The sequence below is a fragment of the Streptomyces sp. NPDC021224 genome (genome assembly GCF_044332905.1).
Lineage (GTDB): Bacteria > Actinomycetota > Actinomycetes > Streptomycetales > Streptomycetaceae > Actinacidiphila.
The window spans coordinates 93,397-201,534 of the sequence record NZ_JBIRPW010000015.1 but is presented as its reverse complement, the minus strand read 5'-3'; the positions used below and the strand labels follow the sequence as shown (position 1 = coordinate 201,534).

At 74.9% G+C, this 108,138-nt stretch carries 83 protein-coding genes, 2 pseudogenes and 2 riboswitches (1 of these 87 only partly in view); of the genes and pseudogenes, 58 read left to right on the top strand and 27 right to left on the bottom strand.

Annotation, left to right across the window (positions count from 1 at the left end):
• Window positions 1-237: 237 nt before the first annotated feature.
• The 3 genes from ACH4PY_RS29495 to ACH4PY_RS29485 form a co-directional block, all read right to left on the bottom strand.
• A complete protein-coding gene (locus tag ACH4PY_RS29495; protein WP_398189520.1) occupies window positions 238-1,749 on the bottom strand; it encodes an endo-1,4-beta-xylanase in 1,512 nt (503 codons plus the stop codon).
• A gap of 46 nt (window positions 1,750-1,795) precedes the next feature.
• Window positions 1,796-3,226: an arabinofuranosidase catalytic domain-containing protein gene (locus tag ACH4PY_RS29490; protein WP_398189538.1), complete on the bottom strand. Its 1,431-nt coding sequence runs from the start codon at window positions 3,224-3,226 to the stop codon at window positions 1,796-1,798.
• A gap of 331 nt (window positions 3,227-3,557) precedes the next feature.
• On the bottom strand, window positions 3,558-4,988 hold the full coding sequence (locus ACH4PY_RS29485; protein WP_398189517.1) for an arabinofuranosidase catalytic domain-containing protein: 1,431 nt from the start codon (window positions 4,986-4,988) through the stop codon (window positions 3,558-3,560).
• A 944-nt stretch (window positions 4,989-5,932) separates the two neighbouring features.
• Between ACH4PY_RS29485 and ACH4PY_RS29480 the strand changes: the two genes are divergently transcribed.
• The 3 genes from ACH4PY_RS29480 to ACH4PY_RS29470 all read left to right on the top strand — a co-directional run bounded on the left by ACH4PY_RS29480 (window position 5,933) and on the right by ACH4PY_RS29470 (window position 10,252).
• A complete protein-coding gene (locus tag ACH4PY_RS29480) occupies window positions 5,933-7,426 on the top strand; it encodes an endo-1,4-beta-xylanase (protein ID WP_398189514.1) in 1,494 nt (497 codons plus the stop codon).
• Between the two features lie 378 nt (window positions 7,427-7,804).
• Window positions 7,805-8,785, top strand: a complete 981-nt coding sequence (locus ACH4PY_RS29475) for a hypothetical protein (RefSeq protein WP_398189511.1) — start codon at window positions 7,805-7,807, stop codon at window positions 8,783-8,785.
• A 93-nt stretch (window positions 8,786-8,878) separates the two neighbouring features.
• The gene (locus ACH4PY_RS29470; protein WP_398189508.1) at window positions 8,879-10,252 is read left to right on the top strand and encodes a PHB depolymerase family esterase; all 1,374 of its coding nucleotides are present in this window, start codon (window positions 8,879-8,881) and stop codon (window positions 10,250-10,252) included.
• Window positions 10,253-10,326: 74 nt separating this feature from the next.
• Here ACH4PY_RS29470 and ACH4PY_RS29465 read toward each other — a convergent pair whose 3' ends face one another.
• Window positions 10,327-11,856: a xylan 1,4-beta-xylosidase gene (locus ACH4PY_RS29465; RefSeq protein WP_398189505.1), complete on the bottom strand. Its 1,530-nt coding sequence runs from the start codon at window positions 11,854-11,856 to the stop codon at window positions 10,327-10,329.
• Between the two features lie 325 nt (window positions 11,857-12,181).
• Here ACH4PY_RS29465 and ACH4PY_RS29460 point away from each other — a divergent pair, with 325 nt between their 5' ends.
• From ACH4PY_RS29460 to ACH4PY_RS29440, 5 genes are all read left to right on the top strand, one after another.
• Complete coding sequence (locus ACH4PY_RS29460; protein WP_398189502.1) at window positions 12,182-13,492, top strand: ABC transporter substrate-binding protein; 1,311 nt, start codon at window positions 12,182-12,184, stop codon at window positions 13,490-13,492.
• Window positions 13,493-13,632: 140 nt separating this feature from the next.
• Window positions 13,633-14,523, top strand: a complete 891-nt coding sequence (locus ACH4PY_RS29455) for a carbohydrate ABC transporter permease (RefSeq protein WP_398189499.1) — start codon at window positions 13,633-13,635, stop codon at window positions 14,521-14,523.
• On the top strand, window positions 14,523-15,416 hold the full coding sequence (locus tag ACH4PY_RS29450; protein ID WP_398189496.1) for a carbohydrate ABC transporter permease: 894 nt from the start codon (window positions 14,523-14,525) through the stop codon (window positions 15,414-15,416). Before ACH4PY_RS29455 ends, ACH4PY_RS29450 begins: the two co-directional genes overlap by 1 nt.
• A 129-nt stretch (window positions 15,417-15,545) precedes the next feature.
• Window positions 15,546-17,045, top strand: coding sequence for an alpha-N-arabinofuranosidase (locus ACH4PY_RS29445; protein WP_398189493.1), 1,500 nt, complete (start codon window positions 15,546-15,548; stop codon window positions 17,043-17,045).
• 81 nt (window positions 17,046-17,126) lie between these two features.
• Window positions 17,127-18,872, top strand: a complete 1,746-nt coding sequence (locus ACH4PY_RS29440; RefSeq protein ID WP_398189491.1) for a CocE/NonD family hydrolase — start codon at window positions 17,127-17,129, stop codon at window positions 18,870-18,872.
• A 26-nt stretch (window positions 18,873-18,898) separates the two neighbouring features.
• On the opposite strand, the gene ACH4PY_RS29435 is transcribed toward ACH4PY_RS29440, so the two are convergent.
• The 3 genes from ACH4PY_RS29435 to ACH4PY_RS29425 form a co-directional block, all read right to left on the bottom strand.
• Window positions 18,899-19,957, bottom strand: coding sequence for a LacI family DNA-binding transcriptional regulator (locus ACH4PY_RS29435; protein ID WP_398189488.1), 1,059 nt, complete (start codon window positions 19,955-19,957; stop codon window positions 18,899-18,901).
• A gap of 263 nt (window positions 19,958-20,220) precedes the next feature.
• Entirely contained in the window at window positions 20,221-21,165 is a 945-nt protein-coding gene (locus ACH4PY_RS29430; RefSeq protein WP_398189486.1) for a hypothetical protein, read from the bottom strand.
• Window positions 21,166-21,169: 4 nt separating this feature from the next.
• Complete coding sequence (locus ACH4PY_RS29425) at window positions 21,170-21,655, bottom strand: hypothetical protein (protein WP_398189483.1); 486 nt, start codon at window positions 21,653-21,655, stop codon at window positions 21,170-21,172.
• A gap of 163 nt (window positions 21,656-21,818) precedes the next feature.
• Between ACH4PY_RS29425 and ACH4PY_RS29420 the strand changes: the two genes are divergently transcribed.
• Entirely contained in the window at window positions 21,819-26,051 is a 4,233-nt protein-coding gene (locus tag ACH4PY_RS29420; RefSeq protein WP_398189480.1) for a CHAT domain-containing protein, read from the top strand.
• 382 nt (window positions 26,052-26,433) lie between these two features.
• Window positions 26,434-26,973 carry a hypothetical protein gene (locus ACH4PY_RS29415; RefSeq protein WP_398189477.1) on the top strand — a complete coding sequence of 180 codons (540 nt, stop codon included), beginning with the start codon at window positions 26,434-26,436 and terminating at the stop codon, window positions 26,971-26,973.
• Window positions 26,974-27,063: 90 nt separating this feature from the next.
• On the opposite strand, the gene ACH4PY_RS29410 is transcribed toward ACH4PY_RS29415, so the two are convergent.
• Together ACH4PY_RS29410 and ACH4PY_RS29405 are read right to left on the bottom strand one after the other, a co-directional pair.
• On the bottom strand, window positions 27,064-27,297 hold the full coding sequence (locus ACH4PY_RS29410; RefSeq protein ID WP_398189474.1) for a hypothetical protein: 234 nt from the start codon (window positions 27,295-27,297) through the stop codon (window positions 27,064-27,066).
• A gap of 254 nt (window positions 27,298-27,551) precedes the next feature.
• Window positions 27,552-27,923 (bottom strand): carboxymuconolactone decarboxylase family protein, encoded by a 372-nt coding sequence (locus ACH4PY_RS29405; RefSeq protein ID WP_398189535.1) that lies wholly within the window; start codon window positions 27,921-27,923, stop codon window positions 27,552-27,554.
• Between the two features lie 139 nt (window positions 27,924-28,062).
• Here ACH4PY_RS29405 and ACH4PY_RS29400 point away from each other — a divergent pair, with 139 nt between their 5' ends.
• On the top strand, window positions 28,063-28,938 hold the full coding sequence (locus tag ACH4PY_RS29400; RefSeq protein ID WP_398189471.1) for a LysR family transcriptional regulator: 876 nt from the start codon (window positions 28,063-28,065) through the stop codon (window positions 28,936-28,938).
• Between the two features lie 61 nt (window positions 28,939-28,999).
• Here ACH4PY_RS29400 and ACH4PY_RS29395 read toward each other — a convergent pair whose 3' ends face one another.
• Window positions 29,000-30,487 (bottom strand): MFS transporter, encoded by a 1,488-nt coding sequence (locus ACH4PY_RS29395; RefSeq protein WP_398189468.1) that lies wholly within the window; start codon window positions 30,485-30,487, stop codon window positions 29,000-29,002.
• 198 nt (window positions 30,488-30,685) lie between these two features.
• Between ACH4PY_RS29395 and ACH4PY_RS29390 the strand changes: the two genes are divergently transcribed.
• The 7 genes from ACH4PY_RS29390 (at window position 30,686) to ACH4PY_RS29360 (ending at window position 35,750) form a co-directional block, all read left to right on the top strand.
• On the top strand, window positions 30,686-31,009 hold the full coding sequence (locus ACH4PY_RS29390) for an ArsR/SmtB family transcription factor (protein WP_398189465.1): 324 nt from the start codon (window positions 30,686-30,688) through the stop codon (window positions 31,007-31,009).
• Window positions 31,010-31,091: 82 nt separating this feature from the next.
• Window positions 31,092-31,592, top strand: a complete 501-nt coding sequence (locus ACH4PY_RS29385; RefSeq protein WP_398189462.1) for a DinB family protein — start codon at window positions 31,092-31,094, stop codon at window positions 31,590-31,592.
• Between the two features lie 168 nt (window positions 31,593-31,760).
• Window positions 31,761-32,777 (top strand): hypothetical protein, encoded by a 1,017-nt coding sequence (locus ACH4PY_RS29380; RefSeq protein ID WP_398189459.1) that lies wholly within the window; start codon window positions 31,761-31,763, stop codon window positions 32,775-32,777.
• 442 nt (window positions 32,778-33,219) lie between these two features.
• Window positions 33,220-33,660, top strand: a complete 441-nt coding sequence (locus tag ACH4PY_RS29375) for a SpoIIE family protein phosphatase (RefSeq protein ID WP_398189456.1) — start codon at window positions 33,220-33,222, stop codon at window positions 33,658-33,660.
• Window positions 33,615-33,977 (top strand): PP2C family protein-serine/threonine phosphatase, encoded by a 363-nt coding sequence (locus ACH4PY_RS29370; RefSeq protein WP_398189453.1) that lies wholly within the window; start codon window positions 33,615-33,617, stop codon window positions 33,975-33,977. The genes ACH4PY_RS29375 and ACH4PY_RS29370 overlap by 46 nt, the downstream gene beginning before the upstream one ends.
• A 301-nt stretch (window positions 33,978-34,278) precedes the next feature.
• Window positions 34,279-34,563, top strand: a complete 285-nt coding sequence (locus tag ACH4PY_RS29365; RefSeq protein WP_398189450.1) for a hypothetical protein — start codon at window positions 34,279-34,281, stop codon at window positions 34,561-34,563.
• Window positions 34,564-35,057: 494 nt separating this feature from the next.
• The gene (locus tag ACH4PY_RS29360; protein ID WP_398189447.1) at window positions 35,058-35,750 is read left to right on the top strand and encodes a response regulator; all 693 of its coding nucleotides are present in this window, start codon (window positions 35,058-35,060) and stop codon (window positions 35,748-35,750) included.
• A gap of 129 nt (window positions 35,751-35,879) precedes the next feature.
• Here ACH4PY_RS29360 and ACH4PY_RS29355 read toward each other — a convergent pair whose 3' ends face one another.
• Window positions 35,880-37,601, bottom strand: a complete 1,722-nt coding sequence (locus tag ACH4PY_RS29355) for a GAF domain-containing sensor histidine kinase (RefSeq protein WP_398189445.1) — start codon at window positions 37,599-37,601, stop codon at window positions 35,880-35,882.
• 309 nt (window positions 37,602-37,910) lie between these two features.
• Here ACH4PY_RS29355 and ACH4PY_RS29350 point away from each other — a divergent pair, with 309 nt between their 5' ends.
• Window positions 37,911-38,567 (top strand): helix-turn-helix domain-containing protein, encoded by a 657-nt coding sequence (locus ACH4PY_RS29350; protein WP_398189442.1) that lies wholly within the window; start codon window positions 37,911-37,913, stop codon window positions 38,565-38,567.
• A 50-nt stretch (window positions 38,568-38,617) separates the two neighbouring features.
• On the opposite strand, the gene ACH4PY_RS29345 is transcribed toward ACH4PY_RS29350, so the two are convergent.
• Both ACH4PY_RS29345 and ACH4PY_RS29340 read right to left on the bottom strand, forming a co-directional pair.
• Window positions 38,618-39,493: a universal stress protein gene (locus ACH4PY_RS29345; RefSeq protein WP_398189440.1), complete on the bottom strand. Its 876-nt coding sequence runs from the start codon at window positions 39,491-39,493 to the stop codon at window positions 38,618-38,620.
• Between the two features lie 174 nt (window positions 39,494-39,667).
• Window positions 39,668-40,531, bottom strand: a complete 864-nt coding sequence (locus ACH4PY_RS29340) for a universal stress protein (protein ID WP_398189437.1) — start codon at window positions 40,529-40,531, stop codon at window positions 39,668-39,670.
• Window positions 40,532-40,958: 427 nt separating this feature from the next.
• On the opposite strand from ACH4PY_RS29340, the gene ACH4PY_RS29335 reads away from it, so the two are divergent.
• The 4 genes from ACH4PY_RS29335 to ACH4PY_RS29320 all read left to right on the top strand — a co-directional run bounded on the left by ACH4PY_RS29335 (window position 40,959) and on the right by ACH4PY_RS29320 (window position 44,699).
• Window positions 40,959-42,284 (top strand): glycosyltransferase, encoded by a 1,326-nt coding sequence (locus ACH4PY_RS29335; protein WP_398189434.1) that lies wholly within the window; start codon window positions 40,959-40,961, stop codon window positions 42,282-42,284.
• A 29-nt stretch (window positions 42,285-42,313) separates the two neighbouring features.
• The gene (locus tag ACH4PY_RS29330) at window positions 42,314-43,072 is read left to right on the top strand and encodes a polysaccharide deacetylase family protein (RefSeq protein WP_398189532.1); all 759 of its coding nucleotides are present in this window, start codon (window positions 42,314-42,316) and stop codon (window positions 43,070-43,072) included.
• Window positions 43,073-43,102: 30 nt separating this feature from the next.
• Complete coding sequence (locus tag ACH4PY_RS29325; RefSeq protein ID WP_398189431.1) at window positions 43,103-43,525, top strand: BlaI/MecI/CopY family transcriptional regulator; 423 nt, start codon at window positions 43,103-43,105, stop codon at window positions 43,523-43,525.
• Window positions 43,526-43,637: 112 nt separating this feature from the next.
• Entirely contained in the window at window positions 43,638-44,699 is a 1,062-nt protein-coding gene (locus ACH4PY_RS29320; RefSeq protein ID WP_398189428.1) for a M56 family metallopeptidase, read from the top strand.
• Here the strand turns inward: ACH4PY_RS29320 and ACH4PY_RS29315 are convergent.
• The gene (locus ACH4PY_RS29315; RefSeq protein ID WP_398189425.1) at window positions 44,630-45,439 is read right to left on the bottom strand and encodes a hypothetical protein; all 810 of its coding nucleotides are present in this window, start codon (window positions 45,437-45,439) and stop codon (window positions 44,630-44,632) included. The two genes, ACH4PY_RS29320 and ACH4PY_RS29315, sit on opposite strands and share 70 nt — an antisense overlap.
• A gap of 238 nt (window positions 45,440-45,677) precedes the next feature.
• Between ACH4PY_RS29315 and ACH4PY_RS29310 the strand changes: the two genes are divergently transcribed.
• Genes ACH4PY_RS29310 through ACH4PY_RS29295 form a run of 4 tightly spaced genes read left to right on the top strand, consistent with a single transcriptional unit; the run spans window position 45,678 to window position 49,525 of the window.
• Window positions 45,678-46,628 carry an ABC transporter ATP-binding protein gene (locus ACH4PY_RS29310; RefSeq protein ID WP_398189422.1) on the top strand — a complete coding sequence of 317 codons (951 nt, stop codon included), beginning with the start codon at window positions 45,678-45,680 and terminating at the stop codon, window positions 46,626-46,628.
• Entirely contained in the window at window positions 46,625-47,467 is an 843-nt protein-coding gene (locus ACH4PY_RS29305) for an ABC transporter permease (RefSeq protein WP_398189419.1), read from the top strand. The genes ACH4PY_RS29310 and ACH4PY_RS29305 overlap by 4 nt, the downstream gene beginning before the upstream one ends.
• Before the next feature lie 28 nt (window positions 47,468-47,495).
• Window positions 47,496-48,860 carry a sensor histidine kinase gene (locus ACH4PY_RS29300; protein ID WP_398189416.1) on the top strand — a complete coding sequence of 455 codons (1,365 nt, stop codon included), beginning with the start codon at window positions 47,496-47,498 and terminating at the stop codon, window positions 48,858-48,860.
• Window positions 48,857-49,525, top strand: a complete 669-nt coding sequence (locus tag ACH4PY_RS29295) for a response regulator (RefSeq protein WP_398189414.1) — start codon at window positions 48,857-48,859, stop codon at window positions 49,523-49,525. The genes ACH4PY_RS29300 and ACH4PY_RS29295 overlap by 4 nt, the downstream gene beginning before the upstream one ends.
• Before the next feature lie 134 nt (window positions 49,526-49,659).
• Here ACH4PY_RS29295 and ACH4PY_RS29290 read toward each other — a convergent pair whose 3' ends face one another.
• Window positions 49,660-50,421 carry a DeoR/GlpR family DNA-binding transcription regulator gene (locus ACH4PY_RS29290; RefSeq protein ID WP_398189412.1) on the bottom strand — a complete coding sequence of 254 codons (762 nt, stop codon included), beginning with the start codon at window positions 50,419-50,421 and terminating at the stop codon, window positions 49,660-49,662.
• A 49-nt stretch (window positions 50,422-50,470) separates the two neighbouring features.
• Between ACH4PY_RS29290 and ACH4PY_RS29285 the strand changes: the two genes are divergently transcribed.
• Together ACH4PY_RS29285 and ACH4PY_RS29280 are read left to right on the top strand one after the other, a co-directional pair.
• Window positions 50,471-50,860, top strand: coding sequence for a DUF4406 domain-containing protein (locus ACH4PY_RS29285; RefSeq protein WP_398189410.1), 390 nt, complete (start codon window positions 50,471-50,473; stop codon window positions 50,858-50,860).
• Window positions 50,857-51,564 (top strand): NUDIX domain-containing protein, encoded by a 708-nt coding sequence (locus ACH4PY_RS29280; RefSeq protein ID WP_398189406.1) that lies wholly within the window; start codon window positions 50,857-50,859, stop codon window positions 51,562-51,564. Before ACH4PY_RS29285 ends, ACH4PY_RS29280 begins: the two co-directional genes overlap by 4 nt.
• Before the next feature lie 101 nt (window positions 51,565-51,665).
• On the opposite strand, the pseudogene ACH4PY_RS29275 reads toward ACH4PY_RS29280, so the two are convergent.
• Together ACH4PY_RS29275 and ACH4PY_RS29270 are read right to left on the bottom strand one after the other, a co-directional pair.
• A pseudogene (locus ACH4PY_RS29275) lies at window positions 51,666-52,049 on the bottom strand (peroxidase family protein); the annotation flags it as partial.
• Window positions 52,050-52,413: 364 nt separating this feature from the next.
• On the bottom strand, window positions 52,414-53,418 hold the full coding sequence (locus tag ACH4PY_RS29270) for a hypothetical protein (protein ID WP_398189403.1): 1,005 nt from the start codon (window positions 53,416-53,418) through the stop codon (window positions 52,414-52,416).
• Between the two features lie 657 nt (window positions 53,419-54,075).
• Here ACH4PY_RS29270 and ACH4PY_RS29265 point away from each other — a divergent pair.
• From ACH4PY_RS29265 to efeB, 5 genes are all read left to right on the top strand, one after another.
• A complete protein-coding gene (locus ACH4PY_RS29265) occupies window positions 54,076-56,901 on the top strand; it encodes a glycoside hydrolase family 3 C-terminal domain-containing protein (RefSeq protein ID WP_398189401.1) in 2,826 nt (941 codons plus the stop codon).
• 213 nt (window positions 56,902-57,114) lie between these two features.
• Window positions 57,115-58,299, top strand: a complete 1,185-nt coding sequence (locus tag ACH4PY_RS29260; RefSeq protein ID WP_398189398.1) for a hypothetical protein — start codon at window positions 57,115-57,117, stop codon at window positions 58,297-58,299.
• A 46-nt stretch (window positions 58,300-58,345) separates the two neighbouring features.
• A complete protein-coding gene (locus ACH4PY_RS29255) occupies window positions 58,346-58,618 on the top strand; it encodes a hypothetical protein (protein ID WP_398189395.1) in 273 nt (90 codons plus the stop codon).
• A gap of 123 nt (window positions 58,619-58,741) precedes the next feature.
• Complete coding sequence (gene efeU, locus ACH4PY_RS29250; protein ID WP_398189392.1) at window positions 58,742-60,778, top strand: iron uptake transporter permease EfeU; 2,037 nt, start codon at window positions 58,742-58,744, stop codon at window positions 60,776-60,778.
• A 187-nt stretch (window positions 60,779-60,965) separates the two neighbouring features.
• Entirely contained in the window at window positions 60,966-62,219 is a 1,254-nt protein-coding gene (gene efeB, locus ACH4PY_RS29245; RefSeq protein ID WP_398189529.1) for an iron uptake transporter deferrochelatase/peroxidase subunit, read from the top strand.
• A 15-nt stretch (window positions 62,220-62,234) separates the two neighbouring features.
• On the opposite strand, the gene ACH4PY_RS29240 is transcribed toward efeB, so the two are convergent.
• The 7 genes from ACH4PY_RS29240 to ACH4PY_RS29210 all read right to left on the bottom strand — a co-directional run bounded on the left by ACH4PY_RS29240 (window position 62,235) and on the right by ACH4PY_RS29210 (window position 74,040).
• Window positions 62,235-63,041 (bottom strand): ECF transporter S component, encoded by an 807-nt coding sequence (locus ACH4PY_RS29240; RefSeq protein ID WP_398189526.1) that lies wholly within the window; start codon window positions 63,039-63,041, stop codon window positions 62,235-62,237.
• A 50-nt stretch (window positions 63,042-63,091) separates the two neighbouring features.
• On the bottom strand, window positions 63,092-64,792 hold the full coding sequence (locus tag ACH4PY_RS29235) for an ABC transporter ATP-binding protein (RefSeq protein WP_398189389.1): 1,701 nt from the start codon (window positions 64,790-64,792) through the stop codon (window positions 63,092-63,094).
• Window positions 64,789-65,964, bottom strand: a complete 1,176-nt coding sequence (locus tag ACH4PY_RS29230; RefSeq protein ID WP_398189385.1) for an energy-coupling factor transporter transmembrane component T — start codon at window positions 65,962-65,964, stop codon at window positions 64,789-64,791. The genes ACH4PY_RS29235 and ACH4PY_RS29230 overlap by 4 nt, the downstream gene beginning before the upstream one ends.
• Window positions 65,961-66,917: a hypothetical protein gene (locus ACH4PY_RS29225; RefSeq protein WP_398189382.1), complete on the bottom strand. Its 957-nt coding sequence runs from the start codon at window positions 66,915-66,917 to the stop codon at window positions 65,961-65,963. The genes ACH4PY_RS29230 and ACH4PY_RS29225 overlap by 4 nt, the downstream gene beginning before the upstream one ends.
• Window positions 66,914-70,549, bottom strand: coding sequence for a prenyltransferase/squalene oxidase repeat-containing protein (locus ACH4PY_RS29220; protein ID WP_398189379.1), 3,636 nt, complete (start codon window positions 70,547-70,549; stop codon window positions 66,914-66,916). The genes ACH4PY_RS29225 and ACH4PY_RS29220 overlap by 4 nt, the downstream gene beginning before the upstream one ends.
• A 108-nt stretch (window positions 70,550-70,657) precedes the next feature.
• Window positions 70,658-70,805: riboswitch (cobalamin riboswitch) on the bottom strand.
• A 95-nt stretch (window positions 70,806-70,900) separates the two neighbouring features.
• Window positions 70,901-70,979: riboswitch (cobalamin riboswitch) on the top strand.
• A 234-nt stretch (window positions 70,980-71,213) separates the two neighbouring features.
• Window positions 71,214-71,996 carry a MerR family transcriptional regulator gene (locus tag ACH4PY_RS29215; RefSeq protein ID WP_398189376.1) on the bottom strand — a complete coding sequence of 261 codons (783 nt, stop codon included), beginning with the start codon at window positions 71,994-71,996 and terminating at the stop codon, window positions 71,214-71,216.
• 70 nt (window positions 71,997-72,066) lie between these two features.
• Window positions 72,067-74,040, bottom strand: coding sequence for a potassium transporter Kup (locus ACH4PY_RS29210; protein ID WP_398189373.1), 1,974 nt, complete (start codon window positions 74,038-74,040; stop codon window positions 72,067-72,069).
• A gap of 251 nt (window positions 74,041-74,291) precedes the next feature.
• Here ACH4PY_RS29210 and ACH4PY_RS29205 point away from each other — a divergent pair, with 251 nt between their 5' ends.
• Window positions 74,292-74,627 (top strand): SAV_915 family protein, encoded by a 336-nt coding sequence (locus tag ACH4PY_RS29205; RefSeq protein WP_398189370.1) that lies wholly within the window; start codon window positions 74,292-74,294, stop codon window positions 74,625-74,627.
• Between the two features lie 10 nt (window positions 74,628-74,637).
• Window positions 74,638-75,978, top strand: coding sequence for a diaminopimelate decarboxylase (gene lysA / locus ACH4PY_RS29200; RefSeq protein ID WP_398189367.1), 1,341 nt, complete (start codon window positions 74,638-74,640; stop codon window positions 75,976-75,978).
• Between the two features lie 71 nt (window positions 75,979-76,049).
• On the opposite strand, the gene ACH4PY_RS29195 is transcribed toward lysA, so the two are convergent.
• On the bottom strand, window positions 76,050-77,537 hold the full coding sequence (locus tag ACH4PY_RS29195) for a hypothetical protein (protein ID WP_398189364.1): 1,488 nt from the start codon (window positions 77,535-77,537) through the stop codon (window positions 76,050-76,052).
• A gap of 320 nt (window positions 77,538-77,857) precedes the next feature.
• Here ACH4PY_RS29195 and ACH4PY_RS29190 point away from each other — a divergent pair, with 320 nt between their 5' ends.
• Complete coding sequence (locus ACH4PY_RS29190) at window positions 77,858-78,349, top strand: universal stress protein (protein ID WP_398189361.1); 492 nt, start codon at window positions 77,858-77,860, stop codon at window positions 78,347-78,349.
• A 97-nt stretch (window positions 78,350-78,446) separates the two neighbouring features.
• On the opposite strand, the gene ACH4PY_RS29185 is transcribed toward ACH4PY_RS29190, so the two are convergent.
• Window positions 78,447-79,136 (bottom strand): response regulator, encoded by a 690-nt coding sequence (locus tag ACH4PY_RS29185; protein WP_398189359.1) that lies wholly within the window; start codon window positions 79,134-79,136, stop codon window positions 78,447-78,449.
• A 584-nt stretch (window positions 79,137-79,720) separates the two neighbouring features.
• Here ACH4PY_RS29185 and ACH4PY_RS29180 point away from each other — a divergent pair.
• The 21 genes and pseudogenes from ACH4PY_RS29180 to ACH4PY_RS29080 form a co-directional block, all read left to right on the top strand.
• Window positions 79,721-79,831 (top strand): annotated as a pseudogene (locus ACH4PY_RS29180) (ammosamide/lymphostin RiPP family protein); the annotation flags it as partial.
• 57 nt (window positions 79,832-79,888) lie between these two features.
• On the top strand, window positions 79,889-81,676 hold the full coding sequence (locus tag ACH4PY_RS29175; protein WP_398189356.1) for a hypothetical protein: 1,788 nt from the start codon (window positions 79,889-79,891) through the stop codon (window positions 81,674-81,676).
• On the top strand, window positions 81,676-84,123 hold the full coding sequence (locus ACH4PY_RS29170) for a lantibiotic dehydratase (RefSeq protein WP_398189353.1): 2,448 nt from the start codon (window positions 81,676-81,678) through the stop codon (window positions 84,121-84,123). Before ACH4PY_RS29175 ends, ACH4PY_RS29170 begins: the two co-directional genes overlap by 1 nt.
• Window positions 84,124-84,134: 11 nt before the next feature.
• Window positions 84,135-86,423 carry a lantibiotic dehydratase gene (locus ACH4PY_RS29165; RefSeq protein WP_398189351.1) on the top strand — a complete coding sequence of 763 codons (2,289 nt, stop codon included), beginning with the start codon at window positions 84,135-84,137 and terminating at the stop codon, window positions 86,421-86,423.
• 427 nt (window positions 86,424-86,850) lie between these two features.
• Window positions 86,851-88,371 carry a hypothetical protein gene (locus tag ACH4PY_RS29160; RefSeq protein WP_398189348.1) on the top strand — a complete coding sequence of 507 codons (1,521 nt, stop codon included), beginning with the start codon at window positions 86,851-86,853 and terminating at the stop codon, window positions 88,369-88,371.
• Complete coding sequence (locus ACH4PY_RS29155) at window positions 88,361-90,640, top strand: lantibiotic dehydratase (RefSeq protein ID WP_398189345.1); 2,280 nt, start codon at window positions 88,361-88,363, stop codon at window positions 90,638-90,640. Before ACH4PY_RS29160 ends, ACH4PY_RS29155 begins: the two co-directional genes overlap by 11 nt.
• The gene (locus tag ACH4PY_RS29150; RefSeq protein WP_398189342.1) at window positions 90,637-93,234 is read left to right on the top strand and encodes a hypothetical protein; all 2,598 of its coding nucleotides are present in this window, start codon (window positions 90,637-90,639) and stop codon (window positions 93,232-93,234) included. The genes ACH4PY_RS29155 and ACH4PY_RS29150 overlap by 4 nt, the downstream gene beginning before the upstream one ends.
• A complete protein-coding gene (locus ACH4PY_RS29145; RefSeq protein WP_398189340.1) occupies window positions 93,231-94,520 on the top strand; it encodes a metallopeptidase TldD-related protein in 1,290 nt (429 codons plus the stop codon). The genes ACH4PY_RS29150 and ACH4PY_RS29145 overlap by 4 nt, the downstream gene beginning before the upstream one ends.
• A gap of 307 nt (window positions 94,521-94,827) precedes the next feature.
• On the top strand, window positions 94,828-95,847 hold the full coding sequence (locus ACH4PY_RS29140; protein WP_398189337.1) for a hypothetical protein: 1,020 nt from the start codon (window positions 94,828-94,830) through the stop codon (window positions 95,845-95,847).
• Window positions 95,831-96,943 (top strand): NAD(P)/FAD-dependent oxidoreductase, encoded by a 1,113-nt coding sequence (locus tag ACH4PY_RS29135; protein WP_398189334.1) that lies wholly within the window; start codon window positions 95,831-95,833, stop codon window positions 96,941-96,943. The genes ACH4PY_RS29140 and ACH4PY_RS29135 overlap by 17 nt, the downstream gene beginning before the upstream one ends.
• A complete protein-coding gene (locus ACH4PY_RS29130) occupies window positions 96,925-97,596 on the top strand; it encodes a VOC family protein (protein WP_398189331.1) in 672 nt (223 codons plus the stop codon). The genes ACH4PY_RS29135 and ACH4PY_RS29130 overlap by 19 nt, the downstream gene beginning before the upstream one ends.
• A complete protein-coding gene (locus ACH4PY_RS29125) occupies window positions 97,590-98,579 on the top strand; it encodes a RimK family alpha-L-glutamate ligase (protein ID WP_398189329.1) in 990 nt (329 codons plus the stop codon). The genes ACH4PY_RS29130 and ACH4PY_RS29125 overlap by 7 nt, the downstream gene beginning before the upstream one ends.
• Complete coding sequence (locus ACH4PY_RS29120; protein WP_398189326.1) at window positions 98,572-99,195, top strand: NADPH-dependent FMN reductase; 624 nt, start codon at window positions 98,572-98,574, stop codon at window positions 99,193-99,195. Before ACH4PY_RS29125 ends, ACH4PY_RS29120 begins: the two co-directional genes overlap by 8 nt.
• Window positions 99,196-99,308: 113 nt before the next feature.
• Complete coding sequence (locus tag ACH4PY_RS29115; protein ID WP_398189323.1) at window positions 99,309-100,517, top strand: NAD(P)/FAD-dependent oxidoreductase; 1,209 nt, start codon at window positions 99,309-99,311, stop codon at window positions 100,515-100,517.
• The gene (locus ACH4PY_RS29110; RefSeq protein WP_398189321.1) at window positions 100,517-101,500 is read left to right on the top strand and encodes a RimK family alpha-L-glutamate ligase; all 984 of its coding nucleotides are present in this window, start codon (window positions 100,517-100,519) and stop codon (window positions 101,498-101,500) included. The genes ACH4PY_RS29115 and ACH4PY_RS29110 overlap by 1 nt, the downstream gene beginning before the upstream one ends.
• Window positions 101,490-102,542: a methyltransferase gene (locus tag ACH4PY_RS29105; protein WP_398189318.1), complete on the top strand. Its 1,053-nt coding sequence runs from the start codon at window positions 101,490-101,492 to the stop codon at window positions 102,540-102,542. Before ACH4PY_RS29110 ends, ACH4PY_RS29105 begins: the two co-directional genes overlap by 11 nt.
• A gap of 75 nt (window positions 102,543-102,617) precedes the next feature.
• Window positions 102,618-103,352 carry a methyltransferase domain-containing protein gene (locus ACH4PY_RS29100; RefSeq protein WP_398189315.1) on the top strand — a complete coding sequence of 245 codons (735 nt, stop codon included), beginning with the start codon at window positions 102,618-102,620 and terminating at the stop codon, window positions 103,350-103,352.
• Complete coding sequence (locus ACH4PY_RS29095) at window positions 103,352-103,795, top strand: pyridoxamine 5'-phosphate oxidase family protein (protein WP_398189311.1); 444 nt, start codon at window positions 103,352-103,354, stop codon at window positions 103,793-103,795. Before ACH4PY_RS29100 ends, ACH4PY_RS29095 begins: the two co-directional genes overlap by 1 nt.
• On the top strand, window positions 103,792-105,132 hold the full coding sequence (locus ACH4PY_RS29090; protein WP_398189308.1) for an MFS transporter: 1,341 nt from the start codon (window positions 103,792-103,794) through the stop codon (window positions 105,130-105,132). Before ACH4PY_RS29095 ends, ACH4PY_RS29090 begins: the two co-directional genes overlap by 4 nt.
• 53 nt (window positions 105,133-105,185) lie before the next feature.
• The gene (locus tag ACH4PY_RS29085; protein WP_398189306.1) at window positions 105,186-106,202 is read left to right on the top strand and encodes a RimK family alpha-L-glutamate ligase; all 1,017 of its coding nucleotides are present in this window, start codon (window positions 105,186-105,188) and stop codon (window positions 106,200-106,202) included.
• A gap of 105 nt (window positions 106,203-106,307) precedes the next feature.
• Window positions 106,308-106,676, top strand: coding sequence for a VOC family protein (locus ACH4PY_RS29080; RefSeq protein WP_398189303.1), 369 nt, complete (start codon window positions 106,308-106,310; stop codon window positions 106,674-106,676).
• Window positions 106,677-106,710: 34 nt separating this feature from the next.
• Here ACH4PY_RS29080 and ACH4PY_RS29075 read toward each other — a convergent pair whose 3' ends face one another.
• A protein-coding gene (locus ACH4PY_RS29075) for a serine hydrolase domain-containing protein (RefSeq protein WP_398189300.1) crosses the window boundary here: on the bottom strand, window positions 106,711-108,138 show its 3' portion. Its footprint extends 42 nt past the window's final position; the window shows 1,428 of its 1,470 coding nt (coding positions 43-1,470); its start codon lies off the right edge, out of view; it ends in the stop codon at window positions 106,711-106,713.

Below are 108,138 nucleotides of genomic sequence, written 5' to 3'. Positions count from 1 at the left end.
TCCAACTCCTCTACCAGGGCAAGAACCCCAACGCAGGCGGCGCCTACGACCAACTCCCCTGGCGCCCCGGCCTCCTCACCCTCCAACACTGACCCGACGCGACGACGACGGCGGGCGCATCCCGAAGGGGTGTGCCCGCCGCCCTCACGCACGTCACGGCGACCACCGTGCCGAAGGGTGCGGGCCGCTTCCCGGTCCAGGGAAGCGGCCCGCACCCTCGAGTGGTCGTTCAGCGGGTCAGCCGAGTGTCCACTGCTGGTTGGATCCGCCGTTGCAGGTCCACAACTCGGCCGGTGCCCCGTTGGCGGTGGAGGCTGCGGTGACGTCCAGGCACAGCCCCGACTGGGTACCGGTGACCGTGCCGTTGGAGTTGACGCTCCACTGCTGGTTCGCACCACCGTTGCACGGCCACGTCTCCACCTTCGTACCGGGGGACGTCTGGTTGTCGTAGGCGTCCAGACACATCTGCGTACCGCCGGTCACCACCGTCAACTGGTTCGACGACGTACGCGTCCACGCCTGGTTCGCCTGACCGTTGCAGTCCCAGATCTGCACCTGCGTCCCCGCCGTGGCCGAGGAGTTCGGCACGTCCAGGCACTTGCCCGCACCCACCGCGTGCAACGCACCCGACGACCCCCCGGTGCCACCCGTGGTGCCACCACTGGACGTGCCGCCCGTGGTGCTGCCGGAGCCGCCCAGCGCCGCGGCTGCCGCGCTGTACGCCGGCTTCGGCTGGTAGGAGCTGTCGTACATGGTGGCCGCGCCGTAACCGGGGAAGGTCCCGGGGATCCAGGAGTGCCCGTCGTCCACGCCCCACTGGCTCACGCCCACACAGCGCTGGACCGCCAGGCAGTCCTTGACCACGGTGCCGTAGTCGGTCGCCTGCTGCTGCAGGCTCGCAGCGGACGCCGGGAGCTGGATGCGGTCGTCCAGTTCGGTGATCGCGACGTCCAGGCCGAGATCGGCGAAGCGCTGGATGTTCGCCGGCATCGACGACGGCACCTGGCCGACGATGAAGTGGCTCTCCAGGCCGATGCCGCCCAGAGGTACGCCCTGGGCAAGCATGGACTTCGCCAGGTTGTAGAGGGCGTTGCTCTTCGCGTTCTCACCCTCGATGTTGTAGTCGTTGATGTAGAGCTTGGCGTTCGGATCCGCGTTGTGCGCGGTGCGGATCGCGTCGGCCAGGTAGTTGCTGCCCATCGCGTTGTAGAACGCGTCCTGACGCAGGCTGCCGTCCTCGTTGAAGGGTTCGTTGATGACGTCCCAGGCGTAGATCTTGCCCTTGTAGTGGTTCACCTCGGTGGTGATGTGGGACTCCATCACTCCTTGGACCTGGTTCTGCGGAACGCTGTTCACCCAGCCGGGCAGCTGGGCGTGCCAGACGAGGTTGTGCCCGCGCACCCGGGCGCTGTGCGACTGGGCCCAGTTGACGATCTGGTCGCCGGGGCCGAAGTTGTAGGAGCCGTTGGACGGCTCGGTCGTGTCCCACTTCATCTCGTTGCCGGGTGTCACCATGTCGAACTGCGCGTTGGCGATCGCCATCTCCCCGCTGATGTTCAGGTCGCCGTCGGTCAGCGCGGTGCCGAAGTACCTGCCCTGGCCCTCTGCCAGCGACCTCAGCGTGGACGCCGCTTGTGCGGGGGTGGCAGCGAGGCCGGTCAGAACGGTCGCGAGGGTAGCGGTCAGCGCGACGGCCAGCGCACCCAGGCGGCTGCGCGGTGAGCGGAGTATGCGTGTGCCCGAGGGCATCGGATACCTCCCATGTGTCGTGGTGTCGGTGTGGTCCGTTCTCGGCTCAGCGGTATCCGGCGGCGGTGATGTCGGCCTGGACCGCGTCGTCGGTGGCGTCCGAGGGGTAGCCGGCGACGATCGCGCCTTCGTAGAAGGTGCCCTGGGATTGGTTGGTGTTGCCGTTGCAGCAGTCGCCGCCGCTGCCGAGGATGATGGCGCCCTGTTTCTTCATGGGGCTGTAGCCGGGCGGCAGGGCTCCGTTCCAGAGCGTGGTCAGGCTGCCGGTCTGGGCGTTGGCGCCCTTGATCGCGAAGCGCGAGGTGCCGTTGTTCTTGAGCATCGCGGTGACGTACTGGCTGGTGAAGGCTCGCTGGTTGCCGTTCCAGGACTGGCTGCCACCGGAGTAGAGGCCGTATTCGAGGTCGGCCTGGACCCAGGGGCCGCTGCCGGAGCAGCCGCCGAACCAGCAGCTGGTGCCGAAGTAGATCGCGTCCATGGCGCCCGCGCCGTCGGCCCTGCGGTCGGTCTCGCTGTTCCCGTAGTCGAAGCAGCAGCCGGAGTTGACGTGGGTGCCGGAAGTGACCATGTAGGCGCCCTCGGGGGCGCTGCCGGTGGGGACGCCGGTGAGGTGCCCGTCGCGCCAGTAGCTGTTGCCGGGGTTGATGTAGAGGGAGTACGCCTTCCCGCCGCCGACCGTCAGCGACTCGGACGTCGCCTTCGCGGGGGTGTCGGAGCCGCCGGCACCGCCGGGGCCCTGGTACTTCAGGTCGTTGCCGTGCCCCGACTGGTCGTAGACGGTGGTGATCACGCACGTGGTGTTCGCGCAGAACGCGTCCTGTGCCCCGGCGTCCGCGCGCCCTCCTGCCGACACCACACCGATGTCCCTCGTCGTGCTGTCGGACGACCGCCGTACCTGGTACAGGCTGCCGCTGTAGGCCCCGTACAGGGCGCGCACCGTGCTGTGTGCCGCCACGCAGGGCGTACCGCCGGCGGCGTAGATGTCGCAGGACCGGCTCCCGGACGGCGGAGGAGTCGTGGGCGGGGTCGACGCGAGGCTCCACTTCTGGTTGCTCTGGCCGTTGCAGGTCCACATGATGACGGCGGTGCCGTTGGCCGTTCCCGCACCGTTGGCGTCCAGGCACAGACCCGAGGGGAGGCCGGTGATCGACCCGTCGGAGTTCTGCCGCCACGTCTGGCCGGGTTGGCCGCTGCATGCCTTGATGACCACCGGGGTCCCGGGGGCGGGCTGGGTGCTCGTGGTGTCCACGCAGCGGGTGCCGCCCATCGTTCTCAGCTCGGCGGCCGAGGTGAACTCGAAGGCCTGGTTCGCCTGACCGTTGCAGTCCCACAGCTCCAGGGCCGTCCCCGGGGCGTCGGTGTTCCCCGTGACGTCGAGGCACCGGCCGGAGCCCGAGCCGACCAGGGGCGCGGTGACCGCGGAGGCGGAGGGCGGCCATGTCAGGGCGGTTGCCAGCAGCGTGCCGAGCAAGGCCATCACGGACAGGACGACAGCCACCGGTGAGCGGGATCGGCGGGCCTTGGGGCAACCGGGTGGGACGGACGAAGGCTGCATTGGTTCTTCCTCGGGGTGTGGGGGTGGGGCCGGCGCCGAACGCGCGGCCGCGTTTCCGGCGCCGGTTCCGGGCTGGGTTCAGATGTCGGGCGGGGGGACCACTTCTGGTTCGCGCCGCCGTTACGGTCCCCCGGCACGAGCTGGGGGCCGTTGGTCGTGCCGCGGGCGACAGGCAGCCCGTCCTTGCGACGTCGGCGGCCTGTCGCCCTGCGACAGGCGTGCCTGCCGCAGGGCGCAGTGGTCGTTCAGTGGGTCAGCCGAGTGTCCACTGCTGGTTGGATCCGCCGTTGCAGGTCCACAACTCGGCCTGCGCCCCGTTGGCGGTGGAGGCTCCGGTGACGTCCAGGCACAGCCCCGACTGGGTACCGGTGACCGTGCCGTTGGAGTTGACGCTCCACTGCTGGTTCGCACCACCGTTGCACGGCCACGTCTCCACCTTCGTACCGGGGGACGTCTGGTTGTCGTAGGCGTCCAGACACATCTGCGTACCGCCGGTCACCACCGTCAACTGGTTCGACGACGTACGCGTCCACGCCTGGTTCGCCTGACCGTTGCAGTCCCAGATCTGCACCTGCGTCCCCGCCGTGGCCGAGGAGTTCGGCACGTCCAGGCACTTGCCCGCACCCACCGCGTGCAACGCACCGGCCGTACCGGAACCGGAGGAGTTGGCGTATCCGGCCGCGGTGATGTTGGCCTGGACGGCGTTCTCGGTGGCGTCGGAGGGGTAGCCGGAGGTCATGACGCCCTCGTAGAAGGTGCCCTGGGCGCCTTTGCTGTTGTCTCCCCCGGTGCCGAGGATGATGGCGCCCTGCTTGCGCATGGGGTTGTAGCCCGAGACGTTGGGGCGCACACCGTCGTAGAAGGTGGAGAGGCCGCCGGACTGGGCGTTGCCGCCGCGGATGGCCCAGTGGTTGGGCTCGCCCTTGATGATGGCGGTGGTGTAGCGGTAGTTGATCGTGGGGTCGCCGGAGTTGAGATGCTGGTTGACGCCGGAGAAGAGGCCGTTCTCCAGGTCGGCCATGATCCAGGGGCCGTTCCCGGAGCCGTAGCCCCAGACCTTGATGTTGCCGAAGTAGATGGCCTCCATGGTGCCGTTGCCGTCGTCGTTGCTGTCGGTCTCGGCGTTGCCGTAGTCGAAGCAGCAGCCGCCGTTGTAGTGGGTGCCGTCGAAGATCGCGTACATGCCCTCGGGGTTGTCGCCGGTCGCGACCCCGTTGGTGTGGTTGTTGCGGTAGCCGGTACCGGGGGCGACGAAGACGCCGTACGCCTTGTGGCCTCCCACCGTCGTCGGCGCCGACGTGGCGACGGCCAGGTTGTCCGGTCCCCCCGCCGCGCCGCCGGCCGGTGCCTGCGTCAGGTTGTTGTTGCGGCCCGACTGGTCGTAGATCACCGTGATCAGGCACGTGGTCCCCGCGCAGAACGAGTCCTGCGCGGCGGCGTCGGCGTATCCGCCGGCGCTCAGCAGTCCGATGTCCTTCGTCGCGCTGTCCGAAGAGCGTCGGACCTGGTACAGCGGTCCGTTGTACGCCGAGTAGAGCGCACGCGTCGTACTGTGCGCCGCTACGCACGGCGTACCGCCTGCGGCGTAGATGTCACAGGGCTCCGACGTCGCCGCGCCCGCTGTCCCGGCAGTGGCGGTCGCCCCGACCAGCGCGCCGGCCACGAGAGCGACCGCTGCCGCCATCCGCGCCAGGGTCCTCGTCGGGGTAGGCCAGCGGCCCGTACGTGTGGTTCTCAATCTCATCTCCCCATACCTGTCGGGCGGGCCCCACCAGGGAGCCCGGTCTGTTAGCGCTCACAATTCTGGAGCGCCGAATGTTCCGCGGTGCAATGGGATTACTGAGAGGTTTCGGAGTGAGACGGTGCCGCGACTCCCCTGCCCTGTCAAGGGCGCGGACGATGTCTCATGGGGAACCGCGATCGACCGGAGACGTTGCCGGCAAGGGATCACATCCGCGGAGCAGGAGGAACACGCGAAGTGTCGACACCCCGTTCACGGGCCCCGACGCTGCCGCCGCCAGGCGTGAGACATCCCATCTCCTTCCCCTCTCGGAGGAGCGGCGACCTCTCCTGGTTGTGAACGTTCGCGTCCGATCAGGGGTCAGCCGTCCTCGGCGCTCCGGCTCCTGTGCCACCGCAAGGACACATGAGTCACCACAGCCGAAAGATTTCGCACACTCTGCCGAACGGCGGCGGCTCACCTCCGGCTCGCCTGTCACACCGGCCCCGCCAGGAGGTCAACGACGCGTTGTGCCATATGTATTGACGTGCCCCGACGGCCGACCTAGTGTGCCCGAAACGATCGGACGCCGCTCGAAACTTTTCGATCCGGGCGGACGTCCGGTACGGAAGCGCGAACCGCCGTCCCCGCAAAGGGATCTGACAGGTGGTGAGAGCGGGGAAGCCCCCGACCTCACCATTCGGCAAGCGTGAGAGGAGCACGGTGTTGTTAGCGCTCACCATCGTGTGCGTCGACTGGCTGCAGTTCCGACCCAGCCGGATCGGCGGCACCGCGCGGGTGTGCGCTCACTTCCGCTCAGGCCCCACCCTCTGCTCGCCGGTGGACACGTCCGCCCCATGTCACCGGCGCACCCTCTTCCCCCCACCACGTAAGGAGAACGGCCCCTCATGTCATGGCTGAACAGACCACATCGTGTACACAAAAGGGCGGTCGCGGTCCTCGCCGGGCTTGCGGTCAGCGCCACGACGACCATCGTCGGACTCGCGCTCACCGCCCCGCAGGCCGGTGCGGCGAGCAGCACGCTGGGCGCCGCGGCCAACCAGTCCGGCCGGTATTTCGGTACGGCGGTGGCCGCGGGCAGGCTCGGCGACTCGACGTACTCCACCATTCTCGACCGGGAGTTCAACATGATCACCCCGGAGAACGAGATGAAGTGGGACACCACGGAACCCTCCCGCGGGAACTTCAACTTCGGCCCCGCCGACCAGATCGTCAGCCACGCCCAGGCCCACGGCCAGCGCATGCGCGGACACACCCTCGTCTGGCACTCCCAGCTCCCCTCCTGGGTCTCCAGCCTGTCCGCCACCGACCTCCAGTCCGCCATGGACAACCACATCACCCAGGAAATGACCCACTTCAAGGGCAAGATCTACGCCTGGGACGTCGTCAACGAGGCCTTCGCCGACGGAGGAAGCGGCCAGCACCGCAGCTCGCCCTTCCAGGACAAACTCGGCAACGGCTTCATCGAACACGCCTTCCGCACCGCCCGCTCCGCCGATGCCAACGCCAAACTCTGCTACAACGACTACAACATCGAGAACTGGTCGGACGCCAAGACCCAGGGCGTCTACAACATGGTCAAGGACTTCAAGTCCCGCGGCGTCCCCATCGACTGTGTCGGCTTCCAGTCCCACTTCGGCACCACCGGGCCCCCCGCCAGCTTCCAGACCACTCTGGCGAACTTCGCCGCCCTCGGCGTCGACGTCCAGCTCACCGAACTCGACATCGCCCAGGCCTCGACGACCAACTACACCAACACCGTCAACGCCTGCCTCAACGTCTCCCGCTGCACCGGCATCACCGTCTGGGGCATCCGCGACAGCGACTCCTGGCGCTCCGGCGACAACCCCCTTCTCTTCGACAGCAACGGCAACAAGAAGGCCGCCTACACCGCCGTACTCAACACCCTCAACTCCGCCTCCGGCACCACCACCGGAGGCACCACGGACGGCGGGACCAGCACGGCCGGAGGGTCCACCGGCGGCACCACCCCGCCGACGGGCGGCAGCGGCGCCCTCAAGGGCGTCGGCTCCGGCCGCTGCGTGGACGTGCCCAACTCCACCACCACCGACGGCACCCAGCTCCAGCTGTGGGACTGCAACGGCCAGACCAACCAGCACTTCACCTACACCTCCGCCGGTGAACTGCAGATCCTGGGCAAGTGCCTGGACGCCGCCGGCACCGGCAACGGCGTCAAGGTCCAGATCTACTCCTGCTGGGGCGGCGACAACCAGAAGTGGCGTGTGAACTCCGACGGCTCCGTCGTCGGAGTCCAGTCCGGACTCTGCCTCGACGCCGTCGGGGCCGCCTCCGCCAACGGCACGAAGATCCAGTTGTACTCCTGCTCGGGCGGCAGCAACCAGAAATGGGCGTGGAGCTGACGCCGGCCGGGAGTGACGCAGCCGTACGGCAGCTCCGCTAGAGGTCTCCCCCAAGGCGGGCTCGCCCGCCGTCGGGCCGGTACCGGCCCGACGGCGGGCGACGCCACACAGTGAGGATCAACCATGCAGACTGATGAACCACGGTGGACCGCATCCGGTGACGGACCACGAGCGGACGGTCCGGGCGATCGGGCCACGCGCCTGACACGCCGCGCGATGCTCGGGGCGGCGGGCGGGGCCGCGGTTGCGGCCTTGTCCCTGAGCCGCGCGCCATCGGCCGCGGCGTCACCGGCGGGCCCAGGCGCGCCGCGGGGCGAGGTGCCCTTCGGCCCCGTCACGGTTGCCGACCCGGGGTCGGGCGCATCGTACGCACGAGCCGTGCGGCTCGGCGGGCGTCGGCCGGGCGGACCGGGAACCCTGCTGGCGACCTACCAGCACTTCGACCCCGCGGAACCGGGCGGGTTCCCGATCCACGCCAGCGACGACGGCGGCCGTACCTGGCGGCAGCGCGGCAATGTGCCCGACGACGGCGAGCCGGGACGGATCTGGCTGCAGCCGTTCCTGTACGAGTTGCCGCGGGCCTTCGCCGGCCTCCCCAGGGGCGCGGTACTGTGCGCCGCCAATTCGCTGGACTCCTCCAGCACCCGCATCGTGCTGTACGCCAGCACCGACCAGGGCCTGAGCTGGCGGTTCCTGAGCACGGTGGCGGTGGGCGGCCCACCGAACCCGCAGAACGGCAACACACCCGTGTGGGAGCCGTTCCTGCTGCTCCACCGTGACCGGCTGATCTGCTACTACTCCGACCAGCGGGACCCGAGGCACGGACAGAAGCTCGCGCACCAGTCAAGCAGGGACCTGCGGCGCTGGGGCCCGGTCGTCGACGACGCCGCGGCCGCGGACTACAGCCTGCGACCGGGGATGATCACCGTCGCGCAGGTGCAGCAGAGCCTGTGGATCATGACGTACGAGTTCGGCGTGTCGGACACCTACTACCCGGTGCGCTACAAGCTCGCCCGGGATCCGGAGTCGTTCGGCCGGTCCCCGGCCCTGGAGCTCCTCGACCAGGACGGTTACGCCCCGTCGGCCGCGCCGAGCGTGGCCTGGTCGAACTCCGGCGGCCCCCACGGCACCATCCTGGTGAGCGCCAACAGCGACGCGGACTTCTTCCTCAACCGGGATCTCGGCGACCCCGGCAGGTGGACGCGGCTGTCCTCGCCCATGCCGCGAGGCTACAGCCGTTTCACCATCCCGCTGGCCGGCCCGGGGCCGTGGCGGCAACCGGGTCTCGCCTTCGTGGTGACCGGCGCGCCCTATGCCGAGGACGCCCCGATCCAGGCCGGCGTCATACCGCTGGACTGACGGCGCGAGGGCCTGCCGCTCCTGCTCGTCCAGCGCGGTGAGCGTGCTCGCCACTCGCACCGGCATCGGATCCCCCCACACACAGGAGAATCGATGAGACGGATCTCAAGGGCGCTGGCCGCGGTCTGCGCCGCAGCAGCGTTCACAGCGTTGACCTTCTTCCTCGGACTCAGCTCCCCCGCCACCGCGGCGGGTCTGACCCAGGTGACCGCTTTCGGCGCCAACCCGGGCGGTGCGCAGATGTACGTGTACGTGCCCGACACGCGCCCGGCCAACCCGGCGATCCTGCTGGCCCTGCACGGCTGCGGCGGCTCGGGGCCGGGCTTCTACTCCGGCAGTGAGTTCGCCTCCCTGGCCGACCGGTACGGCTTCGTCGTCATCTACCCCAGCGCCGAGCAGGAGGCCGGGTTCGGCAAGTGCTGGGACACCTGGTCGGACGCGGCCAAGGTGCGGGGCGGCGGGAGCGACCCCGTCTCCCTGGTATCGATGATCACCTATGTCGAGCAGACCTACCACGGTGACGCCAACCGCGTCTACGTCACCGGCTCGTCGTCGGGCGGCATGATGACCGACGAGATGCTGACCCTGTACCCGGACGTCTTCAAGGCCGGGGCGGCCTACATGGGCGTGCCGTTCAGCTGCTTCGCCAACGCTGCCGACTACCCGCCGGGCACCAGCAAGTGCACCGGCGGCAGCATGGTCCGCACCGCGCAGGAATGGGGCGACGCGGTCCGGGCGGCCTATCCCGGTTACACCGGCACGCGTCCGCCGCTCCAGTTGTGGCACGGCACCGCCGACAACCTCGTGCCGTACCAGCTGCTGCAGGAAGACATCAAGCAATGGACCAACGTCTTCGGGCTCAGCCAGACCCCCACCGCGACCGACACCCCGCAGTCCGGCTGGAACCGCAGTCGCTTCGCCGATCCCGCGGGCAGGGTCGACGTCGAGGCGTACAGCATCCAGGGTGCCGGCCATGAACTGCCCCAGACGGGCATGGCCGCCTACGCCGTCCACTTCTTCGGCCTCGACGGCACGACCGGCACGACCGGCGGCACGTCGTCGGGGACGTCGAGCGGCACGTCGTCGGGAACGTCGAGCGGTACGACGTCGGGAACGACCACGGGCACGACGTCGGGAACGAGCGCGGGTACGACCGGGGGCGGCACAGGTCAGGGCTGCTCCGCCACGTACCGGACGGTCAACTCGTGGCAGGGCGGTTTCCAGTCCGAGGTCACGGTGACCAACTCCGGCAGCTCCGCGATCTCCGGGTGGAAAGTCTCGTGGACCGAGCCGTCCGGCAGCGCGATCACCCAGATGTGGAACGCCGTGAACAGCGGCACCTCCGGCACCGTCACCGCGACCAACGCCTCCTACAACGGAGCCCTCGGCGCAGGAGCCGCCACCACCTTCGGCTTCACCGGCAGCGGCCCCGCACCCAGCCCCACCCTCAGTTGCACCGCCGGCTGACTCCCGGCCCAGCAGCGGCGGACACGGCCGCGCCGGCGACGGCGGCGCGGCCGTGCGTGCGGCCGGACCCCAGGTCACCCGGTGAGGCCGGCACCGAGGCCGAAGAGCCGGCCGCCGTCCCACCACTCGGGCGTCTCGTCGACGACCGGGGTGATCTCCAGGAGCGTCACCTCGTTGCGGCGCAGGACGAGGTCCACGTCCGCGCGTCCGTCGGCGACGGGGTGGCTCCGGTGCGAGCGGGCGGGTTCGGCGGCCTCGCGGAGGGCGTCGAGCCGGCGTGCGCCGGGCGCGAGCGGCCGCCCCATCTCGCACCAGGCCGCCCAGGGGTTGCCGTCGTCCTCGCTCACGGAGCGGCGCCGCGCGAAGGCGGAGCCGTGCGAACCGGGGGCGCCGACGGGCAGCGACAGCCGTACGGTGTGGCCCTCGACGGGCTCGCCGCCGGTCGGGTCCGCCGGGGCCCAGGCCAGCACGGTGACGCGCCCGTCACCGTGCCGCGTGACCAGGTGGTCATCGCCGCGGGCCAGCAGTTGGTCGCCCATCTCGGCCATGAAGGCGTACAGGTGGTACGTCGGCTTCTTGATCTGACGGTGCGTGAGCAGTCCGAAGCCGCCGTGGAAGGGCGCGGTGGGGATGCCGGTCTCCTCGAACACGTCGCTGAACGTCCAGTACGAGAAGGAGTCGGCGGCGTCACCGCCGCCTGCCAGCACCGGTGCGAGGTAGGCGGCGTGGAACGCGGTGTCGTGGATCGGGTTGTCCGGCCGGTACGACGAGTTGAACTCGGTGATGTGCAGCGGGAGGTCCGCGAGCCGGGTGCCCGCGAGCTGCTGCCGCGGCGCCGCGAACTGCTCCAGCAGCGCCGACGCCGGCATGAGCGTCTGGTGCGTGCCGAACGGGACGTGCTGCTCGGGGCCGCTGCTGTAGGCGTGGCGGCTGACGAAGTCGATCGGCAGGTCCCGGGCCTCGACGAACGCGCCGAAACGCTGGATCCACTCGTCCTGGTATCCGGGCGCCAACGACGGGCCGCCGACCTGGAGTTCGGCGTCGACCTCCTTGACCGCCAGCGCGGTCACCTCGTAGAGGCGGTGGTAGGCGTCCTGGCCGGCGGACCAGAAGATGTCGAGGTTGGGCTCGTTCCAGACCTCGATCGGCCAGCTGCGCACCTGGTCGAGGCCGTAGCGGTCGACCAGGTGGCGGAGGACGGCGCGGACCAGGTCCGCCCACTCCTTCTCGTCGCGCGGAGGGGTGATGTTGCCCTTCCACCAGAAGACGGTGTCCTCCCCCGAGGCGAGCGCGGACGGCATGAAGCCGAGTTCGAGGAAGGGCGCGATGCCCAGCTCCAGGTAGGCGTCCACGACCTGGTCGAGGTACGTGAAGGCATGACGGACGCGCCGCTCGCCGCCGTGGTCGTAGGGCCGGTGGACGCCCATTCCGTCGCTGAGCAGCCCGTGTCCCCGGATGTACCGGAAGCCGATCTCCTTCTGCACGAGGGCGAGCGACTCCTGGTAGTCGCTGCGCAGCGCGAGGTCGAGCCGGCCTGTGCCGACGCAGTGGCGCCAGGCGTCGGTCAGCTGGGCCACCGGCTGGTGGGGAACGGCGATCCGCATGGTGGTTCCTTAGGTGCGGGGGTGGCAGACGGCGTCACAGCGCACCGAGCGCGCGACCGGCGCGGCGGGCGGAGCGTTCCGGCCGTGCTCGTACATGACGCGAGGCGCACCTTAGGGAGCCCGGGAAAAGCGTGTCAAGGCATCCGGCGCTGGTGGCGGAGCGTGGGCGTCCGAGCAGTAACGATTGCGTTACTTGCGAAAACTTTGGTGTTGCCACCCGTTCATACGGCCTGTACACATGCCTCATCCCCGCGGATGGCACATTAACTTGCGCAAACATTCGCATCACGCGTGTCGTGTCGACGACAGATCAGGGAGTTCCACGATGACGAGGAAGACGCGCAGTGCGACAGCTGTCGCAATCGGCTTGGGCCTCGCTCTCGCCGCCACCGGTTGTGCCGGCGGCAGCGACGACGGCGGCAGCAGCGGCGGCAGCGGGGGGTCGTCCGGCGGGAACGTCACGGTGACCTTCTGGGAGAACGCGTCGCCCGGCCCCGGCGCGCAGTTCGTCCAGGACTCGGTGAAGGCGTTCCACGCGCTGCACCCGAACGTCACGATCAAGGTCCAGTACGTCCAGAACGAGGACTTCGACGGCAAGCTCCAGACCGCGCTGAACTCCAACTCCGCGCCGGACGTCTTCCTGCAGCGCGGCGGCGGCAAGATGCAGGCCATGGTCGACGCGGGCCAGATCCAGCCGCTGAACCTCACGGCCACCGACACCCAGAACGTGGGCACCGCGGCGCTGGCGAGCGACACGATCGACGGCAAGGTGTACGCGATCCCGCTCGACACGCAGCCCGAGGGCATCTACTACAGCAAGGACCTGTTCAAGCAGGCCGGTATCGCCGCGCCGCCGACGACGATGGCCGAGCTCCAGGCGGACGTCGCGAAGCTCAAGACGATCGGTGTCGCGCCGATCGCGGTCGGCGGCAAGGACGCCTGGCCGGCGGCGCACTGGTACTACAACTTCGCGGTGCGCGAGTGCAGCCAGGACACCATGAACAAGACCGCCAAGTCGCTGAAGTTCGACGACCCCTGCTGGACCAAGGCCGGCGACGACCTCGCCGCGTTCGTGAAGACCTCCCCCTTCCAGAAGGGCTTCCTGACCGCCTCGGCGCAGCAGGGCGCCGGCTCGTCGGCCGGCCTGCTGGCCAACCACAAGGCGGCCATGGAGCTGATGGGCAACTGGGACCCCGGGGTGATCGGCAGCCTGACGCCGGACCAGAAGCCGCTGCCGGACCTGGGCTGGTTCCCCTTCCCCGCCGTGGAGGGCGGCCAGGGTGACCCGAGCGCCATGATGGGCGGCAGCGGCGGGTACTCGCTGTCGAAGAACGCCCCGAAGGAGGCGTTCCAGTTCCTGGAGTTCCTGGTGACCAAGGAGCAGCAGGAGGCCTACGCGAAGGCGTTCGTGACGATCCCGGTGAACAAGGCAGCGCAGGGTGTCGTCACCGAGCCGTACAACATCTCGGCGCTCGAGGCGTTCAACAAGGCCGCCTACTCGATGCAGTTCCTGGACACCGTCTACGGGCAGAACGTCGGCAACGCCATGAACACCGCGGTGGTGAACCTGCTGGCAGGCAAGGGCTCGGCCGCCGACATCGTCAAGGACACCAACTCGGCCGCCGAGAAGGGCTGAGTGCGCAGACGATGAGCAGCAACACCCTGGGTACCGGTGCGGCCTCCGGCCGCCCGTCGCAGGGCACGGCCGGGGTCGGGGGTTCCGTCGAGCCCCCGGCCCCGCCGCGGGCGGCTGCGCGCCGCCGCGGCCGTGCCAGGATGCGATTCGAGATCGCGGTGCTGTCCGCACCGGCGATCGTCATGTTCCTGGCGTTCGTGATCTTCCCGGTCGCGCTCGCCGCGTACTACGGCTTCTACCGCTGGCACGGCTACGGGGCGCCCACCGACTGGGTCGGGCTGAACAACTACAAGCTGATCCTGAAGGACCCCGCGTTCCACCAGGTCCTCAAGCACAGTTTCATGATCATGGGACTTTCCCTGGTCATCCAGGCGCCGCTGGCCATCGGGCTGGCGCTCCTGCTCAACCAGAAGATCCGCGGCCGGTCCGTCATCCGTGTGCTGATCTTCGTGCCCTACATCATCTCCGAGGTCATCGTCGGCACCGGGTGGAGCCTGATGGCCCAGAGCGACGGTGCGATCAACGACCTGCTGCGCCACATCGGACTCGGTTCCCTCCAAGCCGACTGGCTGTCCGACCCGAAGCTGGCCATCTGGACGCTGATGGCCATCATCACCTGGAAGTACATCGGCTTCGCGGTGATCCTCATGCTCGCCGGGCTCCAGTCGATCCCCCAGGAACTCTTCGAGGCCGCCGCCATCGACGGCGCCTCCTACTGGCAGGTCCAGCGCCGCATCACGCTGCCGCTGCTGGGCCCGACGATCCGGATCTGGGCGTTCTTGTCGATCATCGGCTCACTCCAGCTGTTCGACCTCGTCTACATCATCTGGGGCCAGTACGTCTCCGGCACCGCGGGCACCTCGACCATGGCGATCTACATGCTCGCCCAGGGCCGCAACGCGGGCAACTACGGCTACGGCAGCGCCATCGCCGTCGTGATGTTCCTGATCTCGCTGATCGTGGCGCTGATCTACCAGCGCTTCGTCCTGCGCCGCGACCTGCGGGGAGCCGTCACGGAAGGAACAGTCTGATGAGCGCGACCACGGAGAAAACCTGGTTCTCCTCCGCCGGCCGGCAGCAGAAGTCCGGCAGCGGCCGTGACACGCCCGAGAAGTGGGGCAACCCCGTCACCTACTTCATCGCCCTGCTGTTCATCGCCGTCTGCGTCGCCCCCGTCCTCTACATCGTCCTCGGCGGCTTCCGCAGCAACTCGCAGATCACCACCAGCCCGGCCGGCCTCCCCCACCCCTGGGTCACCGGCAACTACCTCGACGTCCTGAAGTCCAACCGGTTTTGGGGCGAATTCGGCAACTCCGTCATCGTCGCGCTCGCCAGCACCGTCGGCATCGTCGTCCTCGGCCTCATGGTCAGCTTCGTCATCGCCCGCTACGACTTCAAGCTCAAGGGCGCGATGTACTCGCTGTTCGCCGCGGGTCTGATGTTCCCGATGGTCATCGCGATCACCCCGCTGTACATCGTGGTCAAGGACCTGGGCCTGGTCGACAACCTGCTCGGCGTGATCGTCCCGCAGATCGCCTTCGGCCTGCCGACCACGGTCATCATCCTGGTGCCCTTCCTGCGCGCCATCCCGAACGAGATCGAGGAGGCCGCCGCGATCGACGGCACGAGCCGCCTCGGCTTCTTCGCCCGGATGGTCGTCCCGCTGTCGCTGCCCGGCGTCGTGACCGTCGCGATCCTGTCGTTCATCGGCAGCTGGAACAACTACGTGCTGCCCCTCTACATCCTCAACTCGACCGCCAACTACACCCTGCCGCTGGGCGTGCAGGCGTTCTCCTCGCAGTACTCCACCGACACCGCGAAGGTCCTCGCCTTCACCTCCCTCGCCATGCTCCCCGCGTTGATATTCTTCGCGATCTTCGAAAAGCGCATCGTCGGCGGCCTCACCGGCGCCGTCAAGGGCTGACCCCGGCGCAGGACACGCGCCGGCCCCTGCCTGCCCCTGCCGTGCTGCGGCAGGGGCAGAGCGCCGGGCCGGCGCCGTCGTTCCCCCCGAGGCACACCGTGCGCCGTCGCACAGAAAAGGACCACCGAATTGCCCCGCGCCCACATCGAGCTCGACAAGCGCGCCGTCATCGCTCCCGTTCGACGCCGCACCTTCGGCTCGTTCGTCGAGCACCTCGGCCGCTGCGTCTACACCGGGCTCTACGAGCCGGAACACCCGAGCGCGAACGACGACGGCTTCCGCATGGACGTCGTCGAACTCGTCAAGGAGCTCGGCAGCACCACCATCCGCTATCCGGGCGGCAACTTCGTCTCCGGCTTCCGCTGGGAGGATTCCGTCGGCCCGCGCGACAAGCGCCCGGTGCGCCGTGACCTCGCCTGGCACTCGCTCGAGTCGAACCAGGTGGGTCTCGACGAGTTCGCCAGGTGGCTCAAGCTCACCGGCTCCGAACTGATGCTCGCGGTCAACGTCGCCACCCGGGGCATCCTGCCCGCCCTGGACCTGCTCGAATACGCCAACCACCCTTCCGGCACGGCGCTGTCGGACCTTCGCGTCGCCAACGGCACGCCCGACCCGCACGACATCCGCATGTGGTGCCTCGGCAACGAGATGGACGGTCCGTGGCAGACCGGTTTCATGACCGCGGACGACTACGGCAAGATCGCCGCCCGTACCGCCGCGGCCATGAAGATGGCCGACAAGGACCTCGAACTGGTGGTCTGCGGCTCCTCCGGCTCCAGCATGCCGACCTTCGGCGACTGGGAGCGCATCGTGCTGGAGCACACCTACGACCACGTCGACTACGTCTCGTGCCATGCGTACTACCAGGAGTACGACGGCGACCTCGGCTCGTTCCTCGCCTCGTCGGTGGACATGGACTACTTCATCGACACCGTCGTGGCGACCGCGGACCACGTCGGGCACAAGAGGCGCTCGAGCAAGAAGATCGACATCTCCTTCGACGAGTGGAACGTCTGGTACCTCAAGGAGCACCAGGAGTCCGAGGAGGTCAACACCGAGTGGCGGCACGCGCCCCGGCAGCTGGAGGACACGTACTCGGTCGCGGACGCCGTCGTCGTCGGCAACCTGCTGATGACACTGCTCAGGCACAGCGACCGCGTGACCTCCGCGTCGCTCGCGCAGCTCGTCAACGTGATCGCGCCGATCATGACCGAGCCCGGCGGCCCGGCCTGGCGCCAGACGACCTTCTACCCCTTCTCGATCACGAGCCGGCTCGCCTCCGGGGAGGTCATCCGGCCCGTGGTCCAGGCGCCCACGTACCAGACGGCTCGGCACGGCGAGGCGTCCCTCATCGACGCGGTCGCCACCGTGGACGAGGACAGGGCCGCGGTCTTCCTCGTCAACCGCGATCTGACCGAGCCCGCACAGATCACCGTCGACGTGCGCAGCCTCGGCTCGACGCGCGTCGCCGAGGCGGTCACGCTCGCCGACCCGGACGTCTACGCGAAGAACACGCTCACCGACCAGCAGCGGGTGACCCCGTCGGTGAACACCGGCGCCACGCTCACCGACGGTGTGCTGACCGTCGAGCTGCCGCCGGTGTCGTGGACGGCGATCGCCCTGCGCTGAGCGGCGGCGCGCAGCACGTCCGGCGCCGTGCCGTGTCGCGTCACGGCACGGCGCCGCACCGAAACCCGGAGAGGAACACCTGTGGAGTCGATCCGTAGGCCGCGGAACCCGGTCGCCGAGCGCCGGGAGGTCGCCTGCACGGTGCGCGACGGGACCCGGCTGCGGACGGTGCTGCTGCTTCCGCACGGCGACGGGCCGTGGCCGGCCCTGCTGACCCGGCACCCCTACGACGTGACCGGGGACGAGCACGACGGGATGCTCGACGTCGGGCGGCTCGTCGCCGCCGGATACCTCGTCGCGCTCCAGGACGTACGGGGGCGCTTCGGCTCCGACGGGCACTTCGAGCCGTGCACGCAGGAGGTGGCCGACGGCGCCGACGCGGTGGCGTGGCTCGCGGCGCTTCCCGAGTGCACCGGGACCGTCGGCATGTGGGGCGCGTCCTACGCCTCGGAGACCCAGTTCAGCGCTCTCCTGGGGGGAGCGCCGGCGCTGCGGGCGATAGCCCCGGCGATGAGCCCGGCGATGTCGGCGCTGGACGGGTTCCGGTTCCGCGGCGGCGTGCCGGAGATCGGCAGCACCCTGGCGTGGACGCACTACGCGATCGCCCCGGACCTGATCGCCCGCATCGCCGGGCGCGACGGGCGCGACGGGCGCGAGGCCGAGCACGGTCGCTGGGAGGCCACCGAGCGCGCCGTCACGAGCGGGGAGGCGTTCCGGGCCGGGGCGCTGGACGCCGCCCCGGACGCCGAGGCGATCGTCCGGTGGGGCCTGGACCGGCTGCGCGAACCGCTCGACTCCGTGAGCCACCGCGCCGGGAAGATCGTCGACCGGATCGACGCGATCGACATCCCGGTCCTCCTGATCGGCGGATGGTTCGACGTCTTCCTCGGATCGACCCTGGAGATCTACCGGCGTCTGCTGCGCCGAGCGAGGACGGCCGGCGGACCGGCGCCCCACCTTCTCGTCGGCCCGTGGTCGCACACCGACATGTCGGGCCGGACGGCCGCCGCCGATTTCGGCCCTGCCGCGTCCGCCGACGACCTCGGCGGCGGCGACCTCACCGAGCGGCACATCCGGTGGTTCGACGCCGCCCTGCGCGGGGGTACGGCGGACACGCCGCCGGTGCGCGTGTTCCTGATGGGCGCCGACCGGTGGATCGGCACCGAGGAATTCCCGCCACCGGACACGCGGACGCTCGAACTGCACCTGAGCACCGCGGGATCGCTCACGGCGGACCCACCGCACAGCGGTGAGCAGCACCTGACCAGCGACCCCGCGTCCCCGGTGCCGACGTGCGGCGGAGCGGTACTCCTCTTCGCCCCGTACGAGGCCGGACCGGCCGACCAGGCTCCCCTCCACTCACGCCGGGACGTGCTGTCGTGGCGGACGCCGCCGCTCGCCGAGGACGTCACGGTGCTGGGCGCGATCCGCGCCGTCGTGCACCTCACGACCACGGGGACGGACGCGGACGTGGTCGTCCGGCTGTGCGACGAGCACCCCGACGGCCGCAGCCTCGTCGTCGCCGACGGTGTGCAGCGGGCGTCGGCGCGGCTCGTCGACCCGGTCACGGGGCACGGCGAGCGGCGCCCGGTCGAGCCGGGCGAGGACCTTGAGGTCGCCGTGGACCTCTGGTCGACGGCGCACACGTTCCTGCCGGGCCATCGGGTGCGCGTCGACGTCGCACCGAGTTCGTCGCCCCGCTGGGACGTCGGGGGCAACACCTTCGACCCGGCCCGGGGACCCGTTCCCGCGCAGTACACGGTCCGGCACGGCGAGGCCCGTCCGAGCCGCCTCGTCCTGCAGGTGGTGACGGCGCCACCCCGCTGAGACCGGCCGGGAGGAGACCGTCCGCGTCAGGGCCGGGACGCCCCGGTCGCCGGGACGGGACCGGTGGAGGCGCGGACGACGAGTTCGGTGGCCAGTTCCATGCGGGCGGGAGGGCGGACGCTGCCGTCCTTCTCCCGGGCGAGCTCCATGAGGAGCTTGACCGCCGTGGCGCCCAGCTCGGTGCTGGGCTGCCGCACGGTCGTCAGCCGGGGGCTCATCACCTGCGCCTCGGGCAGGTCGTCGAAGCCGATCACGCTCACGTCCTCGGGAATCCGCAGCCCCCGGGCGTTCAGCACCTCGTAGACGCTCAGCGCCATCTCGTCGGAGCACGCGAAGACCCCCGTGATCCCCGGATCCCGGTCGAGCAGGGTGTGGGTCGCGGCCTCCGCCTTGACCGCGTTCCACCCGCCGTAGGCCACGGACACCGCGGCACCGCCGGCGGGCGCGGTGTGGGCCGCGGCCCGGAAACCGTCGACCCGCGCCCGGCCGAACAGGTGGCGGGCGTGGCCGGCGACGACGCCCATCCGCTTGTGGCCGAGGGAGAGCAGGTGCTCGGCAGCCGTACGTCCGCCGTCCCAGTTCGCCACGCCGACACTCACCGCCCCCGCCGGAGGCGTGGTCATCGGATCGACCAGCACCACCGGGACACCTGCCGCAGACAGCGCGTTGAACTGCGGGGAGGTGGGATCGACCAGTGCCCCGATGACCCCGAGCCCGCGCCGCCGCAGCACCCGCGCCACCCAGTCGCTCTCCGGGTCGGCGAGCGTGAGCACGACGTCCAGACCGGCTGCCGCCGCCTCGCGCCCGACCCCGGCCGTGACCATGTTCGCCCACGACCCCTCGTAGTGGGTGACCACGAGGTCGAGCACGTTGGACAGCCCGGTCTCGTCCGGCACGCTCTCGATCTTGGCTCCGCCCCTGCGGGTGTAGCCGACGGCTCGGACGGCGGCCATGACCTTCGCGCGCGTCTCGGCCGAGACGTCCGTCCCTCCTCGTAGCACCTTGGACACGGTGGGCACGCTCGTGCCGGCGGTCTCGGCGACCAGCGACAGTGTCGGGCGCGTTCCTGCGGGTCGGGGGGACATGGGGAAAGGCTATCCAGCGAAGCAGCCGTTAAGAACGCAGGGGGCCGCGTCGTCGGCGCTCGTGCGACGGTCACGCGTCGGTCTCCTCGGGAGGAACGGGGCGGCCGCCCGACGTCACCGCCCGCCACGACTGCTGCCGCGCCGGCCCCAGCATGCCGGGCCTCGGCCGCCGTGCGTGCCCGGCGCCGCCGCGGCCGCGCACGGCCTGACGGCGCATCGCGGCATCGTCCCCGGCCGCCGGGCACCTTCGGCACCCGCCCGGGTCAGTCCGTGGTGCCGGCCAGGTCGTCGGCCCGGCGGGCGGGGGCCGGTACCGCTGCGGGCGGGGGCGGCTGCTGGGCGTCGGGACCGGCCGGTGGGGTGAGGCGGGCGGCGAGGTCGTGGGCGTGGAGACGGGTGACCGCTTCCAGGATCAGGGCGTACTCCTCGGCCGCCCGGCGGAAGCGGGCGCGGCCGGTCAGGGCCAGTACCGCGGCGAGGGGGGCGGCGGGCCACCACCACAGGGCGAGCGGGAGGCAGAGCAGGGCCCATGCGCCGGGCAGTGCGGCGCGGCTGAGGCCTTGGCGGGCCGTGGCCACCTGGGTGCGGGTGTCCTCGGGCAGGGTCAGCCAGAGGTAGGGCCAGGTGTCCGCGAGGTCCAGTCCGAGGTCGCGTTGCACGCGGATCGCGGCGGCGTTGAGCCGGTCGCCGCTCCAGGTGGGGCGTTCGGGTTCCTCGGCGGCGACGCGCTGGAGCGCGCAGTACGCGGCGAGGCGTTCGGTCGGCCTGTCGGCCAGACGGAGGGCGAGGCGTTCGGCGTCCCGTTCGAGGACGGCCTCGCGGCGCTGCCGGGCGGCGTTCCAGCGGTCCCGCCGCCGGTCGGTGGAGCGTTCGGCGAGGCGGTTCAGCGGCCAGGGCAGGCCGGGCCAGTCGGCGGCGAGGACGGTGCGTTCGAGGAGGCCGGCGAGGGCCTGGGCGACGAGTCCGGCCGCCGCGGCGGCGACGAGCAGGGCGGCGAGCAGGACGGCCTGTCCGCCGAGGGTCTGGGCCGCCGCCCGGTCGGCCCGGTCCTGGACGCGCGCGGCCAGCAGGCCCGGGGAGAGCGGATGGTCCTGGCCGAGGACGTGGGCGGTGGCCACGACGGACAGGTAGAGCGTGCCGGGTGCGGCAAGGACGGCGATCCAGCGCCGGGTGAGTTCCTTGCAGAACTCCGCGAGGAAGCTGTCCACACGGTCACAGCCTGCCGCGGCGGAAGGCCGAGCCGCCGATCGCGCAGCGTGGTGCGGGACCGGATTCGGCGGGCCAGGAGTGGCGGGTGCAGCGGCCGATCGGGCACACCTCGACCGGTTCGGTGGCGCGGCTGCTCAGGCCTGCGGCCTGCAGGCTCCGCGAGCTCGACGTCCGGGCCCCGGGGTAACCGTTGAGGCCCTGGGAGTCCCCGTCCTGCTGGAGCGCGGTGTGGAGCGCGGCGAGCGGCTCCGCGATGTCGGCGCCCTCGTCGCGGGCGGCGTCGAGGACGCGGTCCAGGGGCTGTTCGCCCGCGGAGCCGTCCCGCAGGTCGTCGCGGATCCGCTCCAGGTTGGCGCAGACGACCGCGAGCCGCCGCTCGGCGAACCAGTCCGTCCCCCGGTCCGTGTCCGGGCCCGTTCCCCGGCCCCTTCCCCGTCCCGCTCCCCGGTCCGTGTCCCTGCCCGTCCCGCGGTCCGGTTCCACCGCCATGGGTTCCGCCCCCCTTCGGTCGTACTGTCGTCTGATGTCACGTCATATCACTTGAGGAGCAGACCCGCACAGCTCTGTCCGGAGTTCCCCGCGCACTCGTACGATCGGCGCGGGGGGTCGCTGTCAGCAGACTGCGGCCGGACGCGGCAGGCAGGGGGGACGGATGGCGGGGAAGCTGACGAGGCGGCTGGCGGCCCGGTTCGGGCGGGGCGATCCGCAGGAGGTGCGGGCGGCCGAGCTGACCCGCGAGCTCTCCCGTCTGGTCCCGGGGAGCCGGGAGGAGCTGGAGCTGCGGCTCTTACTGGGCAACTACCGCTGGTCCCGTGCGATGAGGGATCCGGCGGACCCGGACCACGGCCTCCTGGAGGCCGCGGTGGATCTGCTGACGCCGTGCGTGGCGGCGGGCAGCCGGGACGTCCCGCTGCGGCTGCTGCCGCTGATCACGGAGCAGGATCCGGTGTACCGGGCGCTGCAACGGTGGATGGACTCCCCCACGCTCGCGGACCGGACCCGCGCGGTGGAGCTGATGGAGCTGTCCTGCGGCGCCCTCACGCCGGACTACCCGGACGCCCCGTGGCATCTGTCCACGCTCGGTTTCGCACTGATGGCCCGGCACCGGCTGACCGGCGGCGCGGACGACCTCGACGCGGCCGTCGAGTACCTGAAGGCCGCCCTGGAGCAGGCGGTCGGGCAGGACGACGCGCAGGACGGTTCGCAGGAGACGTCCCTGCGGACCGTGTTCAAGCTCTGCGACGCCTACCTCGCGCGGTACGACCTGCGGGCCGACGGCACGCCGGACGCGCCGGCGGAGGCCGACGACGTGCGGATCGGCGACCTGGAAGAGGATCTGAAGGAGGCCGAGGGCTGGTTCACCGAGGGGCTCCGGCAGTCCCCCGGAGCCGTACTCCCCCCGGCCGGGCTGATCGCCCGGCTCGGGCTGGCCAGGCTGCGGCACTTCCGCCGCACCTCCTCGCTGCTGCAACTGAACCTGGCCGTCACGACCGTGGAGCTGCTGGTCGTGACGCTGCGCCACGACCCGCTGCGGCCGGTCGCCGAGGCGCTGCTCGGGGATCTGCTGCGCGAGCGGTTCGCCTGTGCCGGGAACGGGGACGACCTGGCCCGGGCGCACGCCCTGTCGGACGCCGCCGCCCGGCCCGCGGCGGAGGACCACGCGGCCAGGGTGGAGCAGCTGAGCGCGCTGTGGCCGACCCCGCCGTACCGGCAGAACGGCCCGGCCCGGCCGCCCGCGACCCCGGACGCGGACGCGGACGCGGACAGCACGCCCCTGCGGCGGCGCGTGCTGCCGCGCCGGGCGGGCGAGAGCCCGGAGGGCCATGCGCTGTTCCTGCTCTCCGCCGCCGGGGAGGCGGCGGAGCGGTTCCGGTCCACCGGGCGGCCCGAGGACATCGACGACGCCGTGGAGTACGCCCGGCAGGCGCTGGACGGCAGCACGGACGAGGCCGACCGGGCCTCGGTCCGGGGCCTGCTGACGGTCCTGCTCAAGATCCGCCACGACCAGCTGGGACGGCCGGAGGACCTGGCCGAACTCGGTGTGCTGGACCACGGCGGGGCGCTGCTGCGGTCGCTCGCGGACTGGACCGAGAAGCTGGACGAGGACCAGGCCGAGGCCATGCTCTCCACGCGGCTGGGCGACACGGTCGTCCCGTCCGAGGAAGCGCTCCGGCTGATCCGCGCCTCGGGCGCCCCCGTCGCGGAGTTCACCGGCACGGAGGTGGGCCGCCTGGCCGCCACCGCCGAGACGCTGCGGACGCGGTTCCACCAGACCCGGCAGGCCGCCGACCTGGACCGGGCCGTCGCGGCCGCCGAGGCCCTGATGGCGGGTGTCCCGGCGGACGACCGGGATCTGCAGGCCGCCGCGCGGACCACCCTGGCGCTGGCGTACTTCCTGCGGGCGGAGCACGACGGGGACGCCGACGCCCTGGTGGAGACCGTCCGGCTGTTCCGCGAGGCCGTACCGCTGTCGCCCGCGGGCCTGACCCGGGGGGTCGTGCAGAGCAATCTGGTCGCGGCCCTGGCGATGCGGTACGGGCGGACGGGTGACGGCACCGTGCTGCACGAAGCCGTGGACACCGCCCGCGCGGGCCTGCGGCAGATACCGGCGGACGATCCGCGCCGCACGACCCTGCGGACCCATCTGAGCATGGTGCTGCGGCTGGTGTTCGAGCACTTCGGGGACGTCGACGCCCTGGAGGAGGCGGTCGAGGAGGCGCGGGCGGCGGCCCTGACCCCCCTCCCCGACGACTTCGCGCTGACCGAGCGGACCGTCATGTGGGCGCTGGCGCTGTCCACCCGGGCCCGGGTGACGAAGAGCCGGGCGGACTCGGACCGGTCCGTCGCCCTGCTGCGGCAGGCGCGGGCGGACGTGCCCGAGCCGGACGCCTTGACCCGGGACCGGCTCGGCTACGTGCTCGGGCTGCTGCTGAACCAGCGGTATCTGCTCGGGAGGTCCCGGCCCGATCTGGACGAGGCGATCCGGCTGTTCGAGGTCGCCGGGGGCGACTTCCCCGAAGGGCGGGTGCCGCGGAGCATGATCCGCTCCCAGCGCGCGGTCCTGCTGGAGGAGCGCTTCCGCCTGGACGGCGGGCAGGAGAACTTCGAGGCCGCGGTGGCCGCCCACGAGGACTGCTGGCGGGCCGGTCACGGCACGCCGTTCAACCAGGTGGCCTCCGCGATCGTCGCGGCCCAGATGCTGGCCCGCGCCGACCCGTACCGGGCGGCCCGGGCGGCCGAGGCCGCCGTCCGGCTGCTGCCCGAGGTGGCACCGCGCCACCTCGTCAGCCGCGACCAGCAGCGGGCGCTGCGGCAGTTCACCGACCTCGCCGCCGACGCCGCCGCGCTGGTCCTGTCCGGCACCGGCGGCACCCGGCAGGAGCGGGCCACCCGCGCGCTGCAGGTGCTGGAGACGGGGCGGGGCGTCCTGCTGAGCCAGTCCCTGGACACCCGCAGCGACCTGACGGACCTGCACCGGGCACACCCGGAGCTGGCCGCGCAGTTCGTCGACCTGCGCGACCGGCTGGACGCCGCGGCCGGTGCCGACGTCGGCTTCGGCACCCCGGCGGTCACCGGCCCGTCCGGCACGGCGGACCGGCACCCGCTGGCGCACGCCCTCGCACAGGTGCTGGCGACGATCCGGAGCACACCGGGCTTCTCCTCCTTCGCCCTGCCGCCGGAGCCCGCCGCGCTGCTGACCGAGGCCGCCGAGGGGCCGATCGCCGTGGTCAACGTCAGCAGCTACCGCTGCGACGCCCTGCTGCTGACCGGCGACGGCATCGACGTCCTGCCGCTGCCGGGGCTGACGTACGAGGAGCTGCGGGAGCGGACCAGCGGTTTCCGGCAGGCGCTGCAGACGCTCGACAGCGGGACGGACCGCCGCGAGCGCATCGCGGCCCAGCGCACCCTGACCGGGCTGCTCGGCTGGCTCTGGGACGAGGTCGCCGAGCCGGTCCTGGAGGCGCTCGGCCTCCGCCGGGCGCCGGAGCCCGGTGCCGAGTGGCCCCGGATGTGGTGGGTGACCGGCGGGCTGCTCGGGCTGCTGCCCCTGCACGCCGCCGGGCACCACCGCGACCCGGCGAACGGGACGGGCGCGGACGGAGCGGCCCCGCGCACTGTGCTGGACCGCGTCGTCCCGTCCTACACCCCGACCGTCCGGGCCCTCGCCCACGCCCGCCGGCAGACCGCCGCCGGCGGACGGCCCGCGCACGGGCTGGTGGTGGCGGTGCCGAGCGCGCCCGGTCAGCGCTCCGAGGACGACCTCGGGTACGTCGACCGGGAGGCCGGACTCGTCCTGCGGCACCTGGACGGGGCGGTGCTGCTCCGTTCCCCGGGCCCGGCCGACCGGCCCGGCGACCCGGCGCTGCCCTCGGCGGGCGTCCCGACCCGGTCGGCCGTGCTCGCCCGGCTCCCGCAGTGCGCGATCGCCCACTTCTGCTGCCACACCCGCGGCGACGCCGCCGACCCGTCGCTCAGCACGCTGGTGCTGCACGACCACGCGAGCGCCCCGTTCACCGTGGGAGCGCTCACCGCCGTCCGGCTGGACGACGCGCAACTGGCGTACCTGTCGGCCTGTCGCACCGGGGTGACGGACGACACCGAGCTGACCGACGAGTCGATCCACCTCGGTTCGGCCTTCCAGCTGGCGGGCTTCCCCCGGGTGGTCGCGACCCAGTGGGAGCAGGAGGACCAGACGGCGGCGCTGGTCGCGGACGACTTCTACCGCCACCTGGCGGGCCCGTCCGGCGAGCCGGACCCGCGCCGCGCCGCCGAGGCCCTGCACCGAGCGGTCCGCGCCCTGCGGGACGGCGCGGACCTGCCACCGGGCCTGGACCGCCGGGCCATCCCCCACCTGTGGGCCCCCTACACCCACACCGGCGCCTGACCGCCCGCCACGCCCGGCTGCCGTGCCCGCATGCTGCGGGACGTGACGAGCCGAGGGCGCTCACCCGGCGGTTGTCGGCCGCCCACCGACGGCGAAACGCCGGTCGACGGGCACGGTGCCCGGCGGGCGCCCCGGTCGGAGAAGGCCTTCCTCCCTGCGGGCCTTCGAGCAGTCAGGCGCCAGCTGTGGATCGTGACGCATTCCTGGGCCGGGTAGCCGGCGTCCCTCGGCTGCGACGCTGCTGCCGCCGACGTCGCGGACGCGCCCGTCGTGAGCAAGACCGCCGCCGCGCCCGGGCCGAGGAAAAGCTCGCCCGGATCGACCGAAGATCTTCCGACAGAGCTACCGTCGGCCTCGGCCTGTACACCGTCCGGAACGAGGGATGTTGAGCGACGACAGCGAGCCCAAGCAGCCGCCCCGCGACCTCAGCGCATGGACCGTCGACCGCCTCGAAGCACTCACGACCACCCGACAGGGCCGTGGCCTGGAGCTCATCAGGACCGTCGCCCAGTCACACGCCTGTCAGCCGGACGAGTCGCGAAGCGCCCGGCTGCGCTGGGCCAAGCTGTCGCTGGCCGCCGACGAACGGCTTCCCGGTGGCACCCCCTGGGAAGACACCCGAAAGGCCTGCCAGGACTTCGCGCTCCGCACCTGGGTCATCGGACATCTCGGCCCCGGCGCCGACCGCGACTGGGACCCCGGGGCACTCGCCGCCGACACACTGGCAGCACTCGCTCTGGACCCCGATCAGGCCCTCGTGCGATCCGCCGACTGGCGCACCCTCCCGCTCGAAGAGATCGGCGAACTGCGCCGGCACAAGAACCTGACGGCTCACCTGGACCGGCTGATGGGCTTCGCCCAGGAAGGACCGGCGAAGGACCGACTCGTCGCCTGGGCGGAAGTACGCGCGCGTCTGCCGTGAATCCGCCCTGACGACGACGCTCCGTGCGAACCGGCTGGTTCGGCCCTTCCCGTCAGCGGCCCCGGCCGCGGGCGCGGAACGCCCGGGGTGTCAGGGCGAGGTGAAGAACAGTCCGGTGCGGGCGTCACGGGCCGAGCCGAAGAAGCCGCCTTCCGGTGTGGAGCGGGTCTCGACGCCCGCCGTCTCGACGACCGTGCGCGCCGTGCCGAGATCGCCCACGCGTACGGTCACGCAGGCGAAGCAGGAGGCGGCGGGCGCGTGTTCGCCGGGGAGCAGGGCGTCGGCGACGAACGTACGCCGGCGCGGCGTTACGCACGCCTGCACGACGCCGGACTCGTCCGGGTGGTGGGCGTGCCGGCCGGGGAGACGGCCGGGACGGCGCGCTGGCTGGTACGGCTGCGGGTGCCGACCGCGTGCCCGCCCTCGACGGGGTGGCGGGCCTGGCCGCCACCCCTGTCGACACCTACCTCAAGCGCGAGGCGCCCGTACGGGGGCGCGGCGCGGCCGTGCGGTCCCGCGCCACCGCCCACTGATCCGCCGAGCGTTCCGCCGCCGCGGTCGCGGGGACGCGGCCGCGCTCAGGCCACGTTCGTCAGGGGCAGCAGTCCGCGCCCTCCGAAGACCTTCTTGGCGACCAGCGTGGCGTTGATCGAACGCGGCATCCCGGCGTAGACGGCCGTGTGCAGCAGGGCCTCGGAGATCTCGATCGGGGTCAGGCCGACGTTGAGGGCGGCGTTGATGTGCACCTCCAGCTCGATCTCGCAGCCGCCCAGCGCCGCGAGCACGCCCAGGGTGACGAGCTGACGGTCGCGGGGAGGCAGCTCGGGCCGGGCGTACATGTCGCCGAAGGCCCAGGCGACCACCTGGTGGCCCAGTTCGGGCGAGGTGTCCGCCAGCGAGTCGACGATCCGCTGACCGGCCTCGCCGTCGACCTGCTCCAGCACCTTCATGCCGTACTCGTATCGCTCGTCGCGGTTCACGATTCCTCCAGATGGGCTTGCTTTCCGATGACTCCAGCCTGCCTGGTAACGACGGCGGATCTGCCTTCCGCGTATCCGTAGGTATGCTTTCCATGCCTGGGAGGTATGGATGGAACTTCGCGTGCTCGGCTATGTGGTGGCGATCGCCGAGGAGGGCAGCATCAGCGGTGCGGCCCGTCGGCTGGCGCTGACCCAGCCGACGCTCAGCCGCCAGCTCAGGGAACTGGAACGCCGCCTCGGCACCGCGCTGTTCACCCGCGAGGGCCGGGGCCTGGTCCCCACGGCGGCCGGTACGGCGCTCGCCCGGCGGGCCGCGCATCTGCTGGCCGAGGCCGAGGCAGTCCTGGACGACGTCCGGCTGGCGGCCGAGGGCCGCAGCGGGCGGCTCACGGTCACGTTCGCCGGGTCGGGCATCAACGGCCCGCTCGGCGGCATGCTCGGGCGTCTGCGCCGCGAACTGCCCCGCGTCGCCCTCCGCCTGGAGGAGAGCTTCAGCGACGCCGAGATGTCGGCGGGCGTCCTCGACGGCCGCTTCGACATCGCGGTCCAACGCCTCCCCCGGCGTGACCCGCAGCTCACCACCCAGGCCTGGTGGCAGGAACCGCTGACGCTCTTCATACCGGGCGGCCATCCACTCGCCCACGGCCCCGGTCCCGCTCCGCTGGACGCCCTGGGCCAGATCCCGCTGGTGCTGTGGCCGCGGGAGACCTCCCCCCAGTCCTACGACGAGATCCTCGCGCTGTGCCGCCAGGCCGACGTCACGCCCCGTATCGGCGCGGAGGGGCACAGCGTGCAGACGGTGCTCGCGCTGGTCGCGGCGGGCTTCGGCGCCGCCGTCATGACCGACTCCCACCGCGTGCTGCGGCGCGTCGGCGTCACCGCGCGCCCGCTGGCCGGGACGACGACCACCCTGCACCTCGTCTGGCGGACCGGCGACGACAACCCCCTGCTCGACCGGTTCCGCTCCGTACTCGCCGAGATCTGAGCGCCGGGGGCCGCCGTTCGGCCGACGACCGGGCCCGGCGCGGTGGCCGGCCCGTGCCGCGTCACACCGTTGTCCTGCTCCCCTCCGCCGCGGGCCGCTCGGTGTTCCGTGCGATCTCGACGGAATCGCCTCCGGGGGTGGTCCGGTGGAGGGCGAGCACGACGAGGGCGCCGAGCAGGATGCCCGCGGCGGCGACGAGGACGGCCGTCCGTGTGCCGTCGGCCATGGCGGTGCGCAGCGCCTCGCCCTTCCGGGCGCCGACCCCCGCGTTGGCCAGGGCGATGAGCAGTGCGAGTCCGACCGCTCCGCCGACCTGCTGCGTGGTGGAGGCCATTCCGGAGGCGATCCCCTGCTCGGCGGGGTCCACGCCGGAGGCGGCGGCGATCCACATGGCGGTCCAGGTGATGCCCTGGCCGATGCCCGAGATGACCAGGCCGGGCACGAGCGCGGCGTAGCCGCCGTGCGCGGAGATCCCAAGGGCGAGCACGGCCGTACCGGCGGCGCCGGTCAGCAGGCCGGTGACCAGGGTGGCGCGGGTGGCGGTCCTCGACGCCATCCGCTCGCCGATCTGGGTGCCGGCCGCGATGGACACCGACGGCACCAGGAAGGCCGTACCGGTCTGCAGGGCGCTGAAGCCGTGGACGCGCTGGAAGAGCACGGTCAGGAAGTAGGGCAGGGCACCGAAGGTCCCCATGAACAGGAACGTGACGGTCATGCCGGCGGCAAGGCTGCGGTTGCGCAGCAGCCGCAGGGGCATCAGCGGGTCGCGGCTGCGCGACTCGACGAGGACGAACAGTCCCAGGAGCGCGACCGCGGCCACCCCGCTGCCCAGGATGCCGGCCGAGGTCCAGCCGCTCGCGGGCCCCTGCACCAGGGCGTACACCAGCAGGGTGACGCCTGCCGTGGCGGTGGCGGCGCCCGGCAGGTCGAAGCTGCGGCGCGGGCCCGACCGCCCGTCACGGGGGATGACGACGAGCGCGGCCACGGCGACGGCTCCGGCCAGCGGGACGTTGACCATGAAGACCGACGGCCAGCCGAACGCGGCGGTCAGGACGCCGCCGAGGAGCGACCCGAGGGTCAGTCCGCTGGCACCGGCGCCGCCCCATACGGCCAGGGCGCGGTTGCGCTGGGCCCCTTCCGCGAAAAGGGTGTTGATGAGCGACAGGGTCGCGGGGAAGAGCAGTGCGCCGCCGAGACCCTGCGCGGCGCGGACGGCGACCATGGTCGCCGGATCGGCTGCCAGCGCGCCGACCAGCGAGGACAGCGCGTACAGCGCGAGTGCCGCGACGAACACGGTGCGCCGCCCCATGAGGTCGGCGGCGCGTCCGCCGAGCAGCAGGAAGCCGCCGAAGGCGACGGCGTAGGCGCTGACCACCCATTGCAGGGACTGGTCGGTGAAGCCGAGGGCGCTGCCGATGCGCGGCAGCGCCACGTACACGATGTTGAAGTCCAGCGAGATGATCAGCTGTGCGGCGGCCAGCAGGGCCAGGACCCAGCCGAGTCGGGGAGCGTCCGTGGGCGGTCGGGAGGCCGCGCGGGTGGCAGGCATGGGAAGGAGAGGACCTTTCTCGATCCGGCGGATGACCGTACGCATGTAGTCGTACAGACGAACTGTTCGTAGTTAGTCGTACAGTCGGGCCTGTTGTCAACCGCCCCCGGCCGCGGGCGCGTTGCGCGCGGACGGGCCGTCCGGGACGCGACGGTACGACCGTTCGACGACATGCGAAGCGTTGCGTAAGGTGAGGGCATGCTTGTGTCACATCCGACCCGTGAGCAGATCCGGCTGGAGAACGTCCTCACGGCCCTGGGTCATCCGATGCGCCTGAGCGTCGTGCGGACCCTGGCGGCCGGCGGTGAGCACCCCTGCGGCGCGCTGCTGAGGAACGTCGCCAAGTCCACCCTGACCCACCACTGGAAGGTGCTCCGCGAGGGCGGCCTCATCTGGCAGCGCCCCTCCGGCCGCGAACTCCTCCTGTCCCTGCGGCGCGACGACATCGACGCCCGCTTCCCCGGGCTGCTGGACAGCGTCCTGGACGCGATCGGCGGCGCCGACGCCGAAGGCCCCTCCTAGCGCGCCGGCCGGTCGCCCAGGTCAGCGCGTGCGCGCGGGCGACCACATGCCGGGTGTCAGTGGGGTGGGATACGTTCGGACCATGGCTGCTGACACCGAACTCGCCACGCTCCTCGGCGTACTGAACAGCAAGCGCACGCATGTCCTGGGCATCCTGGAGGGCCTGGACGAGGAAGCGCTGCGGCGCCCGGTGCTGCCCTCCGGCTGGACGTGTCTGGGACTGGTCCACCATCTCGCCCTGGACGACGAGAAGTTCTGGTTCCGCGCGGTCGCGGCAGGTGAGCGGTCGGCGATCGAGGAGATCCTCACGTCCGGGGAGAACGCGTGGCTGCCCGGCCCGCAGAAGTCGGCCGAGGAGATCCTCGCCCTCTACCGCCGGGAAGGTGAACGCGCGGACTCCTTCCTGACCGGCGCCGACCTGGACGCGGCCCCGGCCTGGTGGCCGGACTTCTTCAGCGGCTGGCAATACGACACCCTGCGCGAGGTCGTCCTCCACGTCATCACCGAGACCGCCACCCACGCGGGCCACCTGGACGCGGTGCGCGAACTCATCGACGGCAGGCAGCGCTTGGTGATCACCTGAGGAGGAAGCCGATCCGGCGTCCCCAGCGCTCGGCGGGCGAAGCCGGCCCATCAAGCCGCCGGGCGGGCAGCCGTGGCCGATCCGGCGGGAAACCGGGGCAACACACTGATACGCCTATCCGGCGGACAATCTCACCGGCACCGGTGGCGGCGTTGTCTCCTGTCGGCTATGAGGAAGCTCTCCCCGACGCGGCTCGCCACGAGCACGGCGTCAGCCGCAGCCGTCGTGGCCGCCTGTGTGCTGGCTGTCGGCCAGACGTCCGCGCAGGCCGCCGACAACGTCGCCACCAGCACCCTGGTCGACCTGACCGTCTCCTCGGCCCCCGGCCTCGGCATCGACGCGTACCACGGTGTCTACGGCATCGCTGCCTCCGCGGCGGACGCCGGACTCGACCCGGGAGACTTCTCCGACCCCGACGACGTTCTGAGCCGTCTGACCGTCGACGGCGCGAACGTGGCCCGCACCGACGCCGAGCCGGCCAAGAACTACGCGGAGGCCGGTGCCTCCGGTTTCACCCTCGCCCTGACCCGCCCGGACTTCCTGAGCCTGGGCACCCTCGACACCTACGCGGAGTGCATCCCGGAGCCGGTCGGCCCGCTGGCCCTGGCCTACGCCCATACCGACGCCGACGAGATCACCGTCCTCGACCACCTCGTCCCCGAGGGCACGACACAGCTGACCGTGACGGGCGACGAACTCGGCCTCGACACCGTCTCCAGCGCGGACCTCACCGTCACTTACGACCGTTTCGAGGACCCCGCGGGCGGCGTCCACCAACCCGTCACCAGCGCGCGGGCCGGCGTCGACATCAGCGTCTCCGGCACCTTCACCGGCACCGACGGCTCCGAGCTCTACGCCGGCCCGCTGATCGACCTCGCACTCGGCCACGTCGCCGTGACCTGCGCCCAGGCCCCACCCACGGACACCGGGACCCCGACGCAGACGCCCACGCAGACCCCGACCGAAACGCCGACGCAGACCCCCACCGTGACACCCACCGTCACTCCGACCGAGACGCCCACGGTGACCCCGACCGTCACACCGACCGAAACGCCGACCGTCACTCCGACCGAGACCCCGACGGTGACCCCGACCGTCACACCGACCGAGACCCCGACGCAGACGCCCACGCCGTCGCCCAGCACCAGCTGCCCGCCCACCACCCCCGCCTACGGGCGGTGGTGACGCAGCCCCGGCCGGGCAGTTGGTGCCGGGCGTGGGCACCTGCGGCCGCGGTACGGGGCCGCGGCCGACGTGGGACGGGAGGAGGCCCGGTGCGCGGTCCGCTCGGGCCCGAAGCGGCGCACCGGGTGCTCCCGGGCGCGTCGATGGCGGGCGTCGTGGCGATCGACCTCCTCACGTGGCCGGACACGAGCCTGCTGCCGCTGTTCGCGGTCGGCCCGGCGCTGGCGGCCGCCGACGGTACGCGCCGCCGGGTGGTGCTGACCGGCGCTGTCGCGGTGGTCCTGTGCGCGCTCACCGCGCTGGCGCACGAGCGCCTGTGGAGCGCCCGGTCGGGTGTCGCCCAGGCGGCGATCCTGTGCGTGACGGCGGCGGCAGCCTACGTGTGCGCCGCCCGGCTGCGGGTCGAGCGGCGGCTCAGGGAAGTCCAGGTCGTGGCAACACCGTGCAGCGGCTCCTCCTCGAACCGCTCCCGCCCCCGTCGCCGGCCGCCGAGATGGTGGCCTCCTACCTGTCCGCGTCCGACGCGGCGCACGTCGGCGGCGACCTGTACGACGCCGTCGCCGTGGACGGCGGCGTCCGGCTGGTGGTCGCGGACGTGCAGGGCAAGGGCCTGCCCGCGGTCAGGGTCGCGTCGGTCGTACTGGGGGCTTTCCGCGAGTCCGCCCCATACCTCGACGGCCTGCCGCAGATCGGCGAACGGATCGAGCGGGCGCTCGCCCGGCGTACCGACGGCGAGCGGTTCGTCACCGGCGTGCTCGCCGAGGTGAGGGACGACGGCAGCGTCGAGATCCTCAACTACGGCCACCCTCCGCCCCCGTACGGCGCCGCGGCGGAGGCGTGGAGACGGCCGAGCCGCGCGCCCCGGGCCCTCCGCTGGGCCTGAGCGATCTCACCGGCGCACCGCCCGGCCGCACCACCTTGTGCCTCGGGCCGGGAGACCAGGTCCTCTTCTGCACAGACGGCCTGACCGAGGCCCGCGACGGGCAGGGCGGCTTCTATCCGCTCACCGCCCGCGCGGGCGGCATCATGGGCGCTCCCCCGCACGAAGCGCTCCGGCTGCTGCGCGAGGACGTCGCCCGCCACGTCCAGGGCCCCGTCGACGACGACTCGGCGCTCCTCGTCCTGGAGCGGCCCCGGCGGGCTGCGTCGATGCCGCGCGGGGCGAGCCGCGACCCGGGTCCCGGCACGCGGGACCGGTGAACCGGGCGTCGCCCGTGGCTTCACCGGCCGCGCGCGGAGAAGTGACCGTGCTGGCCGGTTCTCGACCGTTGCGCCCACCTGTTTGCGGCTTCGGAGAACGGCCCTCCCCGCTGCGGGGGAGACTGTGACGACGCCACGGCAAGGAGGCCCGAACGAGCTGGACCGAGATTCCCGGCGGGATGACGACGAACCTGCCGCCGACGGTGGTCATCGGACCGGACGACGACCTGTTCGTGTTCGCGGTGGGCACGGACCAGGCCGTGCACGTCAACCGCAAGGCCGGTGGCTCGTGGGGGACGTCGTGGACGAAGATCCCGGACGGCACACGAAGTGCGCGGTTTTCGCCGCGCTCGACTCCATGGGCGAGGTCGCCGTCACCGTCACCGGTCTGGACGGCAGGTTCTACTGCTCCCAGCGGTCCCGGGACGACGGCACCTGGAGCGGCTGGCAGTCCTTCGACGGGGGCACCGGGTCGTCACCGACGACGCTCGCGGGAGCCAGCGACTCCAAGCAGTACGCGTATGTCTTCGCCGGCAACGACAAGCACGTCTACGCCGACGGCGACACCTACAAGATCGCGTTCTGATCGGCCCGTTCGCCGCGCCCCGGCCCCGGTCGGGCAGCTCACGCTTGCGTACCCGCGCCAGCGGGAGGGGCCGGCCGTCTCGGTCGTGACCCTCCCGACTCCCTTGCGGGACACGCACTTCCGCCGGACCGAGCCGCGTGGTGCTTCGACGCGCTCGCCGAGGACTTCGTCGATCACCGACGGCCTGCGCCACGCGGTCGACCGCTTCCGCGAGCAGGACGGAGTGTGGCGGATGACCGCGTGCACGGTCGGCCAGATGGGAGTCCACAGCTCCTTCCCGGTGCCCGGCGCCGAGCGCGCCCACCACCGCCTCGGCGCGCACCCCGCGCGTCCGGCCCCGGGCGGGGACCGGGCACCTCCACCAGCGGGACGAACAGGTCACCCGGAGGGCGCAACGCGGGCCCGTTCGGCCCTGGCGGCCTTCGCGCCGGGGGACGAGTATCGGGAGCAGCAGCGGCCGACCGGTGCCCTGCGCACGGCGGAGGAGGCGCGTCATGGGGCAGTCGGGGCAGTTCTCCCCGCAGTCACCCATCCGGGTGTTCCTGCTCGACGACCACGAGGTGGTCCGGCGGGGGCTGCACGACCTGCTGGACGCCGAGCCGGACATCGAGGTGGTCGGCGAGGCGGGCAACGCCGACCACGCGCTCGCCCGGGGGCCCGCGCTGCGCCCGGACGTCGCCGTGCTCGACGTGCGGCTGCCGGACGGCGACGGCATCACCGTGTGCCGCGAGCTGCGCTCGTCCGTCCCCGAGCTGGCGTGCCTGATGCTGACCTCGTTCGACGACGACGACGCGCTGCTGGACGCGATCATGGCCGGGGCCGCGGGCTACGTCCTCAAGCAGATCAAGGGCGCCGACCTCGTCGACGCGGTCCGTACCGTCGCCACCGGCCAGTCGCTGCTGGACCCGGCCACCACGGCGCGGCTCATGAGCACGCTGCGCGGCGACCGCGCCCCCGCCGCCGCCACGGAGCAGCCGCTGGACGAGCTGTCGCCGCGCGAGCGGGAGATCCTGGACCTCGTCGGCGAGGGCCTGACCAACCGGCAGATCGGCGAGCAGCTCTACCTCTCCGAGAAGACGGTCAAGAACAACGTCTCCCGGCTGCTGGCGAAGCTCGGCGTGGAACGCCGGGTCCAGGCCGCCGTGATCGCCACCCGCGGTGCCGGGGAGGGCGACGGCCACCACTGAGGCCGTCCGCGAAGTCCGCCGTGTCCGCGGTGTCCGGGCCGCGGGTCGCCGTTCGGCCGGACGGCGGAGCGACCCGCCGTCCGCCGTCGCGTACGTCGGCCCCGGCCCCCGCGGTGTCCGGCAACCGCCTCAGCCGCCCGCCGGGTCGAGCGGTACGCGCCAGGTCAGGCGGGTGCCCCCGCGGGGGCCGGGGCCGACGTCGAACCGGCCGCCGAGCCGCTGCGCGCGCCGGGCGAGGTTCGCCAGTCCGCGCCGGGGAGCGTCTTCCGGGACCCCTGTGCCGTCGTCGGTGACCGTGACGGTCAGCCGTCCGGCGGCCACGGCGAGGGTGACCTCGGCGCTGCGGGCCCGTGCGTGCCGTGCGGTGTTGGACAGCGCCTCGGACACCACGGCGAGCGCCTCGTCCGCGACGGCGGGCGGTACGTCGGTGTCGAGCAGCCCTTCCAGGCGCAGCGCCGGGGTGAAGCCCAGCGGCCCGGCGGCCTGCTCCGCCTCGGCCGCCGCCCGCGCGCGCAGCCCCGGCGGGCGGCCGGTCGCCTCCTGGGCGCGCAGCCCGAAGATCGTGGCACGGATGATCTTGATGGTCTCGTCCAGGTCGTCCACGGCCCGCCGCAGCCGCTCCGCCGCCTGCGGGTGGTCGACGAACCGCTCGGCGCTCTGCAGGGTCATTCCGGTGGCGAAGAGCCGCTGGATGGCCAGGTCGTGCAGGTCGCGGGCGATCCGGTCGCGTTCCTCCAGCACCGTCAGCTGCTCCGCGACGCGCCGCCGCTCGGCCAGCCGCAGGGCGAGTGCGGCCTGGCCGGTGAACGCCAGCAGCGGCACCGTCCCGGCCTCCGAGAAGGGCACCGCGCCCTGCTCGCGGGCCAGCAGCACCGCCCCCCGTACTCCTTCGTCGGTGATCATCGGGACGGCGACAGCGGGCCCGAGCCCGCCGAACCGCGGCGGTCCCGCGCTCGCCCGCGGGTCCTTGCGGACGTCCTCGGTGAGGATCGGTGCCCGCGCGGCCATCGCGGCCCCCAGGAAGGACCCCTGCTGCGGGAGGACAAGACCGCGGTGGTCGCCCGCGCCCGTTCCGACGGCGATCATCACCTTCAGGTCGTCGCCGTCGCCCGCGGGCAGGGCCAGGACGCCGAGGTCGGCGGAGGCGATGTCCCTGGCGTGCTGGACGATCCGCTCCAGCACCTCCTCCTCGCCGGCGCCGGACAGCAGGCCCGCCACGATGTCGGCGTCGGCCTCGATCCAGCGCTGCCGGTCACGGGCCGCCTCGTACAGCCGGGCGTTCTCGACGGCGACGCCCGCCGCCACGGCGAGCGTGCCGAGGACCGTCTCGTCCTCGTCGTCGAACCCGCCGCCGCCGCGTTTCTGCGTCAGGTACAGGTTGCCGAACACCGTGTCGCGGACCCGGATCGGCATCCCGAGGAAGCTGTGCATCGGCGGGTGGTGCGGCGGGAAGCCGTACGACGCCGGGTGGTCGGCGATGTCGCTCAGCCGCAGCGGTACGGGGTGCCGGATCAGCTCGCCGAGGATGCCGTGCCCCGAGGGCAGCGGTCCGATCGCCGCGGCCTCGTCCGCGGAGACCCCGACGGTGAGGAACTGCGTCAGCCGGCCGCCCTCCACGACCCCGAGGGCGGCGTACTCGGCGTCCACGAGCACGGCGGCCGCTTCGACGATCCGGCGCAGCACGTGCGTGAGGTCGAGTTCCCTGCCGACGGACAGCACCGCCTCCAGCAGGCCGTGGATACGGCTCTGCGTGCCGTGCGCGAGAGGCAGCCGCTCCTGCAGGTCGCCGAGCAGCTGCCCGGTCTCCAGCCGGGGCAGATGCGCCTCGTTGCCGCCGTCGGCCTGGCCCACTGCGTCCTCCGGGATGCGTTGCGTGCCGTGCCCGGCACCGCCCCCGCCGTCTGCCACGGTAGCGGCCGCCCGGCCCGGCCGCCGCCCGGAGCGGTCCGTCCGGTGCGTGCCGTCCGGTGCGTGCCGTCCGGTGCGTGCCGTCCGGTGCCGGGCCGCGGAAAGAGTCGTCCGGCCCCTCCCCCGGGTCCGTGCTGCTCATGCGCCGGACCCCGCGCGGCACCGAGGCTGGGAGAGGCTGGGAGGGGAGACCGGCGCGATCGCCGCCAGGGGAACGGCCGCGGGTCAGGGGTGGGTGAGGAGGCGGACGCCATGGCACGGGAATCCGGGCCGGTGGGCGACATCGGCCGACGGCTGGCGCTGCGCCGGCGCGAGCTCGGCCTCAGCCGTGAGCAGGTGGCGGAGCGGGCCGGTATCGCCCCCGAGTACCTGCGGTACGTCGAGGAGCGTCCTTTCGCCGCTCCGGGATCGACCTTCCTGCTGAGGGTCGCCGGGGCGCTGGACACCAGCGTGTCCCGCCTGCACGGCGCCGACGCCGGGCTGCCGCCGGGGCTCGGGGAGGCCGCGGACGCCCCGCGGCTGACCGCGCTGGACCCCGACGAGTGCCGCACGCTGCTGTCCGACCACGGAATCGGCCGGGTGGCGGTGACGACGGACGACGGTCCCGCGGTCCTCCCGGTCAACTACTCGGTGGTGGACGGCGCCGTCGTCTTCCGGACGGAGCGGACCGCCGCTCCCGCGCTGGCGGTCGGCCACCGGGTCGCCTTCGAGGTGGACCGGGCCGACGAGGCGCTCAGCGAGGGTTGGAGCGTCCTGGTCGTCGGCCCCGCGTCCGCCGTCACCGATCCCGGGGCCGTACGCGGCCTGGGGGCGCGGACGGCCTCCGCGCCGTGGGCAGGCGGCGGGCGCCTGCTGTGGGTGCGGATCGAACCGGAGCGGATCACCGGCCGCCGCATCACCGCGGACTGACCGGGCGGAGAACCCCGGGACCGCCGGTTCCGGGGTTCAGCGGGTCCGGCTCACCTGCGCGGCAGGACGGCCACCGGGCAGTGCGCGTGGTGCAGCACCGCGTGCGTGACGCGTCCGAGGCCGCCGCCCAGCACATGGGCCGGGCGCCGCGTCCCCATGACGAGCAGATCGGCCGACTCCGAGGCGTCCACCAGCGCCCCGGCGACCGATCGCGAGCGCAGCGCCTGTTCCGTGACCGTCAGGCCGGGGAACTCGGCGCGGACCGGACCGACCGTCCGCCGGGTCGCCTCGGCCTCGGACCTGGCGACGGCGTCCACGTCGACGGCCACCGCGCCCATGCTGCCGACGTTCTCCAGGAACATCCACACGCTGACGACCCGCAGCGCCGCCCCGCGCCGCTCGGCGGTACGGGCGGCGAACCGCACCACCTCCCGGTCGCCGTCGTCCCGGACCGCGGCGACCACCGTCCCTTTCGCCTCCTCGGGCACGGTCCGCACCACGACCACCGGCCCGCGGCTGCGGGCGGCGACCCGCAGGCTGACCGAACCGAGCAGCAGCGACGTGAAGCCGCCCCGGCCGCGCGAGCCCACGACCAGCGTGTCCCCGGCCCCCGCGGCCTCCAGCAGGCTCGCCGCCGGCTCGCTCCTGCTGAGCGTGGTGGCGACGTCCAGGCCGGGATACCGCTCGGCGACGGTGGCCTGCACGCGGTCGAGCAGCCGGCCGCCCTCGGTGATGATGACCTCGGCCTCGTCCGGCGTCCAGTAGCCCTGCCGCTCGGCGCCCACACCGTGGACGACGGTCAGCGGCCGCTCGCGGGCCGCCGCCTCCGCCGCCGCCCACAGCACGGCCCGGTCGGCGTGCTCCGAGCCGTCGGTGCCGACCACGACCGGGCCCAGGCCGCCTTCGTTCGCCGCCGTGTCCGCCATGTCCTCGCCTCCGCTCCCTTCGGCTCCACGGCTCCGCCGGTGTGCGGGAAGCGCCGTGGAGATCCCGGTTCCGCTCTCCTCCGTTCCCTTCCATGGTCGCCGTGGGCAGGGTGTCCCGCTCGTGCCGAAGGGCCCTGCGCCGGGGACGGAAGGCCCTGCGCGCCGTGGCGGCGCTCAGTCGTGGGCGACCACGGCGACCGGGCAGGGCGCGTGGTGCACCACCGCGTGGGCGGACGACCCGATGCGGGCGCCGAGGGGCACGCGCCGCGTGCGGCGGCCCACGACGAGCAGTCCGGCCGCCCTGCCCGCGCCCACCAGACCGTCCACGACCGGCCCCTCCGCCAGGTCCTCCACGACCCGTACTCCCGCGAACTTCGCACGGTACGGCTCGACCAGCGAGGACAGCTCCTCCGTCTTCTCCACGTGCAGCTCACGCTTCAGCTGCGGGCTGAGCGCGGGCACCGTGTAGCCGTACGTGCGGTGCAGGTCCCACAGGTGCAGCACGCGCAGGACGGCGCCGCGGGCCGCGGCCTCCTCGAAGGCGAACGTCATCAGGGCGTCGCAGGGACGGCCGAGGTCGACTCCGAGGACCACTTCCGCGTCCTGCCCGCGCGGCTCGCCGCCCGGCTCGCGCACCAGCACCACCGGCCGGTCGCACCGGGCCACCACCTGCAGGCCCACGGACCCGTACACGTAACCGGCGAGCGCCCCGGCGCCGCGCGACCCGAGGACCACCATCGCGGCGTCTCCTGCCGCGTCCACCAGCTCCTGTACGGGGCTCCCGGCCACCTGCTCGGCGGTCACGGCCACCTCCGGGTGGTCCTCCGCCACCCGCCGCGCGGCTTCGAGCGTGCGCTCCTCCTCCCACATACGCAGTCCCTCGGGTCCGGGCGAGAACTGCACGTTGCTCGTCGGAGCACGCCAGACGTTGAGCATGCGCACCGCCGCACCCCGTACGGCGGCCTCGCGCCCCGCCCATTCGGCCGCCGCCCCGCTCGCCGGCGAGCCGTCGATCCCGACGACCAGTTGCTCCACCATCGCTGCCACCACCTGCCACGGCCGCTGATCGGAACGTCCCCTTCTGCCGCCAGTGTCCGCCCCGGCACGCCCGGCCCGGTAGGGCCGAACGGGGTCGCCTCCGGTCCCCGTCACGGCGCAGGGCACCGTGTCGACCGCCCACGGCCGCTGACGGAACGGAGAGGGACGCGGTCCGGGAGTACACCGGACGGCGCGCACCGGCTGCCCGGCAGCGCTCGGGAGGCTGCCCCTCCGTACCGCCACCGCCGGTCGGGCCCGCGCACACCCGTGACCATTACTTCTACAACATGTAGTAGATTGACGCGCGGCCCCCGGCCCCCGGCCCGCACGGTCCGGCCCCCGCGGGGCCGCGTGTCCGGTGTGCCCCGGGACCGGACCGCCATCGCACGTACGGCGCGTGTGCGCGCCCGCCGAGAAGGGCGACCACATGAGCGCGAACACCGAGCCGACCGGGTCCCGGGCGGCACCCGCCGGGGCGGGACGGCGCCGGATCGTCGTCATCTCCGCGGGCATGGGCGCGGGACACGACGGGGCCGCCGACGGGCTGCAACGCCGCCTGGAGGAGCGGGGGTTCGGGGTCGACCGGTACGACTTCCTGGACATGCTCCCGGCGGGACTCGGCCGACTGCTGCGCGGCACCTACCACCAGCTCCTGACCTGGGCGCCCGCCGGCTACCGCCGGATCTACGCCGCGACGGAGCAGGCGCCCCGCCCCGGTGCCGCGGTGCGCGCGCTGCTGCGTGCCGCGGGCCGCCGCGCGGTGCGGACGGTCGGCGCGGACACGGCCGCGGTGGTGTCCACGTACCCGGGGGCGAGCCAGGTGCTCGGTGCGCTGCGCCGCAGCGGCGCGCTCCGGGTGCCCGCGGTCACGTACCTGACCGACTTCTCCGTCCACGCGCTGTGGGTGGCACCCGGGGTGGACCTGCATCTGGCGGTGCACGCGATACCGGGAGCGGAGGCGAGGGCCCGCGGCGCCACGGCGGTCACGGTGGCGGGACCGGTCGTACGCCCCGGCTTCCGCCCCGCCGCCCCCGGTGAACGGCTCGCGGCCCGGCGGCACTTCGGCCTTCCCGAGCAGGCGCCGCTCGCGCTGCTGGTGTCCGGCTCCTGGGGCGTCGGCGCGGTGGAGCGGGCGGCGGCCGAGATACGCGGCAGCGGCGCGGCCGTCCCCGTGGTGGTCTGCGGACACAACCGGGCGCTCGCCGCACGGCTGGCCGCGGCGGGCGTCGGTCATGTCCACGGCTGGGTGCGGGAGATGCCCGAGCTGATGCGGGCGTGCGACGTCCTGGTGCAGAACGCGGGGGGTCTGACCTCGCTCGAAGCCTTCGCCTCCGGACTGCCGGTGGCCAGCTACCGCTGCATACCCGGTCACGGACGGGCCAACGCCGCCGCGCTCCAGGAAGCGGGCCTCGCGCTGTGGATCCGCCAGGCGCCGGAACTCGCCGCCGGGCTGCGGGACGTGCTGCACGGCCCGCTCGGGGCGCGGCAGCGCGCCCTCGGCCTGGAGCTGTTCGCTCCCGGCCGTGACCCGGTGGCTGCGGTAGCTGCGGTGGCCGCCGTCGCGGAGCGCGCACCGGCCCCCGCCGTACCGCCCGCGGCGCGGGTGCGCCGCCGTCCGCGGCTCGCCCTCGCGATGGCCGCCACCGCGGTCGTCGCGGGGCTCGGCATCGGCGCACCGGTCGTCGAGGCGTACGCCGACTCGCCGCAGAGCTTCGGCGCGATCACCCACCTCCTCGAAGGGGACAGCAAGTGACCACCCGCACCTCCGTGACCCGTACCGCCCTGCGCACCGGGGCGGTGGCCGCCTCCGCGCTCCTGGCCGTGCACGCGGGACCGGCCCTGTCGACCTTCGGGCCGCTGCGCAACCGGCTCATGCCGCGGCTGTCCGGGCGGGGCCGGCCCGACGACGTGGCGCTCACCTTCGACGACGGGCCCGACCACCTGTCGACACCGCACTTCCTGCGGCTGCTCGACGCCCGCGGGGTCCGGGCCACCTTCTTCCTCCTCGGCTCGATGGCCGTCCGCTCCCCCGGCCTGGTGACGGAGATGGCCGAGGCGGGGCACGAGATCGCCGTGCACGGCTGGTCCCACCGGCCCGCGCTGCTGCACCGCCCGCGCGCGGCCTACGACGAACTGGCCCGCGCGCGGGACCTGCTCGGCCGCCTCACCGGCCGCCCGCCCCGGCTCTACCGGCCGCCGTACGGGATCATGACCGCCGGTACGTACGCGGCCTGCCGCCGCCTGGAGCTGACCCCGGTGCTCTGGACCGCGTGGGGCGAGGACTGGCGCCGCCGGGCCACCCCGCAGAGCGTGCTGGACACGGTGCTGGCCGATCTGCGCGGCGGCGGCACCGTGCTGCTGCACGACTCCGACTGCACCTCCGCCACCGGCTCGTGGCGCACCACCCTGGCCGCGCTCCCCGGGCTGCTGGACCACTGCCGGGAGCGCGGCCTCACCGTCGGTCCGCTGCGTGGCCACGGCGCGCTGCCGGTGGCGGGCTGGGCAGGCGGCCGCAGCCGCGGCGGCTGCCCCGCCCGGTAGTAGTCTGGTCCCTCTACGAGGGGCGGCGATGTGAGCAGGCAGCAGGGCGCGGCGGCCGGGCGGCGCGCACCGGGCGAGCTGGAGAGCGAGGTGCTCGCGGCGCTGTGGGCGGCCGGCGAGCCGGTCGGCGCGGGCGCCGTGCGCGAGCAGGTCGCGGGCGACCCCGCGTACACCACCGTGCTCACGATCCTGACCCGGCTGTACGACAAGGGGCTGGTCACCAGGAAGCGCGCGGGGCGCAGCTACCTCTACTCGCCCGTGCGCGACGAGGCCGGGCACGCGGCCGCCGGGATGCGGAATCTGCTGGAGCACGGCGGGGACCGCGCCGCGGTGCTGGCCCGCTTCGTCTCCGAACTGCCGGCCGAGGACGAGAAGCTGCTGGAGCAGTTGCTGCGCGACCACATGACCGGCCCCGACGACGGCGCCACCCGCTCCTCCGGCGCACGGGACTGACCGTGCCGCACACGGGCGGGCCCGCGCGATTCCCGCGCGATCCGGGACGGCGCCGCGGCCGCCCCCTGGGCGCGGCCGGCACGCGGAGGAGCACGGTACGGGCGGTGCGGGGATGAGCGGCATCGGGATCGGCCTGTGCGCGCCCCTGCTGGTCGGCACGCTCCTGGCGCTGGCGGCGCCGCGCTTCCGCGACCTGCTGCCGCCCAGGACCGCGGCGTGGCTGCTGCTGTCGGCCGCGGTCGTCTCGACCGGGGTGTGGGTCGCGGGCCTGGCCATGATCGGCTCCACGATCGTCGGGCAGATCCCCGAAGTGGCCGAGGCCGGGCGCTGGTCACCGCACCTGCTGGCCGCGCACTCGCCCTTCGACCGGCCGGTGGGCGCCGCGTGCGCGCTGGCGCTGATCGGCTGCGGCGCCGCGCTGGTCGTGGCCTCGTGGCGCCGGGTCACCGTGCTCGTCGGGATGTGGCGCGAGTGCCGCGACCTGCCCGCCACCGGGGATCTGACGGTCGTGGACGACCCGGCACCGGCCGCCTTCGCCCTGCCCGGGGCGCCCGGCAGGGTCGTGGTCTCCTCCGGGATGCTCCGCGCGCTGTCCCGGGACGAGCGGCAGGCGCTGCTGGCGCACGAGCGCGCCCATCTGCGGCACCGCCACCACGTCTTCCTGCTCGTCCTCCAGGTCTGCGCGGCGGTGAACCCGCTGCTGCGCCCGCTGGCGAAGGCGGGCGCCTTCACGCTGGAGCGGTGGGCCGACGAGGAGGCGGCCGATGTCGTGGGGGGCCGCCCGCTCGTCGCGCGGGCCATCGCGCGGGCGGCCCTCGCCGCCGGACGCCCGCCGGAGCGGGCGCTCGCGGCGACCTCAGGGCCGGTGCCGCAGCGCGTCACGGCCCTGCTGGCACCGCGCCGCCCGGCCCGCCGTCCGCTGGCCGTGGGCCTCGCCGCCCTCATGACGGTCTGCTGCGCCAGCACCGCCCTCGCCGCCCAGGACGTCGACGCCCTGTTCGACGGGGCCGCCTCGCCGTCCCGTCCGGCCGCCGCCCGGCACCTGCCCGCCGCGGCGGACGTGCCGGGCGGCCCGGGGCGGGCCCGCCCCGGGAGCGGGCCGCGTCAGCTGCGTACTGTCTCCAGCTGCTCGGCGGGCTCGGGCTGCACGTCGGAGCGGCTGACCGCGAGGTAGGCGACCAGGGCGGCGATGAGCAGGGCGAGCACCAGTGCCACCGGGCCGTCGCCCAGGCCGAGCCCGCTGCTGCCGCGGGGCTTGGCGAGCCCGTCGGCAACCGAGGCGCCGAGCGGCCGGGTGATGACGTAGGCGGTCCAGAACGTCAGGACCGCGTCCCAGCGCAGCCAGTACCGCCCGGCCGCCGGGATCGCGATGAGGACGGCGAACAGGAGGGCCGAGGAGCCGTAGCCGAGGTGCGCGGTGACGGCGGTGAGGTCGCCGAGCGCCGTACCCATGGCGAAGGTGGCCATGACGGCCGCCCAGTAGAACGCCTCGCGCCGCGGTGTGTCGATGCTGTGCACGGACAGGGTCTTCTCGGTCGCCCGCCACGACACGAAGACGGCGGCCAGCACGAGCGCGTAGAACAGGCTGGAGACGGCGTACGGGACGCCGATCGCGACATGGACGACGTCGGCGGCCATCGTGCCGAACACGCCGACACCGGCCACCGCCGACCAGTACGTCCACGCCCGGTAGCGCGCGGTCCGGAACTGGGCCACCAGGGCGGCGAGGAATCCGGCGAACCCCAGCAGGACGGCGAGCGGCGGGGCCATCACGCCCACCAGGTAGTCCGAGACGGACTCGCCCATCGCCGTCGAAAGTCCCTTGACCAGCCAGAACACGGCGGTGATCTGCGGGACGCGCAGGGCGCCGGCGGTGGTGAGGCCGGGGCGGGAGTGGCGTGCGGAGGACGTCACGGGGATTCCTTGCGGGGCGCGGCGACGGAGGGGGCCGCCGACGATCACGCGGTCCGCCGTGATACTACAACTCGTAGGAGATGGCCGCGAACGGGCCGCGCGCCGTGTAGTACCGCGGTACCACGGGCGCCGCACGGTTCAGCCTCCGGTACCACCGAATCGCCGCGGCCGGGACCTAGCGTTGCAGGTGAGGCGCCGGATCCACCGACGCCGAACCCTCGACAGGAAGAGCGCGCCCATGATCGACGCACGGCAGCTGACCAAGCGCTACGGCGAGAAGACCGCGGTGGACGGCCTGGACTTCACCGTCAGGCCCGGCACGGTGACCGGCTTCCTCGGGCCCAACGGCGCGGGCAAGTCCACCACGATGCGCATGATCGTCGGCCTCGACGCCCCCAGCGGCGGCTCCGTCACGGTGAACGGCCGGCACTACGCGCAGCACCGCGCGCCGCTCCAGGAGGTCGGCGCCCTGCTGGAGGCGAAGTCGGTCCACCCGGGCCGCTCGGCGTACCGCCACCTCAAGGCGCTGGCGCTGACCCACGGCATCCCGCTGCGCCGGGTCGACGAGGTCATCGAGATCGCCGGGCTCGGCAGCGTGGCCAGGAAGCGGGCCGGGGCCTTCTCGCTCGGCATGGGCCAGCGGCTCGGCATCGCCGCGGCGCTGCTGGGCGACCCGCAGACGGTGATGCTGGACGAGCCCGTCAACGGACTCGACCCCGAGGGCGTCCTGTGGATCCGCAACCTGCTGACCTCGCTCGCCGCCGAGGGCCGCACCGTCTTCGTCTCCTCGCACCTGATGAGCGAGGTCGCGCTGGTGGCCGACCACCTCATCGTCGTGGGCCGCGGGCGGCTGCTGGCCGACACGACCGTGCGGGACCTCGTCCGCGCCGGGGGCGGCGACACCGTGACCGTGGCCACGCAGGACCCGACCCGGCTGCGGGACGTGCTGGCCGGGCCGGGCGTGGACGTCACCGGGCTGATCGGCTCCGAAGAGCTGCAGGTGACGGGGCTGACCGCGCGCGAGATCGGCCTGAAGGCCGCCGAGCACGGGATCGCGCTGTTCGAGCTGAGCACCCGCCAGGTGTCGCTGGAGCAGGCCTTCATGGATCTGACCAGGGACGCCGTCGAATACCACGGCTCCACCGCCGGCAGCGGCACGACCACCGAACCCCTCGGGAGGACGGCATGAGCACCCTCACCGCCACGGAGCAGACGCCGCCGCCCGCGGCCCCCGCCCGTCCCGTCTACCGGGTGACCGGGCGGCGGGTGCTGGCCTCGGAGTGGGAGAAGCTCTGGTCCCTGCGCTCGACCTGGATCACCCTCGGCCTCGGCCTGCTCTTCCTGGTCGCGTTCGGGCTGATCGCGTCCGGGCGGTACGAGTCCACGTACGGCTCCCCGCACATGGACCACGACTTCGCCACCTCGACCGCCGTGAGCCTGTCGCTCTTCGGCACCAACTTCGCCCAGCTGGCCCTCGGCGTCCTCGGCGTGCTGGTCACCGCGGGCGAGTACTCGACCGGGATGATCCGCTCCTCGCTCGCGGCGGTGCCACGCCGGCTGCCGGTGCTGTGGTCCAAGGCCGCGGTGTTCGGCCTCGTCGCGCTGGCCGTCGCCCTGGTGGGCGTGTTCGTCGCCTTCTTCTTCGGCAGCCGGATCGTCTCGGGCACCCCGGCGGCCATGGGCTTCTCGCACCCCGGTGTCGTCCGCAGTCTGCTGGGCGCCGCGCTCTACCTGGGCCTGGTCGGAGTGATCGGCACGGCGCTGGGCTCGCTGCTGCGGTCGGTGGCCGGGGGCATCTCCGTGCTCGTCGCCGCGCTCATGCTCGTACCCGGCCTGGCCTCGCTGCTGCCGTCCTCGTGGCGGGACGACGTCACCCGCTACCTGCCGAGCAACGCGGGCGAGTCGATGTTCGCCCTGACCCACGACAGCACCAGCCTGTCGCCCGGCGCCGGACTGCTCGTCCTCCTCGGCTGGACGGCCCTCGCCCTGGCCGGCGCCGCCTACCGGCTGCTGCGCAGCGACGTGTGACGGCCCGCACGATGAGGAGGTGCCCCCCATGACCTCCCCCGGTGCGCCCGCGGCAGCGGCCTCCCCGGCCGCTGCCGCCCCGGCCCCCGTCCCTTCCGTGAGCGCCGCGGCGGACACCGGCGCGGACACCGGCCTGGCGGGGCCGCTGGCCGCCCGGCTCTCCCGGGCCGCGCAGCGGCTGCGGCGGGCCGACCGGGCGCACCCGTGGGTGCTGGACACCGCGCTCCTGGCGCTGGTCTTCCTGGCGTTCTGCCTCCCCGACCTGCTGCACGGCGAGGACGGCGACGGGCCGCGCCGCTTCCGGCTGGCGTTCGCCCGGCTGCCCGTCGCCGGGATGCTCGCCCTCCAGGCCGGGCTCGTCGTCCCGCTGCTGTGGCGGCGGCGCCGACCCGCGGTGGCCTTCGGCGCCGTGACCGGCGCCTTCGTCCTCCAGTTCTGGCTGGGCGCGGCGCTGCGCGCGGACATCGCGCTGTTCATCGCCCTGTACAGCCTCGCCCTGCACGGGCGGCTGCGGCAGCTGCCGTGGGCCTGCGGGGCCACGGCCGCCGCCATGGTGCTGGTCGCGGTGCGGGCGTCGGCCGCGGTGTCGGTCGGGGACGCGCTGTTCTTCCTGTTCAGCACGGCGACCGCGGCCCTCGCGCTCGGCCTCATGGTGCGGGTGCGGCGGGCCCAGCTCGCCGGGCTGCGCGAGCGCGCGGCCCGGCTGGAGGTCGAGCGGGACCAGCGCGGCCGGCTCGCCGCCGCGGCCGAACGCGCCCGGGTGGCCCGCGACATGCACGACATCGTCGGCCACAACCTGGCCGTCATCATCACCCTCGCCGACGCCGGGGGCTACGCGGGCGCCGCCGCTCCCGAACGCGGCAGGGAAGCCCTGCACCTCATCGGCGAGACCGGCCGCCAGGCGCTCGGCGAGCTGCGCCGCGTCCTCGGTGTCCTGCGGGAGGCCGCGAGCAGCCCGCAGGACGGCCCGGAACTGCGCCCGCAGCCCGGTCTCGGCGACATCGGCGCGCTGTGCGAGGGCGTACGCGCCGCGGGCCCCGAGGTCGTCTACCGCACCTGCGGCCCCGTCGAAGCCCTCGACAGCGGGGTGCAGCTGACGGTCTACCGCATCGTCCAGGAGGCCCTGACGAACTCCCTCAGGCACGCCGGCACCGGCACCCGGGTGAACCTGGAGATCGTCGCCGGACCCACCCGGCTGGTCGTCAGGGTCCAGGACACCGGCCCGGGCGGCGACTCCCGCACGCGCGGCCCGGTGAACGAGGACGGCCACGGCCTGGTGGGCATGCGCGAGCGCGCCGCCCTCTACCGGGGAAGCCTCAGGGCGGGCCCGGACGGGCCGGGCTGGAGCGTCGAGGCCGTGCTCGACCTCACCCCGCCGGGCGGTGCCGGATGACGACCGTGCTCGTCGTGGACGACCAGCCCCTCCAGCGCTACGGCTTCCGCCTCCTGCTCGGCTCCGTTCCCGGTACGGAGGTCGTGGGCGAGGCCGCGCACGGCGCCGAGGCCGTCCGCCTGGCGGCGGAGCTGCGCCCCGACGTCGTCCTGATGGACGTCCGCATGCCCGGTATGGACGGCATCGAGGCCACCCGCCGGATCACCGCCACCGGCGACCGCTCCCGCGTCCTGGTGCTGACCACCTTCGACCTCGACGAGTACGTCCACGCGGCCCTGCGCGCCGGGGCGAGCGGCTTCCTCCTGAAGGACGCCCGCCCCGAGGAACTGCTCTCCGGGATCCGCGCCGTCGCCGCCGGGGACGCCGTGATCGCCCCCGCCCTCACCCGCCGCCTGCTGCGCGAGTTCGCCCACCTGGCCCCGCCCCGCCCCGCGGGCCCGGCCGCCGGGCGGGGGCTGGAGGCGCTCACCGACCGCGAGCGGGAGATCCTCGTCGCGGTCGGCCAGGGCTGGAACAACGCCGAGATCGCGTCCCGTTTCGTGCTGTCCGAGTCCACGGTGAAGACGCACGTCGGCAGGGTCCTCGCCAAGATCGGCGCGCGCGACCGCGTCCAGGCCGTGATCTTCGCCTACGACCACGGCCTGGCCCGCCCGCACACCGGCTGAGCCCGCGGCCGGTGCCGCGGTCCGTACGGGGTCAGGCGCCGGGGAGGGTGACCTCGACGTCCTGCTGCGCGACCTCGCCGGGCATCCCTTCCGATGACGTCCGGGTGCTCCCGTGACCGCCGCGGTCCCGGCGGTCAGCGGTCGGGGGTCAGGATCTCCACGCCGCGCGCCGCGAGCTGTCCGAGGACCTCGTGCCGGGCGTCGGCGTCGGTGACCAGTCCGCTGACCTCCTCCCAGGGCAGGACCCGGAACCGCGAGGCCGCGCCGATCTTCTCGGACGAGGCGAGGACGTAGGTCTCCGCGGATCTCGCGGCCAGGGCGCGTTTCATCGCGGCCTCCTCGGCGTCGCCGGTGGTCAGTCCCGCCTCCGGGTGGACACCGGTGACGCCGAGCAGGAACAGATCGGCGGAGACGTTCCGGGCCGCCTCGACCGCGGCCGCGCCGCAGGCCACCGCGGAGTGCTTGAAGACGCGGCCGCCGAGCAGGAAGACCTCCACCCGCGGACGGTCCAGCAGCGCGACCGTGACCGTCGGACTGTGGGTGATCACGGTGCAGGCCAGGTCCGCGGGGAGCGCCCGCGCGACGGCGAGGGCGGTGGTGCCGCCGTCCAGGATCAGGGCGCTGCCGGGCCGCACCAGGGCGGCGGCCACCGCGGCGACCTTCTTCTTGCCGTCGGGGGCGACCGCCTGCCGGGCGGTGAGGTCCGCGACCGCCGGCGACACCGGCAGCGCGCCGCCGTAGACCCGCTGACACAGTCCCTCGGCGGCGAGATCGCGCAGGTCGCGGCGCACACTGTCCTCGGAGATGCCCAGTTCGGCGGCGACGTCCTTGGCGACGACCTTGCCCGTCCGGGCAAGCAGGCCCAGCAGGTGGTCACGCCGTTCGGCAGCCAGCATCCTTGTTCCCTCCCGTTCTTGCACGTTTCTGCGTGTATCGTAGCGCGCCATGACCGACAAGCCGATGCTCATCCTCATCGCCGGGCCCTACCGCTCCGGCACCCATGGCGACCCGCGGGCCATGGCGGCCAACCTCGCCCGTCTCGAATCGGCGGCGTGGCCGGTCTTCGCCGCCGGTCACCTCCCCGTGATCGGGGAATGGGTCGCGCTGCCGGTGCTGCGCGCGGCCGGCGCGGGCCCCACCGATCCTCTCGCCGACCAGGTGCTCTACCCGACCGCCGAACGCCTGCTCGCCCACTGCGACGCGGTGCTGCGGCTCCCCGGCGAGTCCACCGGAGCCGATCAGGACGTCGCCGTCGCCCGCGGCCGCGGCCTGCCCGTCTACCACTCGGTGGACGAGATCCCGCGGCGGCTCCAGGCGGCCGGGGAGACCGCGTGAACGCCCGCCCCGGCGTCGACGTCCCGGACCACCGCGGCCGTACCGGGCTGGACCGGGCCGGGCGCGATCTGGACCGCAACCCCGGCGTCGTCGTCCGCGACGTGGAGCTCACGTCCCAGGGGTGGCACGTCCTGCGCCGGACCACCTTCGACTACCGCCGCCGCGACGGACGCTGGGTCACCCAGCAGCGGGAGACCTACGACCGCGGCAACGGCGCGGTCGTGCTGCCCTTCGACGCCGGGCGCGGCTGCGTGCTGCTCACCCGTCAGTTCCGCTACCCGGCCTACGTCAACGGCCATCCCGACGGCATGCTCGTCGAGGCCGCGGCCGGGCTGCTCGACGGCGACGACCCGCTCGTGGCCGTCCGGCGCGAGAGCGCGGAGGAACTCGGCGTCGTTCTCGGTCCGCTCACCCATGTCCTCGACGCGTACATGAGCCCCGGCTCGGTCACCGAGCGCCTGCACTTCTACGCCGCCCCCTACACGGCGGCCGACCGCACCGGGAACGGCGGCGGGCTGGAGGAGGAGGGCGAGGACATCGACGTGCTGGAACTGCCGTTCACCGAAGCCCTCGCCATGGTCCGCGACGGACGGATCGCGGACGGCAAGACCGTCCTGCTCCTGCAGTGGGCCGCCCTCGACGGCCCGTTCTCCCCCGCGGCGGGCACCGGCGGCGGTGCGCACCGGCCGGTCACCGGCCGGTGACGGCCCCCGAGCGGATCACCGCCCGGGGGCGGCGGTGAGAACGCTCATGGAGGTGCCCTGGTAGGTCGCCCCGAGGACGCGCAGCCCGCCGAGCAGCACGGTCATCGCGCGCGGACCGAGCATGAGCAGATCGGCCTGGTCGACGGGGCGGTGCTCGGCGGGCAGGCTGTCGTCCTTGCCGAGGTGGTTGCGGAAGCCGGCGGCGACCGTTTCCAGGGGGCGAACCCTTCGACGTCGGTCCGGTCCTGGGCGGCGTCGACCCGGCCGGGGGTGAAGGGCACCCGGACGGGGTGGCCGGCGTCGCGTGCCGCCTTCTCCACCCCGGCGCACCCGGCCAGGCCGACGAGGTCGGCGACGGAGACGCCGCCGCCCGCCGGGCGGGCGGAGTCGAAGGCCTCGCGCACCCCGCCCAGGCGGTCCAGGACACCGGCGAGCCACCGGGGTTCGTTGGCCTCCCAGTCCTTCTGCGGCGCCGGCCGGATACGGGCGCCGTGGGCGCCGCCGCGCTTGTCGCTGCGCCGGAAGGTGGCGGCCGACGCCCACGCGACCCAGCTGCTCGGCCGGCGCCTCGGGCCCCGGGTAGCGGCCGACCGGTCCCATGTCGCGGTGCGTCAGCTTGAACCAGGCCCGGGCGAAGGCGTCGGCGAACTCGTCCGGGTGCTCCAGGAAGCGCCGGCAGATCCGCGCGTAGGCGGGATCGACGCGCATGGCCACGTCGAGGGTGAGGCGGTTGGGCCGCCACTGCCGGATGCCGTCCCCCTTCATGGGCCCCCCGACCGGCCGCACCCCGCCGCGGTCGCGCGCGACACCGGCCGGGGCACGCGCCCGCGTCCCCCGGCGCGGTGCGGCTCAGCCGCCGAGGAGCCCCGCGAGATCGCCCGTGGTCAGCGCGCGCATCAGCACGTCGCCGCGGCCGTCGGCAGGACGGCCCGTGAGCCGGACGACGTGCTGCGGGCCGCCCTCGACCGTGACCTTCGCACCCGTCAGCAGCTGCGACCACGGCTGGTCGGCGGAGCGCGAGGTGCCCGAGGCGAGCCGGGTGCGCAGCCGCGCCGCGAGCGCCTGCGCGGCGGACGCGGAGGAGTTCGTGCGGCACAGCTCGTTCGTCAGGCTCCCCGCCGAGTCGCCGCGGGTGCCGACGCCGAGCACCGCGCCGCCCGCGCCGGACCTGAGGTCACCGGTCCCGCGGTCGGTCAGCTCGGCGGCCAGCGGGTGGTCGAGGCACTCCGCGACCGCGGTGAAGGCGGGGTCGCCGCCCAGGGTGTGACCGCCGTCGGCGTCGACGCCGTCGAGCGCGGCCAGCGCGGGCGCGTGGACGAGCGACGAGCCGCCGGTGCGCACGAGGTTGAACTGCCCGAGCGCCGCGCCGGTGAACGTGCTCGCGAGCGGACCGGTCATGGAGATCTTGTGGTCCTGCTGGAGGCGCCAGGTCTTCCCCGCCGGGCCGTCCTTCTCCTGCTTGCCGCCGAGTCCCTCGATCTTGGGTGTCACCGCGGCCGGGTCGATGCCGCCGTCGAGCCGGCCGCCGGTGTCGGGCGGGTTGCCCGCCTCGACGGCGAGGTCCGCCTTGCGGCCGTCGAAGCCGAAACTCTCCTGCGTGAGCTGGACGTAGGGCGCCACCTCCTCCCATCCGTGCCCGCTGAGCTGCGAGGCCGCCGGGTCCGAGCCCGTCAGGCCGGCCTTGCGCTGGGCGGCGAGGTCGCCGAAGTCGACCCAGGCGCGGTGCCCGGCCGTGTCGGTGATCCTGCCCAGCTCGGTGCGCAGCGGGTCACTGGCCGCCGCGGGGTCTGCGGTGCCACCGCCGCCGCACCCCGTGACCGCCGCCGCGGCGAGCACGACGGCCCCCGTGATCACTTTCGCCCGCATCCCCATCGCCCGCCCCTGTCCTTCCGTGTTCTCCTCGCGCGCCCCGCGCGCCGGTCGGCCTGCTCGCCTCCGCGGCCCTCGCGGGGCCCGGGTGCCGCCGTCCGGAAGTCCGGGCGGTGGCGGCGACGTCGGGAAGGACGCGGCAGGCGGCGAAACGGATGCACCGGGACGCCGGACGGTCACGCACCCTTCCGAGGTTGAAGCGTGAACCGTTTACCTCGCCGGGATGCGCGAACCATGGCTTCATCTTGTGAACGGACAGCCCGGATGCCGGGCCGCGGGTCAAAGGCTGGTCCTGATCGTGGTCCAGACCTTGACCCGGACCTGTCATGCGAGTTCAATCACACCCGCACCACGGGCACACAACCGGCCGCAGCCCGGCAAACCGGTCGCCGGTCCCGCGACGGGCCGCGGGGACGGACGGCTCCACGAGAGCGCTCCGCCCCCACCGCACGTGCCCGGCAGGACGTCCCCGGGCGGTGGCCGCCACCACGGGCTTGTCTCCACGTCCCGAAACGTACCCCGAGGAGGACCGCGCCCGTCCCCACGACCGCCCGCTCCCGATCCCCCACCGGCACCGCCGGAACACGCCCCGCCCGAGGTCCCCCCACCGGAACTCCCCCTCGGCAGATGCTTGGAGGCATCGTGCACACGTTCCGCAAGAAACCGGCGCGGCGGCGGACGCCGTATCTCGCCGCCCTGCTCCTGGCCGCCGCCAGCGCCGGAGCGGCGGGCGCCGTCACCGCCCCCGCGGCGCGGGCCGCCGCGCCCGGCACCGGCGCCGCCCCCGCGGCGGCGAGCGCCTGTCCCTGGGTGCACTCCACCGCTCCGATCCCGGACCGGGTCTCCCAGGTCCTCGCGCAGATGACCACCGCCCAGAAGGTGAGCCTGGCCACCGGCAGCGGCGGCTCCAGCTACGTGGGCTTCACCGCGGCGATCCCGTCGCTGTGCATCCCGGCGATGAACCTGGAGGACGGACCGGCGGGCGTCGCCGACGGGATGACGAACGTCACCCAGCTCCCGGCCCCGGTCGCCGTCGCCGCCACCTGGGACACCGCCGCCGAGCAGTCGTACGGCCATGTCATCGGCGCCGAACAGGCCGCCAAGGGCACCACGGTGGACCTCGGCCCGACCATCAACATCGACCGGGACCCGCGCTGGGGCCGGGCGTTCGAGTCGATCGGCGAGGACCCGTACCTCAACGGGCAGATGGGCGCGGCGAACATCCGCGGCGTGCAGTCCACCGGGGTGATGGCGCAGGTCAAGCATCTGGCCGTCTACAACCAGGAGACCAGCCGCAACACCCCTTCGGACAACGCGGTGATCAGCGACAAGGCCATGCAGGAGATCTATCTGCCCGCCTTCCGTGACGCGGTGGGGCAGGGCGCGGCCTCGTCCGTGATGTGCTCCTACAGCACCGTCAACGGCACCTACGCCTGCCAGAACCCGTACCTGCTGAACACCGTGCTGCGCCAGCAGTACGGCTTCCAGGGCTTCGTCACCTCCGACTGGGGCGCCACCCACTCCACGGCCCCCTCGGCGAACTCCGGTATGGACCAGGACATGCCGGGCAACGACGGCTTCTTCGGCAGCGCGCTGACGAACGCGGTCAACGGCGGCTCGGTCAGCCAGGCCACTCTCAACACGATGACCGGCCGCATCCTCACCGAGATGTTCGCCTTCGGGCTGTTCGACAAGGCGCCCACCGGCTCACCGGGCGCGGTCGCCACCAGCGCGGCGAACAAGGACACGGCCACGCAGCTGTCCGCCGAGGGCACCGTGCTGCTCAAGAACAGCGGCAGTGTGATGCCGTTCGGCTCGGGCACCTCCTCGATCGCGGTGATCGGCGCCGACGCCTCCGGCAGCCCGCAGACCGCGGGCGGCGGCAGCGCGGCGGTCGGCTCCATCGGCACGGTCACCCCCTTGCAGGGCATCACCGCGCGGGCCGGCAGCGGCGTCAGCGTGAAGTACGACAGCGGGTCGAACACCTCCTCGGCCGCGTCGCTCGCGGCCTCCTCGTCGGCCGCGGTGGTGTTCGTCAGCGACTTCGAGTCCGAGGGCAGCGACCTGGGCGGCATCGACCTGCCGTCCTCGGCGAACAGCCTGGTCTCGGCGGTCGCGGCCGCCAACCCGAACACCGTCGTGGTGCTCAACACCGGCTCCGCGGTGACCATGCCGTGGCTGAACTCCGTCAAGGGTGTCCTGGAGGCGTGGTATCCGGGCCAGAACGACGGCACGGCCATCGCGTCGCTGCTGTTCGGCGACACCAACCCGTCCGGCCATCTCCCGGTGACCTTCCCCGCCTCCCTCTCCCAGGTCCCCGCGCACACCACCGCGCAGTGGCCGGGCAGCAACGGCCAGGTGCAGTACTCCGAGGGCGTGGACGTCGGCTACCGCTACTACGACGCGAACAACCTCACCCCGCTCTTCCCGTTCGGCTACGGCCTGTCGTACACCTCCTTCGCCTTCAGCGACCTGCACGTGGGCACGCTGACGGCCGGTGGGACGGCCACGGTGACCGCCACCGTCACCAACACCGGCTCGCGGGCAGGCTCGGATGTCGCGCAGCTGTACGTCGGCAAGCCGTCGGCGGCCGGTGACGCGCCGCGCGAGCTGCGCGGCTTCAGCCGGGTCACGCTCCAGCCCGGCGCGAGCCGGACGGTCACCTTCCAGGTCGGCCAGAGCGACCTCCAGGCGTACGACGCGGCGTCCGGCACGTGGAAGACCGCGACCGGCGGCTACGGCATCTCCGTGGGCGACTCCTCGCGCGGCCTGCCGCTGACCGGCACGCTCGACGTGACCGCCGCCCAGCTCGGCACCCCGCTGACGCTGACGAACCCGGGCGCACAGGAGGGCCTGACGGGCGCGGCGGTCTCCGTGCAGATGGGCGCGCACGACACCACGGCGGGCCAGACCCCGGCGTTCACCGCGACCGGGCTGCCCGCGGGGGTCTCGATCTCGTCCTCGGGCGCCGTCACCGGCACCCCCACCGCCGCGGGCACCAGCACCGTGACGGTCACTGCACGGGACGCGGCCGGCGCCACCGCCTCGGCGTCCTTCCTGTGGACGGTGGTCCCGGCGGACGCCGCCCTCTCCGGCCAGCTCGTCGGCTACCAGGGGCTGTGCCTGGACGTGGCGGGCGCGAACTCCGCCGACGGCACGAAGGTCGACGTCTACACCTGCAACGGCACCACCGCCCAGCAGTGGACGGTGGGCACCGACGGGACGGTGCGGGCGCTCGGCAAGTGCCTGGACGTGACCGCCGCCGGGACCGCCAACGGCACCAAGGTGCAGCTCTACACCTGCAACGGCACCGGCGCGCAGAGCTGGCAGCCGCAGGCCGACGGCACCCTGCGCAACACCGGGTCGGGCAGGTGCCTGGACGACACCGACCGGTCCACCACTCCGGGCACCCAGGTGCAGATCTGGGACTGCGCGGGCAGCGCCAACCAGATCTGGCGCCGGTCCTGAGTCCTCCGGGGCATCCGGGCCACGCCCGGGTGCCCCGCGGCGCCCGCTCACCACAGGGCGCGCCCGTATCGCGGAACAGGGGCGAAAGCATGTCCATCATGACAGGCCGGCGCCGTATTTCGTAGGACGGAACGCACAGTTCGCGCGGCTTGTCCGGTCCGTTCCCCGCCTCCCACAATCTCCTTCGTGCGTCGTCAGGAGACAGGGGGAACGGTGACGATCGATCACGACCCGGTGCTGCGCGCCCGCGCGGTGCTGCTCGGGTCCGGCCGGCCGAGCCGGGCCGAACTGGTGGGCGCGTACCGGGTCCTGGCCGAGGTGAGCCCACGGGCGTACCGGCCGAGGCTCGTCGACGCCCTGCTCGAACTGCGCTACGACAGCCGGGATCCGCAGGTGGACCTCGCACTGGCCGCCGAGGCCGTCCGGGCCGCGCGCGGGACACCGGCCGGGGAACCGAACCGGGCGGGGCGGTTGCGTCAGGCCCTCGACGCCCACCAGGCCTCGCTGTTCGCCCTGGGCCGCAGGGCGGAAGGGCTCGCGGTCTGCGCGGAGCTGGCAGAGGCGGGCCGGAGCGCGCCCCTGGCGAGCGCGCTGGCCGAGGAGGGGCGCTTCGGGGAGGCCGCGGAGGTCGACGAGGAAGCCGCCCGCACCGGGAACCCGGACACCTCCTTCTGGGAGGCGGTGCGGCGGGCGGCGAACCTGGAGGCCGCCGGGCGGTACGACGCGGCGTCGGCCGTCCTCGGCGAACACCTCCGGAAGACCCGGCGCAAGACGGACGGGCGGCGCACCCTGCGGGCGATCCTCACCTGGGAGCTGGTCCACCTCTCCCGGGTGCGGGAGGCCGCCGGGGACCGGGCGGGCGCGGCGGACGCCCGGCGCGAGGCCCTGGGCGTCCTGGAGCAGCTCGCGGCCACGGGCGAGGCGGGGAACCCGAGTTGCATCCTCTCGTGGTGGAGATCGCTCTTCCTGCTGTCGGGGCGGGCGGCCGAACCCGCCCCGAGCCGCGCAGCGCCGATGCCGCCGTTCGGCGCGGAGTTCGGGTGGTCGCGCCAGGCACGGGAAGGGTTCCTCGGCATGCTGCCGGACCTCGAAGCGGAGGCGGCGCGGCTGCGCGAGGCCGGCCGGCTGCCCGAACTGGCCGACGTCCGGCGCAGGATCGTCATGCGCGCGGCGGTCCGCGAGGGCGACCGTCCGCACCGGTTCGGGGAGCGGTTCGCGCCGTACTTCGACGAGGGGGTGGCCCTCGCCCGCTGCCTGCCGGGCAGCCCCGCACGCCTGGCCCGCGCCCTCACCGACCGTGCCATGTTCCTGGTCGCGGCACGGACCTACGCACCCGCGTACGCCGACTTCGCCGAAAGGGTGGCCCTGGACGCGCCCGCGGGCGGCGGGTTCTCGTGAGCGCATCCTTCAGGTGACGGCGGCATATTCCCGCAAGGGGAAGGAAATGCACGAGGTGCACGGATACGTCCCCTTCGAAGGAGTGCCGCCGATGCGACGCGCCGTCACCACCGTCCTGCTCACCACCGCACTGTTCACCACCGCACTGCTGACCACCGCGCCGCTCGCCGTCGCAGTGGCCACGTCCCCCACCTCCCCTTCCGTCGCCGGGATCTGGATGGAGGACTGCCTCGTCGGGGGCGGCCACCCCGTCACGGAGGGCGGGGCGCTGACGTGCCACGGCGGGGAGTTCGACGGCCAGGTGATCGACGCGGAGTGACCGACGCAGGATGAACGGGCCCTCCCACCGGATCTTCGTCTACACAGCTGTAGACCAACTGCTAAGGTTTGCCTAAGCTAATGGCTCGGCAGTCGGCCGAGGCGGTCCCGGGAGGGCACCTTCATGTGGGACAACATGTTCCCCAACTTCCTCATAGGCCTGCGAGAAGGCCTGGAGGCCGGCCTGGTGGTCTCGATCCTCGTGGCCACCCTGGTCCGCGGCGACAACCGGGAGCGGCTCCCGCAGGTGTGGACGGGCGTGGCCGCCGCCGTCGGGCTGTCGCTCAGCTTCGGCGCGGTGCTGACGTTCAGCTCGCAGCAGATGCCCACCAGCGCCCAGGAGGCCTTCGGCGGCTTCCTCTCGGTCGTCGCGGTGGCCTTCGTCACCGTGATGATCTTCTGGATGCGCCGCAACGCGCGCAACCTCTCCGGGGAGATCAAGGAGAAGGTGGCCGCCGCGCTCACGATGGGGGCCGGCGCGCTCGTCGTCACGAGCTTCCTCGCGGTCGGCCGCGAAGGGCTGGAGACCGCGCTCTTCCTGTGGACCAACGCGCAGACCGCGCACGGCTCCAGCGCCGGGCCGCTGCTCGGCGGGGCGATCGGCCTCGTGGTGGCGACCGGCCTGTGCCGGGGGCTCTACACGCGCGTCCTCAAGATCAATCTGACCCGGTTCTTCACCTGGACCGGCTTCGGGCTGATCGTCATCGCGGCGGGCGTGCTCGGGTACGGCCTGCGCGACCTCCAGGAGGGCAAGGTCCTGCCGGGCGGCGGCTCGTACCTGGTGGACGTCTCGGCGCACATCGACGCGACCTCGTGGTACGCGCAGCTCGTGCAGGGGGTGCTCAACCTCACGACGCAGATGACGTGGCTCCAGGTCGTGGCGTACGCGGGATATCTGGCCGTGGTCATGCCGGTGTTCGTCCGGGGGCTGCGGGTCGCGCCCGCCGCTCCCGGGGCCACCGCGGCGGAGGGGGCCACCGACACGCCCGCGTCCGCCGCCGGGCGAATGCCGCGCTGGACCGTGCCGGTCGCCGTGCTCGCCGTTCCGGCCGTGGTCGCCGGCCTCGTCATCGCGGCGTCCGGCGGGAAGAAGGCCGCGGCCTCGACCGTGAGCGTGTCGGAGACGGACTGCGGCAAGGGCTTCACGGCCCCGCGCCCGGGCCGCCAGACGTTCCGGATGCACAACACCGGCAGCAAGGCGTCCGAGGTCTATCTCATCGACCCGGTCGGCAACGCGGTCTACGGCGAGATCGAGGGCCTGGCCCCCGGCACCACCCGCGACCTGGTCGCCACCGTCGGCAGCGGCGCGTACGCCTGGCGCTGCGTGCCGACCGGCGGCAAGGCCGTGACCTCCGCGACGGTCCGGGTCGACGGCGGCGGTTCCGCCAAGCCCGTGCTGCCGCTCGCCGCCGCGGAGCTGGAACCGCCGCTCGCCGCGTACCGCCGCTACGTGGACGCCGGACTCGGCAGGCTCCAGGCGCAGACCGCGAAGCTCGCCGCCGACCTCCGGACCGGGGACCTCGGCGCGGCCCGTACCGACTGGCTCACCGCACACCTCACGTACTCCTCGCTCGGCGCGGCCTACGGCACCTTCGCCGACTTCGACGCGAAGATCAACGGCCGCAAGGACGGCCTGCCCGGCGGTGTCGCCGACCCGGACTTCACCGGCTTCCACCGCATCGAGTACGGCCTGTGGCACGGGCAGTCCGCCGCCGCCCTGCGCCCCTTCGCCGACCGGCTCACAAGCGACGTGACCGGGCTGCGCGCGGCGTTCCCGACGCAGGACTTCGACCCGTCCGACCTGCCGCTGCGCAGCCACGAGATCCTGGAGAACACCCTCCAGTTCGAGCTGACCGGCGACACCGACCAGGGCAGCGGCAGCAGCCTGGCCACCGCCGACGCCAACCTGGCCGGCACCCGCGAGCTGCTCGCCGTGCTGCGCCCGCTGATCAGCCGCCGGGCACCGCAGCAGCTCACCGCCGTCGACGCCGACGTCACCCGCCTCCAGGGCCTGCTGGACGCCGCGCACCACGGCGCCGCCTGGACGCCGGTCGGGCGGCTGGACCCGGTGGCCCGGCAGAAGATCAACGGCGTGACCGGCCAGCTGCTGGAGGATCTGGCGCCCGTGCCGGACCTCCTGGAGATCCGGAAGTCCGCGTGACGGGCACCGCTCCGCCGGACCCCGTGCCCGGCGGATCCGCCCGCCCGCACCTGAAAGCCCCACCGACCGCCCGCACGCCGAAGACCCCACCGACCGACCGCATCCCGAAGGGAACCCCCCGATGCCCGCCGAATCCCCCCGCCCCGAGGGCCCGAAGGCACCCGCGACGCCGCAGGGCAGCTGCCCGATGGGCGCCGGACGCCGGTCCTTCGTGAAGACCGCGTTCGGCGCGGGGGGCGGCGCGGCCGCGCTGGCCGGCGGCGGCTTCGCCCTGACCTCGGCGGCGGGCGGCGGCGCCGCGCACGCGTCGGACTCCGCCGAGCCGGGCCGCGCCCCCGCCGTGCCGTTCCACGGCGTGCACCAGGCGGGCGTCACCACTCCCGCACCGGCCGCGGCCACCTTTGTGTCGTTCGACGTCATCGCCGACAGCCGGGCGGAACTCGCGGACCTGCTGCGTACCCTCACCGACCGGGCGCGTTTCCTGACCGCCGGCGGCACCCCGGCCGACCTCGGCGTCGGCGCCCCGCCCTCCGACAACGGCATCCTCGGTCCGACCGTCCCCGCCGACGCCCTCACCGTGACCGCCGGGGTCGGCGCGTCCCTCTTCGACGACCGCTACGGCCTGGCCGCCGCCAGACCGCGCCGGCTCGGCCCCATGCGGACCTTCCCCAACGACAACCTCGCGGCCGCCCAGTGCCACGGCGACCTCTCGCTGCAGATCTGCGGCGGCAGCACCGACACCGTGCTGCACGCGCTGCGCGACATCGCCCGGCACACCCGCGGCGCGATGCAGATCAAGTGGCGCGTGGACGGCTTCCAGAACGCCCCGCGCCCCACCGGCTCGCAGCGCAACCTGCTCGGTTTCAAGGACGGCATCGTCAACCCCGACGTGTCCTCCTCCCGGGAGATGGACCGGCTGGTGTGGGTCACCGACGGCCTCGGCGAGCCCTCGTGGGCCACCGGCGGCAGCTACCAGGTCGTGCGGATCATCCGGATGCTGGTGGAGTTCTGGGACCGCGTCTCCCTCACCGAGCAGGAGAAGATGTTCGGCCGCCGCAAGGACACCGGCGCTCCGCTGGACGGCGCGCTGGAGACCGACGCGCCGAACTACCCCAAGGATCCCGACGGCAACGCCATCCCGCTGGACGCCCACATCCGCATGGCCAACCCGCGCACCGCCAAGACCGACGACTCCCGCATCCTGCGCCGCGGCTTCAACTTCGACCGCGGCGTCGACCAGGTCGGCAACCTCGACATGGGCCTGGTCTTCTGCTGCTACCAGCAGGACGTCGTGCGGCAGTTCGAGGCGACGCAGACCCGGCTGATCGACGAACCGCTGGTCGACTACATATCCCCCGTCGGCGGCGGCTACTTCTACGTCCTGCCCGGCGTCCGCGACGCGCACGACTGGCTGGGACGCGGCCTGCTCGCCGCGGGCTGACCCCGCCGGACGCTCCTACGGCGAGCGTTCGGCGTCGGCGGCGGCCCCGGACGGGGGCGGTACGAAACGGCGCGGGCCGGTGAAGTTGGCGCGGCGGGCGGCCCGGCGGAAGGTGGTCAGGGCGGCGGGACCGGCCAGCAGGATGGCGACGAAGTTGGTGACCGCGCGGCCGGTGTCCCAGCCGAGGGACGCGGTGGCGTCGAAGACCAGGTAGCGGTGCCACTGCTCGGTGAAGGGCAGGCCGGGGAGGTAGGCGATGGAGCTGCTGGGGTCGGTGGAGAAGGGCCAGAAGGAGAGGTTGAGCAGGAAGCCGAAGAGATAGCCGGACACCGAGCCGTAGCAGGCCAGGAGCAGGATCTCGGCCTTCCCGCGGGCGCGCGGCAGGATCCCGGCGAGCATGCCGACGAAGGCGCAGCCGAACATCTGGTACGGCATCCAGGGGCCGACCCCGCCGGTGAGCAGCGCGGACGCGAACAGCGACGTGCAGCCGAGGGTGAAGCCGAAGCCGGGGCCGTACACACGCCCGGCGAGGACCAGCACGAAGAAGACGGTCTCGATCCCGGCGGTCCCGGCGCCGAGCGGGCGCAGGCCTGCGTTGACGGCGGACAGCACGCCCAGCATGGCGAGCGCCTTGGAGTCGATACCGCCGTCCGCGATCTGGGCGAAGACCACCGCCAGGACCAGGAGCAGCAGTACCCCGAAGATCAGCGGCGGCGCGTAGGAGCTGCCGAAGTGGCCCGGCGCGACGACGAACGGCCAGAAGAAGGCCACCAGGCCGATGAACGCGGCCAGCACGACCGTGACGACCGCGGTGGCGTGCATCCGGACGGCCGTGGCGTGGCGGCGGCCCGCCTCCCGTACGGCGGTGGCGGTCATGACGCGGCTCCCGTCGCCGTCAGCGCGTCCGCGACCTGGCCGACGGTCAGGTAGGGCAGCGGCGCGAGGATCTTCGCGGCCTGCGGGGCGAAGGACGGCGAGGCCACGATGACGTCCGCCGTGGGGCCGTCGGCCACGATGTCGCCCTCCGCCATGACGACGACCCGGTCCGCGCCCGCCGCCACGAACTCCACGTCGTGCGTGGAGATCACGACGGCGCGGCCTTCGGCGGCCAGCGCGTCCACGATGCCGATCAGCGCCCGCTTGGCCTGGTAGTCCAGGCCCCGGGTCGGCTCGTCGAGGAGGACGACCGAGGGCGCGGCGGTGAGCTGGATGGCGAGGACCAGGGCGAGTTTCTGGCCCTCGGAGAGATCGCGGGGGTGGATGCCGTCGGGGATGCCGGGCGCGAACCTGTCCAGCAGCGAGCGGGCGGTGGCCGCGCCCGACTCCCGGTCGGCCTGGGCGAGTTCGTCGCCGACGGTCTCCAGGTAGAGCAGGTCGGTCGGGGTCTGCGGGACGAGGCCGACCCGGTGGCGGACGGCGGCGGCGCGCTCCGCCCGGCGGCCGGCGAACAGCCGGCGGCGCGCCGCGGACGTCGGGGCCGTCGGGGCCGTCGGGGCCGCCGTGCCGGGGGCGGCGGGCGTGTCCGCGGACTGCGTCCGGACCGTCCCCGCCTGCCGGGGGCCCGCGCCGTGCAGGGCCCACAGCAGGGAGGACTTGCCGGATCCGTTGCGTCCCATGAGCGCGGTGACCTCCCCCGCGCGCAGGTCGAGATCGGCCTCGCGGACGGCGACGGTGTCCCCGTACCGCACGAGCACGCCGCGGGCGGTGAGCAGCGCCGGGCCCGGCGGGGCGGGGGTGCGGGCCGGGGGCACGGCGGGGGCGTCGGCGAGCCGGCGGCGCAGGGCGGCGGCGTTGCGGCGGGCGTCGCGTACGGACAGCGGCAGCGGGTCCCAGCCGGCCAGCCGCCCGAGGTCCACCACGGGCGGGGCGACGGACGCGGTGCGGAAGGCCTCGGCGGGCAGGGCGTCGGTGACGGTGCCGTCGCCCGTGAGGTGGACGACGCGGTCGGCGTACTGCACGACGCGCTCCAGCCGGTGCTCGGCCAGTACGACGGTGACGCCGAGGTCGTGCACCAGCCGGGTCACCGCGGCCAGCACCTCCTCGGCGGCCGTCGGGTCGAGCGCGGACGTCGGCTCGTCGAGCACCAGCACGCGCGGGTGGGCGGTGAGCACCGAGCCGATCGCGACCCGCTGCTGCTGCCCGCCGGACAGTTCGGCGAGCGCCCGGTGCCGCAGGTCGGCCAGTCCCAGCAGGTCGAGGGTCTCCTCGACGCGCTTGCGCATGACGTCGGCGGGAACGGCCAGCTGCTCCATGGCGTAGGCCAGTTCCTCCTCGACCGTGTCGGTGACGAAACCGGCCAGCGGGTCCTGGCCCACCACCCCGACGACGTCGGCGAGTTCGCGCGGCGGGTGCTGGGCGGTGTCGCGGCCGTCGACGGTGACGCGTCCGGCGAGGGTGCCGCCGGTGAAGTGCGGCACGAGCCCGTTGATCGTGCCCAGCAGGGTGGACTTGCCCGCCCCGGTGCGGCCGACCACCAGGCAGAGTTCGCCCTCCTCGACGGTGAGGTCCACGTCCCGCAGCACGGGCCGGTCGGCGTCGCCGTAGGTGACGCCGACGTTCTCGAAGCGGATCACAGCAGGGCCTCGCTCGTGGTCTGTGCGGTACGTGCCGGCGCCGCCGTGTTCTTCGCCGCGCCCGCGGGCGGCGGCGGGGCGGTGACGGCGGCGGTGCCGGCCAGCAGGATCGCGACGGCCGGCAGCCACGGCAGGGACGGCCAGCGCAGCGGGTACAGGCTCGGGTTGAGGTCGTTGCCGCTGTAGCCGACGGTCAGGAAGAGCAGCGCCGCGGTGACGACCCCGCAGCCCGCGACCGCCCACTCGGGCCCGCGCCACGGGTCGGGCCGGTAGCTGGTGCGGCGCACCCGGCGCCCGCCGACCGCGAGCCCGGCGCAGCACAGCAGGGAGCCCCCGAGCAGCGCGGGCAGGCCCAGCGCCTTCGGCGTCGTCCCGTCGAGCAGCCCGTAGACGCCTGCGCACAGGCCGAGCATGCCGGCGAGCATCAGGGCGGCGGTGGTCCGCCGGGCGGTGCGGGTGGCGGTGCCGGAGCGGCCGTAGCCGCGCGAGTCCATGGCGGCGGCCAGGTACAGGGAGCGTTCGAGGGCGTCCTCGAGCACGGGGACGAGGATGCTGCGCAGCGCCCGCAGGCCGGTGGCACGGTCGGCGCGCAGCCGCCGGGCCTTCGTCACCCGCTGGACGCTCTCGACGAGCTGGGGGGCGACGCTGATGGACACCGTGACGGCGACGCCGAGTTCGTACAGCGCGCCCGGCAGCACCCGCAGCGCCCGCTTGGGATTGGCGAGGGTGTTGGCGGCGCCGATGCAGCACAGCAGGCACGCCAGGCGCAGCCCGTCGATCGCGGCCGAGAGGGCGGCCTCCAGCGAGACGGGGCCGCCGAGCTGGATGCCCGCGTACCAGTCGGGCGTGGGGATGTGCGGGAGCGAGAAGAGGATGTGGTCGGTGGGCGTGATGCCGCTGGCGAAGACGCAGCGGAAGACGACACGGATCGCGATGACGACCAGGGCGAGCCACAGGTAGTACCGGAAGCCGCGGGCCCAGGGCGCGTCGGTGCGGCGCTCGCTGACGACGAGCGCGAGCACGGCGAGGACCAGGCCGAGCAGCAGCGGGTTGGTCGTGCGGCTCGCCGCCGTGGCCAGCCCCAGGCCCCACAGCCACCACGCCCCGGGGTGCAGCGTGCGCGGCAGCCGCCGGCCGCCGCCTCCCGCGCCGCCCCCGGTGGCGGCGGTCATCCGGCGTTCCGCCGCTGCCGCAGCCGGATGCCGATGACGGCGCCGATGAGGGCGACGACGGCGACGGTGATCGCGACCGGGAGGATCGAGCCGGAGGAGTGGTGGGCCGCCGCGGTCGGTTCCGCGTCCTGTGCCTGGGGCTGGTCCGCCACGTCCGCGCCGGTGCCGGTGCCGGTGCCGGTGCCGGTGCCGGTGCCGGTGCCGGCGGGCGGTGTGGTGCCGGGCACGGCGTCACCGGAGGGCGAGGGGGTCATGGACGTCGCCACGGTGGTGCCGCTGACCGTGGGCGACGGGGCGCTGTCCGCGGGGGTGGTGGCCGCGGGCGGGGACGTCGGCTTGGGCTTCGGCTTCGGCTTGGCCGGGGCGGAGGTCTTCGTGCCGCCCGGTGTGGTGTTGTGCGCCCGTACCGTGTCCGGCGAGAAGGCGGGGCGGCCCTCGGTGCCCGCGCTGTCGGTGGCCCCGAAAGTCCACAGCTCGACGCTGCCGGGTCCGGGGTGGTAGCCGGCGGCGCCCAGCCGGCCGTAGGACCAGGTGCTCTGCCCCGGGCCGGCGTACCAGTAGGACCAGTACGCGGTGGTCGGCGGGGTCACCACGCACGCCTCGTCCTTGGGCGTCGGGTACTGCGTGCCGCCCTTGTACCCGGAGTAGCCGATACGGCAGACGAAGGCCGGGCCGTCGTGCTGCGTACCGGTGGTGGCCCAACCGCCCTGGTTGAGCAGGGCGTAGCCGGTCGTGGGTGTGGTGCCGCACGAGCGCAGCAGCGGGCCGCCCCACTTGCGGAAGTCCACCGCGAGGACGACACCCTTGGTGGTCGTGCACGCGCTCATGGGCTGCGCGGTGGCGGACGCGGGGGCCGCGCCCATGGTCAGCCCGCCTCCGACGAGGGCGGCGAGCAGACCGAGGACGGCGAGCAGACGCGGTACGAGGGTGCGGGCCCGCTGTGCCGGGCTCATCGGTGGCTCCCCGGCTGACGCGCCGCCGCGTTCCTGCGCCGCACGCCGGTGAGCACGCCGCCCGCCGCGAGCAGCAGCGCGGCCAGGCCCGCCGCCGCGAGCACGCTCGTACCGGTCGCGGCGAGGGAGCCGCCGCCGGAGCCGTCGGCCTGCGTGCCGCCGTCGGTACCGCCGTCCGTGCCGCCGGAGGCGTGGTCGCCGCCCGACGGGGTGATGTGCGCGAGCGCGTGGGTGAGGGTGGTCAGCGGGGTGCCGGCCAGGGCCGGGACCGCCTGGGTGGTGGAGCGGACGTCGGAGTCCCCGGCGGCGTCGGTGACGCGGAAGCCGCCGTCCTTGTTCTGCGCGACGAGCAGGAACTCCTGCCCGGTGCGGGCCTGTTCGGGCCGGACCTTGTCGGTGGCGAGCAGCGCCTGCACGGCGAGCGCCGTGGAGTTGCTGCTCAGGCCCGCGGCGCCCTGGTAACCGCCGTTCTTCTGCTGCGCCTTGACGAGGTAGGCGCGCGCCTTGGCGAGGGCGTCGGCGTGGTCGGGCAGCAGGGCGAGGGCCTGGGCCGCGTAGCCGGTGGTGTCCACGTCGGAGGTGCACTCGGCGCCGGGTGCGAGGAGCGGCGAGGAGAAGCCGCCGTCCGCGCACTGGAGCTGGAGCAGCCGGTCCGCCGCCGCGGACGGCACGGTGACGCCGCCGCGGGAGAGGGCGATCACACCGAGGGCCTGCGAGACCGTGGAGTAGGCCTGACCGAAGTCGCCGGGCGCGGTGCAGCTGCCGTCCGAGGCCGCCGCGGTGCACAGGTGGGCGGTGAGGGTGGTGAGCAGGTCGAAGCCGCCGAACGCGCGCGGGTCCTGGCCCATGACCTCGGCGAGCAGGGCGAGTTTGGCGGCCGCGCCGCTGTACGGGCCCGGGTAGGCGGACGTGCCTGCCGGGTCGGCGTAGTCGGCGACGTGGCCGGCGAGGTAGCCCGTGACCGCGGTCAGGGCCTTGTCCTGGCCGCCGGTGGAGGCGAGGGCGAGGGCGAGGTCGGCGGTCTGGCCGTAGTCGGGACCGTAGTCGTTGGCGAGGTGGTCGCCGCCCTTGAGCTGCGCCACCAGGTACGCCGACCCGGCCGCCGCGGCCTTCTGGTCCCCGACGTCACGCAGCAGCCGGCCGAGGGACGTCCCCCCGGCGCCGCCCACCGCCTGGGTCGAGGCGCGCAGGTCCGACTCCTCCTGGCCGGTGTCGGCGCCGGCCCGGAAGCCGCCGTCCCTGTTCTGTTGACCCGCCAGGAAGGCGCGGGCCGCGGCGATCTGCCCGGCGTACCGGGTGCCCTGCAGGGCCAGGCCCTGGATCGCGAGCGCGGCGGAGTTGGCGGAGTCCCCGGCGGCACCCGGGAAGCCGCCGTCCGTGAGCTGCTGGGCGGCCAGCCACGACGCGGCCCGGGTCACCGCGTCCGCGGCGTCCGTCCCGGGTGCGAGGTCGAGGGCCATCATGGCCGTCGCCGTGCTGTCGACCTCCTTGTCGCCCTTGGCGGGGAGGATGCCGGGCCAGGAGCCGTCCGCGTTCTGCAAGCTCTCCAGGTAGGCGATCGGTCCGGCCGCGGAGGCGGTGTCACCCGCCCGCAACTGGGCGATGACGCCGAGAGACTGTGCGACGACGGACGTGGCGTAGGCGTAGTTGCCCTTGGCCGCGCAGCCCGCGGACGGGTCGGCGGCCGTGCAGATCGTGCCCTCCAGGGCGGCGATCAGGTCGTGCCCGCCGAAGGAGCGCGGGTCGGAGCCGGTGACCTCGGCGGCGACGGCCTCCTTGGCGAGCGAGCCGCCCTGCGCGGAGGCCGTGCCGACGAGTGTCCAGCCGTCGATGTCGCGCCCGGAGGCGTCCTTGCCGTGCTGGAGGAAGCCGGTGACACCGGCGAGCGTGTCGTCGGCGCCGCCCGCGGCGGACAGCGCGAACAGGCCGTCGATGGTGAGGCCGAAGTCGGCGAAACCGCTGCCGGGGGCGGACTCGTAGTAGTGGCCGCCGACGAGGTTGTCACGGTTGACGAGATAGGCGACGCCCTTGGCCAGGTCGGGCCGGGCCGGGGCCGGGGTCTGCGTCACCGTGGGGGTGGCGCTCGGGGTGCCCGTGGTGCTCGCCGAGGGGGTCGGCCACGTGGTGGTGGGCGTGGCCGTGGTGAGGTGGTGGGTCAGCGTCGCCAGGTCGCTGCCGGTCACGGCGAGGGTGGCGGCGGTGGACGGGTAGAGGTCCGGGTCGGTGCCGGAGGGGTCGCCGGTGAAGCCGCCGGCGTCGGTCTGCCGGGCCGCCAGCCAGCCGCGCGCGGTGGCGGCCTCGTCGGTGCGGCCGAGCAGGCCCAGCGCCTGGGCGGCGGCGGCGGTGGTCGAGGTGTCACCGGCGGGGGCGCCGTCGGCGGCGGGGTAACCGCCGTCCGCGGACTGCGTCGTGACCAGGTACGCCGAGGCGGCGGCGACGGCGTCCGCGGTGCCGGTCAGGCCCTTGAGGGCGAGGACTGCCTCGGCGGTGGTGGCGGGGTCGGAGTCGCAGCGGCCGCCCGGCGCCGGCATCGAGCCGGAGAAACCGCCGTCCGCGCACTGCATGCCGGTGAGCCGGTCCACGGCCGCGGCGGGCGGGGTGACGCCGCCGCGCGACAGCGCGAGCAGCGCGAGGGCCTGGGTGTCGGGAGAGGTGGCGCCGTAGAAGTCGCCGGGGGCGGTGCAGTTGCCGAGGCTTCCCGCGACGGCCGTGCACACGTGGTCGGTGAGGTCGGCGAGCAGGTCGCGGCCCCCGACGTGGGTCGGGTCGCCGCCCAGGACCTCGGTGAGCAGCGCGAGGTCGGCGACGGCGGTCGAGCGCGGCACGGTGTCGCCGGCGTCGGGCAGCAGGTAGGCGTCGGCGTGCGCGGCCAGGTAGGCGTCGATCGCCCGCAGCGCGCCGTCCTGTCCCCCGGTCGCGGCGAGCGCGAGCCCGATCCGGACGGAGGCGGCGTAATCGACGGTGCCCGAGCCGTCGGCGACGTGGTCGCCGTCGGTGAGCCGGCCCACGAGCCAGGCGGCGGCGGCCGGCACGTCGGCGGAGGTCGTGGGCGGCGGACCGCCCGGGGAGGTGGTCGCCGGGCCGCCCGGCGCGCGTACCGAGGCCGGGGTGAAGGAGGGTCCGCCGGTGCCGGTCGCGCCGAAGACCCAGGCCTCGACCTCGCCGTCCGCCGGGTGGTCCTCGGACACCCCGAGCGGGCTGTACACCCAGGTGTCCTGGCCCGCGGGGGCGATCCAGAAGGACCAGTAGGCGTTCGCGGGGGGCGTGACCGCGCACGTCTCGTCGGCGGGCGTGGGGTGGGGGGTGCCGCCGTCGTAGCCGTCGTTGCCGATCCGGCAGATGGAGTCGGGGCCGTCGTGCGCCGTACCGGCCGTGCTGAACCCACCGTTGTGCAGCAGGTTCATGCCCGTGGTGGGGTGTGCGTCGCACCCGCGCAGCACCGGGCCGTCCCAGTGCCCGTAGTCGACCGCGACGATCGCGCCGGTCGTCGGCGTGCAGTCGCCGATCGGGTCGGCCTGCGCGGTGCCCGCGAACGGGACGAGGCCGGCGGCGCCGAACAGCGCCACCGCGGCGGTGGACAGGACGGCGGCACGCGGCAGTCCACTGCCGCGTCGCCGGAGGTTGTGAAGCACGGGTGGCCCCCCAGGTCGGCCCGGCGAGGACGGCGGACCGCGGAAGGCGCGGGCGACGGCACACTCGCGCGCGCCGGCCCGGTCGTCCGTGCCGCAGTCCTCGACGGCGTTCTGACGTTCGTCCAGCGCAGGTGTTCCGGCTCGCCCTCCGGGGGAGGGCCTACGGTTGCGGGTCAGCGCCGGACTCGGACCGGCTTCCCCTGGCTGCTGAATCGGAAATGCGTTTCATGGCATCACGCGAGGTGCTGTGACGTCAACGTCGCGCACCGTTGCCTTCACCACGTGCCCGGCGCCCGGACGCCCTCTTCTGCCGGGCGGCGCCGTCGGCCTGTCCTCCGCGAGTCGCCGCGCAGGGGGAACCCGGTCGGAACCCGGGGCTGACGCGCAACGGTAGGGGTGGGCCGCAGGGTCCGCCCGAGCCCGATCACCCGCCCGGCGACGCTGTACCTGCGGAAGCCCGACCACGCGACCGGGCGGCGACCGCCTCTGCTCCGGGCGGCCGTGACGGGCCCTCGGGCCGGGACGTGCGGCGCCCCCACCCCCAGGAGCACTTCGCATGAGCATGCGCACTCTCGCGCACCGGTCCCGTACCGCCCTCGTCGCCCTCCCGCTCGCCGCGGGCACGATGCTGCTCGCCACCGCGGCCCCGGCCGGTGCCGCTCCCTCAGACGGCGGGGGCGAAGATCTCCGCGAGCAGACCGGCGCCCTCGGCGGGGGCGCGGACCTCCAGATGCGCCCGGGGTCCGTCCAGGTGCAGGCGGAAGTCGAAGAAGGGGCAGCACCGCTGTTCCGCCGCTGCCAGACGGGTGAGCGCGGCGGCCCGTCCGGCGGGGACGGTCAGCCGCAGGCCGCCCGGCAGCGGGGCGCGGGCGGCCCCGGCGAGCAGGCGGCGCCACCGGGTGACGCGCGCGGCCATGCCTCCGCCGGACAGCGAGCACGCGACCGCGGCGGTCCGCCGGTCCCCGGCGTGCTCCCGCGCGCCCGCGGCCCCGGCGCGCGGCGACAGCCGCACGGCGACCGGCGCGGGCGGCTTGCGGCGGGCGGGTGCGGGGAAACCGCACCGCGGGTCGCAGCCGCCGTCCCGGTCCGGCAGCGCGTCCAGGTGCCCGATCGCCGCCCGCAGGGCCGCGTCGAGGTCGCGCAGCCCGGCCGCGGCGCTTTCGGCCGCGGCCAGCCGGGCGGCGATCCGCGGCCGCAGGTCCGCCTTCACCTCCCGGCAGCGGCCGCCCGCCCGCACCGCAAGCAGTTCGGCAATCTCCCCCAGCGGCAGGCCCAGTTGCTTGGCGGCGCCGATGAACGCCAGCCGCTCCAGCGCGTCCTGGCGGTAGAGCCGGTAGCCGGCGCCGGTGCGCTCGGCGGGCAGCAGGCCCTGGCGCTCGTAGAACCGCAGTGTGGTGGCGGGGACGCCGGAGCGCCGCGCCAGCTGGGAGATCCGCATCGCGTCCATGCCGCGACGGTAGGCCTTCCACCCGGCTCGAAGGTCAAGTCCGCGGCCGGGCGGACGCGGTGAGGGCCGGTCAGACCTCGATGTTGGCGCCCATGATCACCGTGCGGTCGCGGGGCAGGCCGAAATGCCCGGCGGCGTCGGCGGTGATGTAGGAGGTGGCGATGAACAGCCGTTTGCGCCACGGGCTCATGGTGGGCGCCTTGCCGCGGTGCAGCTCGATCGTGGAGAGGAAGTAGGAGGCGCCGTCGAGGTCGAGCGGCCCTTCGGTCCTGGCCGGATCGAGCACCGCGAGCGCGCCGGGCACGTCGGGCCGCTCCATGTAGCCGTACCGGGCGGTGACATGGATGATGCCGTCGTCGGTGTAGCCGAGGTCGTCGATGAGCACCCGCTCGTCGGGGGTGACCCGGGGCACGGGCTCGGTCTCGATGCACAGGATCACCACCTGCGCGTGCCGCACGTGGTTGTGCTCGACGTTGGCGCGCATGGCCAGCGGGGTGGTCCGCGGGTCCCGGTTGAGGAAGACCGCGGTGCCGGGGACCTGGCGCACCGGTGAGCGCGGGTCGCGCAGGTCGTCGACGAACTCCCGCAGCGGGCCCTCGCGCCGGGCCCGGTCGGCGGTGACGATCTCGCGGCCGCGCTGCCAGGTGGTCATGACGGTGAACGCGGTGACGCCGATCAGCAGGGGCAGCCACGCGCCGTGGACGAGCTTGGTCAGGTTCGCCGCCACGAACAGCAGGTCGACGGCGAGCAGGAGGCCCGCGCCCGCGGACAGCAGCCACACGGGGGTGTGCCACCTGGCGCGGGCCACGTAGAAGAACAGCAGCGTGGTGATGGTGATCGTGCCGGTCACCGCCATGCCGAAGGCGAAGGCCAGGGCGGTCGCGCTGCGGAAGGCGAGGACGAGGGTGAGGACCGAGGCCATCAGCAGCCAGTTGATCCACGGCACGTAGATCTGGCCGATGGCCGACTCGGAGGTGTGGGCGATCCGCAGCCGCGGCAGGTAGCCGAGCCGGGCGGCCTGCGAGGCGACCGAGTACGCGCCGGTGATGACCGCCTGGGAGGCGATCACGGTGGCCGCCGTGGCGAGGAACACCATCGGCAGCCGCCCCCAGTGCGGCACGAGCAGGAAGAACGGGCTGCTGATGTTGTGCGGGTCGGCGAGGATGAGGGCGCCCTGGCCGAAGTAGCTCAGCACGCACGCCGGGAAGACCAGGAAGACCCAGGCCCGGGTGATCGGGCGGCGGCCGAAGTGGCCCATGTCCGCGTAGAGCGCCTCGGCTCCGGTGACGGCGAGCACGACGGCGGCCAGCGAGAAGAAGGCCGTGCCGAAGTGGCCGAACAGGAAGCCCAGCGCGTAGCCGGGCGACAGCGCGCGCAGGATGCCCGGGTGGTCGGCGATGCCGGAGATCCCGCAGGCCGCGATGACCGTGAACCACACCACCATCACCGGCCCGAACACGCGGCCCACCGCCGCCGTTCCCCGGCGCTGGACCAGGAAGAGCGCCACGATGATCGCCACCGTGATCGGCACGACCGCACTGTGCAGGGACGGCTGGACGACCTTGAGCCCCTCGACGGCCGACAGCACCGAGATCGCCGGGGTGATCATGCTGTCGCCGAAGAACAGGGACGCGCCGAAGATCCCGAGCCCGGTCAGCACGGCGGCCACCCGCCGCCCCGGTAGCGCCCTCCACCGCTGCAACAGGGTGATCAGCGCCATGATGCCGCCCTCGCCGTCGTTGTCGGCGTGCATCGCCAGGAGCACATAGGTGACCGAGACGATGACCGTGACGGACCAGAACACCAGGGACACCACCCCGTAGACGTTCTGGGCCGACACCGGGACGGGATGCGGGTCGGCCGGGTCGAACAGGGTCTGGAGGGTGTAGAGCGGGCTCGTCCCGAGGTCGCCGAAGACCACGCCGAGCGCCCCGACCACCAGCGCCGGCCGGGCCGCCGCGCGCGCGGCGGATTCCGGGCCCCGGACGCCGGGCCCGGGGGGCGGGCCGTCGCCGGGCGTCCCTCCCGCTGGACGATCGGCCATGGTGGTCCTCCTCCGTACGGGCTTCGCGATCCGGGTCACTGCACCAAAGCGGACGATATACCGCGTCCCGGGCGTTCCCCGGGCGCCGCGACACCGCGGCCGGGGGCGGCCGTCAGGGGTGCGTCAAGTCCGGGCCCGCGGCGTCAAGCGCACGTCAGGAGGGGCGACGCCGCCCGCCGGGGCGGGGATAGCGTCGTGGAGTGCCGCGGGTCCTGAACGCCCGCGGCCACCGACACCACGAGGAGTCCGCCATGCAGGCACCCAGCACACCGGAGGCAGCAGAGCCCCTCGAACGGGGCCCGGCCGGGCACGCGCTGTTCGTCCCCGTCCGGCCGGGATCCCTGGGCTGTACCACCCGCTTCTTCCGCGACGCCCTCGGCGGGCGCGTCGCGGTCGCGTTCACCAGCGAGCGGTCCCTGGTCCGGACGCTCGGTCCCGACCAGCGCTGGGCGCGCCTGTCGGCACCGGCCCTGCGCGCGCTGGCCGGTCCGCTCGGCATCACCGAACTGCGCATCGACCCGCGGCTGTCGGCGCCGGCCCCGGGGCCGTCCGTCCCGAAGGCCTCTCATCACCTGCTCGTCGGCTAGGAGGCGACCTGTGTCCGTATCCCTGACCACGAGCCTTGTGCCCACCGCCGGGCCGGACGACCTCTCGGTGTGGCCGGCGTCGGCCGCGCGCACCCCCGAGGGTGACCTGGCGGTCGCGGGGGTCCCGCTGGGCGAGGCCGCCGACCGCTTCGGCACCCCGCTCTACGTGCTGGACGAGGGCGAGTTCCGCGGCCGCTGCCGTACGTACACCGCCGCCTTCCCGGAGGCCGACGTCGTCTACGCGGCCAAGGCGTTCCTGTGCCGGGCCGTCGCGACGTGGGTGCGCACCGAGGGGCTGGGGCTGGACGTCTGCTCGGCCGGTGAGCTGGAGCTGGCGGTCGCCACCGGCTTCCCGCCGGACCGCATCGTGATGCACGGCAACGCGAAGACACCGGAGGACCTGCGCGCGGCCGTCCGGCTCGGCGTCGGGCGGATCGTGATCGACACCCCCACCGAGATCGCCCGGCTGGCCACGCTCGTCGCCCCGCACGACCGGCAGAAGGTCCTGCTGCGGGTGGTGCCCGGCGTGGTCGCCGGCGGGCACAAGGCGCTGCGCACCGGCACCGACGACCAGAAGTTCGGCGTGTCCGTCGCCGACGGCTCCGCGCAGCACACGGTCGAGCGGATCCTCGGGCAGCCCCGCCTGGAGCTGGTCGGCCTGCACTGCCACATCGGCTCCCAGGTGACGGAGATCAGGCCGTACCTGGCGGCGCTGCGGCGGCTGATCGGCCTGCTGGCGCGCATCCGCGACCAGCACGGTGTCGTCCTGCCGCAGCTCGACCTCGGCGGCGGCCACGCCGTGGCCCACCGGCCCGGCGACAGGGCCCTCGACATCACCGCGCTGGCCGCGCGCACCAGGGCCGAACTCGCCGACGGCTGCCGCCGCAGCGGCCTGCCCGTCCCCCGGGTGACCGTCGAGCCGGGCCGGGCGGTCGTCGGCCCCGCCGCGGTCGCCGTCTACCGTGTGCTGGCCGTCAAGCACACCGGTGGCCGGATCCTGGTCGCCGTGGACGGCGGCATGGGCGACAACCCGCGGCCCGCGCTGTACGGGGTCCGGTACGCGCCCGCGCTCGTCGGCCGGGCCTCGGCCGCCGGCCCCGCGCAGGTCACGGTCGTGGGCAGGTACTGCGAGGCGGGCGACGTGCTCGCCGAGGACGTGCCGCTGCCCGCGGACGTACGCCCCGGTGACCTGCTGGCGGTGCCGGTCGCCGGGGCGTACCAGCTGTCCATGGCCTCCAGCTACACCATGGTCGGCCGCCCCCCGGTGGTCGCGGTCGCCGACGGCCGGGCCCGGCTGCTGGTGCGCCGGGAGTCGGCGGCCGACCTGCGCGCCCGCGACGTCGGCATCTGACGGCTTCCCCGCGTGGCGCCCGCGGCCGGACCGCTTCCCCGGCACGGGAGGACGGTCCGGCCGCGGGCGCGTCAGCGGAACTCGGCGAGCCGCGGCCGCAGCCCCAGGACGGTCAGCACGGCGGCGGCGGACAGGGCGGCGCCTGCTCCCGGCAGACGGGTGGTCAGCGCCGCGCGGCCGTCGGACACCGCCGCGCCGTAGGCGTCCGCGTTGATGCCGATCAGGGCGCGCAGGGCCGTGTCGTACTGCTCGAAGTGGTAGTTGGACGCCCCTTTGTCGTAGCCGATGCAGAATTCCACGGCCTGCTGGAGCCGTCCCTGCCGCACGAGCGAGCGGAACGTCCGGTCGTCCTTCTCGTAGACGGCGTACGCCCGTACCGTGGCCTCGGCCGCCGCGCGCTCCCCGGGGAAGGTGATGTTGCGGAACTCGTCGCCGTAGGCACCGGTGAAGCGCAGGTCGGTGTGACGGGCGCGGTAGGCGGCCAGGGCGTCGGCGAGCCGGGCGTCGTAGGTGCCGAGGGTTGCCGCGGGCAGGGTGAGCAGGAGCTGCGAGGTGTCCTGGAAGGCCTGCTCGTACGTCCCGCGCCGGTCCGGGTCCAGGAGGTAGCGGCTCTCGTCGGCGTTGGCGTCGTACGTCATCGCGCGGGCGCGGGACAGGGCGACGACGGAGTCGAAGGCGTCCCGGCGGGCGACCTCGAGGTCGTGCGCCTGCGCGGCCGTCGCCGACCAGCCGAGCCCGCAGGCCGCGGCCACGCACAAGGTGGCGGCGGCGAGCCCCGGGTTGACCGTCCGGTGGAACCGGCGGGCGAGGCGGACCTGGGTGAGGACGAGGACGAGGAGCAGCGCGCCGCCGAGCACCGCGAGGAGCGCGAGCCGGACCCGGGTCGCCCCGCGCGCGCCGGTGCAGACGTCCTCGAAGGCGCCGTCGTTGTTCTGGCCCAGCCGCTCGGCGGCGGGCAGCAGGGACTGGCGCAGGAGGTCGGTCGCCGTGCGGTAGTTGCCGAGAGCGGTGGCCTTCTCCGCCGGGTGGAGGTCGTTCTCCCGCACCCGGCAGACGAGTTCCTGGTAGCGGGCGAAGTCGTCGTCGAAGCCGACGACGGTGGCGGTGGCCTTCGGGTCGCCCTGGGCGGCGGCGGCCAGGGTCTGGAGGTCCACCCCGACCGCGTGCCGGGCGCTGCCGTACAGCTTCAGGGCGGTGGAGTGCTGGGCCGGCATCGGGGTGAGGCCCCGGCCGCCGCTGGACAGCAGGAGGTTCGCGGCCTGGGCGTCCATGTCGTTGAGCGCGAAGTACAGGTCGTCGGCCCCGGTGACCCGGGGCGCGGCACGGTGGTCGACGCGGTCCCACGTCCCGGACGCGGTGAGCCCCGTGACCAGCAGCAGCGCCCCCACGGCGGCGGTCAGGACGAGGACCCCGGCGCGCAGCAGCCGCACCTCGCGGGGCACGGTGTACGGCCAGGTCCTCCACCGTGCCCGCAGCGGCAGCAGCTCGGGAGCGGGCGGCTGCGGTGGACCGCCGTCGCCTTCGCCTTCGGTCGTCGCGGTCACCGGCGCCCCGGCCATGGGCGGGCCTCCCCCTCGCTCGGTCAAAGGCCCGTGCGTCCCCCGTAGGTCCGCCAGCCTCGTGCCGCGCCCGGGGCCGCGGCGCGGCCGTTGACGCCGCGCTGACGTCGGGGCCGGGCGTCTTGACGTATCCCTGACGAGGCGTCGGGCCGCCGGGGCGCGGCGTGTCGGGGCGTCAGAAGGCCGTCAGGAGGGGGCGGCGGCTCGTAGGGATCGCGTCAGGGACGGGGCCGCAGGGGCCGGGCGGCGGTTTCCTGGGGGCGCGACGGACGGGGCACCGCCGTCCCGGGGCACACGGACGAGGAAGGAGGCGGCGCGCGGTGGCACGGAACGGGCGGGTGGTCGTCGGCGTCAGCGGGTCGCTGCTGAGCCTGGGAGCCCTGCACAGGGGGGTGGCCGAGGCCCGGGACCGGGGCGGTCTCCTCGTGGCGGTGCTCGCCTGGACGCCCGCGGGCGGTGAGGGCGCCTACCGCCGGGCGCCGTGCACACCGCTGCTCGCGGCCTGGGAGGACGCGGCGGCGGCACGCCTGGAGAACGCCTTCCGGAACGCCTTCGGCGGTCACCCGCACGGCGTTCCGCTGCGGATGGTGACCGCGCGCGGTGAGCCCGGGACCGCCCTCACCCAGCTGGCCGACCGGCCCGACGACCTGCTCGTGGTCAGTACCGGCCGCCAGGGCGGCCTCGCCCGGCTCTTCCACGGCGGGGTGGCCCGCTACTGCCTGGCGCACGCGCGCTGCGACGTGCTCGCCGTCCCGCCGTCCGAGCTGATGCGCGGGCCGGACCGTCCCCTGGGGTCGCACTCGGCGGCGTGACGGGCGGTCCGCCCGCGCCGCGCGGCGGTCGTCCGGCGGCTTCGTACGGGGACGTCACCACGGCGGGGGCGCCGTGGTGACACCGCCCGCCGCGCGGTCAGGGCTGGAGGCGGTATCCGACGCCCCGGTGGTTGAGCAGGTGGCGGGGGTGCGCGGGGTCGGGCTCCCGCTTCTGCCGCCGGGCGAGGAAGTAGGCGCGCAGGTAGTTCGTGTTGTCCGCGTGCTCGGGGCCCCAGGCCTGCCGCAGGATCTCCTGACTGGTCACCAGCTCGCCGCTGTGGTGGATGAGGACCTTGAGCAGCCGCCACTCCGTCGGGGTCAGATGCGGCGCCGGGGCGTCGCCGTCGCCTGTGCGCCGCACGGTGCAGGCGCTCAGGTCGAGCGTCCACTCGCCGATGACCGTGACGGGGGAACGCTGCTGGACGGCGGCAGGCCTGCGCAGCAGTGCCCGCACCCGCGCGAGGAGTTCCTTCATCGCGAACGGTTTGGTGAGGAAGTCGTCGGCCCCCTCGTCGAGCGCGGTCACCTTGTCGTCGGCGCCGGTCCGCCCCGACAGGACCATGACGGGCACCTGGCTCCGGGCGCGCAGCGACCTGATCACCTGGTGGCCGTCGATCTGCGGCAGACCGAGGTCGAGGATCACGAGGTCGGGCGGATTCCTGACGGCCTCCAGCAGGGCCTGCCGGCCGTCGTCGGCGAGGTCCACCGTGTAGTGGCTGGTGGTGAGGCCGATCTCCAGGGACCTGAGCACGGGTGCTTCGTCGTCCACGACGAGGATGCGGGTCACCGGCCCGCCTCGGCGGCGTGCGGCCGGGTGGCGAGCCGGTAGCCGACGGACGGGGCGTTCTGCAGGAACTGCCCGGATTCGGCCCCTGGCCCCGGTCGGTGTCGCCGCGCCCGCTGGCGCGCGGCCCGCCGTGGTGTTCCGGCGGCGGGTACGTCCGGGCGAGCCGGGAGCGGCGGGGCCTTCGGCGGGCGGGCGGCGGTCCGTACGGCCGGGGTCCGCCGCCCGGTGGAACGCGGTGGCCGGCCCGGGGTTACGGCCGCCCGTCCACCGCCGCCTGAACGCCGCCCGGCCCGGCGGCGGTGCCGAGCGCGGGGCGCAAGGGCGCGCGGGCGGGGCGGCGGTGAGCGCCGGCGGACGGGCGGGGGCACTGGGCGTCAACACGGCGCGAGCTGCGGGTGATAGCGCAGAGCATCCGAGTAGATGCGGTGAGTGATGGGTACTCAGTTGGGTGTGAGCGGGTGCAAACCGGGCGTACGGGCTCGGCCTTCGCGTTCGGCACCTCCCGACCGATGTCCGACACACAGGGGATGCAGATGGAAGACGTCAAGGACGAGACAGTGACCGACGGTCCGGACGCCACGGACGATCCCGACGAGCTGGACGAGCTCGACGACGTGGCCGAACTGGACGACGTGGACTTCGTGTTCGAGGAAGTCGAGAGCAAGATCGCGCCGCTCGCGCTCGCGACCGTCTGACGGACGGGCGCGCAGGGCGCGGGCAGCGAACGCCGGTAATCCACACGGGGGTGGCAGGTGGCAGGGGAGACGTCAGCGCTGGAGATCGACCTCGGGACGGGTCCGTCCGAGGGGTTCGCGGGGCTGCGGCGGGCGATCGGCGCGCTGCGGGACGCGGGCGCCGACTTTGGACCGCTGAGCCGGCTGCGGCCGGGCGAATGGGAGGTCCTGGCACCCCCGTGCGGAACATCCGGCGGCGGGCAGCCGCCGGGCCTGCTGGACGAGACGACGATCCCCGCCTCCGAACGGCGGCTGCACCGCGAGTCGGAGCACACCTTCCGGGTGCTGTCCGCCGCGGCCGTGGCCCTCTGCCGGGGATCGCAGGAAGTGGGCCGCCCCGTGCTCCTGCGCGGCACCGGCACCACCGATCTGCCGACGCTGCGCGGCCTGATCCGCACCGCCGAGTACCAGCGGGCCACCGGCGTCGGCACCCTCGCGATCGCCCCCGCGGAGAACGCCGGGGCGGGCCCGGCGGACGGCGGGCCGCTCGACTTCCGCGCCGAACGGGCCCGCTGCCTGCGGCTCGCGGGCGCCGCGCCGCTCCCCCCGGGCAGCGGGCCCCGGGCCGGAGGGACGCCCCCGGCGGCCGCCGCCACGGCCGAGGGCCGGCTCTTCCACCAGGCCCTCGACACCTCCGCCGACGCGGTGGACCGGCTGCGGGCGGCCGTGCAGTACCTCCTGCTCGCCTTCGCGAGCGCCAACTGGGAGGGCGCGGCGCTGGTCGCCGCCGGATGCCTTCCGCTGACCGACGCGCTGCCGCCGGGCGCCACCGCCCGGCTCGCGGGCGGTCTGACGGCGCACGGCACCCAGGCGTTCGAGCTGGAGCCGGAGATCTTCCGGCACCCCGCCGACGTCCGGGCCTTCCTGCTCAAGGCACTCGGCATCCAGGCCACCTTCCGTGAGCGGCACGACGACGCGGTGGTCTGGTTCCGCGCCATGCGCGCCACCGACGGGCCGCTCTCCCCCGAAGCCCTGGGCCAGTCGCACCTGCTGGCCGCGCTGACCCTCGTCAAACGCCGCAACGCCCTCACCGAGGCGGTGGGCGAGGTGGAGGCGGGGCTGGCGGCGCTGCCGGCCGCGCCGGGCGAACCCGACTCCGTCCGCCGGGAGCGCGGCTGGCTGCACAATCTGCGCGGGCTCACCCTGACGGTGCAGCGCGACCTGGTCGGGGCGCTGCGGCACGAGCAGGAGGCCTGGGCGAGCCTGCAGGGCCTGACCGACCCCAGCTCGGTGCATCTGCGGGTGAACCTCGTCTCCAACATCAGCGTGCTCCAGGAGAAGGCGGGCAAGCACGCCCAGGCCCTGCGCACCTGGCAGCGGTTCGGCGGCTCCGGCTTCACCACGGACACGAAGTTCGTCAAGCACCACGCCTACCGCGCCGGAGGGCTCTCTCTCGCCGTCGGGGACGCGGACGGCGGCACCGCGCTGCTCCGGCAGACGCTGGACCGGTGCCGGGACATGACCGACGACTTCCATGTCTTCGAGGTCTCCGCCGAACTGGGCGCCCTGCTGCTCGGCCGGGGCGACACCACGGCCGCCGCCGGGTACTTCGAGGAGGCGAACAGCGCCGCGACCGCCCTCGGCGACCCCTACCGCACCGCGCTGGCACGCACCGGCCGCGCGCTCGCCGCCGGGCGCCCGCCCGCCGCCGCGCTCGGGGAACTGGCCCTGCGCAGCAGCACCAACGCCTCCCGCGCCGAGGCCCTGGCCGCATGCGTACGGGCGGGAAGCACCGACCAGGCCCGCGCCCTGCTGCCGGCCGTACGCACCAAGCTCAACCGCCCCTTCGACCTGGTGAACTTCTGATGGCCCCCGGCGAGCCCCCGCCCTGGCGGCTGGTCCCGCGCTTCCTGCTGCGCCGGGCCGGCTTCGGGTTCGACCTGCTGGAGCCGGTGGGCGACGCGCGCGCGGCGGACGCGGCAGCCGCCTACCGGGCGGCCGTGCGCGCGTGCGAGACGGCGCGTCAGGAGCTGCTGCGCCGCCGGCTGCCCGCCGCCGTCGCCGCGGCGCGGGCCGCCGAGGACGGGACGGCGCTGCGGGCGCTGTCCGCGCTGCGCTCGGCCGCGGGCCGCCGCCGCCCGCCGGGCGGCAAGGCGGCCCTCCTGGAGCGGCCCTTCCCGGCGGAACTGACCGCCGCGGTCGACGGCTACACGCTCGCCCTGGCCGAGCGCGGACGGGCGGCGGACCGGCTCACCGCCGCGCTGGGCGACGAACGGGACGAACGGCCCACCCGGCTGCGCGGCTGCCTGGACACCCCGGTCCTGGACGCGGTGCTCCAGCTCGCCCCGTCCTTCTACGACAGCCTCGTCCGCTGGGCCGACCAGCAGCACGCGACCGGCGGCGCCCGTGAAGGGGCCCTGCTGCGCCGCCTCTACCTCTACCTCCAGCGGCTCGCCGCGAAGAACGAGACCACCAGCTTCTTCGGCCCGCTGGTGCACGGCTTCGTCGTGCCGGAGGACAGCGGCGTGCGGTTCGGCCCGCAGGCCCCCGGCGGGGTGCGCCGCACCGAGGCCTTCCTGGCGTTCTGGGCGGTCGACGCGCTCGCCCGGCGGATCGCGGCCGATCCGCTGGTCCGTCCGCGGATCCCCGTCGAACGGGTCGCCGCCGTACGGGTGGACGGCGAGGTGCTGGGGCTGCCCACCGGCAAGCGGGTGCGGCTGACACCGGCGCTGGCGCGGCTGGCCGCGTGCGTGGACGGGACCGCCTGCGCCGGGGACCTTGCGCGCGCCGCGGAGCTGCCGGTGGCCGAGACCGACCGGCTGCTGGCCACGCTGGAGCGGCTCGGCGCGGTGCGCGTCCGGCCCGAACCCGCCTCGACCGCCCCGCTGCCCTTCGGCGAACTGCTCGCCTTCGCCGACGTCCACGCCGCCGGTACCGGCTGGCCGGAGCGGCTGCGCGCCCTCCACGACCGGCTGGAGCGGTACGGCCGGGCACCGGACCCGGCCGCGCGCCGCACCGAACTCGACGCGCTGGAGCGGATGTTCACCGACATCGCGGCGGTGCCGCCACGCCGCTCCGGCGGCCGGATGTACGCCGACCGCATGGTCGCCTACCTCGACTGCGAGGGCGACCTCGGCCCCGTCCGCCTGGGCGCCGATCTCGCGGAGCGGATCACCGCCGAGCTGGCCCCGGTCCTCGACCTCGGCGCGCTGTTCGGCGAGCAACTGCACCGGGCGCACCAGCGGCTGGCGTCGGAGGTGCTGGAGGCGGCCGGTGTGCCGAGCATGCCGTACGACGCCTTCGTCCGCGCCATCGGCGCGAGCGCCGCCTCGGGCGGGCTCGCCCCCCATCTGGCGGCGGCCCGTGACCTGCACGACCGGCTGGCCGCCCTGGTACGCGACCGGACGCGGGACGGCGTCGCGGTCCTCGCCCCGCAGGAGCTGCGCGCCCTCGGCGCGCCGGACCGGCGGCCCCGCTTCGCCAGCCCCGACATCCTGCTCCGGGGGGAGACCGACGGGGGCGCTGACCACGGCGGCCCCGGCCTGGTGCTCGGCGAGGTCCACCCGTACATGTTCGCGTGGGGCTCCCAGGGCCGGTTCAGCCCCGACCCGGAGGGCCTGCAACGGGACTGCGCCGCCGATCTGGAGCCGTGGGGCGGCCGGGCGGCGATGGCCACCGTGCTGCGCCGCCGGGCCCACAAGGGGCTGGTCTCGGCCGCCTTCCCGGGGCGCTTCGTCGAGGTCACCGCCCGGTCCGGCGCGGCGGGCCGGAGCGTGCCCGTCACCGCGCTGCACGTGGAGCGCGACGCCTCCGGCCGGGTGCGGCTGCTGGAGGGCGACCGCGAACTGGTGCTGTACGCGGGCGAGAACGACCACCCGCACCTGGCCGCCTTCGCTCCGCCGCCCGCCCTGCGCCTGCCCCTGGTCCGGTTCGGGGACGAGGCACCGCGGGTGGTGGTCGGCGGCCTCGTCGTGCAGCGCGCCTGCCGCTGGCTGCCCGCCCGGCTGATCGCCCCGCCCGGCGGCACGCCCTCGGCCGCCGCGGCCTATCTGCGGGTCCAGGAGCTGCGCGCCACCCGCGGCCTGCCCCGCTGGGTCTACGCGCGGATCAGCTCCGAACCGAAACCCGTCTGCCTGGACCTGGACGCCCCGCTCGCCGTCGAGGTGCTGGTGACGCTGGCCGCGGCGGCGGGCGAGGAGCCGGTCGCCCTCACCGAGATGCTGCCCGAGCCCGGCTCCCTGTGGCTGCACCGACAGGGCCGTCCCACCACCTCCGAACTGCGGATCGCGCTCACCAGGGCGGGTACGCGATGAGCGGCGGCCTGGTGCGAGGTCCCGCTAGCACCGGGGGGGCGGGGGCGGGCTCGTGGGTGCTGCTCCCGACGCTGGTGGTGCGCTCCGCGGGATTCCCCTGGGATCTGCTGGACACGCTGGTGTGGCCGCGCACCGCCTGCGCGGTGGAGGAGGTGTGCGCCGCGCGGGAGGCCCTGCGGGAGCTGGCGGCGCGGGCGCTGCCGACCGGCCGGCTCTCCCGCGGCCAGACCGCCCGGCTCCGCAACCTGCGGCCGCTCGGCCCCGACGCCCCGCTGGCCGCCGAGTGGCTGGCCGCCTGGAACGGGCTGGCGGAACGGCTCGCCGCGACCGAAGAAGAGCTGGCCGCAGCCCGGGAGGCGGACACGGCCGGAGCCGCCGGGGCGCTGCGCACCCTCACCGCCGACCCGCGCTTCCGCGACGCCGTCGTGTGCTCGCACCCCGGGGTCCACCGGGATCTGTGCGCCGCCGACGGCCGGGAGCCCGGCACCCGGCTGCGCCGTCAGATCGCCGCCTACGCCCAGCGGTTCGCCGCCAAGTGCGAGACCATGAGCTTCTTCGGACCCGTCAACTACGCGCTGCTGGACCGCGCCCAGCCCCTCACCGAACCGGAGTGGGAAGGCGGCGGCACCTGCCCGCAGCGCCGCGCCTTCCCGGCCGCGTGGATCTGGGACGCGCTGCGCGCCCGGTATCTGGCCGACCCCGAGCGGGCCGCGCGGCTGGTGCCGCGCCGCAAGACACTGCGCCGGGCCGAGTCGGCGCTGCGAGGCGAGCCCGCCGCGCTGCGGGTGCACGAGGCGGCGGACGGCAGGCGCACCCTCGGCGAGATCGGCCGGGCGGCGGGGCTGAGTCCGTCCGAGGCCGCGCGCGCCCTGGCCGTGGCGCTGGAGCGCGGTGTGCTCGGCTGCGACGCGCTGCCCGCCGACACCGACCCTGACCCGGTCCGCGCACTGCTCGCCCGCTCCCCCCGGGATCCGGGACTGCGCGCCGTCGCCGAGCTGCTGGACCGCTTCCCCGCCGCCGCGCCCGGCGACAAGGCCGCGCTGCTGGCCGAACTCCCCGCCCTCGCGGGGGCGGAGCGGGGGCCTGCCGCCGACCGGGGCAAGTTCTACAACGACCGCTCGCCGGTCCACGAGGCGGCCGTCGGAAGCCTGCGGCTCACCGTCGGCGGCGCACTCGCCGAGGACCTGCGCACCCGGGTGCCGGCCGCGCTCGACGCGCTGGCGCTGGCCGCGCGCCGCACCCGGCAGGCCGCGAACCGCGCGCTGGCGCGCTCGCTGGGCAGCGGCACCTTCCCGCTGACCCGGGTGGTGCGCGAGCACTCCGCCTTCCCCGTCACCCCCGACCCGTGGTTCACCGAGGTGGTCGCGGCGGCCGTCGCGGAGTCCCCCGGAGCGGCCGACATCGACCTCGCGCCCGCCCTGGCCGCCGCGCCGCGCCTGCCCGTGGGCAGCCCGGCGGACTGCCTGCCGGTGCTGTGCTCGGTGGACGTCATGGTGGCCGCGTCCAGCCTCGCCGACTACCGGCCGGGGAGCACCCCCCTGGTGGTCGGTGACGTGCACGACGCGCCGCTGCTCACCCCATGGGCGCTCCAGTTCCACCCGCGCGGGGCCGAGCTGGTCGCCGAGCGGGACCGCGCGCTGGCCGCCGTGCTGGGGCCGGTGCAGGCGCTCAGCGTGGTGGCCCGGCGCAGCACCGGGCTGCCGCCGCTGCGCTTCCCCGGCAGACTGCTGGAGCTCGGCGCGGTCCGCGGTCCGGGCGAACGGGTCTGCCTGGACGAGCTGTTCGTCGTCAGCGACGGCCGCAGGGCCCGGCTGCGCGCCCGCGGTGTCCCCGGCGAACTCCACTTCCACAACGGCGAGCTGGACAGCCCGCTGCACACCGCGCTGGCGCTGCCGCGGCTGCGTCCGCCGGTGCTGCCCGACGTCCCGTACCTGCCGCGGCTGCGGCACGGCAGCGTGGTCCTCGCCCGCCGCCGCTGGCGGCTGGACGCGGACGTGCTCGGGGAGGCCCTCGGCGCGGCCGATCCGGTGGAGCGGGTCACCCGGCTGCGCGAGCGGACCCGCTCGGCGGGCATGCCGCGGGCCTTCTTCGCCAAGGCCCCGCACGAACGCAAGCCCGTCTACGTCGACACCGCCGCCCCGCTGCTCGTGGACGGTCTGGCGCGGCTGGCACGCGGCGCCGAGCGGGTGTACGCGACGGAGGTGCTGCCCGGCCCCGACGCCCTGTGGCTGCGGGCCGGCCAACGGCGGCACGCGGCGGAACTGCGCTGCGTCTACCTGGAGCGGGGGGCACGACGATGAGCGCACCCGCACCGCCCGTTCCGGTGATCCCGCCACTGCTGGACCCGACGCCGGCCTTCGGCGGAAGGCCGGCCGAGCGGACGGCCGACCCCAACACCGCCTTCCGGCAACGGCCGTGCGCCCCCGGCACGGGCCCGGCGCACGCGGCAGCGGCCTTCGACGGACGGCCCGGCCAGCAGACGGCCGACCTGAACACCACTTTCTGCCAACGACCGTGCACCCCCGACACAGCCCCGGCACGCGGGGCGGCAGGTGCGGCAATGAGCACGACCGCACCGCCCCTCCCGACGCCGGCCTTCGGCCGACGACCGGGCCAGCGGACGGCCGACCCCAACACCGCCTTCCAGCAACGGCCGTGCGCCCCCGGCACGGTCCCGGCGCACGCGGCCCAACCGCGCCGCGCCCACCCGGAACGGGAGGCACGACGATGAGCACTCCCCCACCGCCCCTCCAGGTGATCCCGCCGCTGCTGGACCCGACGCTGACCTTCGACGGACGACCGGGCGAGCGGACGGCCGACCTCAACACCGCTTTCTGGCAACGGCTGTGCGCCCCCGGCGCGGTCCTGGCACACGCGGTCCGGCTGGATTCTCCGCAGGCCGAGGAGGGAGCGGCGGGTGCGGGGCCGGACCGCGGTACCGCGTGTCTGCTGGCGCTGGCCGCGGCGGACACGTTGGGCGAGCCCGCCGGTTCGGCGGCGCATCTGCTCGGGCTGGCCGCGGCCGCCCGGGTGCGCGGCGCGGGTGACGCGGGTCTGACCGTCGCGGTGGACGACGTCCACCTGGTGACCGGCACGACCCAGTCCAGTGCCGACGTGGCACGGGCCGCCGCGCTCAGCACCCTCATGCTGCCCGAGGTCGAGGCGGGCGCCGCGCTGCTACGGGCAGCGGGGCCGGGGGTGCGGGTGATCCTCCACGCCGACCAGCAACTCCCCGCCGTCCTCGGCATCCTGGGCCGGGCGCCCGCCTGCGCGCCCGTCCTCACCGGCGCGTTCGTCCGCGACCACGCGGCGGCCCTGCGCCGGGTGCCCGCGCTGGCCGGGGCCCGGCTGCTCCCCGAGGCGCCCGAGCTGCCCGGCGCCCGGATCGGCGGTCTCGTCCCCGCCGGGCGGGACGCGTCGCGGGGCGCCGTGTGGGTCACCGAGCCGGATTCCGTTCCGGCCGCCGGGCCGTGGGCGGGATGGCTGGACGCCGCCGGGGCCGCGGGACTTGGCCCGGGTCGGCGGGAGCGCTGCGCGGGCCTGGTGGTCACCGTCGCCCGGCTGGACGGGTGGGGCCGCGCGTGGGACGCCGCCGGCGGCCCGTACGACCTGCGGCACGCGGCCGTGCTGGGCCGCCGGGTGCCCGTCGCCCTCGATCTGCTGGCCGGAGCGCCGGGGGTGACGTACGAGGACCTCGACCGCGCGGTGGCCCTCGCGGCGGGCAGCGGCGTACGGATCGCGGGCTGCCGCCCCTTCCGGCTGGCCGCGGGTCACCCGGGCGGGGCCTGGGCCGGTGTCCCGGTGCACACCGCCGCCGAGCCCGGTCACGACCTCGCCCGCTGGGCCGCGTCCGCCACCGCGCCGGACACCGCCGCGGGCCCCTGGCTCGACCGGCTGGCCCGGCGGCACCCGCTCTTCCCCGGGCGGCTGGCCGCCGCGCTGTTCGCGGCGGACGGGCACCCGGCGGACGGCGGGACGTCCTGGAACCCGGCCGTCCGTCAGGTGCGCACCCGGCACGCCGCCCCGCCGGGCACCGCACCTGGCGACTTCCTGGTCGACCTGCGCACCGGCCGGATGAACCGGCTGAGCGTCCCGCTGGCCGCCCTGACCACCGCCCTGCGCCGCGGCGGCCCCGCCGCCTCCGGCGCACTGCGGCGCCTGCCCGGCCCGCGGCGGGCGGCCCTGCTCGCCGCCCTGCGCACGGCAGGGGCCCTGCTGCCCGACGGGAGGCCCACCGATGCGGCGTGACTGGAGCCTGGGCCCGGTGTTCGTGCTGCGGCACGCCGGGATGCCGTTCGACTGGCTGGAGGGGCTGGGCGCCGGTCCCGCGCTGCTCGCGGCCGCGGACGAGGTGCTGGCCCGCGCGGACGCGCTGCTCGCGGCCGCCGCCGCGGGCGGGCGCGTCCCGCAGGGTGTCGAGGCGGCGGTGCGGCGGCTGGAGCCCGCCCTGCTGCCCCGGACGCCCGCCGGGTGGGGAGCGGCGGCCGACCGCTGGTCCGGCGCGGTGCGGCGCTACCTGGCCGCGTTCGAGGACGCCCAGGAGGCGGCCACCGCGGGGCTCGCCGCACTGCTCCGCCGGTCGGAGGTCCAGGAGGCGGTCCACCTGTCCAACCCCGACGTCCACCGCAACATGCTGGAGCCGTTCCTCGCCCGTGGCGGGCCGCTCAACGCCGCCCGCCGCCGCGCCCGGCGCCAGCTGTACACCTACCTCCAGCGGTTCTGCGCGAAGAACGAGACGGTCAGCTTCTTCGGGCCGATGGGCTACGGCCGGACCGTCCCCGGCGACCGGGTGGCGCTGCGCACCGGCCTGCCACGCCGCCGGGAGGTGTTCCTCGCCTCCTGGGCGGCCCGCGAGCTGGCCGCCGCGATCGCGGGCGACCCGCGGCTGCGGACCGTCCTGCCCTTCCGGCCCACCGGGCGCCCGGCGGCCACCGCCGACGGCACCGCGGCGTTGCGCGCGGTGCCCGCGGACGGCGCCGCGCTGCCCGCCCTCGCCGCCGCGCTGGGCAGGCCCCTGCGGGAGACGGCCGTCCGGCTGGGAAGGCTCGTCGCCCAGGGGGCGCTGGAGTTCGGCGTCGCGGCCGGGCCGTACGACCTCGACCCGCTGGGCACCATGCTGGACGGCCTGGGCCGGATGCCGGAAGCGGCCTCCCGCACCTCCTGGCCGGCCGTCCTGCGCGAACTGCGCGGCCTGCTCGCCGAGGTCGCGGACACCCCGTTCCCGGCCAGGACCGCCGTGGTCGCCCGGCTGGAGGACGCCTTCACCGCGGCGACGGGGAAGCCCGCGCGCCGCGGCGCGGGGGCGGTCTACGCCGATCGCGCGGTCTTCTACGAGGAGTGCTCCTCGCCGTTCGCCCTGGAGGTGGGCGAAGGGGTCGCCGCCGGGTGGGCGCGCGCGCTGGCCGCCGCACTGGAGCTGTCCACCGCGCACGGCGCCGAGGTGCAGACGGCTGCCCGCCGCCGGGTCATCGCGGCCCTCGGCGCGGCCCCGGGCGGGGACGCGCCGGACGCGCCCGTCGAACTGACCTTCCGCGCCTACGCCGAACGGCTGTCGGGCGTCTTCGACCCGGGCGGCAGCCGGTTCGCCGCCGACCACGTTCCCCGGTACCCGGCCGCCGGGGCGGAGAAGCTGACGGCGCAGATGGTCGCCGCCGCGCAGCGCCTCCCCGGTGACCGCTACGCGGTGATCGACCTGTGCCCGGCGGCCGCGGACACCGACGGCCTCGCCGGTGCCGAGCTGGTGCTCGGCCGGTGCCACCACCATCTGCTGACCGACGGCTGGCTGGCGACCATGGCCCCGGACCGGGAGGCGTTCGGCCGCTCCGCCGCCGAGTGGCTGGCCGGGCACCCGCACGTGGTGGGCCTCGACGTGGGCCGCCGCAACAAGGGCTACTACCGCTTCCCCGGCACGCGCGTGCCCGTGCGCCACGCCTCGCACGCGGACGGCACCGGTGTCCTGTGGCCCGAGCAACTGACCGTCACACTGTCGGGCGCCGAGCGGTGGCCGACGGCCCGGCGCCCCGACGGCAGCCCGGCGACGCTGTACATCCCGCTCAGCGACCACGTGAAGTACCCGCCTTACGCCGCCCTGTCCGAACCGCAGGTGGCGCACGCCGCGTTCGACGGGACCGGGCCCTGCCCGGCGGGCACTCCCCCGGTACGGGTCGGCGGGGTCGTCTACCAGCGGCCCCGGTGGACCCTGCCCGCCGAACCGTTCGCCGCGCCCTCCCCGGCCACGCGCTTCCTGGCCCTGCGCCGCTTCGCCGCCACGCCGGGCGCGGGACGGTTCGTCTTCTGCCGCACCGACCGGGAGCGCAAGCCGTACCTCGTGGACCTGGCCTCGGTGCTCGCCGCCGACCTGCTCGGCTACGTCGCCGGACGCGCCCGGACGCTGGCGTTCGAGCAGATGCTGCCGGGACCGGACGCGCTGTGGCTGCGCGACGCCGAAGGACGGCGCTACACGTGCGAGTTGCGCGTGCAGATGACCGGCCGCGACCGTCAGGAGGCGGAATCGTGACCGCACACCGACCGTCCACGAACCCGGTGGTGAGCCCGCCCGCGGGTGCCACCCAGCGGCCCCCCGGGGACCCGGCGGCGGGCGCCGTCCCGGACGGTAACCCGACCGCCCACTGGTCCTCCGCGGACCCGGCGGCGGGTACGGCCCCGGACGGCAACACGACCGCCCACCTGCCCCTCCCGGGCCCGGCGGCGGGTGAGCCCACGCATGCCACCGCAGACGGGAACGTACCCGTACGCCCGCCCTCCGCAGAACCGGCCGCTAGCGCGGCCCCGGACGACGACACGACCCCGCACCAGCCCTCCGCAGGCCCGGCGGCGGGCGCCGTCCCGGACGGTAACCCGACCGCCCACTGGTCCTCCGCGAACCCGGCCGCGGCTACGGCCCCGGGCCGGAACGCGGCTGCCCACGAGCCCGTTGCCGGTCCGGTGGCGCCCCGCGGCGCCGTCGTGGCGCTCCCCCGGGGGGAGTTGCGCTTCCGGCTGCACCGGCACGCCCTGTTGCGCGGCGCCGGGTTCGACGTCCGTCCGCTGGGCGCGCTGCACCGTCCGGCGCCGTTGCGCGACGCGCCGGACGCCTCCGCGGAGGACGTGGCCCGCGAGCACGCCGAGGCGCTGGAGGCGGGGCTGCGGACGGTGCGGGAACTGCTCGGGCGGGAGCGGCTGCGTCAGGCGGTCGGCATCTCCAGCCCCGTTTTCCACGCGGTCGCCTTCGGGCCCGGCCGTCCGCTCGTGTCGGCGACGCCCTACGCCGCGCTCAACGGGCGTGGCAGGCGGCAGGTCAGGACCGGCCACCGGTACGTGCGGCGGCTGCTGGCCAAGACCGAGACGAACGCCTTCTTCGGTCCGACCGTCGCCGTCAGCTGGGACGGCGACGCCCCCGCGGCCCTGCTCGTGGGCGCGCCCGGTGCGGAACGGTGTGCGCTCGGGCTGAGCCACTGGGTCACCGCGGAGCTCACCCGTCGGCTGCGGCGGGAGCTGCCCGCGGCCGAGCGCGGGTGGCGGCGCGACCCGTCGTGGCGGCTCGGCGCGGCCGGTCTGGCATCCCCGCTCACCGGCCGCCGGATCGCCCTGGACGAGGCCGCGGCCGCCGTCTGGGAGCACCTGGCGGAACCCGCGTGCCCCCGGGAGCTGACGGCGGCGACGGGGCTTGCCACCGCCGAAGTGGCCACCGCCCTGCGCCTGTTGCTGCCCGCGCTGCTGCCGTGGCCCGAGCCCCCGGCCACCCTCAACGACGGGCTGGGCTGGGTGGAGCGCGCGTTCCCCGGCCGCCCGCTCGTCGCGGAGCTGGCCGCGCTCACCGCGCAAGCCGCCCCGGACGCCGATCCGCTGGCGCTGCGGACACGTATCCGTACCGTGCTCGACGGCGCGGGGCTGGAGACCTCGCGGGCGAGCGGCAGGCACTACGCGGACCGCGACGCGGTCACCGAGGACAGGGCCGGCCGCTGGAGCGGCCGGGTGCGTCTGGGCGCTCCCGCGCTGGCCTCGGTGACCGCGGCGCTGGGCGACGGGCTGCCGCTGCTCGTGCTCGGCGCGCTGCTGCGGCAGGCCGACGCGCGCGAGGCGGTGCGCGCGCACACCCGTGGCCGTACGGCGGGGCTCCTGGAGCTGGCCCGGCGGCCGCCCGCCCCCGTGACGCGGCGCGCCGACGAGCTGGCACGGCGGCTGGACGCGCTGCTCCCGGACGGCTCCGACTGTCCGGACCCGGAGGTCCGCTGGGATCCGCCGGCCGTGGCGGCGGCCGTGGCCGACCTCTGGCGCGGTCTCGAACCGCTGCCCGACGACCAGTTCGGCTGCCTGCCCGGCGCTGACCTGATGTGCGCGAACGGCGGTCCGGGCGAGGGCACATGGGTGCTCTCCGAATGCCATGACGACAGCAGCAGCGCGCTCGGCGGCATCACCGCGCGGGTCCAGCCCGCGGGCCGGTTCGCCGAACTGGCCGACGCCGTCAGGGCCTGGCTGGACACCGACCGGCTGGCCACCGTCGTGGGCCGCCGCCGCAGCCGCCACATCACCCCCGAACTGCCGGGCCTGCGCATCGAGTTGTCCGGCGTGGCGGCCGGTCCGCGCGAGCGGGTGGTGCCCGCCGCGGAGGTCGAGGTCTCCGCGGACGGCGCCCGTGTGGTGCACGGCGGCGTCCGGCACCAGCTCTATCCCGGGGATGTGCCCGGTCCGCTGTTCGCCGCGCTGTCCCTGCCGTGCGTGACCCCGGTGGCGGTGGGGGCCGGGCGGCCGGTCACCCCGCGCGTCGTGCTCGGCGGGCTGGTCCTCCAGCGGCGGACATGGCGGATCGGGCTGCCCGCCCTGGGCGACGGCGTGGCGGGCTGGCGCGCCGCCCGTGCGTGGCAGCGGGCGTGGGGCATGCCGGACCAGGTCTTCCTGCGGCACCCCGGGGAACCCAAGCCGCTGCTGGTCGACTTCGGGGACGCGCTGGCCGTGGCCGATCTCGGCCGCCTCGCCCCGGGCCCGGTCGGCTGCACGGAGGTGCTGCCCGCGCTCACCGACACCTGGTGGTGCCGTCCGGCGCCCCAGCCCGCGGAGCTGCGGCTGCCCGTGCTGGTGCGCTGGGAACCGGACGGAGGGCGGCAGCGGTGACGGCGGCGGGCGCCACCCGGACGGTGGTCTTCGCGGAGACGGCGGCGCGCACCTCGCGCGCCTACGCCCCCGGTCTGCCCGTCCGGCAGGAGCGGACGGTGCGGCGCGGCATGTGCGTCGAGACGCACACCGCGGCGGGCGGCATGCGGCACGCCTTCGCGGACGGCGCCGCGCTGCTCGGCGCGCCGGTCCCGCGGCTGTCGCCACCGGCCGCCGCGGAGGCCCGCCGCGCGGTGACGGCCCTCCCCCCGGAGGTGTGCGCCGCCGCGGACCGCGCGCTGCGGGAGAGGGCCCGGGGGGACGTACGGATCGTCTGGTCGCGGTACTGGCAGCGGGTCGCCGCCGGAGCGCCCGAACTGCTGCGCGCCGACACGCGGTCGCTGTGCACCGCGGAGGTGCAGCTTCTCGCCGCATCTCACGACGCGCGGGGCGGCGCCGCGCTCTCCGTCGCCGTGCCGTGGGACGTCTCGCGGCCCGAGGAGAGCGCAGCGGCGCTGGACGCCGCGGTCGCCCGCCTGCGGGAGGCCGCCGCGCTGCCGGGCCGTCCGCTGCCGCGCCGCCCGTGTCCGGTCGTGCTGGACGCCGGACACGCGGGGGCGTTCTTCCACGAACTCGTCGGCCACCCGCTGGAGGCCGACGCGGTGCTCGGCCGCTCCAGTTACCTCGCCCGGCGTCCGGGCGAGCGGGTGGCTCCCGGGTGGTTCACGGTGGACGACGGCGAGGGCGGCGCCCGCGGTGGTGTCAGCGCCCGCTTCGACGACGAGGGCACGGCGGTCCGGCAGACCCGGCTGATCGACGCCGGACGCGTCGCGCACCCGCTGACCGACACCGCGTCCGCCGCGCTGCTCGGCACGCCGGGCTCCGGCCACGGCCGCCGCCTGGACTACCGGCACTGCGTGCTGCCGCGTATGCGGCACACCGTCGCCTCGGCGAACCGCCCCGCGGCGGCGCCGCCCGCCCCGCTGCCGTCCGGGGTCCGGCTGCACCCGCGCGGCCTCCAACTGCGCTGGATGAACATCCTCAGCGGCGACTTCGAGTTCGCCGCCGCCGACGCGATCCTCGTCCAGGACGGGGCCGTGACGGCGCGCACCGGACCCGTGCGGCTGACCGGCACCGGCCTGCACGTCCTGGCGGCCCTCCGCCCGGCGGACACCCACCCCGCCGCGTGCGGCGCCCGCGCCACCAAGGGCTGCGGCAAGCTCGACCAGTTCCCCCTGCCCGTCAGCTTCGCCAACAGCACCCTCTGGCTCCCCGAGGGGGTGCTCCGTGCCGACACCCCCGCCTGAACCCCCCGCACCCCGCACCGCCAAGAACCCGACACACACAACCCCTGCCTCCCCCCGCCAGCCCCCACCACCAGCACCCTCCGGCTCCCCGAGGGAGCGCCCCACACCCCTGCCTGAACCCCCCGCGCCCCGCACCGCCGGCGGACCGGGCACCCCTCCCCCGTCACCCTCGCCAGCCTCCAGCTCTCCCGCGGCGTGCCTTTCCGGTGGAGCGGGTGGCGGGTGGCCGGACGGGGGCGCGGGGACGGAGTGGCGCGGGACGGTGTCGGTGACGGCGACGCGCGGGCCAGCCGGGTGGTATCCGCGGGTGACGTCCGAGGTGGTGCGGCTGACGCGCCGGGGCGGGCGGGTCGTCGGGTCCGCCCGGGTGCTGCCGGGAGGGCGCGGGTGGCCGGACTGGAGCCGGGTCGTCCCCGCCGTGCAGGCCGAGTTGGCGGCGTTCGACCATGCGGCGGGTGTGTGCGGCGGGGAGGGCCGGGTGGTCCTCCAGTCGGCCCGTGCCGCGGCGGAGGCCGGGACCGGACCCGGGCCCGGCTCCGGGTGGCTGCTGGTACGGGCCGAGAGCCCGGCGGGGCCGCTGCTGCTGGGCGCGGCGGGGCCCGCCGCCGGGGACGCGTGCGCGGCGCAACTGCGCGCGGCCCGGGTGGATTTCGCCGCGGCGCCGCAGCCGGTGGCACCGGCTCCGGACTGGCGGGAGCGGCCGCTGCTGCTGGCGCCGCAGGTGGCGGCGGCCGTGGTCGCCGGGGCCCGGATGGCTCTGGCGTCCCCGCGTGCGGTCCGGCTGGACGGGCGGCGGCTGCTGCCCGGGTTCGGCCTGGTCGACGAGGTGCCGGGGCTGCCCGCCGGCGCGGCGGACGACGCGGGACAGCCCGCGGGGCCGCTGCGGCTGCTGGACGGCGGGCGGGTGGCGATCCCGCCGCGCGATCCGGGCAGCGGGCTGGTCCCCGGCCGGGCGCGATGGGACCACGAGCGGGCCCGGCTGGTCGCGGACCGGCGGTGCCGGCTGGTGTTCGGCGGCCCGCCCGCTCCCGCGGACGCGGTGGCGGACCGGATCGACCTGCTGTGGTGCGTGGAAGGGCTGCGCCGCTACTTCCCCGACGGCCGGATGCGGCTGGTCTGCCTCGCCGTGCTGCCCGGGGCCCCGGGGTGGTTCCGGGTCGAGCTGACCGGCCGCCCGCTGACGCTGCTGCGCTCGGCCGGGGGCGTGCACGGCCGGGCGGCCGAGATCTGCGCGGGCGACCGCGTGCACACCCCCGCGCTGCTGCTCCCCCCTGCGGCGTGCCTGGTCGGCGGAGAGAAGGGCGACATCGGTGTCCGAGAGGTATGACGTGCTCGTGGTCGGCGGCGGCCTGGTCGGTGCCTGCCTGGCCGAGGAACTGGCGGCGGGCGGTGCGGGCGTGCTGGTGCTGGACGCGGGTCCCGCCCCCGGCCATGCCACCGCGCGCGCCGCTGGTGTCGCGGTGCCGCCGCTGCGGTACGCGGCCGACCCCGCGTTCTACGGCTGGCTGTCGGCTGCGGACGAGACGCTGCGTGCCGACGCGCGGCGGCTGGGCGAGGCCGGGCACGCCCCGTTCGCGGTGGCCCGGCCGCTGCTGCGGCTGCTGCGCCCGCAGGATCTGGACGCGTACGCGGCCCACGGCGCGAACCGGCCGCTCGGCACGCCCGTCACGGACGAGGAGGCGGCCGGGCTGCTCCCCGGCGCGCGGCTGCCCGCGGACCGGCGGGCCGTACGGACCGAGGGCCTGATGGTGGACGGCCCCGGCTATCTGCGGGCCGTCTGCGCGGAGGCGCTACGGGCCGGGGCACGGTGGTGGCAGGGGGCCGAGGTCACCGAGGTCGCCGAGGCGGGTACGGGGGCGGCGGCCGGTCCGGTGACCGTCCGGTGCGCCGACGGGCGGCGGGCCGAGGCGGACCGGGTGGTGCTCGCGGCCGGTGCCTGGACCGGGCGGCTCAGCGGCGGCCGGGCCCCGATCCGCCCGCAGCGCGGCCAGCTCGCCGTGCTGGACGGCCCGGAGCCGCTGCGCTGCATCGTCTCCTCCCGGATGTACCTGGCCCCGCTGCCCGGCGGCGGCGCGGTGGCGGGCGCCACCGAGGAGGACGCCGGGTTCGCGCTGTCGTGCACGGCCGCCGGGATCGCGCAGGTGCTGGCGTTCGCGGTGCGCACCCTGCCCGCGCTGGGGGCGGCGACGCTGCGGGAGACCCGCGCCGGGCTGCGCCCGGTGTCGGGGACGGGCCGTCCGGTCGTCGGCCTGCTCCCGGGCAGCCGCCGTACGTATGTGGCCTCCGGGCACGCCGGTCACGGCCTGCTCACCGCGCGGCACACGGCCCGCGGTGCGGTGGCGGGCCTTCTGCACAGGAACTGGGACGCGCTGCCGGAGGCGTTCTGCCCGACCGAGGGGAAGTCATGCGCATCGACCATGTGATCGTCGGCTCGCGGCGGCTCACCGACATCCGCGAACTGCTCTGGGACGTCCACGGCTTCGGCCTGGTCGAGGGCTCGGCGCACGAGGACGGCACCCAGGGCTGGCTGGTGCCCTTCGACACCCCGCACGTGCAGTACCTGGAGGTGCTGGTGCCCGGCGACACCGCCCGGCTCGGCCAGGACGCCTTCGGCCGGAGGTTCCTGGAGGCCACCGCGGAGGGCCCGGCGTTCCTGGGCTGGGCGGTGCACGCGGAGGAGATCGAGAAGGACGCGGCGCGGGTCGCCGAGCTGACCGGCGCCGACGCGGAACTGCTCCAGGGCGAGTCGGTACGTGCCGACGGCCGCCGTTTCCCGTGGGCGGAGGCCGCGTTCGCGCTCGCCGGGCAGCGCCCGTCCCGCCCGTTCTTCCTGCGGTACGGCAACTGGCCGGGCCGCCGCGAGCGGGTGCCCGGCGACCTGGTCCGGGCCGCGCACCGGGTCACCCCGCTGCACTACCGCGCCCTGACCGTCTGCGGACCGGCGGATCCGGGGCTGAGCGCCTGGTGCGGCGGCGCGCCGCTGCCGGTGGAGTGGCGGCAGGCGGGCCGGGAGGGCGTGCTGGCGGTGCGCGTGGCCACCTCGCAGGGCGACGCCGACCTGGAACTGCCGTGCTGAGCCCCGCCCCCGCCCCGTCCGGCGTGACGCTGTACTGGATCCAGTCGTACCGCGACCCGTATCCGCACACGGACGTCTACGAGCGGCAGGTGCTGGGCCGCTGCCGGGACGCGTGCGCGGCGGTGGGCATGGAGCTGCGCGTGGTGAGTGTCGACGACGTGGTCGTGGCGCAGCGCGGCGGCGACCGCGCGGTGGTCGTCGAGGGCCGCCGGATCAGCCCGCGGTCGGCCTTCTTCCACACCAAGTTCGTCAGCTGGCCCGCGTACGAGACGGACGCCTGGCGGCACCTGACGACGTACGAGGTGCTGGAGGCCGCGGGCTTCTGCGTCACCGTGCCCGCGCTGCACAGCATCCTCGGCAACGACAAGCTGCTGTCGGTGCTGGGCCGGCGCGGCTGCGGGGTCCCGGCCGTGCCGACGGTGCGGCTGTGCACCCGCGGCATCGACGCCCGCGGCCTGGATCCCGCGGTGTGGGGCCTGGACTTCCCGCTGGTCGTCAAGCCGTCGAGCTGGGGCGGCGGGATGGCGGTGTTCGTGGTGCACGGCCGCGCGGAGCTGGCCGCCGTGCTGCAGCTGGCCGGTGCGGGCGAGCTGACCGTGGTGCTCCAGCCGTGGCTGGGGCCCGGCGTGGTGGACGTACGGGTGTACTGCGTGGACGGCGAGCCGTACGCGGCCCTGTCACGTACCGCCGTCGCGCCGGGCGCGGCGGGGAACGTGGCCCAGGGCGGCCGCGGGGAGATGACGGACGTGCCGGAGGCCCTGGACGGCCCGGCCCGGCGGATCGCCCGAGCGGTCGGACTGCCGTACGTGTGCGCGGACTTCCTCACCGTGGGCGGGCGGTACTGGTTCTCCGAACTCGAACTGGACGGCGGCACCGGCACCGGCGGGCCCGAGCTGACCCGGGCCCGCTTCGGCGCCTACCGGACGCGCTTCGAACGCTTCCTGGCCGACCCCGGGACGAGCGGGCGGTGGCGCTATGTCTGAACGGGCCCCGGGGGTGCGGCTGCTGGTGCTGTCGGGCAGCGTCCGGGCCGGCTCCCTCAACGCCGCGGCGCTGCGCGCCGCCTCCCGGCTGCTGACCGCCGCGGACGGCACCGCGCGGATCGAGCCGCTGCTGATCGACCGGCTGCCGTTCTTCGACGCCGACCTCGCCGACGCCGTCGCCCGGCAGGATGCCGCCGGGCCCGGCACGGTCCACGAGGTCGCCCGGGTGACGGCGGCGCTGCGGGCGGCCGACGGCCTGCTGGTCGCCACCCCGGAGTACAACGGCAACCCGCCCGGCCTGCTGCTCAACGCGCTCGACTGGCTCTCCCGCGACCTGGCGACGGGGCCGCTGCTGGGGCTGCCCGTGGCGACGATCAGCGCCTCCCCCGGCTCGGGCGGCGGTGCGAACGCCCAGGCGCGGCTGCGCGGTGTGCTCTCCCGCTGCGGCGCCCGGCTCGCGGCGCCCGCCGTGGCCCTGGACCGCGCCGGCCAGCGGCTGGACACGTCGGGCGAGTTCACCGACGCGCACAGCACCGGCCTGATCCAGGGCGCGGTACGGCCGCTGCTGACGGCGTGCCGTGCCGTCGCGGCCCGCCGGGCGAAGGTACGGCCGTGAGTGCCGCGCGGAGTGGGGGCCCGGCCGTGGGCGGCCCGCGGGGCGAAGGTCCGCCCGCCGCCGGGGCGCGCGGGTCAGCGGGCCTGCGGGCAAGGGGTGCGCGGTCCGCCCCGGTGTCCGCCGCCCGCGGAAGGGAGCGGTTCGACGTCGTCGTCGTGGGCGGCCGGATCGCGGGGGCGGCCGCGGCGTGGGCGCTGGCGCCGTACGTCCGCGACGTGCTGGTGCTGGAGCGGGCCGCGCCCGGCGCCTTCTGGCCGCAGGCCGCGAGCTGGGACCGCTCGTGCACGCTGCTGTGGCAGGAGCTGGGGCTGCTGGACACGGTGCTCGGCTGCGGCGCCCCGAAGCTCACCGGGCACGTCTTCCGCACGCTGGGGACGGAGGTCGAGTACCGCTACCCGCGCGAGGACGAGCACTGCTACCGGATGAGCGTGGCCCGCGAGGTGCTGGACCCGGCGCTGCTGTCGGCCGCGCTCGGCCGCGGCAACGTCGAGCTGCGCCGGCCCGCCACGGTCACCGGCCTGCTGTACGAGGGCGGCCGGGTCGCCGGGGTCGAGTACCGGGACGGGCGGACGGCGCGTCAGGCGCTCTGCGACCTGGTGGTGCTGGCCGACGGGCGGGTCTCCCGCAACGCCGACCGCCTCGGCGCCGCCCCCTACGCCACCGTGCCGTCGCCGTGGACGTCGCTGCTCCACTACTGCGGGCCGCTGGAGCTGGACGCCGGGCGCGGCTACTACTCGCGGCAGCCCGGCGCGATGGTGGTCGTCGTCCCCTGCGGGCCGGACTCCTGGTGCGTGTCGGCCAGCCTGCACCGGGAGCTGATCGAGCGGTCGGGGGCCGCCGCGGTGCGCACTTTCGCCGAGGTCGTGCGGCGCGATCCGCTGGTGGGACCGGCGGTGTCGGCGGCGGAGCCGCTCTCCCGGGTGGGCGGCGCCGGGAAGCTGCGGCTGCTGCGCCGCCCGATGGCGGGCCCGGGATGGTGCCTGGTCGGTGACAGCGGCTACTTCCTGGACCCGCTGACGGCGCTCGGCACGCGGGGCGCGCTGACGGCCGTGACGCTGCTGCGCGACCGGGTCGCCGCTGCGGGCGGCGCGGCGGTCCCGGGGCTGCACACGGGCCTGACCGCCCGCCGGGACGCGCTGCTCGACGCCGGGTGGCAGCGCACGGTCCGGGCGGTGGGCGGCCCGGACGTGCCCGCCGAGCAGCTGGCCCGCGCGCGGGCGCTGGCCGCCGACCCGGCGGCGGCGCTCGCGGCGGTGCGGGCCCAGATGGACCTGGCGCCCGTCGCCGGACAGGCGGCGGGCACGCCGCGGAAGGGACTGTGATGCTGACTCTGTACTACTTCTGGCCCGAGCGGGGCCGTCTGGCCACGCTGCACGACGACCTGACGGTGTGGACGGGCTACGCGGCGGCCGCCGAGGCCGCCGGGATGGTGCTGGACGTCGTCACGGTCGACGACGTGGACGTCGTGACGACGCCGGGCGGCACCCGGGTCCTGGTGCGCGGCCAGGAGGTGGACCCGGCGCGCTCGGTCTTCCACAACAAGCTGTACACCTGGCCCGCGTTCGTCGCGGACACCTGGCGCCACCTGGCGCTGTTCGAGGTGCTGGCCCGGTCGGGGCACTGCACGCTCATCCCCCAGCCGCTCAACCTGATCGCCAACGACAAGGGGCTCACGTTCACCCATCTCGCCGGCACGGACGGCGGCTGGCTGCCCACCCTCACCGTGCCGACCCGGGACTTCACCGGCCTGCGGACAGGGCTCGCGCAGGCGGGCATCGCCTATCCGGTGGTGGTCAAGCCCGCGAGCTGGGGGGCGGGCATGGGGCTGGCGCGGGCCGCCGACGAGACGCAGCTGCTCCAGGCGCTGCGGCTGGCCGCAGCCGCCGAACTGACCATGGTGGTGCAGCCGGACCTGGGCGCGGCCGAGGACTTCGCCGACGTCCGCGTCTACTGCGTGGACCGCGGCCCGGTGGGAGCACTGCGCCGCACCCCGGCCCGGGGCGGCGCGGCGGCCAACGTGACCTCCGGGGGCCGCGCGGAGATCACCGCGGTGCCGGTGGAGCTGTGCGACCGGGCCCGGGCGGTCGCGCGGCGGCTCGACGTGCCGTGGCTGGCGGTGGACTTCCTGCGGCACCGCGGCCGGTACTACCTGTCGGAGGTGGAGACGGACGCCTGCGTGTCGCCCTCGACCCTGCGGCTGGCGGGGGCCGAGGAGATCCTGCGCGCCCGGTTCGCCGCCTACCGCGCGGACTTCGGCAGGTGGCTGGGCCGCCGGGAGCCGAAGGAGGCCGCCCGTGCCGTCTGAGCAGGACGCCGCGCTGGACCGGGTGCTGCACGCCCGGCTCTACGGCTACCGGCAGACGCAGCTCATCCATCTGATGGTGCGGCTCGGCATCGCCGACGCGCTGGCCGACGGGCCGCGCACCGCCGCCGACCTGGCCCGCCGGGCGGGGGCGGACCCGGAGACGCTCGCCGACCTGCTGCGCGTGCTGGCCGACGAGGACCTCCTGGCCCCCTCCGCCCCCGGCTCCGCGGCGCCGTCCGAACCTCTGGGCACCGCCTACCGGCTGACGCCGCTGGGCGCCCGGCTGCGCGACGGCACGGACAGCGGCCCGCGCGGCTGGGCGGTGCACGTGGCCGAGGAGCAGTACCGCGCCTGGGGCGAGAGCCTGGCGGCGCTGCGCTCCGGGCGCTCCGGCTTCGAGCACGCCTACGGGCAGCCGTTCTGGGCCCATCTGGCGCGGCACCCGCACAAGGCCCGCTCCTTCGACGAGGCCATGGTGGCGTCGTCCGCGGCGGGCGCGGACGCGATAGCCGGCAGCGGGGAGTTCCCGGCGCGCGGGCCCGGCACGGTCGTGGACGTCGGCGGCGGCACGGGCGCGGTGCTCACCGCGGTGCTGCGCGCGCACCCGGCCCTGACCGGCGTCCTGTACGACAACTCCCCCGTGGTGGCGGAGGCGGCGGCGCGGCTGCGCGCGGCGGGTGTGCTGGAGCGCTGCACGGTGCGGCCGGGCAGCTTCCTGTCCGGGGTGCCCGCGGGCGGCAACGTCTACCTGCTGTGCCGGGTGCTGTGCGACTGGGCGGACGCCGAGGCCCTGCGCATCCTGCGCAACTGCCGGGCCGCGATGGGCCACGGCGCCCGGCTGCTGATCGCCGCCCGGCTCACCGACGACCCGCGGCTGCCGCCCAACCCCATGTTCGACCTGCACTTCCGGCTCGTCTCCGGCGGGCGGGACCGCAGCGCGGCGGCGTACGCGGCGCTGCTGCGCACCGCCGGACTGCCGCTGCTCGCCCGCCGCCCGCTGGACGGCACCAACCTGACCCTGCTGGTGGCCGCGCCCGGCTGAGCCCGGACCGGCCGACGGCGCACCGGACACGGTGCGCCGACCACGCTGCACGCGACACCCCCTGAGAGGACAGCCATGCGGGACTACGACGCGGCGACCTACGGCGAGCGCTTCGCCGACCTGTACGACGACTGGCACCCCGTCACCGACGAGGTGGACGACGCGGTCACGCTGCTCGGCAAGCTCGCCGGCAGCGGCCCGGCCCTCGAACTGGGCGTCGGGACCGGCCGGTTCGCGCTGCCGCTGGCGGCCTCCGGGCTGCCGGTGCACGGCATCGAGTCGTCGCGCGCCATGATCGACCGGCTGCGCGCGAAACCCGGCGCCGAACTGGTGACCACCTCGCTGGGGGACTTCGCCGACGTGGCCGTCGAGGGCGAGTACGGGCTGGTGTTCGTCACCTTCAACACCTTCTGGATGCTGCTCTCCCAGGACGACCAGGTCCGCTGCTGCGAGAACGTCGCCCGGCGCCTGTCCGCCGACGGGACCTTCGTCGTCGAGGGCTCCGTGCCCAGCGTCGGCACGCTCGCGAAGGCCCGCTCGGTGGAACCGGCCCGGATGACGGCCGGTTCGGTCGCGCTCGACCTGACCCTGCGCGACCCCGTCAACCAGCGCATCGACCGCCAGCAGCTGATCATCGACGACAGCGGCATCCGGCTCCAGCCGCTGTCCTTCCGCTACGTGTGGCCGTCCGAACTGGACCTGATGGCCCGGCTCGCGGGGCTGCGGCTGCGGACCCGGTACGCGGGCTGGACCGGCGAGCCCTTCCACGACGGCAGCCGCCGCCACATCTCCGTCTACGAGCGGGCCTGATGCCGCCCGCCGTCATGGCGGAGGCACTGCGGCGGGCGGCGGACGACCGGGTCGGCTGGCTGACCACGGTGACGGACGCCGGGCTGCCCTCGCCGACGCCGGTCTGGTTCGTGGTCGCCGCCGACGGGACGCTCGTGGTCTTCAGCTCGCCCACCGCCCGCAAGGTCGCCAACATCGGCCGCCGTCCGGGCGTCGCCTTCCATCTCAACTGCTCGCCGGCGGGCGGCGGGGTGCTGGTCGTGAGCGGCACCGCGCGGGTGGGCGGCCCGGCGCGGCCGAGCGCGGAGCCGGGCTACGCCGACAAGTACGCCGGGTGGATCGCGCGGCGCGGCATGACCGCCGAGGAGTTCGACGACCTGTCCCCGGCCCGGATCGCGGTGCGGCCGCAGCGGCTGTGGCGCGGTCCGGGCGCCCTGTCCGCGGCGGGACGGGGCGGCGTATGACGGCGGTCAGCGGCACCCCGCCCGCGAAGAAGGCCGGGCCGGGGACGCGCGACTGGCTGATCCGGCGCAACCCGGACTTCCGGCGGTTCTGGGCCGGGCAGTCGATCAGCAGCTTCGGCGACCAGGTCAGCCTGATCGCGCTGCCCACCATCGCGGTCGTCGCGCTGCACGTGTCCGCGTGGACCTTCGGGCTGCTGTCGGTGGTGGGGTACATCGCCTACCCGGTGGCCGGGCTGTTCGCCGGGGCGTGGGTGGACCGGCGGTCGCGGCGGCGGGTGCTCATGGGGGCCGACGCGGTGCGGCTGGCCGCGGTCGGCGCCGTGCCCGTCGCCGCGGCGACGGGCACCCTCAGCGTGCCGCTGCTCTTCGCCTCCAGCCTGGTGTCCGGCACGGCCACCTGCTTCTTCTCGGCCGCCTACCAGGCGTACCTGCCGAGCGTGACGCCGAAGGCCGACATCGCGGGCGGCAACGCGCTGATGGAGATCAGCAACTCCTCCGCCCAGGTGGCCGGGCCCTCCCTGGCGGGCGTGCTGATCGGGGCGCTGGGCTCGGCGTGCGCCATGGTCGTCGACGCCGCCTCGTACGGGCTGTCGGTGCTCAGCCTGGCCCTGATCCGTACCGAGGAGGCGGTCCCCGCGCGGCGGCGCCGCAATCTGCTGCCCGACGTGCGGGAGGGCCTGGTCCTGGTCCGGCGACACCCGCTGCTGCGCCGGCTCACCGCGGCCACGGCGGTGGCCAACATCGGCCGCGGCCTGGCCCTGGAGCTGTTCCTGCTGTTCGCCTACCGGGGCCTGGGCCTGCGCCCGGTGACGGTGGGCCTGGTGCTGGCCGCGGGCAGCGTCGCCGCGCTCGCGGGCGCCACCGTGTGCCGGGCGCTGGCCGAGCGGCTGGGCGTGGGCCGCACCCTGCTGCTGGCCGGGGTGTGCAAGGGGGCGCCGTGGCTGCTCACGCCGCTGGCGCTGCTCGGTGCGCCGCTCCCGGCGATGGCCGCGATCATCGCGGCGTCCTCGTTCTTCATCCCGGTGTGGAACGTCACCAGCATCAGCCTGCGCCAGTACCTCACCGACCCGCCCGTGCTCGGCCGGGTCTCCGCCACGGTGCGGACCCTCACCTCCTCGGCGGTTCCGCTGGCCGGACTGCTCGGCGGCGGGCTGGCGACGGCCGGCACCGCGCTGTGGGGCAGCCGGACGGGGCTCGCCGCGGTCCTCGCGCTGGGCGGGGCGCTGTGGACCGGGGCCGCCCTGCTGCTGCCCCCGGGGTTCGCCCGGGTGGGCGGGCCGGACGACGCCGCCGCGCGCTACGGCCGGGTCACCACCGGGCAGGACGGGCCCGTATGACGCCCCGGCAGACCTCACCCGCGGGCCGGTGCGCCCCGGAAAGGACGGACGCGATGGACAGCCCGATCGCCCTCTACTGGATTCGCTCGGAGCGCGCCGCGGGAGCGCCCGACCCGCACGGCGACCGGATCCTGCGCCGCTGCGCGGCCGCCGCCGGGCGGCACGGCATGGACCTGCGGTCCGCCACGGTCGACGACATCGTGGTGGCCTGCGACGGCGGTGAGCCGTCGGTGCGGGTGCACGGCACACCGGTCTCGCCGCACGAGGTCTTCTTCCACACCAAGCTGATGTCGTGGCCCGCGAACGCCGTGGACGTCTGGCGGCATCTGACGACGTACGCGGTGCTGGAGGAGGCCGGGTTCTGCGTCACGGTCCCGGCTCTGCACAGCATGGTCAACAACGACAAACTCCTCGCGGGACTCCAGGACTTCGGCCCCGGCGTCCGGCCGCTGCCGACGCTGCGCCTGCCGACGCGCGCCTACTACCCGGGCCAGTACGACCTCCAGGCGCTGGGCATCGGCTACCCGGCCGTGGTCAAGCCCTCCGACTGGGGCGGCGGCAACGCCGTCTTCGTGGCGGACGGCCCCCGCCGGCTGCACGAGGTGCTGGTCCTGGCGAGCGCATCCGAGCGGACGATGGTGGTGCAGCCCTGGCTCGGCCCCGACACCCGGGACCACCGCGTCTACTGCTTCGACGGCGAGCCCGCCCGCAGCTCGGTGCGCCGCCTGGCGGCGGGCGCCGCCGCGGGCAACGTCACCCAGGGCGGCAGCGCCGCCCTCGCCGAACCGCCCGCGGCGCTGCTCGGCCCGGCCCGCGCGGTGGCCCGGGCGATCGGCCTGCCGTACGTGTGCGTGGACTTCCTGGAGGCCGGCGGCGACTTCTGGTTCTCCGAGATCGAGGTGGACGGCGGGACGTCGGTCGGCGGGGCCGAGCTGACCGCCGCGCGCTTCGGCGCCTACCGCCGCCACTTCGACCGCTTCCGCTCGCCCTCCGCCCCGCCCCGCCGCTGGACCTGGCAGCCCGGCCCGGTGCCCACCGGACCCCCGCCGCTGCCCGTTCCCCCGCGCTGACCGCGGCGCGGCGCGGCGGACCGTGGTACGGGTCCGGTCCCGCCGATGAGTTGGGCGTCCCCGGACGGTCTGTCCCCTGAGACGACCGTTCGCGACAGGAGTGCCATGTCCACGATCCAGCCGGTGATCGTCACCACCGACCTCGACGTCCTGCTCGGCTTCTACACCGAGCTGTTCGGCGCCGAGGAGTTCTTCCGGGAGCCGGCGCAGGGCCCGGCCTTCTACGTCGGCCTGCGCATTGGCGACTCCGACCTCGGGCTGGTGACCAGGCCGGACGCGCCGACGCAGGCGCCGCCCCGGGTCGTGCTCAGCATCGCCGTCGAGGACATCGAGGCGACGCTCGGCCGGGTGGCCGCGCTGGGCGGCGCGGTGAGCGGCGGCCCCAACGACATGCCGTGGGGGCAGCGCGTCGCCCACGTCACGGACCCCGACGGCAACGCGGTGAACCTCACCCAGCCCGTCCCCGGACGCTGACGGCGCGGCGGCGCGGCGGCGCGCCGGGCGGGTGTCAGCGGCGCGGCCCGTGCATGCGGTGCAGCAGCGGGCGCGGGTGCAGCGGCCGGGTCCGCCAGGCCGCGGTGAAGGTGCCGGTGGACAGGTCGCACCGCAGGTCCAGGCTGTGCGGGGCCTCCAGGAAGTGGAGGGCGGCCGTGAGCGTGTCGCCGTCCGCCCAGGCGGCGCCGACCGCGCACGGCGGGGTGCCGGGGCCGCCCTCGGTCGTGGTCCAGCCGCCGGGGGCGAAGCCGAGGGCGAAGCTCTGCTCTCCCTCGGCGAGGATGAGCACCCACTCGGCGTCCGCGCTGCCGCGCCGCAGCGTCAGCCCGGTCAGCGTCGGCTGCTGCGCGCATGTGCCGCCCTCCGGTGCGAACCGCGCTCCGTCCCACTCCCCCGCCCCGGCCGGGGGTGCGGCGGCGCCCGGCACCGCGGGCAGCGCGAGTTGGGCCAGGCGCTCGTGCAGCGACGCGTCGTCCGCCGCGCGGCCGGGCAGCGGGGCGTCGCCGAAGGCGGGCAGCAGGTGCCGCCACGCCGCGTCCAGCACCTCCTGCATGTCCTGGGTCTGCGAGGTCACGGCGAGCACCGCGTCGTGCTCCGGCAGCACCACGCAGTACTGGCCGTAGGCACCGTCGCCCCGGTAGCCGTGCCGGGACATCCAGAACTGGAAGCCGTAGCCCTGCTGCCAGTCGGAGGTGGCGGCTCCCTCGGCCGTCCCGTCGCCGTTGGGCACGTGCGCGCGGGTGGCCTCGGCGACCCACGCGGCGGGCAGCAGCTGCCTGCCCTCCCAGACCCCGCCCTGCAGGTGCAGCTGCCCGAGTCGGGCGACCGCGTCGGTCGTGGCGTACATCCCGCTGAAGCCCAGGTCGCGCCCGGCCGGGAACTGCTCCCAGACCGTCTCGGCGATGCCCAGCGGGTCGAACAGCCGCTCGCGCAGAAAGGCCGTCAGGGTCCGGCCCGTCACGCGCTGCACGATGGCGCCCAGGGTGTACGTGCAGGACTGGTTGTAGGCGAAGACCGTGCCGGGCTCGCGGTCCGGCGGGAGGGACAGGAACCCGCGGACGGGCTCGGCCCGGTCGGCCCGGGACACGCGCTCCCAGGTCTCGGACGTGTGCCCGCTGGCCATGGACGCGATGTGCCGCACCAGCATCGACCGGCTGCGCGGATCGGTGATCTCCGCCGCGAACTCCGGGAAGTAGGAGACCACCGGCGCGTCCAGGTCGAGCAGGCCGTCGGCGACGGCCAGTCCCGCGGCGGCCGAGGTGAAGCTCTTGCTCAGGGAGTACAGCAGCTGCGGCCGGTCCGCGGTGCGCGGCGCCCACCAGCCCTCGGCGACCAGCCGCCCGTGCCGCAGCAGCATGACGCCGTGCGGGTCGATGCCGGGCGCGGCCTCCAGCGCGTCGAGGAAGTCCTCCACGCCGCGCGCGTCCACCCCCTCGGCGGC

Excerpts from the sequence above, each read along its gene's own strand:
- ACH4PY_RS29495 (WP_398189520.1), bottom strand. The coding sequence starts at position 1,749 with ATGCCCTCGGGCACACGCATACTCCGCTCACCGCGCAGCCGCCTGGGT.
- ACH4PY_RS29490 (WP_398189538.1), bottom strand. The coding sequence starts at position 3,226 with ATGGCCTTGCTCGGCACGCTGCTGGCAACCGCCCTGACATGGCCGCCC.
- ACH4PY_RS29485 (WP_398189517.1), bottom strand. The coding sequence starts at position 4,988 with ATGGCGGCAGCGGTCGCTCTCGTGGCCGGCGCGCTGGTCGGGGCGACC.
- ACH4PY_RS29480 (WP_398189514.1), top strand. The coding sequence starts at position 5,933 with ATGTCATGGCTGAACAGACCACATCGTGTACACAAAAGGGCGGTCGCG.
- ACH4PY_RS29470 (WP_398189508.1), top strand. The coding sequence starts at position 8,879 with ATGAGACGGATCTCAAGGGCGCTGGCCGCGGTCTGCGCCGCAGCAGCG.
- ACH4PY_RS29465 (WP_398189505.1), bottom strand. The coding sequence starts at position 11,856 with ATGCGGATCGCCGTTCCCCACCAGCCGGTGGCCCAGCTGACCGACGCC.
- ACH4PY_RS29460 (WP_398189502.1), top strand. The coding sequence starts at position 12,182 with ATGACGAGGAAGACGCGCAGTGCGACAGCTGTCGCAATCGGCTTGGGC.
- ACH4PY_RS29455 (WP_398189499.1), top strand. The coding sequence starts at position 13,633 with ATGCGATTCGAGATCGCGGTGCTGTCCGCACCGGCGATCGTCATGTTC.
- ACH4PY_RS29450 (WP_398189496.1), top strand. The coding sequence starts at position 14,523 with ATGAGCGCGACCACGGAGAAAACCTGGTTCTCCTCCGCCGGCCGGCAG.
- ACH4PY_RS29435 (WP_398189488.1), bottom strand. The coding sequence starts at position 19,957 with ATGTCCCCCCGACCCGCAGGAACGCGCCCGACACTGTCGCTGGTCGCC.
- ACH4PY_RS29425 (WP_398189483.1), bottom strand. The coding sequence starts at position 21,655 with ATGGCGGTGGAACCGGACCGCGGGACGGGCAGGGACACGGACCGGGGA.
- ACH4PY_RS29420 (WP_398189480.1), top strand. The coding sequence starts at position 21,819 with ATGGCGGGGAAGCTGACGAGGCGGCTGGCGGCCCGGTTCGGGCGGGGC.
- ACH4PY_RS29415 (WP_398189477.1), top strand. The coding sequence starts at position 26,434 with ATGTTGAGCGACGACAGCGAGCCCAAGCAGCCGCCCCGCGACCTCAGC.
- ACH4PY_RS29405 (WP_398189535.1), bottom strand. The coding sequence starts at position 27,923 with ATGAAGGTGCTGGAGCAGGTCGACGGCGAGGCCGGTCAGCGGATCGTC.
- ACH4PY_RS29400 (WP_398189471.1), top strand. The coding sequence starts at position 28,063 with ATGGAACTTCGCGTGCTCGGCTATGTGGTGGCGATCGCCGAGGAGGGC.
- ACH4PY_RS29395 (WP_398189468.1), bottom strand. The coding sequence starts at position 30,487 with ATGCCTGCCACCCGCGCGGCCTCCCGACCGCCCACGGACGCTCCCCGA.
- ACH4PY_RS29390 (WP_398189465.1), top strand. The coding sequence starts at position 30,686 with ATGCTTGTGTCACATCCGACCCGTGAGCAGATCCGGCTGGAGAACGTC.
- ACH4PY_RS29385 (WP_398189462.1), top strand. The coding sequence starts at position 31,092 with ATGGCTGCTGACACCGAACTCGCCACGCTCCTCGGCGTACTGAACAGC.
- ACH4PY_RS29380 (WP_398189459.1), top strand. The coding sequence starts at position 31,761 with ATGAGGAAGCTCTCCCCGACGCGGCTCGCCACGAGCACGGCGTCAGCC.
- ACH4PY_RS29360 (WP_398189447.1), top strand. The coding sequence starts at position 35,058 with ATGGGGCAGTCGGGGCAGTTCTCCCCGCAGTCACCCATCCGGGTGTTC.
- ACH4PY_RS29350 (WP_398189442.1), top strand. The coding sequence starts at position 37,911 with ATGGCACGGGAATCCGGGCCGGTGGGCGACATCGGCCGACGGCTGGCG.
- ACH4PY_RS29345 (WP_398189440.1), bottom strand. The coding sequence starts at position 39,493 with ATGGCGGACACGGCGGCGAACGAAGGCGGCCTGGGCCCGGTCGTGGTC.
- ACH4PY_RS29340 (WP_398189437.1), bottom strand. The coding sequence starts at position 40,531 with ATGGTGGAGCAACTGGTCGTCGGGATCGACGGCTCGCCGGCGAGCGGG.
- ACH4PY_RS29335 (WP_398189434.1), top strand. The coding sequence starts at position 40,959 with ATGAGCGCGAACACCGAGCCGACCGGGTCCCGGGCGGCACCCGCCGGG.
- ACH4PY_RS29320 (WP_398189428.1), top strand. The coding sequence starts at position 43,638 with ATGAGCGGCATCGGGATCGGCCTGTGCGCGCCCCTGCTGGTCGGCACG.
- ACH4PY_RS29310 (WP_398189422.1), top strand. The coding sequence starts at position 45,678 with ATGATCGACGCACGGCAGCTGACCAAGCGCTACGGCGAGAAGACCGCG.
- ACH4PY_RS29305 (WP_398189419.1), top strand. The coding sequence starts at position 46,625 with ATGAGCACCCTCACCGCCACGGAGCAGACGCCGCCGCCCGCGGCCCCC.
- ACH4PY_RS29300 (WP_398189416.1), top strand. The coding sequence starts at position 47,496 with ATGACCTCCCCCGGTGCGCCCGCGGCAGCGGCCTCCCCGGCCGCTGCC.
- ACH4PY_RS29295 (WP_398189414.1), top strand. The coding sequence starts at position 48,857 with ATGACGACCGTGCTCGTCGTGGACGACCAGCCCCTCCAGCGCTACGGC.
- ACH4PY_RS29290 (WP_398189412.1), bottom strand. The coding sequence starts at position 50,421 with ATGCTGGCTGCCGAACGGCGTGACCACCTGCTGGGCCTGCTTGCCCGG.
- ACH4PY_RS29285 (WP_398189410.1), top strand. The coding sequence starts at position 50,471 with ATGACCGACAAGCCGATGCTCATCCTCATCGCCGGGCCCTACCGCTCC.
- ACH4PY_RS29255 (WP_398189395.1), top strand. The coding sequence starts at position 58,346 with ATGCACGAGGTGCACGGATACGTCCCCTTCGAAGGAGTGCCGCCGATG.
- efeU (WP_398189392.1), top strand. The coding sequence starts at position 58,742 with ATGTGGGACAACATGTTCCCCAACTTCCTCATAGGCCTGCGAGAAGGC.
- efeB (WP_398189529.1), top strand. The coding sequence starts at position 60,966 with ATGGGCGCCGGACGCCGGTCCTTCGTGAAGACCGCGTTCGGCGCGGGG.
- ACH4PY_RS29240 (WP_398189526.1), bottom strand. The coding sequence starts at position 63,041 with ATGCACGCCACCGCGGTCGTCACGGTCGTGCTGGCCGCGTTCATCGGC.
- ACH4PY_RS29230 (WP_398189385.1), bottom strand. The coding sequence starts at position 65,964 with ATGACCGCCGCCACCGGGGGCGGCGCGGGAGGCGGCGGCCGGCGGCTG.
- ACH4PY_RS29225 (WP_398189382.1), bottom strand. The coding sequence starts at position 66,917 with ATGAGCCCGGCACAGCGGGCCCGCACCCTCGTACCGCGTCTGCTCGCC.
- ACH4PY_RS29215 (WP_398189376.1), bottom strand. The coding sequence starts at position 71,996 with ATGGACGCGATGCGGATCTCCCAGCTGGCGCGGCGCTCCGGCGTCCCC.
- ACH4PY_RS29210 (WP_398189373.1), bottom strand. The coding sequence starts at position 74,040 with ATGGCCGATCGTCCAGCGGGAGGGACGCCCGGCGACGGCCCGCCCCCC.
- ACH4PY_RS29205 (WP_398189370.1), top strand. The coding sequence starts at position 74,292 with ATGCAGGCACCCAGCACACCGGAGGCAGCAGAGCCCCTCGAACGGGGC.
- ACH4PY_RS29195 (WP_398189364.1), bottom strand. The coding sequence starts at position 77,537 with ATGGCCGGGGCGCCGGTGACCGCGACGACCGAAGGCGAAGGCGACGGC.
- ACH4PY_RS29170 (WP_398189353.1), top strand. The coding sequence starts at position 81,676 with ATGGCCCCCGGCGAGCCCCCGCCCTGGCGGCTGGTCCCGCGCTTCCTG.
- ACH4PY_RS29160 (WP_398189348.1), top strand. The coding sequence starts at position 86,851 with ATGAGCACTCCCCCACCGCCCCTCCAGGTGATCCCGCCGCTGCTGGAC.
- ACH4PY_RS29155 (WP_398189345.1), top strand. The coding sequence starts at position 88,361 with ATGCGGCGTGACTGGAGCCTGGGCCCGGTGTTCGTGCTGCGGCACGCC.
- ACH4PY_RS29130 (WP_398189331.1), top strand. The coding sequence starts at position 96,925 with ATGCGCATCGACCATGTGATCGTCGGCTCGCGGCGGCTCACCGACATC.
- ACH4PY_RS29120 (WP_398189326.1), top strand. The coding sequence starts at position 98,572 with ATGTCTGAACGGGCCCCGGGGGTGCGGCTGCTGGTGCTGTCGGGCAGC.
- ACH4PY_RS29110 (WP_398189321.1), top strand. The coding sequence starts at position 100,517 with ATGCTGACTCTGTACTACTTCTGGCCCGAGCGGGGCCGTCTGGCCACG.
- ACH4PY_RS29100 (WP_398189315.1), top strand. The coding sequence starts at position 102,618 with ATGCGGGACTACGACGCGGCGACCTACGGCGAGCGCTTCGCCGACCTG.
- ACH4PY_RS29095 (WP_398189311.1), top strand. The coding sequence starts at position 103,352 with ATGCCGCCCGCCGTCATGGCGGAGGCACTGCGGCGGGCGGCGGACGAC.
- ACH4PY_RS29090 (WP_398189308.1), top strand. The coding sequence starts at position 103,792 with ATGACGGCGGTCAGCGGCACCCCGCCCGCGAAGAAGGCCGGGCCGGGG.
- ACH4PY_RS29085 (WP_398189306.1), top strand. The coding sequence starts at position 105,186 with ATGGACAGCCCGATCGCCCTCTACTGGATTCGCTCGGAGCGCGCCGCG.
- ACH4PY_RS29080 (WP_398189303.1), top strand. The coding sequence starts at position 106,308 with ATGTCCACGATCCAGCCGGTGATCGTCACCACCGACCTCGACGTCCTG.